This is a genomic window from Cupriavidus gilardii, from assembly GCF_013347325.1.
Taxonomy (GTDB): Bacteria; Pseudomonadota; Gammaproteobacteria; order Burkholderiales; family Burkholderiaceae; genus Cupriavidus; species Cupriavidus gilardii.
Genome location: NZ_CP054626.1, coordinates 339,130 through 453,914, shown reverse-complemented (window position 1 = coordinate 453,914; position 114,785 = coordinate 339,130). Strand labels below are relative to the sequence as shown.

94 protein-coding genes, 1 tRNA gene and 1 pseudogene (2 of these 96 only partly in view) are annotated in these 114,785 nt (G+C 68.5%); 47 read left to right on the top strand and 49 right to left on the bottom strand.

Features of this window, described 5'->3' with window-relative positions; translation table 11 throughout:
- From FOB47_RS12225 to FOB47_RS12160, 14 genes are all read right to left on the bottom strand, one after another.
- Positions 1-389: the start of a hypothetical protein gene (locus FOB47_RS12225; RefSeq protein WP_053821082.1), read on the bottom strand. It extends 496 nt beyond the left edge of the window; the window shows 389 of its 885 coding nt (coding positions 1-389); its start codon is at positions 387-389; its stop codon lies beyond the left edge, outside the window.
- A gap of 180 nt (positions 390-569) precedes the next feature.
- Positions 570-2,378 (bottom strand): aspartate--tRNA ligase, encoded by a 1,809-nt coding sequence (gene aspS, locus FOB47_RS12220; RefSeq protein WP_053821081.1) that lies wholly within the window; start codon positions 2,376-2,378, stop codon positions 570-572.
- A gap of 46 nt (positions 2,379-2,424) precedes the next feature.
- A complete protein-coding gene (locus FOB47_RS12215) occupies positions 2,425-3,135 on the bottom strand; it encodes a DUF502 domain-containing protein (protein WP_053821080.1) in 711 nt (236 codons plus the stop codon).
- A 13-nt stretch (positions 3,136-3,148) separates the two neighbouring features.
- Positions 3,149-3,475 (bottom strand): FmdB family zinc ribbon protein, encoded by a 327-nt coding sequence (locus tag FOB47_RS12210; RefSeq protein WP_174781195.1) that lies wholly within the window; start codon positions 3,473-3,475, stop codon positions 3,149-3,151.
- A 256-nt stretch (positions 3,476-3,731) separates the two neighbouring features.
- On the bottom strand, positions 3,732-5,168 hold the full coding sequence (locus FOB47_RS12205; RefSeq protein WP_053821078.1) for a high affinity choline transporter 1: 1,437 nt from the start codon (positions 5,166-5,168) through the stop codon (positions 3,732-3,734).
- Positions 5,169-5,452: 284 nt separating this feature from the next.
- Complete coding sequence (ubiB, locus tag FOB47_RS12200; protein WP_053821077.1) at positions 5,453-7,027, bottom strand: ubiquinone biosynthesis regulatory protein kinase UbiB; 1,575 nt, start codon at positions 7,025-7,027, stop codon at positions 5,453-5,455.
- A 109-nt stretch (positions 7,028-7,136) separates the two neighbouring features.
- The gene (locus tag FOB47_RS12195) at positions 7,137-7,832 is read right to left on the bottom strand and encodes a ubiquinone biosynthesis accessory factor UbiJ (RefSeq protein ID WP_174781194.1); all 696 of its coding nucleotides are present in this window, start codon (positions 7,830-7,832) and stop codon (positions 7,137-7,139) included.
- A 146-nt stretch (positions 7,833-7,978) separates the two neighbouring features.
- Complete coding sequence (locus tag FOB47_RS12190; protein ID WP_174781193.1) at positions 7,979-8,974, bottom strand: Tim44 domain-containing protein; 996 nt, start codon at positions 8,972-8,974, stop codon at positions 7,979-7,981.
- Between the two features lie 41 nt (positions 8,975-9,015).
- Positions 9,016-9,747 (bottom strand): bifunctional demethylmenaquinone methyltransferase/2-methoxy-6-polyprenyl-1,4-benzoquinol methylase UbiE, encoded by a 732-nt coding sequence (ubiE, locus tag FOB47_RS12185; RefSeq protein WP_064572602.1) that lies wholly within the window; start codon positions 9,745-9,747, stop codon positions 9,016-9,018.
- A 42-nt stretch (positions 9,748-9,789) separates the two neighbouring features.
- Positions 9,790-10,209, bottom strand: coding sequence for a gamma-butyrobetaine hydroxylase family protein (locus FOB47_RS12180; protein WP_053821074.1), 420 nt, complete (start codon positions 10,207-10,209; stop codon positions 9,790-9,792).
- Positions 10,210-10,270: 61 nt separating this feature from the next.
- Positions 10,271-12,187, bottom strand: coding sequence for an ABC transporter ATP-binding protein/permease (locus FOB47_RS12175; protein ID WP_174781192.1), 1,917 nt, complete (start codon positions 12,185-12,187; stop codon positions 10,271-10,273).
- Between the two features lie 204 nt (positions 12,188-12,391).
- Positions 12,392-12,859: an HIT family protein gene (locus FOB47_RS12170; protein ID WP_174781191.1), complete on the bottom strand. Its 468-nt coding sequence runs from the start codon at positions 12,857-12,859 to the stop codon at positions 12,392-12,394.
- A gap of 10 nt (positions 12,860-12,869) precedes the next feature.
- On the bottom strand, positions 12,870-16,844 hold the full coding sequence (locus FOB47_RS12165) for a DUF3683 domain-containing protein (RefSeq protein WP_174781190.1): 3,975 nt from the start codon (positions 16,842-16,844) through the stop codon (positions 12,870-12,872).
- 131 nt (positions 16,845-16,975) lie between these two features.
- Positions 16,976-17,554 carry a YqaA family protein gene (locus FOB47_RS12160; RefSeq protein ID WP_174781189.1) on the bottom strand — a complete coding sequence of 193 codons (579 nt, stop codon included), beginning with the start codon at positions 17,552-17,554 and terminating at the stop codon, positions 16,976-16,978.
- A gap of 407 nt (positions 17,555-17,961) precedes the next feature.
- Here FOB47_RS12160 and FOB47_RS12155 point away from each other — a divergent pair, with 407 nt between their 5' ends.
- From FOB47_RS12155 to FOB47_RS12120, 8 genes and pseudogenes are all read left to right on the top strand, one after another.
- Positions 17,962-18,456 (top strand): (2Fe-2S)-binding protein, encoded by a 495-nt coding sequence (locus tag FOB47_RS12155; RefSeq protein WP_053822977.1) that lies wholly within the window; start codon positions 17,962-17,964, stop codon positions 18,454-18,456.
- Positions 18,457-18,469: 13 nt separating this feature from the next.
- A pseudogene (locus tag FOB47_RS12150) lies at positions 18,470-20,839 on the top strand (xanthine dehydrogenase family protein molybdopterin-binding subunit); the annotation flags it as partial.
- 110 nt (positions 20,840-20,949) lie between these two features.
- Complete coding sequence (locus FOB47_RS12145) at positions 20,950-21,804, top strand: FAD binding domain-containing protein (RefSeq protein ID WP_174781188.1); 855 nt, start codon at positions 20,950-20,952, stop codon at positions 21,802-21,804.
- A gap of 148 nt (positions 21,805-21,952) precedes the next feature.
- Entirely contained in the window at positions 21,953-22,861 is a 909-nt protein-coding gene (locus FOB47_RS12140) for an AAA family ATPase (protein ID WP_174781187.1), read from the top strand.
- A 60-nt stretch (positions 22,862-22,921) separates the two neighbouring features.
- Positions 22,922-24,133, top strand: a complete 1,212-nt coding sequence (locus FOB47_RS12135; RefSeq protein WP_244959407.1) for a vWA domain-containing protein — start codon at positions 22,922-22,924, stop codon at positions 24,131-24,133.
- A complete protein-coding gene (locus FOB47_RS12130) occupies positions 24,124-24,660 on the top strand; it encodes an SRPBCC family protein (RefSeq protein WP_053821067.1) in 537 nt (178 codons plus the stop codon). Before FOB47_RS12135 ends, FOB47_RS12130 begins: the two co-directional genes overlap by 10 nt.
- Positions 24,633-25,661, top strand: coding sequence for an XdhC family protein (locus FOB47_RS12125; RefSeq protein ID WP_174781186.1), 1,029 nt, complete (start codon positions 24,633-24,635; stop codon positions 25,659-25,661). Before FOB47_RS12130 ends, FOB47_RS12125 begins: the two co-directional genes overlap by 28 nt.
- The gene (locus FOB47_RS12120; RefSeq protein WP_053821065.1) at positions 25,643-26,251 is read left to right on the top strand and encodes a nucleotidyltransferase family protein; all 609 of its coding nucleotides are present in this window, start codon (positions 25,643-25,645) and stop codon (positions 26,249-26,251) included. Before FOB47_RS12125 ends, FOB47_RS12120 begins: the two co-directional genes overlap by 19 nt.
- A 159-nt stretch (positions 26,252-26,410) precedes the next feature.
- Here FOB47_RS12120 and otsA read toward each other — a convergent pair whose 3' ends face one another.
- The 3 genes from otsA to otsB form a co-directional block, all read right to left on the bottom strand.
- Entirely contained in the window at positions 26,411-27,802 is a 1,392-nt protein-coding gene (gene otsA, locus FOB47_RS12115; protein ID WP_006578994.1) for an alpha,alpha-trehalose-phosphate synthase (UDP-forming), read from the bottom strand.
- A 55-nt stretch (positions 27,803-27,857) separates the two neighbouring features.
- Positions 27,858-29,615, bottom strand: coding sequence for a glycoside hydrolase family 15 protein (locus FOB47_RS12110; protein ID WP_144425869.1), 1,758 nt, complete (start codon positions 29,613-29,615; stop codon positions 27,858-27,860).
- A 119-nt stretch (positions 29,616-29,734) separates the two neighbouring features.
- Complete coding sequence (gene otsB, locus FOB47_RS12105) at positions 29,735-30,652, bottom strand: trehalose-phosphatase (RefSeq protein WP_174781185.1); 918 nt, start codon at positions 30,650-30,652, stop codon at positions 29,735-29,737.
- A gap of 334 nt (positions 30,653-30,986) precedes the next feature.
- Here otsB and ilvA point away from each other — a divergent pair, with 334 nt between their 5' ends.
- From ilvA to FOB47_RS12070, 7 genes are all read left to right on the top strand, one after another.
- Entirely contained in the window at positions 30,987-32,525 is a 1,539-nt protein-coding gene (gene ilvA / locus FOB47_RS12100; protein ID WP_053821060.1) for a threonine ammonia-lyase, biosynthetic, read from the top strand.
- A gap of 73 nt (positions 32,526-32,598) precedes the next feature.
- Positions 32,599-33,432 (top strand): NADPH-dependent 7-cyano-7-deazaguanine reductase QueF, encoded by an 834-nt coding sequence (queF, locus tag FOB47_RS12095; protein WP_053821059.1) that lies wholly within the window; start codon positions 32,599-32,601, stop codon positions 33,430-33,432.
- A gap of 119 nt (positions 33,433-33,551) precedes the next feature.
- Positions 33,552-34,457, top strand: a complete 906-nt coding sequence (locus tag FOB47_RS12090; protein ID WP_174781184.1) for a TetR/AcrR family transcriptional regulator — start codon at positions 33,552-33,554, stop codon at positions 34,455-34,457.
- 24 nt (positions 34,458-34,481) lie between these two features.
- Positions 34,482-35,552 (top strand): HlyD family secretion protein, encoded by a 1,071-nt coding sequence (locus FOB47_RS12085; protein WP_082371381.1) that lies wholly within the window; start codon positions 34,482-34,484, stop codon positions 35,550-35,552.
- The gene (locus FOB47_RS12080) at positions 35,549-36,547 is read left to right on the top strand and encodes an ABC transporter ATP-binding protein (protein ID WP_174781183.1); all 999 of its coding nucleotides are present in this window, start codon (positions 35,549-35,551) and stop codon (positions 36,545-36,547) included. Before FOB47_RS12085 ends, FOB47_RS12080 begins: the two co-directional genes overlap by 4 nt.
- 44 nt (positions 36,548-36,591) lie before the next feature.
- On the top strand, positions 36,592-37,755 hold the full coding sequence (locus tag FOB47_RS12075; RefSeq protein ID WP_053821057.1) for an ABC transporter permease: 1,164 nt from the start codon (positions 36,592-36,594) through the stop codon (positions 37,753-37,755).
- A gap of 84 nt (positions 37,756-37,839) precedes the next feature.
- Positions 37,840-39,441 carry an efflux transporter outer membrane subunit gene (locus tag FOB47_RS12070; RefSeq protein ID WP_053822974.1) on the top strand — a complete coding sequence of 534 codons (1,602 nt, stop codon included), beginning with the start codon at positions 37,840-37,842 and terminating at the stop codon, positions 39,439-39,441.
- A gap of 33 nt (positions 39,442-39,474) precedes the next feature.
- Here FOB47_RS12070 and FOB47_RS12065 read toward each other — a convergent pair whose 3' ends face one another.
- Complete coding sequence (locus FOB47_RS12065) at positions 39,475-40,833, bottom strand: ankyrin repeat domain-containing protein (RefSeq protein ID WP_053821056.1); 1,359 nt, start codon at positions 40,831-40,833, stop codon at positions 39,475-39,477.
- A gap of 467 nt (positions 40,834-41,300) precedes the next feature.
- On the opposite strand from FOB47_RS12065, the gene uvrA (FOB47_RS12060) reads away from it, so the two are divergent.
- Entirely contained in the window at positions 41,301-47,213 is a 5,913-nt protein-coding gene (uvrA, locus tag FOB47_RS12060) for an excinuclease ABC subunit UvrA (protein ID WP_174781182.1), read from the top strand.
- 139 nt (positions 47,214-47,352) lie between these two features.
- Here uvrA (FOB47_RS12060) and FOB47_RS12055 read toward each other — a convergent pair whose 3' ends face one another.
- Positions 47,353-47,958 carry a cysteine hydrolase family protein gene (locus FOB47_RS12055; RefSeq protein WP_006579951.1) on the bottom strand — a complete coding sequence of 202 codons (606 nt, stop codon included), beginning with the start codon at positions 47,956-47,958 and terminating at the stop codon, positions 47,353-47,355.
- A gap of 95 nt (positions 47,959-48,053) precedes the next feature.
- Between FOB47_RS12055 and FOB47_RS12050 the strand changes: the two genes are divergently transcribed.
- The gene (locus FOB47_RS12050) at positions 48,054-48,953 is read left to right on the top strand and encodes a LysR family transcriptional regulator (RefSeq protein WP_244959406.1); all 900 of its coding nucleotides are present in this window, start codon (positions 48,054-48,056) and stop codon (positions 48,951-48,953) included.
- A gap of 29 nt (positions 48,954-48,982) precedes the next feature.
- Here FOB47_RS12050 and FOB47_RS12045 read toward each other — a convergent pair whose 3' ends face one another.
- Both FOB47_RS12045 and FOB47_RS12040 read right to left on the bottom strand, forming a co-directional pair.
- Positions 48,983-50,500, bottom strand: coding sequence for a YncE family protein (locus FOB47_RS12045; protein ID WP_174781180.1), 1,518 nt, complete (start codon positions 50,498-50,500; stop codon positions 48,983-48,985).
- Entirely contained in the window at positions 50,497-50,961 is a 465-nt protein-coding gene (locus tag FOB47_RS12040) for a DUF305 domain-containing protein (protein WP_244959405.1), read from the bottom strand. The genes FOB47_RS12045 and FOB47_RS12040 overlap by 4 nt, the downstream gene beginning before the upstream one ends.
- 261 nt (positions 50,962-51,222) lie before the next feature.
- Here FOB47_RS12040 and FOB47_RS12035 point away from each other — a divergent pair, with 261 nt between their 5' ends.
- On the top strand, positions 51,223-51,753 hold the full coding sequence (locus FOB47_RS12035) for an RNA polymerase sigma factor (RefSeq protein WP_053821052.1): 531 nt from the start codon (positions 51,223-51,225) through the stop codon (positions 51,751-51,753).
- Entirely contained in the window at positions 51,750-52,580 is an 831-nt protein-coding gene (locus FOB47_RS12030; protein ID WP_174781179.1) for an anti-sigma factor family protein, read from the top strand. Before FOB47_RS12035 ends, FOB47_RS12030 begins: the two co-directional genes overlap by 4 nt.
- A 25-nt stretch (positions 52,581-52,605) precedes the next feature.
- On the opposite strand, the gene FOB47_RS12025 is transcribed toward FOB47_RS12030, so the two are convergent.
- From FOB47_RS12025 to FOB47_RS11990, 8 genes are all read right to left on the bottom strand, one after another.
- A complete protein-coding gene (locus FOB47_RS12025) occupies positions 52,606-53,382 on the bottom strand; it encodes a TorF family putative porin (RefSeq protein WP_174781178.1) in 777 nt (258 codons plus the stop codon).
- Positions 53,383-53,534: 152 nt separating this feature from the next.
- Positions 53,535-54,230 (bottom strand): two-component system response regulator KdpE, encoded by a 696-nt coding sequence (kdpE, locus tag FOB47_RS12020; protein ID WP_174781177.1) that lies wholly within the window; start codon positions 54,228-54,230, stop codon positions 53,535-53,537.
- Between the two features lie 42 nt (positions 54,231-54,272).
- The gene (locus FOB47_RS12015; protein ID WP_174781176.1) at positions 54,273-57,125 is read right to left on the bottom strand and encodes a sensor histidine kinase; all 2,853 of its coding nucleotides are present in this window, start codon (positions 57,123-57,125) and stop codon (positions 54,273-54,275) included.
- 68 nt (positions 57,126-57,193) lie between these two features.
- On the bottom strand, positions 57,194-57,826 hold the full coding sequence (gene kdpC / locus FOB47_RS12010) for a potassium-transporting ATPase subunit KdpC (protein ID WP_174782404.1): 633 nt from the start codon (positions 57,824-57,826) through the stop codon (positions 57,194-57,196).
- Between the two features lie 64 nt (positions 57,827-57,890).
- Entirely contained in the window at positions 57,891-60,089 is a 2,199-nt protein-coding gene (gene kdpB, locus FOB47_RS12005) for a potassium-transporting ATPase subunit KdpB (RefSeq protein ID WP_174781175.1), read from the bottom strand.
- A 96-nt stretch (positions 60,090-60,185) separates the two neighbouring features.
- On the bottom strand, positions 60,186-61,994 hold the full coding sequence (kdpA, locus tag FOB47_RS12000) for a potassium-transporting ATPase subunit KdpA (RefSeq protein ID WP_174781174.1): 1,809 nt from the start codon (positions 61,992-61,994) through the stop codon (positions 60,186-60,188).
- Positions 61,994-62,086, bottom strand: a complete 93-nt coding sequence (gene kdpF / locus FOB47_RS11995; protein ID WP_226994820.1) for a K(+)-transporting ATPase subunit F — start codon at positions 62,084-62,086, stop codon at positions 61,994-61,996. Before kdpF ends, kdpA begins: the two co-directional genes overlap by 1 nt.
- Positions 62,083-62,247 (bottom strand): hypothetical protein, encoded by a 165-nt coding sequence (locus tag FOB47_RS11990; RefSeq protein ID WP_174781173.1) that lies wholly within the window; start codon positions 62,245-62,247, stop codon positions 62,083-62,085. Before FOB47_RS11990 ends, kdpF begins: the two co-directional genes overlap by 4 nt.
- 303 nt (positions 62,248-62,550) lie before the next feature.
- Here FOB47_RS11990 and FOB47_RS11985 point away from each other — a divergent pair, with 303 nt between their 5' ends.
- The 3 genes from FOB47_RS11985 (at position 62,551) to FOB47_RS11975 (ending at position 63,536) form a co-directional block, all read left to right on the top strand.
- Positions 62,551-62,754: a cold-shock protein gene (locus tag FOB47_RS11985; protein WP_006578114.1), complete on the top strand. Its 204-nt coding sequence runs from the start codon at positions 62,551-62,553 to the stop codon at positions 62,752-62,754.
- Positions 62,755-62,856: 102 nt separating this feature from the next.
- Entirely contained in the window at positions 62,857-63,141 is a 285-nt protein-coding gene (locus tag FOB47_RS11980) for a hypothetical protein (protein ID WP_053821047.1), read from the top strand.
- Between the two features lie 20 nt (positions 63,142-63,161).
- On the top strand, positions 63,162-63,536 hold the full coding sequence (locus tag FOB47_RS11975) for a hypothetical protein (RefSeq protein ID WP_053821046.1): 375 nt from the start codon (positions 63,162-63,164) through the stop codon (positions 63,534-63,536).
- Positions 63,537-63,602: 66 nt separating this feature from the next.
- Here FOB47_RS11975 and FOB47_RS11970 read toward each other — a convergent pair whose 3' ends face one another.
- The 5 genes from FOB47_RS11970 to FOB47_RS11950 all read right to left on the bottom strand — a co-directional run bounded on the left by FOB47_RS11970 (position 63,603) and on the right by FOB47_RS11950 (position 70,114).
- Complete coding sequence (locus tag FOB47_RS11970; protein WP_174781172.1) at positions 63,603-65,186, bottom strand: TerC family protein; 1,584 nt, start codon at positions 65,184-65,186, stop codon at positions 63,603-63,605.
- Positions 65,187-65,328: 142 nt separating this feature from the next.
- On the bottom strand, positions 65,329-66,669 hold the full coding sequence (locus FOB47_RS11965) for an LLM class flavin-dependent oxidoreductase (protein WP_174781171.1): 1,341 nt from the start codon (positions 66,667-66,669) through the stop codon (positions 65,329-65,331).
- A gap of 29 nt (positions 66,670-66,698) precedes the next feature.
- A complete protein-coding gene (locus tag FOB47_RS11960) occupies positions 66,699-67,916 on the bottom strand; it encodes an acyl-CoA dehydrogenase family protein (RefSeq protein ID WP_174781170.1) in 1,218 nt (405 codons plus the stop codon).
- A gap of 217 nt (positions 67,917-68,133) precedes the next feature.
- Positions 68,134-68,652 (bottom strand): single-stranded DNA-binding protein, encoded by a 519-nt coding sequence (locus tag FOB47_RS11955; RefSeq protein ID WP_174781169.1) that lies wholly within the window; start codon positions 68,650-68,652, stop codon positions 68,134-68,136.
- Between the two features lie 184 nt (positions 68,653-68,836).
- Positions 68,837-70,114, bottom strand: coding sequence for an MFS transporter (locus FOB47_RS11950; RefSeq protein ID WP_053821041.1), 1,278 nt, complete (start codon positions 70,112-70,114; stop codon positions 68,837-68,839).
- A 474-nt stretch (positions 70,115-70,588) separates the two neighbouring features.
- Here FOB47_RS11950 and uvrA (FOB47_RS11945) point away from each other — a divergent pair, with 474 nt between their 5' ends.
- Complete coding sequence (gene uvrA, locus FOB47_RS11945) at positions 70,589-73,486, top strand: excinuclease ABC subunit UvrA (protein WP_174781168.1); 2,898 nt, start codon at positions 70,589-70,591, stop codon at positions 73,484-73,486.
- 85 nt (positions 73,487-73,571) lie between these two features.
- Here uvrA (FOB47_RS11945) and FOB47_RS11940 read toward each other — a convergent pair whose 3' ends face one another.
- From FOB47_RS11940 to FOB47_RS11930, 3 genes are all read right to left on the bottom strand, one after another.
- A complete protein-coding gene (locus FOB47_RS11940) occupies positions 73,572-75,308 on the bottom strand; it encodes a Na/Pi cotransporter family protein (RefSeq protein ID WP_082371379.1) in 1,737 nt (578 codons plus the stop codon).
- Positions 75,309-75,479: 171 nt separating this feature from the next.
- Entirely contained in the window at positions 75,480-76,052 is a 573-nt protein-coding gene (locus tag FOB47_RS11935; RefSeq protein ID WP_174781167.1) for an adenine phosphoribosyltransferase, read from the bottom strand.
- A gap of 61 nt (positions 76,053-76,113) precedes the next feature.
- Positions 76,114-78,093 (bottom strand): monovalent cation:proton antiporter family protein, encoded by a 1,980-nt coding sequence (locus FOB47_RS11930; protein WP_006579157.1) that lies wholly within the window; start codon positions 78,091-78,093, stop codon positions 76,114-76,116.
- Positions 78,094-78,337: 244 nt separating this feature from the next.
- Between FOB47_RS11930 and FOB47_RS11925 the strand changes: the two genes are divergently transcribed.
- The 11 genes from FOB47_RS11925 (at position 78,338) to FOB47_RS11875 (ending at position 87,848) form a co-directional block, all read left to right on the top strand.
- On the top strand, positions 78,338-79,321 hold the full coding sequence (locus tag FOB47_RS11925; protein ID WP_053822970.1) for a KpsF/GutQ family sugar-phosphate isomerase: 984 nt from the start codon (positions 78,338-78,340) through the stop codon (positions 79,319-79,321).
- 8 nt (positions 79,322-79,329) lie between these two features.
- Positions 79,330-79,956 (top strand): LPS export ABC transporter periplasmic protein LptC, encoded by a 627-nt coding sequence (gene lptC, locus FOB47_RS11920; RefSeq protein ID WP_053821038.1) that lies wholly within the window; start codon positions 79,330-79,332, stop codon positions 79,954-79,956.
- Between the two features lie 80 nt (positions 79,957-80,036).
- Positions 80,037-80,666, top strand: coding sequence for a lipopolysaccharide transport periplasmic protein LptA (lptA, locus tag FOB47_RS11915; RefSeq protein WP_053822969.1), 630 nt, complete (start codon positions 80,037-80,039; stop codon positions 80,664-80,666).
- 82 nt (positions 80,667-80,748) lie between these two features.
- The gene (gene lptB, locus FOB47_RS11910) at positions 80,749-81,573 is read left to right on the top strand and encodes an LPS export ABC transporter ATP-binding protein (RefSeq protein WP_006579161.1); all 825 of its coding nucleotides are present in this window, start codon (positions 80,749-80,751) and stop codon (positions 81,571-81,573) included.
- A 191-nt stretch (positions 81,574-81,764) separates the two neighbouring features.
- Positions 81,765-83,243 (top strand): RNA polymerase factor sigma-54, encoded by a 1,479-nt coding sequence (locus tag FOB47_RS11905; RefSeq protein ID WP_174782403.1) that lies wholly within the window; start codon positions 81,765-81,767, stop codon positions 83,241-83,243.
- Between the two features lie 49 nt (positions 83,244-83,292).
- Complete coding sequence (hpf, locus tag FOB47_RS11900; protein ID WP_053821036.1) at positions 83,293-83,646, top strand: ribosome hibernation-promoting factor, HPF/YfiA family; 354 nt, start codon at positions 83,293-83,295, stop codon at positions 83,644-83,646.
- A 379-nt stretch (positions 83,647-84,025) separates the two neighbouring features.
- Positions 84,026-84,481, top strand: a complete 456-nt coding sequence (ptsN, locus tag FOB47_RS11895) for a PTS IIA-like nitrogen regulatory protein PtsN (RefSeq protein ID WP_053821035.1) — start codon at positions 84,026-84,028, stop codon at positions 84,479-84,481.
- Positions 84,482-84,553: 72 nt separating this feature from the next.
- Positions 84,554-85,525 carry an HPr(Ser) kinase/phosphatase gene (hprK, locus tag FOB47_RS11890; protein ID WP_006576781.1) on the top strand — a complete coding sequence of 324 codons (972 nt, stop codon included), beginning with the start codon at positions 84,554-84,556 and terminating at the stop codon, positions 85,523-85,525.
- A 176-nt stretch (positions 85,526-85,701) separates the two neighbouring features.
- Positions 85,702-85,992, top strand: coding sequence for a PsiF family protein (locus FOB47_RS11885; protein ID WP_053821034.1), 291 nt, complete (start codon positions 85,702-85,704; stop codon positions 85,990-85,992).
- Between the two features lie 236 nt (positions 85,993-86,228).
- Positions 86,229-87,110 carry an RNase adapter RapZ gene (rapZ, locus tag FOB47_RS11880; protein ID WP_053821033.1) on the top strand — a complete coding sequence of 294 codons (882 nt, stop codon included), beginning with the start codon at positions 86,229-86,231 and terminating at the stop codon, positions 87,108-87,110.
- 84 nt (positions 87,111-87,194) lie between these two features.
- Positions 87,195-87,848, top strand: coding sequence for an LON peptidase substrate-binding domain-containing protein (locus FOB47_RS11875; RefSeq protein ID WP_053821032.1), 654 nt, complete (start codon positions 87,195-87,197; stop codon positions 87,846-87,848).
- A gap of 60 nt (positions 87,849-87,908) precedes the next feature.
- On the opposite strand, the gene mutY is transcribed toward FOB47_RS11875, so the two are convergent.
- Together mutY and mutM are read right to left on the bottom strand one after the other, a co-directional pair.
- Complete coding sequence (gene mutY / locus FOB47_RS11870) at positions 87,909-89,108, bottom strand: A/G-specific adenine glycosylase (protein WP_232962974.1); 1,200 nt, start codon at positions 89,106-89,108, stop codon at positions 87,909-87,911.
- A 54-nt stretch (positions 89,109-89,162) separates the two neighbouring features.
- On the bottom strand, positions 89,163-90,056 hold the full coding sequence (mutM, locus tag FOB47_RS11865; protein ID WP_174781166.1) for a bifunctional DNA-formamidopyrimidine glycosylase/DNA-(apurinic or apyrimidinic site) lyase: 894 nt from the start codon (positions 90,054-90,056) through the stop codon (positions 89,163-89,165).
- A 135-nt stretch (positions 90,057-90,191) separates the two neighbouring features.
- Here mutM and FOB47_RS11860 point away from each other — a divergent pair, with 135 nt between their 5' ends.
- The 7 genes from FOB47_RS11860 (at position 90,192) to pth (ending at position 96,514) form a co-directional block, all read left to right on the top strand.
- On the top strand, positions 90,192-92,153 hold the full coding sequence (locus FOB47_RS11860) for a tetratricopeptide repeat protein (protein ID WP_082371378.1): 1,962 nt from the start codon (positions 90,192-90,194) through the stop codon (positions 92,151-92,153).
- A gap of 128 nt (positions 92,154-92,281) precedes the next feature.
- Positions 92,282-92,890, top strand: a complete 609-nt coding sequence (gene lolB, locus FOB47_RS11855) for a lipoprotein insertase outer membrane protein LolB (RefSeq protein WP_174781165.1) — start codon at positions 92,282-92,284, stop codon at positions 92,888-92,890.
- 80 nt (positions 92,891-92,970) lie between these two features.
- On the top strand, positions 92,971-93,843 hold the full coding sequence (gene ispE / locus FOB47_RS11850; RefSeq protein ID WP_174781164.1) for a 4-(cytidine 5'-diphospho)-2-C-methyl-D-erythritol kinase: 873 nt from the start codon (positions 92,971-92,973) through the stop codon (positions 93,841-93,843).
- A 57-nt stretch (positions 93,844-93,900) separates the two neighbouring features.
- Positions 93,901-93,977, top strand: a tRNA-Gln gene (locus FOB47_RS11845).
- Positions 93,978-94,056: 79 nt separating this feature from the next.
- On the top strand, positions 94,057-95,010 hold the full coding sequence (locus tag FOB47_RS11840) for a ribose-phosphate pyrophosphokinase (RefSeq protein ID WP_006576809.1): 954 nt from the start codon (positions 94,057-94,059) through the stop codon (positions 95,008-95,010).
- A gap of 147 nt (positions 95,011-95,157) precedes the next feature.
- Entirely contained in the window at positions 95,158-95,769 is a 612-nt protein-coding gene (locus tag FOB47_RS11835; RefSeq protein ID WP_053821027.1) for a 50S ribosomal protein L25/general stress protein Ctc, read from the top strand.
- 154 nt (positions 95,770-95,923) lie between these two features.
- Positions 95,924-96,514, top strand: a complete 591-nt coding sequence (pth, locus tag FOB47_RS11830) for an aminoacyl-tRNA hydrolase (RefSeq protein ID WP_151023113.1) — start codon at positions 95,924-95,926, stop codon at positions 96,512-96,514.
- A gap of 60 nt (positions 96,515-96,574) precedes the next feature.
- Here pth and FOB47_RS11825 read toward each other — a convergent pair whose 3' ends face one another.
- The 7 genes from FOB47_RS11825 to FOB47_RS11795 all read right to left on the bottom strand — a co-directional run bounded on the left by FOB47_RS11825 (position 96,575) and on the right by FOB47_RS11795 (position 104,500).
- The gene (locus tag FOB47_RS11825; protein WP_174781163.1) at positions 96,575-98,164 is read right to left on the bottom strand and encodes a hypothetical protein; all 1,590 of its coding nucleotides are present in this window, start codon (positions 98,162-98,164) and stop codon (positions 96,575-96,577) included.
- Positions 98,165-98,271: 107 nt separating this feature from the next.
- Positions 98,272-99,495, bottom strand: a complete 1,224-nt coding sequence (locus FOB47_RS11820; protein WP_144425728.1) for a hypothetical protein — start codon at positions 99,493-99,495, stop codon at positions 98,272-98,274.
- A gap of 232 nt (positions 99,496-99,727) precedes the next feature.
- Complete coding sequence (locus FOB47_RS11815; protein ID WP_053821024.1) at positions 99,728-99,988, bottom strand: YfhL family 4Fe-4S dicluster ferredoxin; 261 nt, start codon at positions 99,986-99,988, stop codon at positions 99,728-99,730.
- Between the two features lie 173 nt (positions 99,989-100,161).
- On the bottom strand, positions 100,162-100,647 hold the full coding sequence (gene coaD / locus FOB47_RS11810) for a pantetheine-phosphate adenylyltransferase (RefSeq protein WP_006576803.1): 486 nt from the start codon (positions 100,645-100,647) through the stop codon (positions 100,162-100,164).
- A gap of 210 nt (positions 100,648-100,857) precedes the next feature.
- Entirely contained in the window at positions 100,858-101,517 is a 660-nt protein-coding gene (gene rsmD, locus FOB47_RS11805; protein WP_174781162.1) for a 16S rRNA (guanine(966)-N(2))-methyltransferase RsmD, read from the bottom strand.
- 136 nt (positions 101,518-101,653) lie between these two features.
- Complete coding sequence (locus FOB47_RS11800) at positions 101,654-103,057, bottom strand: M16 family metallopeptidase (RefSeq protein WP_082371377.1); 1,404 nt, start codon at positions 103,055-103,057, stop codon at positions 101,654-101,656.
- A gap of 9 nt (positions 103,058-103,066) precedes the next feature.
- Positions 103,067-104,500: a M16 family metallopeptidase gene (locus tag FOB47_RS11795; protein WP_151023096.1), complete on the bottom strand. Its 1,434-nt coding sequence runs from the start codon at positions 104,498-104,500 to the stop codon at positions 103,067-103,069.
- Positions 104,501-104,683: 183 nt separating this feature from the next.
- On the opposite strand from FOB47_RS11795, the gene ftsY reads away from it, so the two are divergent.
- Positions 104,684-106,045, top strand: coding sequence for a signal recognition particle-docking protein FtsY (gene ftsY / locus FOB47_RS11790; RefSeq protein ID WP_217488930.1), 1,362 nt, complete (start codon positions 104,684-104,686; stop codon positions 106,043-106,045).
- A gap of 90 nt (positions 106,046-106,135) precedes the next feature.
- On the opposite strand, the gene maiA is transcribed toward ftsY, so the two are convergent.
- Both maiA and FOB47_RS11780 read right to left on the bottom strand, forming a co-directional pair.
- A complete protein-coding gene (gene maiA / locus FOB47_RS11785; RefSeq protein ID WP_053821022.1) occupies positions 106,136-106,783 on the bottom strand; it encodes a maleylacetoacetate isomerase in 648 nt (215 codons plus the stop codon).
- A 4-nt stretch (positions 106,784-106,787) separates the two neighbouring features.
- Entirely contained in the window at positions 106,788-107,492 is a 705-nt protein-coding gene (locus FOB47_RS11780) for a fumarylacetoacetate hydrolase family protein (RefSeq protein WP_053821021.1), read from the bottom strand.
- A gap of 292 nt (positions 107,493-107,784) precedes the next feature.
- On the opposite strand from FOB47_RS11780, the gene FOB47_RS11775 reads away from it, so the two are divergent.
- The 3 genes from FOB47_RS11775 (at position 107,785) to ybiB (ending at position 110,927) form a co-directional block, all read left to right on the top strand.
- Entirely contained in the window at positions 107,785-108,447 is a 663-nt protein-coding gene (locus tag FOB47_RS11775) for an ANTAR domain-containing response regulator (protein WP_174781161.1), read from the top strand.
- Positions 108,448-108,478: 31 nt separating this feature from the next.
- Positions 108,479-109,798, top strand: a complete 1,320-nt coding sequence (locus tag FOB47_RS11770; protein ID WP_174781160.1) for a CmpA/NrtA family ABC transporter substrate-binding protein — start codon at positions 108,479-108,481, stop codon at positions 109,796-109,798.
- Between the two features lie 109 nt (positions 109,799-109,907).
- Positions 109,908-110,927, top strand: coding sequence for a DNA-binding protein YbiB (ybiB, locus tag FOB47_RS11765; RefSeq protein ID WP_174781159.1), 1,020 nt, complete (start codon positions 109,908-109,910; stop codon positions 110,925-110,927).
- 81 nt (positions 110,928-111,008) lie between these two features.
- Here ybiB and FOB47_RS11760 read toward each other — a convergent pair whose 3' ends face one another.
- Positions 111,009-111,884, bottom strand: coding sequence for a pirin family protein (locus FOB47_RS11760; RefSeq protein ID WP_053821017.1), 876 nt, complete (start codon positions 111,882-111,884; stop codon positions 111,009-111,011).
- 378 nt (positions 111,885-112,262) lie between these two features.
- On the opposite strand from FOB47_RS11760, the gene rpoH reads away from it, so the two are divergent.
- Both rpoH and FOB47_RS11750 read left to right on the top strand, forming a co-directional pair.
- Positions 112,263-113,159: an RNA polymerase sigma factor RpoH gene (rpoH, locus tag FOB47_RS11755; protein WP_390884881.1), complete on the top strand. Its 897-nt coding sequence runs from the start codon at positions 112,263-112,265 to the stop codon at positions 113,157-113,159.
- A 399-nt stretch (positions 113,160-113,558) separates the two neighbouring features.
- A protein-coding gene (locus FOB47_RS11750; protein WP_174781157.1) for an NCS1 family nucleobase:cation symporter-1 crosses the window boundary here: on the top strand, positions 113,559-114,785 show its 5' portion. 279 nt of this gene lie beyond the right edge of the window; 1,227 of the gene's 1,506 nt are visible here — the first part of the coding sequence; it begins with the start codon at positions 113,559-113,561; the stop codon falls past the right edge of the window.

Genomic DNA, 114,785 nt, shown 5'->3' with positions numbered 1-114,785 from the left:
AGCGGATCGGCACCGCTGCCGCGTCGGCCCGGCAGCAACGCATCTTCCGGCAGGCGCAGGTTGCCGACTTCCTCGAGCCAGCGCCCGCGCGCCATCACCGCCGCCACGGTGTCCAGCGCCACGCGCCGCAGCGCCTCGGCGCGCTGCATCTGCACCGCACCGCCCTCGGCCGCCGCGCTGCCGACCTGCGCCGCATGCGCGATATCGGGAACGCAGGCGGCCACCGTGGTCGCCACCGATTCCGACATCGCCTGCGCGGACTTGCGCACCGCGCGGCGCAGCTCGAAGCGCGCCAGCAGCATCATCACCAGCCCGGCCACCAGCCAGGTCAGGATCGTCTCCGCATGCTGCAGCAGGAATTGGCGGATCAGTTCGATATCCAGTGTCACCTTTGTTCTCCGTTGTCAGGCGCTGCTGCCGGGGGCAGCCCGATGGATGACCCAGCGAGGTGGCCGATCGTTCCCACGGGAAACAATTGGAAACCTCGATCGCCCTCCCCAGCCTACACAAACAAAAAACGGCCGCGCTCGCGCACGGCCGTCGTCTCTGTCGCTAGTGCGCCAGCGGCATCACGCCGAAGCCTTCGGCTCGGGCGTGCGCAGCCGGATATGCAGCTCGCGCAGCTGCTTCTCGTCGACCGAGCTCGGCGCCTGCGTCAGCAGATCCTGCGCGCGCTGGGTCTTCGGGAACGCGATCACGTCGCGGATCGAATCGGCGCCGGCCATCATCGTGACGATGCGGTCCAGGCCGAAGGCGATGCCGCCATGCGGGGGCGCGCCGTACTGCAGCGCGTCCAGCAGATAGCCGAACTTGGCGCGCGCCTCTTCCTCGTTGATCTTCAGTGCGCGGAACACCTTGCTCTGCACGTCCTCGCGATAGATCCGCACCGAGCCGCCGCCGATTTCCCAGCCGTTGAGCACCATGTCGTAGGCCTTGGCGATGCACTTGCCCGGATCGGTGGCCAGGTATTCCAGATGCTCGTCCTTCGGGCTGGTGAACGGGTGGTGCATCGCGACCCAGCGGGCGTCTTCCTCGTCGTACTCGAACATCGGGAAGTCGACGACCCACAGCGGCTTCCACGCGTCCTCGAACAGGCCGTTGGCCTTGCCGAATTCCGAGTGGCCGATCTTCAGGCGCAGCGCGCCCATCGCGTCATTGACGACCTTGGCCTTGTCGGCGCCGAAGAACAGGATGTCGCCATCCTGCGCGCCCGAGCGCTTCAGGATCTCGGCGATCGCGGCGTCATGCAGGTTCTTGACGATCGGCGACTGCAGGCCGTCGCGGCCCTTGGCCACTTCGTTGACCTTGATCCACGCCAGGCCCTTGGCGCCGTAGATCGCGACGAACTGCGTATAGGCATCGATCTCGCCGCGCGAGATCTGGCCGCCGCCGGGCACGCGCAGCGCGACCACACGGCCGTTGTCGCTGTTGGCCGGACCCGAGAACACCTTGAAATCGACGTCCTTCATGACCTCGGTCAGCTCGGTGAATTCGAGCTTGACGCGCAGGTCGGGCTTGTCCGAGCCGAAGCGGGCCATCGCCTCGCGGAATTCCATCACCGGGAACTTGTCGTCGAGCGCCACGCCGATGGTGTTCTTGAACACCGTGCGGATCATGTTCTCGAACAGGTCGCGGATGTCCTGCTCGGTCAGGAACGAGGTCTCGCAGTCGATCTGCGTGAATTCGGGCTGGCGGTCGGCGCGCAGGTCCTCGTCGCGGAAGCACTTGGTGATCTGGTAGTAGCGATCGAACCCCGACACCATCAGCATCTGCTTGAACAGCTGCGGCGACTGCGGCAGCGCGAAGAAGTGGCCCGGGTTGACCCGCGACGGCACCAGGTAGTCGCGCGCGCCTTCCGGCGTGCTCTTGCCCAGCATCGGCGTCTCGATGTCGATGAAGCCCTGCTCGTCCAGGTACTTGCGCACTTCCATCGCGACCTTGTAGCGCAGGCGCAGGTTGTACTGCATCTGCGGGCGGCGCAGGTCCAGCACGCGGTGCGTCAGGCGCGTGGTCTCCGACAGGTTGTCGTCGTCGAGCTGGAACGGGGGCGTGACCGACGGGTTCAGCACGGTCAGCTCGTGGCACAGCACCTCGATCTTGCCCGAGGTCAGGTTGGCGTTCTCGGTGCCGGCCGGGCGCGCGCGCACCTTGCCGGTCACGCGGATGCAGAACTCGTTGCGGATGTCCTCGGCGACCTTGAACATTTCGGGGCGGTCCGGATCGCAGACGACCTGCACCAGCCCTTCGCGATCGCGCAGGTCGATGAAGATCACGCCGCCGTGGTCGCGGCGCCGTTGCACCCAGCCGGTCAGGGCCACTTCCTGGCCGGTCAGTTGTTCGGTCACGAGACCGCAGTAGTGAGTTCGCATGGAGGACATAGGAGAAATTCCCGGTAAGGCGCGGCCGCGCTCGGGCGGCCCGCGGTCAATTGGAGTGCGATGGGTCGGCGGCGGAGACGCCGGCAGTGGGGCCCGCAGCGGAGCCGGCGGCGCGGTTCGGCGCGGCCTTGCGCGGCAGCTCGGCCGGCGCGACCACACCCATCGACACGATGTATTTCAGGGCGGCATCGACGGTCATGTCGAGCTCGATGGTGTCGGCCTTGGGCATCATCAGGAAGAAGCCCGAGGTCGGATTCGGCGTGGTCGGCACGTAGACGCTGACGTATTCGCCCTGCAGGTGGTTCTGCACGTCGCCGCCGGGCCGGCCGGTCAGGAAGGCGATCGTCCACGAGCCCTCGCGCGGGTACTGCACCAGCAGCGCCTTGCGGAACGCGTTGCCCGACGAGGACAGCAGCGTGTCGGAGACCTGCTTGACGCTGGAATAGATCGGGCCGACCACCGGGATATGGTGCAGCAGCGCTTCCCACCAGCGCACCAGGCGCTGGCCGATGAAGTTGTGCGCCAGCACGCCGACCAGCAGGATGAACAGCAGCGTCAGGATCGCGCCCAGGCCGGGCACGCGCATGCCGAACAGCTGGCGGTCGAACTGCCAGGCCTCGGGCAGCAGCGCGAGGCTCTGGTCCATCGTGCCGATGATCAGGCTGAGCACCCACAGCGTGATGCCCAGCGGTACCAGCACCAGCAGGCCGGTCAGGAACCAGGTCTTCAGTGCGGAAGTTTTCTTGTTGGTTGCCACGTTCCTTCCTGGTTCAGTGGCAGGCGCAGGCGCTGCCGCAGCCGCCGGCCGCGCTCGCCCCGCTGGCGGACGCCGACGTCTCGGCCGGCTTGGCGGCGCCGGCGTCGCCGGCGTCGCCGGACGCGCCCGAGCTGGCGCCGGCGCTGCCGCTGTTGCCGCCGCGGAAGTCGGTCACGTACCAGCCAGAACCCTTGAGCTGGAACCCGGCTGCGGTCAGCTGCTTCTTGAAGGCCCCCGCCGTATTGCAGGATGGGCAGTCGGTGAGCGGGGCATCGCTCATTTTCTGCAGCACATCGCGCCCATGGCCGCAGGCGTCGCAACGGTAGGCATAGATCGGCATTGTGGTTCTCCGGGAGATCCCCATTGGGTCAACAAGGGATCAACAAAGGGGTCGACAAAAAATCAATGGAAATCAACGCGCGCGGCCGGCGCGGCGTTCCAGGCTGTCGCCCGCCACCGTCCGGCCATGCAAAGCCTTGAATTATAAACCGTTTGGACGCCGTTGCCGCCGGAAAAGCGGCCGGCCTGGGCCGCAGACCGGCCGATTGGCGGCCGGGGCGCAATCTGGCCGCGCGGCAGCCCTTTCGGGCCGCCAATCAGGCGATATGCACTTCCTTGACCGGCGGGCGGTCGCCGATCCACTGCGGCAGCAGCGAGCCGACCAGCATGCCGCCGAGCGAGAACAGCAGGCCCACCATCTGCGGCGGCACCGCGGCGTCGGCGAAGGCGATCTCGCAGACCAGCCACGAGCTCAGGCCGAGCAGGATCGCCGCCAGGCCGCCCTGGCGCGTGGCGCGCTTCCAGAACAGGCCGAACGCGAGCGGCACGAACGACGACACCAGCGTGACCTTGTAGGCATTCTCGACCATGTGGAAGATCGACAGGTGCGAGTTCAGCGCGAACAGCGTGACCAGCGTGGTGAACACCAGCACGACCGCCTGCATCACCCGCAGGAAGCGCCTGTCGTCCAGATGGCGGAAGTACGGCCGCAGGATGTTCTCGGCGAAGGTCACCGACGGCGCCAGCAGCGTGGCCGACGCGCAGCTCTTGATCGCCGACAGCAGCGCGCCGAAGAACATCACCTGAGCGAACAGCGGGGCGTGGTCCAGGATCAGCGTCGGCAGGATCAGTTGCGAATCGGTATCGATGTAGCGCTGCACCATCGCCGGATCGATCAGCGTGGCCGAATACGCCAGGAACATCGGGATGAAGGCGAAGCAGAAGTACAGCACGCCGCCCAGCACCGAGGCGCGGCCGGCGATCTGCTCGGTGCGCGACGACGTGACCCGCTGGAACACGTCCTGCTGCGGGATCGAGCCGAGCATCATCGTAAACAGCGCGGCGGCAAAGCCGATGATCTGGATCAGGTCGAGTTCGGGCAGGAATTCGAGCTTGCCCGCCGCCGCCGCGTGCGACACCACCGCCGACACGCCGCCGGCCTGGCCGCTGACCTCGTAGCCGATATACAGCATGCCGATCACGATGATAATCATCTGGATGAAATCGGTGATCGCCACCGACCACATGCCGCCGAACAGCGTGTAGATCAGCACGCTGGCCGCGCCGATCATCATGCCGGCGTCCTGCGACAGCGCGCCGTCCGAGACCGTGTAGAACACCAGCCCCAGCGCCTTGATCTGCGCCGCGACCCAGCCCAGGTAGGACACCACGATGCACAGCGTGGTCAGGATCTCGGCCAGCCGTCCATAGCGGTTGTGGTAGTAGTCGCCGATCGTCAGCAGGTTCATCCGGTACAGCGGACGGGCGAAGAACAGGCCGACCAGGATCAGGCACAGCGACGAGCCGAAGGGGTCGGACACCACGCCGGACAGCCCTTCCTTCAGGAATACCGCCGGGATGCCGAGCACGGTCTCGGAGCCGAACCAGGTCGCGAACACGGTCGCGGTGACTACGTAGAACGGCAGGCTGCGGCCCGCCACGGCGAAGTCGGTCGTGTTGCGCACGCGCAGCGCGGCCCACAGGCCGATGCCGACCGAGATTACCCAGTAGATGATGACGAACCAGATCAGCATGCTGCTGCCCTATCCCAAAGAGCCCAGGGGCCAAGAAACCGAATGGCGGACGGCGGCAAGATCATGCGCGCGTCCGCAGTCCAATTCATCGGTCGGGGCCGCGTGGGTGGCGGATCGGGTGCCCTGGGACGAGCACTGGCCTGCGGTCGTAGCCGAATCAAAACGCGGATTATAGCGATGCAAGCGGCGATACAAGCGCGCGCTGCCAAAAAAATCGGCAGCCGCGCGGGACATCGAAGCGGGTTGGACCGGCGACGGCGGCAGGCCGCCCCTCGGCCAATCCCTCAACCGAGCCAGTCGACCAGCTGCGTCGCCGCCACCGCGATGGCCACGGCGCCGATCAGCAGCAGCCCGATCGCCAGCATCCGGTTGGTGCGGCGCTGCTCGACCACCAGCGCCGCCAGCAGGCGGTCCTGCTGGCTGTTGTTGACCAGCGCGCGGCGTTCCAGGAACTGATGCGCCAGGCGGGGAAAGTCGGGCAGCATCTTGGCCCATTGCGGCGCCTCGACCTGGATGCGCTCCCAAGCGCCGCGCCAGCCGACCTGCTCGTGCATCCAGCGCTCCAGGTAGGGCTTGGCGGTCTTCCACAGATCGAGGTCCGGGTCCAGCTGGCGGCCAAGCCCTTCGATATTGAGCAGCGTCTTCTGCAGCAGCACCAGCTGCGGCTGGATCTCGACGTTGAAGCGGCGCGAGGTCTGGAACAGCCGCATCAGCACCATGCCCAGCGAGATCTCCTTCAGCGGCTTGTCGAAGTACGGCTCGCAGCAGGCGCGCACCGCGCTCTCGAGCTCCTCGACCCGCGTCTGCGGCGGTACCCAGCCCGACTCGACGTGCAACAGCGCGACGCGATGGTAGTCGCGGCGGAAGAAGGCGATGAAGTTCTGCGCCAGATAGTTCTTGTCGAACTCGGACAGCGCGCCGACGATGCCGAAGTCCAGCGCGATATAGCGGCCGAAGGTCTCGGGTTGCACCGACACCAGGATGTTGCCGGGGTGCATGTCGGCGTGGAAGAAGCCGTCGCGGAACACCTGCGTGAAGAAGATCTCGACGCCCTCCTCCGCCAGCCGGTGCAGGTCGACGCCGGCGGCCTTCAGCGATTCGGTGCGCGAGATCGGGATGCCGTGCATCCGCTCCATCACGAACACCTCGCTGCTGCAGAAGTCCCAGAACACTTCGGGCACCAGCAGCAGCTCGGTGTCCTGGAAATTGCGGCGCAGCTGGCTGGCGTTGGCCGCCTCGATCATCAGGTCGAGCTCGTCGTGCAGGTACTTGTCGAACTCGGCGACGACCTCGCGCGGCTTGAGCCGCTTGCCGTCGGCCGAGACCCGCTCGATCCAGACCGCGACATCGCGCATCAGCGCCAGGTCGCTGTCGATCACCGGCAGCATGCCGGGCCGCAGCACCTTGACCGCGACCTCGCGGCCGCGATACGGGCCGGCCTTCAGCGTGGCGAAATGCACCTGCGCGATCGACGCGCTGGCGACCGGCTGGTGCTCGAAGGTCTCGAACAGCTGCGTCAGCGGCCGGCCCAGCGAGCGCTCGATGATGGCGACCGCGACGGCCGGATCGAACGGCGGCACCTGGTCCTGCAGCAGCGCCAGTTCATCGGCGATGTCGGCCGGCAGCAGGTCGCGCCGGGTCGACAGCACCTGGCCGAACTTGACGAAGATCGGCCCCAACCGCGTCAGCGCCAGCCGCAGCCGCACGCCGCGCGGCACGGTGTCGAGCTTGCGCCCGATCGTGATGACCCTGACCAGCAGGCGGATATGCCGGTTCTGGAAACCGGACAGCACCAGCTCGTCCAGGCCGTAATAGAAGATGACAAAGGCGATCTTGCAGAGGCGCAGGAAACGGGTCATGCAGGTCTTGTCGGTAAGCCGGCCGGATCGGGACGCGCCGTTGCGCGTCGTTGCCGCCGGCGGGCGGGATTCTTGTCAGCGGTTCCGCGCTCGGCGCGGCTGGCCCGGTTCAGCGATGCGCGGACGGCAGCGGGGCGGCGCCGGCACCGGGGCCGGCACCCGGACCAGCACCCGCACCGCGCTCCAGCCGCTCCAGCCGTTTCTCCAGCCTGGCCAGATCGTCGCGCAATGCGGCCACATCGGCGCGGAAATCGTCCAGCGCGGCATGGCGGACCAGTGTCGGCTGTTCGTCCAGCAGATATTCGGTCACGTTCTCGACCAGCACCCGCCCGACCCGCAGCGCGCCGGCGTGGGCCTGCTGCGCGCCGTCGACCAGCCGCTGCGCGACGCTGTCGCCGACGGTGCCGCCCATCACGGCACGCAAGGCCCGCGCCAGATCCTCCGCGGCATCCCAGCGCAGGCTGCGCGCCAGCGTCGACACGGTATTGGCCAGCTCGGCGTCGCCCTCCAGCCTTACATGGCGCATCGCGGCGGCCTGCCCGCCGGCGGCGACATCGGCCACCACCAGCGGCCATTGCTGCAGCGGCACGGCGATCGTCACCGACGGCGGCGGCGCGTCGGCGGCGGCCAGCGCGACCATGCCTTGCGCATCGATCCGCAAGGCCATCGCGAAGGCGGCGGCATCGAAGCCGATCACGCGGCCGGCATAGGGCGTCAGCAGCTTGCGCGCCCACGGCTCCTGTTCCAGCAGATGATTGAGCGCGGCGACGATGGGGCCGGCCAGCGCGGACGGAAGAGTGTTCATGGCGTGATGGTGCGGACCACGCCGGCCAGGCCGGCGCCAATGAAAAAGGCCCACGCGCGTTGGCGCGTGGGCCTCCATTCTAAGCCAGCGCCGGGCACATCACGCCGCACCCGGGCCTTGGCTCAAGCAGCGACTCGGCCGCGGGCTCAGGATTCCTGCTGAATCCCGGCCAGCACCCAGCCGCCGGCGCCGCTGACGGGCTTCGCCAGGTTCCACACCTCGGCGAACGGCTGCGCGGCCTCGCCTTCGTTCTCGCGGATCATGCCGCTGAAGCGCACGCTGGCCACATGCTGGTTGTCGGTCGACTCGATGCCCAGCAGCGTCGCGTCCAGCGTCACCACGTCGGTGTGGTTGCTCTGTGCCCCGCGATCGCCCAGGTCCATCTTGATCTCGGCAAACATTTCCGGCGTGGTGAACTCGCGGATGTCGTCGAGATTGCCGGCGTCCCAGGCGGCCTGCAGGCGCACGAAGTACACCTTGGCGTTGCGCAGGAAGGCTTCGGTATCGAAGTCCGCCGGCACGCCCCAGGGCTGCACGCCCTGCGATCCGGCCACCGCGGCCGCCGTGGCCGGTTGCAGTGCCGGCTGCGCCGAGGGCTGCAGCACGGGCTCGCGCATCATCGGCTCCTGGCCGCGGTCGAAGGCGCCGCGGTTCAGGTCGGTCCGGCCGTTCGGCGAACCGGCGGCACCGGCCGCGCCGGCATACGCCGGCTGCGGACGCTTGGCGCCGCCGCGGAACTTGCGGATCAGCCAGATCGCGATGAAGGCCAGCGCCGCGATCAGGATCAGGTTGGACAGGAAGGTCAGCGCAGCGCCGCCCAGGCCGAACTGCGACAGCAGCCAGCCGATGCCCAGGCCGGCGGCGATACCGCCGAGGATGCCGCCCCAGTTGCGGCGCGGCGCGGCGGCCGTTGCGGCACCGGCGCCGGCGGTCGCCGGCGCGGCCTGCTGGGCCGGCTGCTGCGCCTGCTGCTGCGTCGGCGTCTGCTGCGGCGCCTGCTGGCGCTGCTGGGTCACGTTGGACGATTGCTTGCCGAAGCTGCGAGAGCCGCCCATCCGCTTGGCCTCCGCATCGAACACCATCCCGAAGGCCAGCATGCCGGCCAGCGACCCCGCCAGGAATTTTCCGCGAATGTTGGACATGATTCCTTATCCCCTTTTATTGCGCCGCAATCGGCGCTGATTCAGTACTTACGGCCGACGTGCAAGGCAACCACGCCCGCCGTCAGGTTGAAGTATTCGACGTTTTCCAGCCCCGCTTGTTCCATCAACCGCACAAGCGAATCCTGGTCGGGGTGCATGCGGATCGACTCGGCCAGGTAGCGGTAGCTGTGGGCGTCGCCGGCGACGCGCTGGCCCAGCCAGGGCAGCACCTTGAAAGAATAGACGTCATACGCCTTTTCCAGCGGCTTCCAGACCTTGGAGAACTCCAGCACCATGACCTTGCCGCCCGGCTTCGTCACGCGCCGCATCTCGGCCAGCGCCCGGTCCTTGTGCGTCATGTTGCGCAGGCCGAAGGCCACGGTGACCAGGTCGAAGTGATTGTCCGGGAACGGGATCCGCTCGGCGTCGCACAGGCACGTCGGCGTCACGATGCCGTCGTTCAGCAGCCGGTCGCGGCCCACCCGCAGCATCGATTCGTTGATGTCGGTCAGCCAGACCTCGCCGGTCGGGCCCGCCTGGCGCGCGAATGCCTTGGCCAGGTCACCGGTGCCGCCGGCGATGTCGAGCACCTTCTGGCCCGGCCGCACGCCGGCCTGGGCGATCGTGAACAGCTTCCACAACCGGTGCATGCCGCCCGACATCAGGTCGTTCATCAGGTCGTACTTCGACGCGACCGAATGGAACACGCCGGCGACCTTGCCGGCCTTCTCGGTCTCGTCGACCTTCTCGAACCCGAAGTGGGTTTCGCTCATCGCTGGCTCCAGAAATCCAGGGAAGTCGGTGGGACCGGCGGCTCAGTGATGGCCGCAGCCATGGCCGTGCGCCGCGGCGGGGGCCATCGGCGTGTCGCGGTCGGCGCCGGCGGCCTCGAGCCGCCGCAGGTAGTCCTGCCACAGCGCGTCCTGCTCTACGCCGAGGCGGTACAGCAGGTCCCACGAATAGATGCCGCTGTCGTGGCCGTCGGAGAAGCGGATCAGGATCGCATAGTTGCCGACCGGCTCGACCGCGGTCACGTTGACGTCGCGCTTGCCGGTCTGCAGCACTTCCTGGCCCGGGCCGTGGCCCTGCACTTCGGCCGACGGCGAATAGACCCGCAGGTATTCGAACGGCAGCCGGAAGCTCTCGCCAGTGTCGAAGCCGATTTCCAGCACGCGCGATTGCGTGTGGACCGTCAGCGCGGTGGGGTGCGGGGTATCTTTTTCCAGTCCTGCCATGATTGTCGGCGCTAGCCGTGTTGGCGCGGACCCGGCCGGGGTTGACGCCCGCGGGCCGAGTTCACGCTTCTTGTACGACCCGATAGCTTACCGCACGCGACCCGCCTTGCCCATCCTCGAGCGCCGGACGGGGCACGCCGGCCCCGGTGTCCGCGGCATCGTCCTGCAGCGTCCCTCGCTCGGGCAGATAGCGCAGCCGGCGATCGTGGAAGGCCGCGACCGTGCTGCGGTGCGCGATGCTGACGATCGCCGCGCCGGGCAGCGCGTCGACCATCAGCTGGTACATCGCGCGCTCGGTCTCCTCGTCCAGCGCGCTGGTCGCCTCGTCCAGGAACAGGAAATCGGGCTTGCACAGCAGCGCGCGCGCGAACGCCAGCCGCTGCTGCTCGCCGGGCGACAGCCGCAGCGCCCAGTTGTCGAACACGTCGAGCTGGTTGGCCAGTGCGCCGAGCTGGGCGCGGCGCAGCGCGTCGCGCAGCGTCTGCGCCGGATGCACGTCGCCGGCCTGCGGATAGGCCAGCGCGTCGGCCAGCGTGCCGACCGGCAGATAGCTGCGCTGCGGCAGGAACAGCGTGCGCGACGGCGGCGGCATCGCCACCGAGCCGCTGCCGTACGGCCAGATGCCGGCCAGCGCGCGGAACAGCACGCTCTTGCCGCAGCCCGACGGGCCGGTCACCAGCCAGCGCTCGCCGCGCGCGATCGTCAGCGAGAACGCCGACACCAGGGGCCGCTTGACCACCGGCAGGCCGGGACCGCCCAGCACGGGCAGCGCCAGCGCCAGCGCATCGATCTCGATGCGGTCGCGCTCGCCCGCGCGCCCGTCGGCGACGCTGACCTGGATATCGTGCTCGCCGTCATGCAGCCGTTCCTGCCGCTGGGCCTCGCGGATCGCCTGCTGGAAATCGATCAGGCGGTTCGACGCGGCCTTCCAGCCGACCAGCGTCGCATAGTTGTCGACGAACCACGACAGCGCGCCCTGCACCTGGCCGAACGCGGTCGACATCTGCATCAGCCCGCCCAGCGTCATCTTGCCGGCGAAGTAGCGCGGCGCGGCCACCAAAATCGGGAAGATGATCGCGAACTGGCCGTAGCCCGAGCTGATGAAGGTCAGCCGCCGCGTATAGAACATCAGCTGGTTCCAGTTGACGCGGATCTGCTCGAAGCGCGCGCGCAGCCCGGCCTGCTCGGTCGGCTCGCCGCGATAGAGCGCGACAGGCTCCGCGTTCTCGCGCAGCCGCACCAGCGAGAAGCGGAAATTCGCCTCGTATTGCTCCTGCTGGAAGTTCAGGCCGATCAGCGGGCGGCCGATCCAGTGCGTCAGCAGCGAGCCGAGCACCGCGTAGCCGCCGGCGAACCACACCATATAGCCGGGGATCGTCATCGTCGTGCCGCCCAGCGCGAAGCTGATCGGCCCCGACACCGCCCACAGGATGCCGACGAAGGACACCAGCGTGACGACCGAATTGAGCAGGCCAAGCGACAGCGACAGCGCGCCGTCGGTAAACAGCCGCAGATCGTCGGCCAGGCGCTGGTCGGGGTTGTCGGTCGCGTGCGTCTGCTCGATGCGGTAGTAGGCCTGCCAGGCCAGCCACTTGCCGAGGAACTGGTTGGTCATCCAGGTCCGCCAGCGCATCTGCAGCATCATCGTGTAGTACTGGCGGAAGATCGCGGCGACGATGAAGCAGGCCGCGATCATGCTGAAGCGCAGCAGCAGCTCCTTGAACGAGGCGTAGTCGCGCTGCTCCAGCGCGTTGTAGAACACGCGGTTCCACTCGTTGAGCAGCACGTTGATGTAGACGATGCCCAGGTTCAACGCCACCAGCAGCAGCAACAGGCCGAGCCCGGCCTTGCGGTCCTCGGATTTCCAGTACGGTTTGATCAGCGCCCAGGTCGCGCGAAAGCGCAGGCGGCTCTGGATCTGCAGCTCGCGGGCCGGGACGGCCGGACCGGGCACGGTGGCAGTGGTTGGCGTGGACATGAATGACGGCAGGCGTTAGGAACAACGGCCGCGCCGGCACGGCTGGCCAGCACGGAACGGCGAACAGGCATCAGACGGCAGGGAAACCGCCCGGGTTCCGCGCGGCGCAACGGCGGGCATGCGGCGGGCATGCGGCGCCCGATCTGCGCCCGATCTGCGCCCGATCTGCGCGCAGTCACCACGCCAGCAGAACGCGTTGCCCGCTCACTCGGCTGACAGCGCGGCGAGCGCCGCGCGCAGCGCCGGCAGCCGCTGCTGCAATGCCTCGATGCGCCCGGCGTCCGCCTCGCGCTGCGGCGCGGCCCAGACCGCCTCGGGGAAGTGCGTGTCCCAGCGATAGCGCGGAATGATATGCCAGTGCAGGTGCGGCACCATGTTGCCGAAGGCGGCCAGATTGACCTTGTCGGGCGCCATCACGTCGCGCACGGTGCGTTCGACGCGGGCCACCAGCCGCATCAGCCAGGCCTGGTCGCCCTCGGACAGATCGGTCTGCTCGGCCACGTGGTCCTGCCAGACCACGCGGCAGAAGCCGGCAAAGCGCTCGCGCTCGACCAGGATCACGCGGGCGCGCCGGCCCGGGTCCTGCCAGACCAGCTCGCCGCCATCGCCCTCGCACAGCGGGCAACCCGCCACGCGGGCCGCGCGGGCCGCGCCCTGCTCCGCCGCGCTCATCGCCGGATCCTCACACCAGCACCCGTTCGATGCCGCCGGCGTTGGCCGCGGCGACGTAGTCGGGCATCCAGTTCTCGCCCAGCAGATGGCGCGCCATCTCGACCACGATGTAGTCGGCCTGCACGGAGGCATCCTCGTTGTAGCGCGACAGGCCCTGCAGGCAGGACGGGCAGCTGGTCAGGATCTTGACGTCGCCGTCGAAGCCGTCGGCGCGCAGCTTGCCGGCGCCCTTGCGCATTTCCTCTTCCTTGCGGAAGCGGACCTGCGTCGACACGTCCGGACGCGTGACCGCCAGCGTGCCCGACTCCCCGCAGCAGCGCTCGTTCTTCTCGATGTTGCCGGCCTCGCCGTTGCCGCCCATCAGCTGGTTGACCAGTTTGGTCGGGTCCATCGTCTTGATCGGCGTGTGGCAGGGGTCGTGGTACATGTAGCGCGCCCCGGTCACGCCCTCGAGCTTGACGCCCTTCTCCAGCAGATATTCGTGGATATCGATGATGCGGCAGCCCGGGAAGATCTTCTCGAATTCATAGCCGGCGAGCTGGTCGTAGCAGGTGCCGCAGCTGACCACCACCGTCTTGATGTCGAGGTAGTTCAGCGTGTTGGCGACCCGGTGGAACAGCACCCGGTTGTCGGTGACGATCTTCTCGGCCTTGTCGAACTGGCCGGTGCCGCGCTGCGGATAGCCGCAGCACAGATAGCCCGGCGGCAGCACGGTCTGCACGCCGACGTGCCACAGCATCGCCTGCGTGGCCAGGCCCACCTGCGAGAACAGCCGCTCCGAGCCGCAGCCCGGGAAGTAGAACACCGCCTCGCTCTCGACCGAGGTCGCCTTCGGATTGCGGATGATCGGCACGATCTCGTTGTCTTCGATATCGAGCAGCGCGCGCGCGGTCTTCTTGGGCAGGTTGCCCGGCATCTTCTTGTTGATGAAGTGGATCACCTGCTCGCGCACCGGCGGCTTGCCGACCGTCGCGGGCGGATGCGCGGTCTGCTTGCGCGCCAGCGTCTTCATCAGCTCGTTGCCGGCGCGCTGCGCCTTGTAGCCCCAGTCCATCATGACCTTGCGGGTCATGTTGATGGTCTGCGGATTGGTCGCGTTCAGGAAGAACATCGCCGCCGCGGTGCCGGGGTTGAACTTCTTCTGCCCCATCTTGCGCAGCAGGTTGCGCATGTTCATCGACACGTCGCCGAAGTCGATCTTGACCGGGCACGGCGTCACGCACTTGTGGCAGACGGTGCAGTGGTCGGCCACGTCCGAGAACTCGTCCCAGTGCTTGATCGACACGCCCCGGCGCGTCTGCTCCTCGTACAGGAAGGCCTCGATCAGCAGCGAGGTGGCCAGGATCTTGTTGCGCGGGCTGTACAGCAGGTTGGCGCGCGGCACGTGGGTCGCGCACACCGGCTTGCACTTGCCGCAGCGCAGGCAGTCCTTGACGCTGTCGGCGATCGCGCCGATGTCGCTCTGCTGCATGATCAGCGACTCGTGCCCCATCAGCCCGAACGACGGCGTATAGGCATTGCGCAGGTCGGCGCCGGGCAGCAGCTTGCCCTTGTTGAAGCGGCCCTGCGGATCGACCCGCTGCTTGTACTGGCGGAAGTCGCCGATCTCTTCCTCGGTCAGGAACTCGAGCTTGGTGATGCCGATGCCGTGCTCGCCGGAAATCACGCCGTCGAGCGAACGCGCCAGCGCCATGATGCGGGCCACCGCCTTGTGGGCGTCCTGCAGCATGTCGTAGTCGTCGGAGTTGACCGGGATGTTGGTGTGCACGTTGCCGTCACCGGCGTGCATGTGCAGCGCGACGAAGACGCGGCCGCGCAGCACCTGCTTGTGGATCTTCTGCGCCTCGTCGAGGATCGGCTTGAATTCGCCGCCGTTGAAGATCTTGCGCAGTTCGGCGCGCAGCTCGTTCTTCCACGACACGCGGATCGTGCGGTCCTGCAGCAGATGGAACACGGTGGCATCGGGCTGCTGCACCAGGCGCGCCTCGAAGGCCTGCCCCAGCAGGCCCAGGCCATGGCCGATCAGCGCGGCGCGCGCCTGCGTCAGCGGCGTGTCGAGGTTGTCGCGCAGATAGATCCAGCGCGCGCGCACGTCGCGCAGCAGCGTCAGCGCCTGCTGCACGCGGTCCTCCAGCAGCTCGGCGCTGGGGATCTCGTTGGCGTCGTCGCTGCGGCCCAGCGGCAGGTTGCCGCGCGCGAAGAAGCTCTCGAGCTCGTCGGCGAGCTTGAGCTTGTTCTTGATCGACAGCTCGATATTGATACGCTCGATGCCGTCGGTGTATTCGCCCATCCGGTTCAGCGGAATCACCACGTCTTCGTTGATCTTGAAGGCGTTGGTATGGCGCGCGATGGCGGCGGTGCGCGAACGGTCGAGCCAGAATTTCTTGCGTGCCTCGGGGCTGATCGCGACGAAGCCCTCGCCGCTCTTGCCGTTGGCCATGCGGATCACTTCCGAGGTGGCGCGCGCGACCGCGTTCTCGTCGTCGCCGACGATATCGCCGATCAGCACCATCTTCGGAAAGGCATTGCGCTTGCTCTTGGTGGCGTAGCCGACCGCGCGCAGGTAGCGCTCGTCCAGATGCTCGAGGCCGGCGAGGATCGCGCCGCCCGGCGTCTTCGACTCGATATCGAGGAAGTCCTTGATCTCGACGATGCTCGGAATCGCGTCGCGCGCCTGGCCGAAGAACTCGAGACAGACCGTGCGGATATGGCGCGGCATCCGATGCAGGATCCAGCGCGCGCTGGTGATGATGCCGTCGCAGCCTTCCTTCTGCACGCCCGGCAGCCCGGCCAGGAACTTGTCGGTGACGTCCTTGCCGAGCCCTTCCTTGCGGAACTTGCGGCCCTCGATCGCCAGCGTCTCGCTGCGCAGCAGCTTCTCGCCCGGGGCGCGATTGCCGTCGAACCACTTCAGCTCGAAGGTGGCGACCGGCACGTCGTGGATCTTGCCCAGGTTGTGGTCCAGGCGCGTGACCTCGAGCCAGTTGCCCTCCGGATCCACCATGCGCCACCAGGCCAGGTTGTCCAGCGCGGTGCCCCACAGCACGGCCTTCTTGCCGCCGGCGTTCATCGCGACGTTGCCGCCGATGCACGACGCGTCGATCGAGGTCGGGTCGACCGCGAACACCAGGCCCGCCTTGTCGGCCGCGTCGGCGACGCGGCGCGTCACCACGCCGGCACCGGAGAAGATCGTCGCGACCTTGCCCTGCACGCCAGGCAGCTCGGTCTGCTCGACGGGTCCGAGCTGTTCCAGCTTCTCGGTATTGATCACCGCCGACAGCGGCGTCAGCGGCACGGCGCCGCCGGTATAGCCGGTGCCGCCTCCGCGCGGAATGATGGTCAGGCCCAGTTCGAAGCAGCCCTTGACCAGCCCGGCGATCTCTTCCTCGGTATCGGGGGTCAGCACCACGAACGGGTATTCGACGCGCCAGTCGGTGGCGTCGGTCACGTGCGACACGCGCGAGAGCCCGTCGAACTTGATGTTGTCCTTCTGCGTGACACGGCCCAGCACGCGCAGCGCGCGCTTGCGCAGCTCGTAGGCGTCGGTGAACTCGCGCTTGAATTCCTCGATGGCCTGCCGGGCGAAGGTGACCAGCTGCTCGACGCGGTGCGAGCGGTCCTCGGCGGCCGGCTCGGCGTGCTCGGCGCGATCGGCGGCGCGGCGCTTCTCGATCTCGGCCAGCCGGTGATGCAGCGCGGAGATCAGCATCTCGCGGCGCTTCGGGTTCTCCAGCAGGTCGTCCTGCAGATACGGATTGCGGCGGACCACCCAGATGTCGCCCAGCACCTCGTACAGCATCCGCGCCGATCGGCCGGTGCGGCGCTCGCCGCGCAGCTCGTCCAGGATCCGCCAGGCCTCCTCGCCCAGCAGGCGGATCACGATTTCGCGGTCGGAAAAGGAGGTGTAGTTATAGGGGATCTCGCGCAGGCGCGGAGGGGCGTCCTGCGCGGCGAGCTTGGCGTCGAGCACGAGTGGGGCATTCATGGGCGGGACCGCGGCATGCGGCGCACGGGGACGGTGCGCCTGTCGTCAACTAAAGCGCGATTGTACTGCAACGGCCAATTTTGCCGCAGCGCAACAATCCCATACCCGCGCAGGGGACAGGGGCGCGGCCGCTAGAACCAGCCCCGCATGATGTCGCCCAGCCCCTGCCAGAAACTGTCCGGAATCCACAGCAGCGCGCTGGTCATCGCCAGATAGCGCAGCAGCTTGCCGACCGCCATATAGCCCAGGCTCGGCCAGAACGGCAAGCGCAGCCACCCGGCCAATGTGCACAATGGATCACCAAGCATCGGCAGCCACGACAGCAGCAGCGTCTTCGGGCCGAGCCGCCGCATCCAGCGGAAGTAGCGCGCGTCCAGCGGCGGCTTGCGGGGCTTGCGCGGATGCTTGCGGTGCTCGGCATGCTCGCGCTCGTGCTCGCGATGCTGGCGCCGCAGGTGGTAGCGCACCAGGGCGAGCTTGGCCGCGTAGCCGAGCCACCAGTCGATCGCGCCGCCGACGGTATTGCCGGCGGTGGCCACCAGCAACGCTGGCCAGAACATGTCCGGATTGAGCTTGATATAACCGAACACGGCGGGCTCGGAACCGACCGGCAGCAGCGTCGCCGACAGCAGGCTGACGAGGAAGATCGCGCTCAGCCCGACCTTGGGCAGCGCGGCGGTATCGAACAGCCAGTCGATCAGGCCTTCCATCAATGAATGCGGTGGTTCGGTCGAGGGATCGGAGCGCGAAGCGGCGGCCGTCGGCCCGGCCGTCATGCCGGACGAGCCGGCTCGCGCGGCCGGCCATTCTAGCAAGCGGCCAAGCGGGGCAACCCGCATGGCACACCCCCGGGATTTGTGATTTACTGTTAGAGCCTTTTCGGCCCGAACGTTCACGGCCGATGGGCCGCGACGGATCGCCCGTCGCCCGGATTGACCGCTGCATCGTTAGCTGCATCGTTGCTGTAACACTCGCTGCACCACCATCACGAAATAGCCGCGTTCCAACAAGCGGCAGCACCGCGCCGTAGCCTGTTCCGGGCAGTCATCGCGCATTTTCGGGATACACGCGGGATGTCCGGAGCCGGCCATGTGCGTCCACCCACATGGAGACCAGCATGGCGATTCCGATCCGCCTGACCGTCAACGGCAAGACCGTCGACGCCCAGGTCGAACCCCACACCCTTCTCGTCCAATTCCTGCGTGAACAGCTGCGCCTGACCGGCACCCATGTCGGCTGCGACACCGCGCAATGCGGCGCCTGCACCGTGCATCTGGATGGCCGGGCGGTGAAGTCGTGCAATCTGCTGGCGGTGCAGGCGGACGGTGCCCAGGTGACCACCATCGAAGGGCTGGCTCCCGACGGCGAACTGCATCCGATGCAGGCCGCATTCCGCGACTGCCACGGCCTGCAATGCGGCTTCTGCACGCCCGGCATGGTGATGAGCGCGACCGCGCTGGTGCAGGAGCGCCCGAACGCCGACGCCGCGACGATCCGCGCGCATCTGGACGGCAACCTGTGCCGCTGCACCGGCTATCACAACATCGTGCGCGCGGTGCAGCAGGGGCAGGCCGCGATGGCCGGCGCCTCCGTGCCCGCCGCGGCCGAGTAAGGAGGAGCCCGCCATGAACGCACCCGAGACCCCACGGCTGGTCGGCGCCTCCGTCAAGCGCAAGGAAGACTATCGCTACCTGACCGGCATCGGCCAGTACACCGACGACATCGTGCAGCCGCAGCAGAGCTACGGCTATTTCGTCCGCTCGCCCTACGCGCATGCGCGCATCCGTTCGATCGACACGCGCGAGGCGATGGCCTCGCCGGGCGTGATCGGCGTCTTCACCGGCGACGACATGGCGGCCGACAAGGTCGGCGGCCTGCCCTGCGGCTGGCTGATCCACAGCATCGACGGCTCGCCGATGAAGGAGCCCCCGCATCCGGTGCTGGCCCAGGGCAAGGTCCGCCATGTCGGCGACCAGGTCGCGCTGGTGGTGGCCGAGACGCTGCAGCAGGCGCGCGACGCCGCCGAAAAGATCGAGGTCGATTACGAGGAGCTGCCGGCGGTAGTGCGCACCGCCGACGCGACGTCGGCCACCACGCTGGTGCACGACGACGTGCCGGCCAACACCTGCTACGTCTGGGGCCACGGCGACCGCGCGGCCACCGATGCCGCGTTCGCCAAGGCCGCGCACGTGACCACGCTGGAGATCGTCAACAACCGGCTGGTGCCCAATGCGATCGAGCCGCGCGCGGTCAACGCCAGCTACAACCGGCAGGACGACAGCTATACGTTGTACGTCGCCAGCCAGAACCCGCACGTCGAGCGGCTGCTGATGGGCGCCTTCGTGCTGGGGCTGCCGGAATCGCGGCTGCGCGTGATCGCGCCCGATGTCGGCGGCGGCTTCGGCTCGAAGATCTTCCTGTATCCGGAGGACGTCGCGCTGACCTGGGCGTCGAAGAAGGTCAAGCGGCCGATCAAGTGGACCGCCGAGCGTTCCGAGTCCTTCCTGACCGACGCCCACGGCCGCGACCATGTCACGCGCGCCGAGCTCGCGCTCGATGCCGACGGCAAGTTCCTGGCGATGCGCGTCCACACGACCGCCAACATGGGCGCCTACCTGTCGACCTTCGCCTCCAGCGTACCGACCATCCTGTACGCGACGCTGCTGGCCGGCCAGTACGCGACCCCGGCGATCTACGCCGAGGTCACCGCGGTGTTCACCAATACCGCGCCGGTCGATGCCTATCGCGGCGCGGGCCGTCCCGAGGCGACCTATGTGGTCGAGCGCCTGGTCGAGACCGCGGCGCGCGAACTCGGCATCGATCCGGCCGAACTGCGCCGGCGCAACTTCATCCGCAGCTTCCCCTATGCCACGCCGGTCGGGCTGACCTACGACACCGGCGACTACGAGCCCTGCCTGCAGCGCGCGCAGGAACTGGCCGACGTGGCCGGCTTCCCGGCGCGGCGCGACGAGGCGCAGCGCCGCGGCAAGCTGCGCGGCCTCGGCTACTCGTGCTACATCGAGGCATGCGGCCTGGCGCCATCGAACATCGCCGGCGCGCTCGGCGCGCGCGCCGGCCTGTTCGAGGTCGGCGAGATCCGCGTCCACCCGACCGGCACCGTGACGGTCTTCACCGGCTCGCACAGCCACGGCCAGGGACACGAAACGACCTTCGCGCAGGTGGTGGCGGACCGGCTCGGCATTCCGCTCGACGCGGTCGAGGTGGTGCACGGCGACACCGGCCGCGTGCCGTTCGGCATGGGCACCTACGGCTCGCGCTCGCTGGCGGTCGGCGGCTCGGCCATCGTCAAGGCGCTCGACAAGATCGAGGCCAAGGCCAGGCAGATCGCCGCGCATCTGCTCGAGGCGTCGGCCGACGACATCGAGTTCAGCAACGGCGTGTTCCGCGTGGCCGGCACCGACCGCAGCAAGACCTTCGGCGAGGTCGCGCTGTCGGCCTACGTGCCGCACAACTACCCGCTGGACCGGCTCGAGCCCGGCCTGAACGAGAACGCGTTCTACGACCCGACCAACTTCACCTATCCGTCGGGCGCCTATGTCTGCGAGGTGGAGGTCGACCCGGACACCGGCGAGACGCGGGTCGTCAAGTTCACCGCGGTCGACGACTTCGGCAACATCATCAATCCGATGATCGTCGAGGGGCAGGTGCACGGCGGCATCGGCCAGGGGCTCGGGCAGGCGATGCTCGAGCAGTGCGTCTACGACGGCGACAGCGGCCAGCTGCTGACCGGCTCGTACATGGACTACGCGATGCCGCGCGCGGCCGATCTGCCGGACTTCACCGTCGAGACCGCGCAGGGCACGCCGTGCACGCACAATCCGCTGGGGGTCAAGGGTTGCGGCGAGGCCGGCGCGATCGGCTCGCCGCCGGCCTTCATCAATGCGCTGATCGACGCGCTGTCGCCGCTGGGCGTGAGCGACCTGCAGATGCCGGCCACCCCGCACCGGGTCTGGCAGGCGATCCACGCGGCCCGGCAGGGCGACGGCGCGTTGGGGGCCTCCCCGGCTGCCGGCCAGACCGCCGACCAGACCGCCGACCAGACCGCCACGGCGGCCCGGACCATCTGACGCGCGAGGAGACATCCATGTACGCATTCCAGTTCCAACGCGCGACCGATGTCCAGGCGGCGGCCGCGCTGCTGCGCAGCGACCCCGATGCGAAGATCGTGGCGGGCGGGCAGAGCCTGATCGCCGCGATGAAGCTGCGTCTGGCCGCGCCGTCGACGCTGGTCGATATCAACCGCATTCCCGGCATTCGCGACATCCGCGTCGAAGGCGACACGCTGGTGATCGGCGCCGGCGCGCGGCACGCCGATGTCGAGGCGCACCCCGAGGTCAAGCGCCGGCTGCCGGCGCTGGCGGCGCTGGCCGGCGGCATCGGCGACCGCCAGGTGCGCGCGCTCGGCACGCTGGGCGGCTCGATCGCCAACAACGATCCGGCCGCCTGCTATCCGGCCGCGGTGCTCGGCCTGAACGCCACCGTGGTGACCGACCGGCGCAGCATCGCCGCCGACGATTTCTTCGTCGGCATGTACGAGACCGCGCTCGAGCCGGACGAGCTGATCACCGCGGTGCGCTTCCCTTGTCCGCGGCAGGCCGCCTACGTCAAGTTCCGCAACCCGGCCTCGCGCTTTGCGCTGGTCGGCGTGATGGTGGCGCGTGGCTTCGGCACCGGCGGCGGCGATGGGAGCGGCGACGTGCGGGTTGCCGTCACCGGCACCGCCGACGCGGTGTTCCGCTGCCAGCCGCTGGAGCGGGCGCTGTCGGCCGACTTCAGCGCGGCGGCCGCGCGTGCGGTGACGATCCCGACCGAGGGCCTGAACGACGATCTGCACGGGTCCGCCGAGTACCGGGCGCATCTGATCCCGGTGCTGGCCGGGCGCGCGGTGGAGCAGGCGCTGGGGCGATCGTCCCCGCACACTTCCTCGCCATCGCCCTGAAGCGAAACGGCGGGCCGGCTCGCCGGTCCGCCGTTTCGCCGCGGCCTCCCGCCGCTGACCGGATCACGTTCATCAGCACGCTGCCCGCCATCGCCAGCCATCGCCAGCCATAGCCCGACCCGGCCCGACCTCGCCAGACCTCGCCTTCATGCTGCCCGCTTCGATCGACCAGACCCTGACGCTGCTCCAGCGCGAGCAATACTTCGCCGACCGCGAGACCGCGACCGTGCTGTTCCTCGCGCTGAAGATGCAGCGCCCGCTGTTTCTCGAAGGAGAGCCGGGCGTCGGCAAGACCGCCTTGGCGCAGGCGATTGCCGCGGGGCTGGGCACGAAGCTGTTGCGGCTGCAGTGCTACGAAGGGCTCGACGCCGCCAGCGCGCTGTACGAATGGGACTATCCGCGCCAGATCATGGCGCTGCGCCTGGCCGAGGCGCGCGGCGAACGGCCCGAGGCGCAATCGCTGTACCGCGACGAATTCCTGCTCAAGCGCCCGCTGCTGGAGGCGCTGCTGCCGGACCCGGCCGCCCCCGCGGTGCCGCGCGTGCTGCTGATCGACGAGATCGACCGCGCCGACGAACCGTTCGAGGCCTTCCTGCTCGAGGTGCTGTCCGAATACCAGGTGTCGATCCCCGAGATCGGCCGCATCGCCGCGCAGCGCCCGCCGCTGATCGTGATCACGTCGAACCGCACGCGCGAGGTGCACGACGCGCTCAAGCGCCGCTGCCTCTATCGCTGGATCGGCTATCCCGAGCGCCAGCGCGAACTGGACATCGTCGCGGCCCGCGCCCCCGAAGCCGCGGCGGCCCTGCAGACCCAGGCGATCGACTTCGTGCACCGGTTGCGCGGCATCGACCTGTTCAAGGTGCCCGGCATCGCCGAGGCGATCGACTGGTGCCGCGCACTGGCTGCGTTGGGCGTGACCGAACTCGATCCCGACTCGGTGCGGGATACGCTCGGCGTGCTGCTCAAATACCAGGACGATCTCGCGCGCGTCGACGGGCCAACGGTGGCCGAGCTGCTGGCCGGCACGCCGACGGAGCCGGCCGGGGAGCGCTGAGTGGCGCCGCGCCCGCCAGCCGCCGCGACGGCGCCGGACGGCCCGGCCGCGGAGCGTACCGTGCCTGCGCTGCCGGTGCTGGCGCGCAATATCACCCATTTCGTGCGGCTGCTGCGCGGCGCCGGCCTGCCGCTGTCGCCGGCGCAGGCCATCGACGCGCTGCACGCGCTGTGGCACGTCGACCTGGGCCGGCGCGACGAGGTGCATGCCACACTGGCCGCGCTGATGCTGTCCGGGCCCGATCAGCGGCCGCTGTTCGACGCCGCCTTCGATCTGTTCTGGCGCGACCCCGACTGGGAAGGCAAGCTGCGCGCGCTGCTGCTGCCGCGCGTCGAGGCTGGCGCACCGCCGCCCCGCCGCAGCAACCGGCTCGCCGACGCGCTGGCGGCGCGCGAGCCGCCGGCCGCGCAAGCGAAGCCGCCCGCGTCCCCCGCCGAGCAGCGCATCGGCGCGGTACTGACCTTCTCCGCGCAGGAGCGCCTGGCGCAGCGCGACTTCGACACGCTGTCGGCCGACGAATGGCGCGCGCTGCAGCATCTGATCCGCGCACGCCGCACGCATCTGGCGACCGAGCGCACGCGCCGCCTGCGCGCGGCCGCCCACGGCAGCCATGCCGACCTGCGCGCCAGCGCGCGGCTGGCGGTGCGACAGCACGGCGAATGGCTGCGCTGGAAATACCGCCGCCATGCCGAGCGGCGCCCGCCGCTGGTGCTGCTGCTCGATATCTCGGGATCGATGAGCCAGTATTCGCGCGCGGTGCTGTACTTCTGTCATGCCTTGATGCAATCGCGCGAGCGCCTGTCGGTGTTCCTGTTCGGCACGCGGCTGACCAATATCAGCCGGGCGCTGCGCGAGCGCGATCCCGACGATGCCGTTGAAACGATCGCGCAGCAGGTGCGCGACTGGGCCGGCGGCACGCGCATCGGCGCCGCGCTGTCGACCTTCAATCGCCAGTGGGCGCGCCGCACGCTGGGCGGCCGCGCCACCGTGCTGCTGGTCACCGACGGCCTCGATCACGAACGGATCGACCTGCTCGGCGGCGAAATGGCGCGCCTGCGGCGCTTCGCCCATCGCATCGTCTGGCTCAATCCGCTGCTGCGCTACGCGGGCTTCACGCCGCAGGCGCGCGGCGTGCAGGCGATCCTGCCGCATGTCGACGCGCTGCGTCCCGCCCACAACCTGGCCAGCCTGTTCGCGCTGGAATCGCTGCTCGCGGCGCCATCGGCGCGCCGGGCCAACAACGACAAGGAGAACCCCGCACCATGGAAATGACCCAAACCCACCGGCTGCCGGTGCCGCAGCAGGTCGCCTGGGAGGCGTTGAACGACACGGCCCTGCTCCAGCATTGCATTCCGGGATGTGAGAGTATCGAGCCCGACGGCGACAACGCCTACCTGCTGAGCATGACCGCCGCGGTCGGGCCGGTGAAGGCGAAGTTCAAGGGCCGGATGGCGCTGCAGGACATCCAGGCGCCGGACAGCTATACGATCGCGTTCGATGGCCAGGGCGGCGCGGCCGGCTTCGGCAAGGGCACCGCGAAGGTGCGGCTGGACCCGGACGGCGACGAGACGGTGCTGTCTTACACGGTGCAGGCGCAGGTCGGCGGCAAGATCGCACAGATCGGCTCGCGGCTGGTCGATGGTGCCGCCCGCAAGATGGCGGACACCTTCTTCACGCGCTTCTGCGAGGCGGTCAGCGGCGGCGCGTCGCCGGTGGATGAACCTTCTGCGGCCGATTCGGCCGAAGGCGAACAAACGAAACGGAAGCGATCATGGACAGCGTGGATCTCGAAGTCCTGAAAAGCAGCGTGCGGTGGACCGCCGAAGGCCACCGCACGCTGCTGGTCACGGTAGTCAGGACCTGGGGCTCGTCGCCCCGCCCCGAGGGCGCGATGCTGGCGGTGCGCGACGACGGGCTGGTGGTCGGCTCGGTGTCGGGCGGCTGCATCGAGGACGACATCATCGACCGCGTCCGGCGCGAGGGCATCGCGGCCCGTACGCCGGAGGCGATCAAGTACGGCATCAGCGCCGAGGAGGCGCACCGCTTCGGCCTGCCGTGCGGCGGCACCATCGAACTGGTGGCCGAACCGGTGACGGCCGACAGCGGCCTGGCCGAGCTGCTGGACGCCGTCGAGAACGGCCGGCTGGTGACCCGCACGCTCGACATGGCGACCGGCAAGGCCACGCTGGGCCCGGCCGAGGCCACCGACGGCCTGAGCTTCGACGGCCGCACGCTGGCCACCATCCATGGCCCGCGATACCGGATGCTGGTGATCGGCGCCGGCCAGCTGTCGAAGTACCTGTGCCAGATCGCGGTCGGCCTGGGCTTCCAGGTCACGGTCTGCGATCCGCGCGAGGAATACACCGAGACCTGGGACATTCCCGGCGTCACGATGGTGCGCACCATGCCGGACGACACCGTGATCGAGATGAAGCTGGACGAGCGCTGCGCGGTGATCGCGCTGACGCATGATCCGAAGCTCGACGACCTCGCGCTGATGGAGGCGCTGCGCACGCGCGCGTTCTATGTCGGCGCGCTGGGCTCGCGCCGCAACAACCAGGCGCGGCGCGAGCGGCTCAAGGAATTCGATCTGAACGACGCGCAGCTGGCGCGGCTGCATGGGCCGGTCGGCATCTATATCGGCAGCCGCACGCCGCCGGAGATCGCGATCTCGATCCTGGCCGAGGTGGTCGCGGCGAAGAACCACGTGTCGCTGCCCGACATCCTGCAGGTCGAGGGCGCCAAGGCCGCGCGCGAACTCGCGGCCAACGAGGCCAGCGCATGCAGTCCGGGCCGCTGATCGACTCGGATCTGCCGGCCGGCATCCTGCTGGCGGCCGGCTTCGGCCGCCGCTTCGATTCAAGCGGCGCGCGCAACAAGCTGCTGCAGACGCTGCCGGACGGGCGCACCGTGGCGTGGCACAGCGCCCGCACGCTGGCCACCGCGTTGCCCGGCGCGATCGCCGTGGTGCGGCCGGGACAGCCGCAGCTGGAACGGGAATTGAGCGAGGGCGGCTGCACGGTGCTGGCCTGCGCGCGCGCCGAGGCCGGCATGGGCGCGGCGCTGGCGGCGGCGGTAGAGGCCCGCGCGGACGCACGCGGATGGCTGGTGGCGCTGGCCGACATGCCGTGGCTGCCGGTCGAACTGGCGCGCGCGGTGGCGCTGAGCATCGTCACGCCGGAGGCCAGCGCCGAAGCGATCGCCGCGCCGTGGCGCGACGGCCGGCGCGGCCACCCGGTGGCATTCGGCCCCGCCTGGCGCGACGCGCTGCTGCGGCTGGACGGCGACGAGGGCGCCCGCGCGCTGCTGCAGGGCCGGGCGGTAACGCGCATCCTGACCGATCACGACGGCGCGTTCCGGGATATCGATACGCCAGAGGATCTGCATTGACTGGCGGCGGCTGAACGCGCGCCGCCTGCCCTCTCCCCCGACCCCTCTCCCGCGAGCGGGAGAGGGGAGAAAATCCCGCTCGCCGCCCGCTTCCCTATTGGGTTCTCCCTCTCCCCCTCAGGGGCAGAGGGCTGGGGAGAGGGAGGCGGTTTCCCTCGATCACCCCTGATCGCTCTCCGCCAGACTCCGGAGGTATTCGCGGCTCCACCAGTGCACGTCCTGGGCGCGGATGTTCTCGAGCAGCTTCTGATGCCGGCTCTGCCGCTCGGCCAGCGGCATGTGCAGCGCCTGCTGGATCGCCTGCGCGGTGCCCTGGATATCGTAGGGATTGACCAGCAGCGCTTCCTTCAGCTGCTCGGCGGCGCCGGCAAAGCGCGACAGCACCAGTACGCCGGGATCGTCCGGGTCCTGCGCGGCGATATATTCCTTGGCGACCAGGTTCATGCCGTCGCGCAGCGGCGTCACCAGCGCGACGCGCGCCGCGCGGCACAGTCCCGGCAGGCGGCGGCGCGACGTGGTGCGGTGGATATAGCGGATCGGCATCCAGTCCAGTTCGCCGTACTCGCCGTTGATCGCCCCCGACATGCCTTCGAGCTGGCGCCGCAGATCGGCATAGGCGTCGACCGATTCGCGCGACGGCGCGGCGATCTGGATCAGCGTGGCGCTCGAACGGTTCTCGGGATACTGCGCCAGCAGCGCCTGGAACGCCTTCAACCGCTCCGGCAGCCCCTTCGAATAGTCCATCCGGTCCACACCGAGCAGCAGCCGCCGGCGCGCGTACTGGCCCATCATCATCTCGTAGGTTTCCTGCGCCTCGTGGCCCTTGCCCAGCGACACGAACTCGTCGACGTCGATGCCGATCGGAAACGCCTGCGCCCGCACGGTGCGATGGAAGGCGCGGTAGCGGTGATCGCCCATCGGCTCCGCGCCCGCCTCGGACTGCGCGTAGCGCGCAAAGTGCTCGAGGTCGGCCTGGCTCTGGAAGCCGATCAGGTCATAGGCGAACAGCGCGCGCATCAGCCATTCGTGCTGCGGGATCGTCGTCAGGATCGGCGGCGGCGGCAGCGGGATATGCAGGAAGAAGCCGATGCGCTGGCCGCATCCCATCGCCCGCAGTTCCGCCGCCAGCGGAATCAGGTGATAGTCGTGGATCCAGATCATGTCGTCCGGCCGCAGCAGCGGCGCCAGCTTGCGTGCGAACAGCTGGTTGACGCGGCGGTAGACGTTCAGATGGCCGGCGTCGAAATCGGCCAGATCGACGCGGTAGTGGAACACCGGCCACAGCACGCCATTGCTGTAGCCGAGGTAGTAGGCGTCGTGGTCCTCGCGGCTCAGGTCGACCGTGGCCAGCGTCACGTCGCCGGCATGCTGCAGATGCAGTTCGCCTTCTCCGGGCGTGCCACCCTGCGCGGTCTCGACGACCCGGCCGCTCCAGCCGAACCACAGCCCGCCGGTGGCATTCAGCGTTTCGCCGAGCGCCACCGCCAGTCCGCCGGCGGCGGCATTGCGGGGGTCGGCGACGCGGTTGGATACCGCTACCAGTCTTGACATAGGCCTCCTGTGTGGCGGCGCGCCGGCGCGCGCCTCCCGGTGAATCGGGGCCGGCTCAGATCACCGCGTCCCATGGCGACGACAGGCGCATCGCGCCGTTGATCAGGCCGACCATCGAATAGGTCTGCGGGAAATTGCCCCACATCTCGCCGGTGACCGGATGCGTGTCTTCGGACAGCAGGCCGAGCGGATTGCGCGCGGCCAGCATCGCCTCGAAGATCTCGCGTGCCTGTTCCTTGCGGCCGATACGCGCCAGCGCATCGATCCGCCAGAAGGTGCAGATATTGAAGGCGGTCTCGGGCTTGCCGAAGTCGTCCGGCGCCTCGTAGCGGCGCATGTACGGACCATCGCACAGCACCTCTTCCAGCCGTTCGATCGTCGCGACGAAGCGTGCGTCGCGCGGATCGATGAAGCCGACCTCGGCCATCAGCAGCACGCTGGCGTCGAGCTCGCGCCCGCCGAAGCTCTCGGCGAAGGCCTGGCGTTCCTCGCTCCACGACTCGCGCAGGATGCGCTCGCGCATCGTTTCCGCATGCTTGCGCCAGTAGGCCGCGCGCGACGGCAGCTGCAGCTTGTCGCCGATCTTGGCGAGCCGGTCGCAGGCGGCCCAGCTCATCAGCGCCGATGACGTATGCACCCTTGCGCGGGTGCGCAGCTCCCACATGCCGGCATCGGGCGTGCCGAACACGCGCACCGCCTGCTCGCCGACCTGCTCCAGCACGCGGTATTCGGCGGGGCCGCCGCGATGCAGCAGCCGGTGGTCGTGGAAGGCCTGCGCGGCGCCGAGCACCACATTGCCGTAGACGTCGTGCTGGAAGTGTTCCTGCGCCTGGTTGCCGACCCGCACCGGACCCATGCCGCGGTAGCCCGCGACATGGTCGAGCACGCTCTCGGGCAGCTCGCGTTCGAGGCCGATGCCGTACAGCGGCTGGATATGGCCGTCCTTGGACTGCATCACCACATTGGACATCCAGCGCAGATAGTCTTCCATCGTGCCGACTTCGGACAGGCTGTTCAGCGCGCGGATCACGAAGAAGGCATCGCGCAGCCAGCAGAAGCGATAGTCCCAGTTGCGGCCGCTGTGCGGCGCTTCCGGAATGCTGGTCGTCATCGCGGCGACGATCGCGCCGGTCTCCTCGTACAGCGACATCTTCAGCGTGATGGCGGCGCGGATCACCGCGTCCTGCCATTCGCGCGGCACCGCCAGCCGGCGCGTCCACAGTTTCCAGTACGAGATGGTCTCCTGCTCGAAGTCGCGCGCGGTCTCGTCGACGCCGTGTTGCAGCGTCTCGTCGGGGCCGAGGATGAAGTTCATGCCCTGCGTGACCAGGAACGGCGTGTTGGCCATCACATAAGTCAGCGGCGCGTCGGTGGTCATCCGCAGCGTCATGTCGTCGCCGATGAAGCGGACATGGCTGCTGCCGCGCGAGGTCTGCGGCTTCGTGCGGCCCCAGTTGAAGCGCGGCGCGATCGAGACGCGCACGCGCGGCGCGCCCTTGACCGGGCGGATCCGCCGCACCAGCGTCAGCGGGCGGAAATAGCGGCCGAGGCGGAAAAAGCGCGGCGCGAAATCGGTGATCTCCAGGCAGTTGCCGTGGCGGTCGGTCAGCCGCGTGCGCAGCACCGCGGTGTTCGGCTCGTACCATTGGCGCGACTCGGCGAAGTCCTCGATCTCGATCGAGAAATGGCCCGCGTTCTCGCTGGGGTCGAGCAGCGCGTTGAAGACAGGATCGCCATCGAAGCGCGGCAGGCAGCACCAGACGATGCGGCCGCGCGAGTCGACCAGCGCGGAGAACGCGCAATTGCCGATCATGCCCAGCGATAGCGAAGGCGGGCAATATCGCCCGCCCTGCGCACTGCCGTCGCTGTTGACCTCGTCTGCGCGGTTGCGCGCGACCCCGGATTCAGGCTGACTCACGAACTTCCTCCTTGTCAGGATGAGGTGGTGGACGCGGATGGATTGGCGCCGGTGCCGGACGGGCCTGCGGCGGCCGCGGCGACGGGCGTGGTCTCGGACGAGATGCCGGACGTGGTCTCGGACGTAGTGCCGGACGGTGTATCGGTGCCGGTGTCGCGACCGCTCGCGGCGGCATGCGGGGCCGGCGCCGTGCCGGCCCGGCCGCTTTCGAGCGCCCTGGCGCTGCGATGCAGCCAGGCGCGCAGGTCCGCCGGCGCCGGCACGCTGACGGTGGCGGCGCTCTGCCGCTGGCCGACCAGCACGCCGACCCCGCCCAGATGGGCGACCATCGCGAAGCCATCCTCGTCGGTCACGTCGTCGCCGGCGAAGATCGGCATGCGGCCCGCAAACGGCGGCGAGCGCATGATCAGTTCGACCGCACTGCCCTTGGTGACACCGGCCGGCTTGACCTCGACCACCATCTTGCCGTGGAGCATTTCCAGTCCGCTGACATCGCCCAGCGCCTGGGCGACCTGCTCGCGCACCAGCATTTCGAGTTCGGGCGCCGCGCGGTAATGCACCGCCAGCGCCATCGGCTTGCGCTCGAGCCGCAGCCCGGGATGGGCCTGGGCAAAATCCTCGAGCCGGCGGTGCAGCCGGTCCAGATCAGGGGCCGGGACCTCGAGCCGCCGGCCCTCGGCGTCGCGCAGTTCGGCGCCGTGCACGCCTGCCGTGGGCAGTTGCAGCGGCGCAAGAAAGGCGTCGAGTTCGGCGATGGTGCGCCCCGATACGATCGCGACCGCGCCGCTCAGCTGCCGGTGCAGCGTGCGCAGCGTTCCCACCAGTCCCGCCTCGACCTGCACGAGCTCCGGGCGTGGCGCCAGGTCGGCCAGCGTGCCGTCGAAGTCGAGGAATAGCGCGTTATCGGGATCGATCAGCGGAAGGGATGACATCGCTGCACACCGTATCACGATAGCTTGACGAGCGTCCACCGGGCGGCGTCCTACAAGGCGGATGCGTCACCAGCGCACCCGCCAGGCCGCCGGCTGCACTGCGGCGGTGCGACACGCCCGCGTGGCGTGCATCGTCTTCCGCCACCATGGGCCATGCGGACCCGGCGCCGCCCGATCCTTTATCATTAGCGGTTTCCCGAATGCCAGGGCCGATGCCCAGGGCGGCGCGGACATGACGCGCCGCGACCCCGAGCCGCCCCCTGCGCCCCGCTTCGCGGCGCCGGCCCTTCGCCTTCTTCCGTCCATCCAATCCGGCCCCGCGCCGGTCGTCGACATGACCCGCAAGACAGCCAGCAAACCCGACTACCTGAAGAAGATCCTGACCGCCAAGGTGTACGACGTGGCGCAGGAGACCGAGCTGACCTACGCCCGCGAACTGTCGGCGCGAATCGGCAACGGGGTCTGGTTCAAGCGCGAGGACACCCAGCCGGTGTTCTCGTTCAAGCTGCGCGGCGCCTACAACAAGATGGCCTCGCTGACCGCCGACGAACTGAAGCGCGGCGTGATCGCCGCCTCCGCGGGCAACCACGCGCAGGGCGTCGCGCTGGCCGCCGCGCGGATGGAATGCAAGGCCATCATCGCGATGCCGGTGACCACGCCGCAGGTCAAGATCGACGCGGTGCGCAAGCACGGCGGCAAGTGGGTGCAGGTGGTGCTGCACGGCGAATCGTACAGCGACGCCTACCAGCACGCCGCCGAACTGCAGCGCAAGCACAAGCTGACCTTCATCCATCCGTTCGACGATCCCGAGGTGATCGCCGGCCAAGGCACCGTCGCCATGGAAATCCTGCGCCAGCACCCGGGCCCGATCCACGCGGTGTTCGTCGCGATCGGCGGCGGCGGCCTGATCGCCGGCGTGGCGTCGTACATCAAGGCGGTGCGCCCCGAGATCAAGGTGATCGGCGTGCAGACGGTCGATTCCGATGCGATGAAGCGCTCGATCGACGCCGGCAAGCGCGTCGAGCTGAAGGACGTGGGCCTGTTCTCGGACGGCACCGCGGTCAAGCTGGCCGGCAAGGAGACCTTCCGCATCGCGCGCGAGCTGGTCGACGAGATCGTGCTGGTCGATACCGATGCGCTGTGCGCCGGCGTCAAGGACGTGTTCCAGGACACGCGCAGCATCCTGGAGCCCTCGGGCGCGCTGGCCGTCGCCGGCCTGAAGGCGTATGCCGAGCGCGAGAAGCTCAAGGGCAAGAACCTGGTGGCGATCGCCTCGGGCGCCAACATGAACTTCGACCGCCTGCGCTTCGTCGCCGAACGTGCCGAGGTCGGCGAGGCGCGCGAGGCGGTGTTCGCGGTGACCATTCCGGAAGAGCGCGGCAGCTTTCGCCGCTTCTGCGAACAGCTGGGCACGCGCAACGTGACCGAGTTCAACTACCGGATCGCCGACAACCAGCTCGCGCATATCTTCGTCGGCGTGCAGATCGGCAGCCGCGCCGAAAGCGACAAGATCGCCGCGGCCTTCCGCCGCCACGGCTTTGCCGCGCTGGACCTGTCGAACGACGAACTGGCCAAGCAGCACATCCGCTATATGGTCGGCGGCCATTCGGCGCTGGCGCAGGACGAGCTGCTGTACCGCTTCGAATTTCCCGAGCGCCCCGGCGCGCTGATGAAATTCCTGTCGAGCATGAGCCCGAACTGGAACATCAGCCTGTTCCACTACCGCAACCAGGGCGCCGACACGTCGAACATCCTGGTCGGCATCCAGGTGCCGAAGAACGAGAAGCGCGAATTCAAGGCCTTCCTTGCCACGCTCGGTTACTTACACTGGGAAGAAACCGACAACCCCGTCTACAAGCTGTTCCTGGCGTGACGGCCTGCGACGCGCCGCCGAACCGCCCGCACCTTTGCGAACCTCTGCATCGCGGAACCCGACAGGAGTCCTCATGACCGTGCCCGAACATTCGCCGCTGGGCAAAGTCTCGGCCTACAAGACCGAGTACGACGCCAGCCTGCTGTTTCCGATCCCGCGCGCGCCCAAGCGCGCCGAGATCGGCCTGCCCGAAGGCCGCGCGGTGCCGTTCTTCGGCGTGGACATCTGGAATGCCTACGAGCTGTCCTGGCTCAATCCGAAGGGCAAGCCCCAGGTCGCGCTGGCGAGCTTCATCATTCCGGCCGACACGCCGAACATCATCGAATCGAAATCGTTCAAGCTGTACCTGAACAGCTTCAACCAGACCCGGCTCGAATCGCCCGAGGCGCTGCAGCAGCTGCTGCGCCAGGACCTGTCCGAAGCGACCGGCGGCGCGGTGCAGGTGCGGCTGACCGCCGAACCGGACTTCGCCCGCCAGCAGATGGGCGAGCTCGACGGCCTGCTGCTGGACCGGCTCGATATCGAGACCGATATCTACGAGCCGGCGCCACAGCTGCTGCGCGCCGACCAGGAAGAGACGCCGGTCGAGGAGACGCTGGTCTCGCATCTGCTGAAGTCGAACTGCCTGGTCACCGGCCAGCCCGACTGGGGCAGCGTGCAGATCCGCTATGTCGGCGCGCCGATCGACCAGGAGGGGCTGCTGAAGTATCTGATCTCGTTCCGCAACCACAACGAGTTCCACGAGCAGTGCGTCGAGCGCATCTTCATGGACGTGCTGCGCCAGTGCAAGCCGGTCAAGCTGGCGGTCTATGCCCGCTATACGCGGCGCGGCGGCCTCGACATCAACCCGTTCCGCACCAACTTCAACACGCCGTGGCCGGATAACCGGCGCAACGCGCGGCAGTAACCCCCAAGGCAAGGCAAGGCCAGGCCGGCGTGCGCGCGACAGCGCAACGCCGGCTTCTTTGTAACAGGCCTTGAATTAATTAATGTGCCAATTAATATCCAGCGAACGAGATCCCGACCATGACCGCCCGCCGCTCCCGCTCCTCCACCGCTTCCGCTGCCGCCCTGCCCGCTTCACCGCAGGAAGGCGCCCCGCTGCGCCGCCCTGGGCGTCCGGGGCGCAGCGCCGCAGCGGTCAAGGGCCTCGGCAGCGCGCCGGCGCGCGGACCGGGGCGCGCGCTTGCCGCCGAAGACCAGCGCGAGCGCCTGCTCGACGCCGCCGTCACGCTGTTTGCCGAGCACGGCATCGCGGCGACCCAGGTCAAGGCCATCGCGGCCCGGGCCGGCGTGACGCCGGCGCTGGTCCACTACTACTTCGGCGACCGCGGCCGCCTGCTCGATGCGGTCGCCGAGGAACGGCTGGGGCCGCTGGTCGACCGCGTGTTTGCGCCGGCCGGGCCCGATGATGCCAATGGCAGTGCCAATGCCAAGGCCGGCGACGCAGCCGCCGACATGGCCGCCGACCCCGCCGCGCTGCTGGCCTGCATTGCCGAGCGGCTGATCCGTGCGGCCGTCGCCACGCCGTGGTTTCCGGCGTTGTGGGTGCGCGAGATCGTCACCGGCGAGGGCCAGCTGCGCGAACGCGTGATGCAGCGCTTCGGCCTGCAGCGGCTGGGCGTCGTGGTCGCCGCGCTGAGCGCCGCGCGCGAGCGCGGCCGCATCGATGCCGCGCTCGCGCCGCCGCTGCTGATGGTCTCGGTGATCGGGCTGGCGCTGCTGCCGCTAGCGACCGGCCACATCTGGCGGCGTCTGCCCGGCGCCGATGCCGTCGATGTCGACGCCATGGTCGCGCATGCGCGCGCGCTGCTGACGCATGGCATCCGGCCCGCGGAACGCCCCTCTACCGACGCATCTACCCACCCTTCTGCGCTCCCCGAGGCGCCGCCCACCGATCACCGCAAGGGCCGCTCCGCCGGTCGCCGCTGACCGCCACCGACCCACCCAGCCGCCATGCCCGCCGCTCACTTACCGCAGATCGATTGCCACCCACCCGCATCGCCTCCGGCAGCGCGATGGAGCGCGCGGTCCCGGGCTGGCGCGCTGGCGGCGGCGCTGGTGCTGTCCGGCTGCGGCGACCCGCCGCCCGCGCGCTGGCAGGGCTATGTCGAAGGCGAGTTCGTCCATCTCGCCTCGCCGTTTGCCGGACGGCTGGAGCGGCTGAACGTCGAGCGCGGCCAGCAGGTCGCCGCCGGCGCGCCGCTGTTCGCGCTGGAGACCGACGAAGAATCGACCGCCCGCGCGCAGGCGGTGGCCCAGCTCGACGCCGCGCAGGCCGAGCTCGCCGATCTGCAGACCGGCCGGCGGCCCCCGGAGATCGACGCCGTCCGCGCGCAACTGGCGCAGGCCGAGGCCGCGGCGCAGCGCAGCGCCGCCGCGCTGGCGCGCGACGAGGCCCAGCTGCGCATCGGCGCGATCCCGCAAGCCCAGCTCGAGCAGAGCCGCGCCACCGCGCAGGCCGACGCCGCCCGTGTGCGCGAGTTGCGCAGCGATCTGGCGGTGGCGCGCCTGCCCGGCCGCGAGGCGCGCCGAGGGGCGCAGCAGGCCCAGGTCGAGGCCGCGCGCGCCGCGCTGGCGCAGGCCGACTGGCGGCTGTCGCGCAAGGCGATCGCCGCGCCCGCGGCCAGCCTGGTCTACGACACGCTCTACCGGCAGGGCGAATGGGTGCCGGCGGGCAGTCCGGTGGTGCGGCTGCTGCCGCCGGGCAACGTCAAGGTCCGCTTCTTCGTGCCCGAAGCGGCGATCGGCACGCTGCGGCCCGGGCAAGCCGTACGGCTGACCTGCGACGGCTGCGGCGCCGCGATCCCCGCCACCATCCGCTATGTCTCGAGCCAGGCCGAATACACGCCGCCGGTGATCTACAGCAACGAAACGCGGCGCAAGCTGGTCTTCCTGGTCGAGGCGCACCCGGCGCCTGCCGACGCGCCGCGCCTGCATCCAGGCCAGCCGGTGGAGGTCGAGCCGGCCGCAGCCGAAGCCACCGCACCCGCGTCGGCAGCGCCGGCCAGCGGAGCACGCCGATGAACGGCACCGTGCCAGCCGGCACTTCGGCGGCCGAGCGCGGCGCACCCGAACTGGCGATCGACGTGCACGACCTCGGCAAGCGCTTCGGCGACAAGCAGGTCGTCGACGGCCTGACGCTGCAGGTGCGCCGCGGCGAGATCTTCGGCTTCCTCGGCCCCAACGGCAGCGGCAAGACCACGTCGATCCGCATGATGTGCGGGCTGCTGACGCCCGACGCCGGCCACGGCACCTGCCTGGGCTTCGATATCCTGCGCGACAGCGCGCAGATCAAGCGCCGCGTCGGCTATATGACGCAGAAATTCTCGTACTGGGAAGACCTGTCGATCCGCGAGAACCTGGACTTCGTCGCGCGCGTCTACGGCGTGCCCGACCGCAAGGCGGCGGTCGAGCGGGCGCTGGACGGACTGGGGCTGGCCAGCCGCGCGCGCCAGCTCGCCGGCGCGCTGTCGGGCGGCTGGAAGCAGCGGCTGGCGCTGGCGGCCTGCCTGCTGCACGAACCCGAGCTGCTGCTGCTCGACGAGCCGACCGCCGGCGTCGATCCGAAGGCGCGCCGCGATTTCTGGGAGCAGCTGCATCGGCTCGCCGCCCACGGCATCTCGGTGCTGGTCAGCACGCACTACATGGACGAGGCCGAGCGCTGCCACAAGCTGGCCTATATCGCCTACGGCAAGTTGCTGGCGCAGGGCCTGTCGACGTGGTCAGTCGAAGGCGGCGACCTGAACGCGCTGTCGCGCCGGCTCGCCGACGAGCCGGCCGTCGAGCAGACCGTCGTGTTCGGCAACGCGCTGCACGTGACCGGCCGCGACGCCTCGGCGCTGGAAGCCACGCTGCGGCGGCTGGCCGGCGAGGGCCGGCATCGGATCGCGCCGGTGGACACCAGCCTGGAGGACGTGTTCATCCACATGATGAACCGGGCGGACGACAACATGCGTGCCGACAACAAGCTGCGCGCCGGTGAGAGGGCCGCCGGCCCTACACGGAGGACCGGACCGTGAGTGGCGATGTACGGGCCGATGCGAGCGGCGATGCGAGAGGCCATGTGAAAGGCGAACGGCGCGCCGGCGACGAGCGCCTCGGCTTCTCGCTGCGGCGCTGGTGGAGCATCGTGCTGAAGGAATTCCTGCAGCTGCGCCGCGACCGGGTGACCTTCGGCATGATCGTCGGGCTGCCGGTGCTGCAGCTGCTGCTGTTCGGCTTCGCCATCAATACCGATCCGCGCCAGCTGCCGACCGGCGTGATCGCCGCGGACCACAGCGAATTCACCCGCTCGCTGGTCGCCAGCATGCAGGCCTCGCGCTATTTCCGCGTGGTCGGCACGCTGCCCGACGAGGCGGCGGGACGCGAGGCGCTGATGCGCGGCGAGCTGCAGTTCGTCGTCACCATTCCGCCCGACTTCACGCGCCGGCTGCTGCGCGGCGAGCGGCCCGCGGTGCTGGTCGAGGCCGACGCCACCGATCCGTCGGCGACCGGCGCCGCGCTGGCGGCGCTGTCGCAGATGCCGGTCGCGGTCGCCGACAAGGACCTGAAGGGCCCGCTGGCTCCGCTCGCCGGCGGCAAGCCCGCCTTCGACGTGCAGGTGCACCGGCTCTACAACCCCGAGGGGTTGACCCAGTACAACATCGTGCCGGGCCTGATGGGCGTGATCCTGTCGATGACGATGGTGATGATGACCGGCTTGGCGATGACGCGCGAACGCGAGCGCGGCACGATGGAAAACCTGCTCGCCACGCCGGTGCGCCCGCTCGAGGTGATGAGCGGCAAGATCGTGCCCTATGTCTTCATCGGCCTGATCCAGAGCACCATCATCCTGCTGGCGGCGCGCTGGGTCTTCGGCGTGCCCTTCGTCGGCTCGGTGATCGCCGTCTACCTGGCCGCGCTGCTGTTCATCGCCGCCAACCTGACGGTCGGCATCACGCTGTCGTCGCTGGCGCAGAACCAGCTGCAGGCGATGCAGCTGACCTTCTTCTACTTCCTGCCCGGCATCCTGCTGTCGGGCTTCATGTTCCCGTTCCAGGGCATGCCGCAGTGGGCGCAGGCGATCGGCAACCTGCTGCCGATGACCTACTTCCATCGGATGATCCGCGGCATCCTGCTCAAGGGCAGCGGCTGGGCCGAGCTCTGGCCCAATGTCTGGCCGCTGCTGCTGTTCACCGCGGTGGTGATGGCGATCGCGGTGCGCTTCTACCGCCGGACGCTCGATTGAGGCCGGTGAGGCCATGACCGCCGCCGCGACGGTGACGAGCGACCGATGCGCTCGCCCCACCTGGATGCCTGCGAGGAGATTGCGATGACCCTGTCCGCGTTCCGATGCAAAGGGCTGGCGCCGTTGGCCGGCGCCGCCGCACTGCTGGCCGGCTGCGCGGTCGGCCCCGACTTCGTCGCACCGCCCGCGCCGGAAGGCGCGCGCCATGGCGCCGCGCCCTTGCCTTCGACGACGATGTCCGCGCCGGCACCGCACGGCCAGGCGCAGCGCCTGGTCGATGGCGCCGACGTGCCGGCGCAATGGTGGTCGCTGTTCGGCAGCCCCGCGCTCGATGGCGCGATCCGCACCGCGCTGGCCAACAGCCCGACGCTGGCCCAGGCGCAGGCCAGCCTCGAGCGCGCGCAGCACGACTACGCGGCCGCGGCCGGCATCGCGCAGTGGCCCGCGATCGATGCGCGGCTCGACGCCGCCCGCCAGCAGGTCAATATCGAATCGATGGGCATCACCGCCTTTCCCAGTCCCCCGCCGTTCACGCTGTACGGCGCGTCGGTGCGGGTCTCCTATGTGCTGGACCTGTTCGGCGCGCAGCGGCGCGAACTCGAAGGCCTGCGCGCGGCGGTCGACTTCCAGCGCTTCGAGCTCGAGGCGGCGCGGCTGTCGCTCGCGGCCAATGTCGCCACTGCCGCCATCCGCGAGGCCAGCCTGCGCGCGCAGATCGAAGACACCGAGGCGCTGATCGACGCGCAGCGGCGGCAACTGGCGATCGTCGAACAAGGGGTCGCGCTGGGCGGCACTGCGAGGGTCGAGGCAGAGCGCCAACGCGGCGAGCTGGCGCAAACCGAAGCGCTGCTGCCGGGCCTGACGAGGCAACTGGCGGCGACGCGCCATCAGTTGGCGGTCTATCTCGGATTGCCGCCGGCGGCGGCGGCGGACCCGGGCGCCGAGAGCGAGCGAGGGCCGGCCGGCGCCACCGCAAACGCCAACGCCGACGCCGACGCCGTGCCGGTATTCCGCCTTGCCGAACTGCGGCTGCCCGACGCCTTGCCGGTCAGCCTGCCGTCGACGCTGGCGCGGCGGCGTCCCGATATCCGCGCGGCCGAGGCGCTGCTGCATCGGGCCAGCGCCGATATCGGCGTCGCCACCGCCAACCTGTATCCGAGCCTGACGCTGTCGGCGAGCGCGGGCACGCAATCGCGCACGGGCGGCGATCTGTTCGATCACCTCAATGTCTGGAATGTCGCCGCGGGACTGGTGCAGCCGGTGTTTCGCGGCGGCGCGCTGCGGGCGCGGCAACGCGCCGCGCAGGCGGCCTATCGGCAGGCGCTGGCGGCGCACCGGCAGGCGGTGCTGCAGGGGCTGCGCGAGGTCGCCGATGCGCTGCAGGCGCTGCACAGCGATGCCGCGACGCTGCGCGCGCGGGCCGAGGCGGCCCGGCGCGCCGCCTCGACGCTGGCCATCGTCACCGAGCAGTACCGGCTGGGCGGCGTCAGCCAGCTGGCGCTGATCGACGCGCAGCGCCAGCATCGCGAGACCACGCTGGCGCTGACGCGCGCCAGCGCCGACCGTCTGGCGGATTCCGCCGCGCTGCTGCAGGCCCTGGGCGGCGGCTGGTGGCAGGCCGAGGCGGAAACCGACGGCGCGCCGCAGGGCCGGGCCGCCGCCCCGGCAACGACGGCCTTGCGCTGAATCCCGGCCCCGGCGCTCGCGTCGGGCCTTCGCTCAGACTAGTGACCGCGGCGCCAGCAGCGCGGCGACGTCGCGCTGTCCCGCGGACTGCGCCAGCGTCAGCGCGGTGTGCCCCTTCGCATTGCGCAGCTGCGCATTGGCGCCGGCATCGAGCAGCAGTCCAACCACGCCGGCATCACCGGACCGTGCGGCAACCATCAGCGCCGTCATGCCATGCTGATCGGCCGCGTCGACGCTGGCGCCGGCCTGCAGCAGCAAGGTCACCGTGCGCGCGCGTACGGCGGGGGACCGCCCCAGCTCGTCGCTGCCGACCGCCAGCAGCAGCGGCGTGCGCATCGCGGCGTTGCGCTGCTGGATGCCATCGCCGGCGCCATGCATCACCAGCATCGCCACCACCTCCGGATGCAGCGCCGCGGCCGCGTAGTGCAGCGGCGTCCAGCCTTCGGCCTGGCGCGCGCGCGGATCGGCGCCGGCTGCCAGCAGCGTCGCCGCCACGTCGGCATGGCCGTAGACCGTGGCGCGCATCAGCGGCGTGCGGCGCGCGGCGTCGCGGCTGTCGACGGCCGCACCATGCGCAAGCAGCAGCGCCACGGCCTCGCGCTGGCCGAAGGTGGCGGCGCGCGCCAGCGGCGTCTCGCCGTCCGGGAAGGAAGCCAGGTCGACCAGCCATGCGCCGTGCGGCTGCGCCGCCGCGATCAGCTCGCGCATCGCCGCCAGCTGGCCGCGTCCGGCGGCGATGGCCAGCGCCCCGTGGCCGCGCGGCGACAGCGGCAGCGACAACGATTCGGGGCGCGCCAGCCACGGCCTCAGTTGCCCGATGTCGCCGCTGCCGGCGGCGTGCGCCAGTTCGTCGGTGCCGCTGCTTGCGAGCCAGTCGAGATAGTCCGCCACCAGTTCCCCGATGGTCGCCGTCAGTGCCGCGTCGCCTGCCAGCGCACCGCCGTCCGCCAGCGGCGCCACTGCCACCGGCGGCCGACGATCGGCATTGCGGGCCGACAGCGCCAGCTTCGCGGCGTGCATGCCCTGCTGCTCGAGCTGGCGCAGCAGCGCACGCACCAGCTGCGGCGCGGACGGCCGGATCCGGAAAGCCAGATGCAGCGCGGTATCGCCGTCGGCGTTGGTCAGCGCGGGATCGGCGCCGTGCCGCAGCAGCGCTTCGACCGTCTTCAGCTCGCCGCCGGCCAGCAGCGCCCGATGCAGCGCGGTATTGCCACCGGGGTCCGGCAAGCGCAACAGCGCGGGCTGGGCGCCGGCGAGCGTATCGACCGCCGCCGCGTCGCCGCGCGCGATGGCCGCATGCAGGTCGGCGACCGCCGCCGCTTCGACGGTCGGTGCGCCGCCCGGCGCGCCGGCAGGCTTGGCGTCGATGAAACTCCTGGTTGGTAGCACCATGCGTGTTCTCCTGGCATTTGGGATGGGCGCCGCGCAGGGTCGCGGCACCGATTGCCAGCCGGGTGCCGAGGAGGCGGGCTGGCGGCGTGAGGGGCGGCGGTGGGCTGGCGGATCGCTGCGGGTGGCTGCCGATGGCTCGTCATGGCCGGCGGCCGCCGGGCTGCCTGCGGAATTCCGGAGGCCGAGCGGTATGCCGCTCGACCGGACGCGCCCACCGCCGGCGCGGCCATGCTATGAGGCCCGGCAGGCGGAGTCTTCTCGAAAACACCCGGAATCTGTGCAAAGGGGCGCGCCCGGGACCGGCGGCAGTCGGTGCGCAAGCCCACGCCCGGCAAGCCATGGCGGGCCGCCAGGCGGCGTCGGAGTGGCATCCGGACGGGTCCGCGGGACTTTTGCTAAAGTTTACGCCCGACTTTCCACCGCCCCGGCTCCCCGGCGCGGTGCGCCCACCGAAAGGATTCCTCCCCATGTCTTCCGGCGTCATCCGCATCCGCGGCGCGCGTCAGCACAATCTCAAGCAAGTCGATCTGGACCTGCGCACCGGCGAAATGACGGTGGTCACGGGTCCGTCCGGCTCCGGCAAATCCAGCCTGGTCTTCGATACCCTCTATGCCGAAGGGCAGCGGCGCTATGTCGAGACGTTCAGCGCCTACGCCCGCCAGTTCCTCGACCGGATGGACCGGCCCCAGGTCGAGCGCGTCGAAGGCGTGCCGCCGGCGATCGCGATCGACCAGACCAATCCGGTGCGCAGCTCGCGCTCGACGGTCGGCACCATGACGGAGCTGAACGACCACCTGAAGCTGCTGTTCGCGCGCGCCGCCCAGCTGTTCGACCGCGAAACGGCGCTGCCGGTACGCCACGACACCCCCGAGACGATCTACGCCGAACTCCTCGAACGCACCCGCGACGGCGACCCGCGCCTGGCGGTGACCTTCCCGGTCGAACTGCCGGAATCGGCGACCGAGGACGAGATCGCGCAATGGCTGTCGGTCAGCGGCTATACCCGGGTGCAGGCGCAGCGCGTGGTCAACTCGCCGACCGGCCCGCGCAAGATGCTCGACGTGGTGGCCGACCGCTTCCGGCTGCAGCGCGCCGACAAGGCGCGCGTGGTCGAGGCAATCGAGTCGTCGCTCAAGCGCGGCGCCGGCCGCGTCAATATCTACGTGCTGCCCGAGGGCGACACCGCAGCAGCAGCAGCAGCAGACAGCGAAGCGACCATCTGGCGCTTCTCCACCGGCCTGCACTGCCCAGAGAGCGACCTGCGCTATGCCGACCCGCAGCCGGCGCTGTTCTCGTTCAACTCCGCCTATGGCGCCTGCGAGGCCTGCCGCGGCTTCGGCCGCGTGATCGGCGTCGATCTCGGCCTGGTGATCCCCGACGGGCGCAAGACGCTGCGCCAGGGCGCGATCAAGCCGATGCAGACGCCGGCCTGGAAGGAGTGCCAGGACGACCTGATGCGCTACGCGGCGCGCGCCGGCATTCCGCGCGACACGCCGTGGGCCGAGCTGACGCAGCAACAGCGCGACTGGGTCATCGATGGCGATCCCGCCTGGAACGGCAAGTGGAACAGCCAGTGGTACGGCGTGCGCCGCTTCTTCGACTACCTGGAGTCGAAGGCCTACAAGATGCATATCCGCGTGCTGCTGTCGAAGTACCGCAGCTACACGCTGTGCGACGCCTGCGGCGGTGCGCGGCTCAAGACCGAGGCGATGCTGTGGCGCCTGGGCTCGCGCGAGAACGCCGATGCGGTGCTCGACCCGGCCCGCCGCGTGATGCCGCGCGGCGTCGGCTGGCGGCGCGAGCAGCTCGAGGCCCTGCCCGGCCTGACCGTGCACGACCTGATGCTGCTGCCGATCGAACGGATCCGCCGCTTCTTCGACACGCTGACCCTGCCCAGCGTGCTGCTCGACGACGCGCTGAAGCTGCTGCTGACCGAGGTGCGCACGCGCGTGAAGTACCTGTGCGACGTCGGCATCGGCTACCTGACGCTGGACCGCCAGAGCCGCACGCTGTCCGGCGGCGAGGTGCAGCGGATCAACCTGACCACCGCGCTCGGCACCTCGCTGGTCAACACGCTGTTCGTGCTCGACGAGCCGAGCATCGGCCTGCATCCGCGCGACCTGAACCGGATCGTCGAGGCGATGCGGCGGCTGCGCGATGCCGGCAATACGCTGGTGGTGGTCGAGCACGATCCGTCGGTGATGCTGGCCGCCGACCGCCTGATCGACATGGGGCCCGGCCCCGGCGAGCGCGGCGGCGAGATCGTCTACGACGGCACGCCGGCCGAAATCCGCCACGCCGGCACGCTGACCGGGCAATACCTCGGCGGCCAGCGCCGCGTCGCCGATGCGTCGGACTGGGTCCGCCGGCCGGTCGACGAGGCCACGCCTCGGCTGGTGCTCGAAGGCGCCAGCGAACACAACCTGCAGGACGTCACCGTGTCGATCCCGCTGCGGCGGCTGGTCTGCGTGACCGGCGTGTCGGGCTCGGGCAAGTCGACACTGATCCAGGACGTGCTGCACCCCGCGCTGGCCCGCCATTTCGGCCGCGCCACCGAAGCCCCCGGCGCGCACCGCGCTTTGGTCGGCGCCGAACAGATCGCCGATGCGGTGTTCGTCGACCAGTCGCCGATCGGCAAGACCGCGCGCTCGAATCCGGCCAGCTATGTCGGCGCCTTCGACGAGATCCGCAAGCTGTTCGCCAGGGCGCCGCTGGCCAAGCAGCGCGGCTACACCGCCGGCACCTTCAGCTTCAACTCGGGCGACGGACGCTGCCCGACCTGCGGCGGCTCGGGCTTCGAGCACGTCGAGATGCAGTTCCTGTCCGACGTCTACCTGCGCTGCCCCGATTGCGACGGCAGCCGCTATCGCGCCGAAATCCTGGAAGTGAAGATCGAACGCGGCGGCCGGGCGCTGGGCATCGCCGACGTGCTGGAGCTGACCGTCAGCGAGGCGGTGGCGCTGTTCGCCGCCGATGCCGAGGTGCTGCGCGTACTGCAGCCGATCGTCGACGTCGGCCTCGAATACGTGAAGCTGGGCCAGCCGGTGCCGACGCTGTCGGGCGGCGAAGCGCAGCGCCTGAAGCTGGCCGGCTTCCTCGCCGAGACCGCGCAGGCGGCGCGCAAGCGCGTCGCGCCGGACGCCAGCGAAGGCCGGCTGTTCATGTTCGACGAGCCGACCACCGGCCTGCACTTCGACGACATCGCCAAGCTGATGCGCGCCTTCGGCAAGCTGCTGGACGGCGGGCATTCGCTGATCGTGATCGAGCACAACCTGGACGTGATCCGCGCGGCCGACTGGCTGATCGATCTCGGCCCGGAAGGCGGCGACGCCGGTGGCCAGCTGGTCTGCGCGGGCACGCCGGACGACGTCAAGCGCTGCGCCCAGTCGCATACCGGCGCGGCGCTGCTGCAGTACGAAAGCCAGATCGGCCGCAGCGATGCGCAGGCCGAGCACGACGCGCTGCGGCTGCAGTCGGCGCACGGCTCGCCGGCGGCCCGCCGCGCGCGGCGCGCGCTGGCCGAGGTCCAGGGCGAGAACGTGGTGCGCATCGTCAACGCGCACGAGCACAACCTGAAGTCGCTGAACGTCGATATCCCGCACAACAAGTTCAATGTGGTGACCGGCGTATCGGGCTCGGGCAAGTCGACGCTGGCCTTCGACATCCTGTTCCACGAGGGCCAGCGGCGCTATCTCGAATCGCTGAACGCCTACGCGCGCTCGATCGTGCAGCCGGCGGGCCGGCCCGAGGTCGACGCCGTGTTCGGCATTCCGCCGACCGTCGCGATCGAACAGCGCCTGTCGCGCGGCGGCCGCAAGAGCACGGTGGCGACCACCTCCGAGGTCTGGCACTTCCTGCGGCTGCTGTACGTCAAGCTCGGCCTGCAGCACTGCGTGCACGACGGCACGCCGGTCAGCGCGCAGAGCGCCGAATCGATCGTCGCGCAGCTGCTGCGCGAATACCGCGGCCAGCATGTCGGCCTGCTGGCGCCGCTGGTGGTCAACCGCAAGGGCGTCTACACCGATCTCGCCAAGTGGGCGAAGGCGCGCGGCCATACGCATCTGCGTGTCGACGGCGCCTTCCTGCCGGTCGATCCGTGGCCGCGGCTGGACCGCTTCCGCGAACACACGATCGAGCTGCCGGTCGGCGACCTGGTGATCTCGCCCGACAACGAGGGTGAGCTGCGCACGCTGCTGGAGCAGGCGCTCGAGCACGGCAAGGGCGTGATGCACCTGCTGGCACCGCTCGATGGGCTGCGCGAAGCGTTCGGCAACGGCCACAACGGCGACGGCGTCGGCCAGACCAAGGTGTTCTCGACCAAGCGCGCCTGCCCGACCTGCGGCACCAGCTATCCCGAGCTCGATCCGCGCATGTTCTCGTACAACAGCAAGCACGGCTGGTGCGAAAGCTGCGTCGGCACCGGCCTGGCGCTGACGCGCGAACAGCGCGCCGCCTATGACGACAGCGTGATCGGCGGCGACGAACGCGGCCGCGAGCAGACGCTGCCGTCGGAGGAGATCGAACCAGAAGGCGTCGGCCATGCGGCCTGCCCCTCGTGCCACGGCACGCGGCTGAACCCGGCCGCGCGCGCGGTCAGCTTCGCCGGCCGCTCGATCGTCGACATCGCGCAGTGGACCGTGTCGCAGACCCGCGCGTGGATCGAGCAGCTGACGCTGCGCGGCCGCGACGCCGAGATCGCGCGCGACGTGGTCAGCGAAATCCGCAGCCGGCTCGAGTTCCTCGAGGAGGTCGGTCTGGGCTATCTGAGCCTGGACCGCGCCGCACCCAGCCTGTCGGGCGGCGAGGCGCAGCGGATCCGGCTGGCGGCGCAGCTCGGCAGCAATCTGCAGGGCGTCTGCTATGTGCTGGACGAACCGACCATCGGCCTGCATCCGCGCGACAACCGCATCCTGCTCGACGCGCTGCGCAAGCTCGGCGACAAGGGCAACACGCTGGTGGTGGTCGAGCACGACGAGGACACGATCCGCCGCGCCGACCACATCATCGACATCGGCCCCGGCGCCGGCAAGCGCGGCGGCCATGTGGTCGCGCAGGGCGGCGTCGCCGATCTGGCGGCGCAGCCGTCGTCGCTGACCGGGCAGTTCCTGGCCCGGCCGATCGTCCATCCGCTGCAGGCGCGCCGGCCGGTCACGGCACCAGCGCGAGGCAAGGCGAGCGCCGCCGACACGGCGGTGCCCGAGCGCTGGTTGACCGTGCATGGCGCGACGCTGCACAACCTGCGCAATGTCACCGCCAGCCTGCCGCTGTCGCGGCTGGTGGCCATCACCGGCGTCAGCGGCTCGGGCAAGTCCACGCTGGCGCGCGATGTGCTGATGACCAATCTGCTCGATGCGGTCGGCCGTTCGGTGCTGTCGTCGCCGGCCACGCGCCGCGCGCGCAAGTCGGCGCAGGCCGAGCCCGCCGCGGGCGCCAGCAAGGGCGTGAGCGTGAAGAAGCTCGACGTCCAGCATGTCTGGCAGGGCTGCGAGGCGGTGACCGGCTGGGAGGCGATCGATCGCGTGCTCGAGGTCGACCAGACTCCGATCGGCAAGACGCCGCGCTCCTGTCCGGCCACCTATATCGGCGTCTGGGACGCGATCCGCCGGCTGTTCGCCGAGACGCTGGAAGCGAAGGCCCGCGGTTACACCGCGTCCCGCTTCTCGTTCAACACCGGCGACGGCCGCTGCCCGGCCTGCGAGGGCCAGGGCGTGCGCACCATCGGCATGAGCTTCCTGCCGGACGTCAAGGTGCTGTGCGACGTCTGCCATGGCCAGCGCTTCAATGCGGAGACGCTGGCGGTCAGCTGGCGCGGCCGCAATATCGGCGAGGTGCTGACGATGGAGATCGACGAGGCGGTGGAATTCTTCGCCGCGCAGTCGAACATCGCGCATCCGCTGCAGCTGCTCAAGGACGTGGGGCTCGGCTATCTGACGCTGGGCCAGCCGTCGCCGACGCTGTCGGGCGGCGAGGCGCAGCGCATCAAGCTGGTCACCGAACTGGCCAAGGTGCGCGACGACGTCACGCGCCGCGGCCAGAAGCCGCCGCATACGCTGTACGTGCTCGACGAGCCGACCGTGGGCCTGCACATGGCCGACGTCGCCAGGCTGATCCGCGTGCTGCACCGTCTGGTCGACGGCGGCCACAGCGTGGTGGTGATCGAGCACGACCTCGACGTGATCGCCGAAGCCGACTGGGTCATCGATCTCGGCCCGGAGGGCGGCGACGGCGGCGGCACCATCGTCGCGGCCGCGCCGCCGGACGTGCTGGCACGCACGCCGGGCAGCCATACCGGGGCGGCGCTGGTGCCGGTGCTGGCGCGCACCGCGGCGGTGGCGGCCAACGAGGTCGGGCCAAGGGTGGTGCGCGGGGCGGTGGCGTAGGAAGGAACTGGCGAGCAGAAAGTCGAAAGGCCGCATCAAGCGGCCTTTCTTCTCTTTTGCGTCCTGGATCGTGACGTCCGTCGTATACCGAGAGCGCTGTCAAGATTTGGTCCAGGCGCTTACCCGGCGATTGTACACCTTACCCCGCCAACGCTCCCGCATCCGGCACCACCAGCGCCACCAGATCGTTCAATTCCGTCAACGCGGTGCGATGCACGACCGCGGCCGGTACCACTTCTCCGTTGACTGGATCGGGCAGGTCGCGCGTCGCGCAGGCGGCTGCGACCACCGTGGTGGTGTAGCCGAGATCGAGCGCGGCACGCGCGGTCGCGCTGACGCACATATGGGTCATGAAGCCGGCGATCACCAGCTGCTTGCGGCCGGTCTTGCCGAGCGTGTCGGCGAGCGCCGTGCCGGCGAAGGCGTTAGGCAGATGCTTGACGATCACGGTCTCGCCTTGCGCCGGCGCGAGTTCGGCGATCAGTTCGGCATAAGGGCCCTGCGGATCGAAGATCGCCCCGCCCGGCTGACCATGGTGCTGGATGTGCACGACCGGTGCACCGGCCTTGCGCGCGGCCGCCAGCAGGCGCTGGCACTCGGCCACGGCCTCGGCCATGCCGGACAGCGGCAGGCTGCCGTCGACATACTCGCGCTGGTGGTCGATCAGCACCAGGCTGGCTTGCTGCCAGTCGGCCGGCTTGCGGGTCGCGCCGGCGAAATCCATCAGGGTCTTGGCTTGCGGCATGGGGTCTCTTCCTCGTCGAATGCACGACATCGTGCGATGCCGCCATGATAGGGTTCGGCTTGCCGATTCACCATGCCAAATTCCGACGAGGCACTGTGCAAAAACGAACAGCCGGGACCACCCATTGGGACGATCTGCTGACGCTCGCCGTACTGGCCCGCTCGGGCAGCTATGCCGCTTGCGCGCGCGAACTCGGGCTGACCCATGCCACCGTGATCCGCCGCCTGCGGCGGCTGGAGACGGCGCTCGGCGCGCCGGTGGCCGAGTCGATGCAGGGCCGGATCGAGCTGTCGCCGGCCGGGCGCATTGCGCTGGCCGCCGCCGAGCAGATGGAGCGGCATGCCGCGCGGATCGGCCGCGAGCTCGAAGCGCGCCGCGCCAGCCCCGGCAGCGTGTCCGGCACGGTCAGGCTGACCGCGACCGAGGGCGTGGCGACGCTGTTCATCGCCGAGCGGCTGCCGGCGCTGCGCGAGCGCCATCCGGGGCTGACGGTGGAACTGATCGTCGAGGCGCGCCGTGCCAGCCTTGCACGCCGCGAGGCGCATCTGGCGATCCGGCTCAATCGACCGGTCGAGGAACAGGTGGTAGCGCGCCGCGTCGGCGCGATCCACTACGGCGTCTATGGCAACGCGGCCATGCGCCGCCGCTACGCCGACGAGGGCCTCGCCGCGCTGCCGTTCTGCCAGCTCGCGCTGTCGCTTGCGCCCGGCGTGGCGCTGCCCGAGATCCGCTGGGTCGACAAGCAGATCGCGCGCGAGGCGATCGTGCTGTCGAGCAACAGCGTCGACACGCTGCTGATGGCGGCCGCGGCCGGCACCGGGGCCGCGCTGCTGCCGCACTTCGCCGCGCGGACGCAGCCGTCGCTGCATCTGCTGCAGGATTGCCCCGACGTGCGGCGCGAGGTCTGGCTGGCCTATCCGTCGGAGTACCGCCGCCAGCCGCGCTTTCGTGCCGTGGCCGACTGGCTGGCCGAGTGCTTCGCGGAGATGCCATAGGCCGGGCTGTCCCGCCGGGCCCTGGGCAATCACGGCACCTGCCGCTGCACCGGCGTGCCGATGCCGGCGTCCGTCACCGGCGCGATCACCAGATAGCGGCGCGCCTCCTGACGTTCGCCACCGCCGGCGACGAGCTGACGAATCGGCCCGACCGTATTGACGATTGCCGAGCCGGCCGGATTGGCCATGAAGCGCGCCAGCGGCTCGATGCGGCCGCCGCCGTCCGCGCGCTCCGCCAGGCCCAGCACATAAGCCTGTTTCGGCTGCAGCCCGGTCGCCGAGGCCTGCAGCACCTGCACCAGCCCCTGATCGAACAGCGCGACGCTGGTGGGCGCCTGTTGGGCAGGTTGGACCTGCTGTGCCTGCTGGGCCTGCTGGGCCTGCTCGGATCCACCCGCGGCGACTGGCACCAGCGACAGCTGCGTGGCTCGTGCGATGCTGCCGGCCGGCTGCAGGTTCTGCCGCCCATCGCCCTGCCTGACCGCGTCCGGCACATAGACCACCGCCTGCGGCGCCTGGCCCACGGGAATCGTCGCGACCACGCGCTGGCTCAGCGTATCGATCGCCGCCAGCGCGTCCTCGTTCTCCAGCCCGACATAAATGCGGCTGCCGTCGCCCGACGGCCACAGCCCGTGCGGCAGCTTGCCGACCGGAATGGTCGCGACCTGCGAAAAATCGTCGGTGCGGAACACCTTGACCTCGTTGGTCCCGCCCACCGTCACGTAGGCGAACTGGCCGTTGCGGTTGCGCACGAAATTGACGTGGTTGGTGATCGGCCCGGTATCGATGGTGCGGATGGGCGCAAAGGGCGGACGCGCATCGAACACCTGCACCTTGCCGATGTCCTTCAGCGTGAACCAGACCTGCTTGCCGTCGGGCGTCGCCGCGATGTTCGGGCAGAAGGCGCTGGTCTGCTCGATGGTCGCGATGACCTTGTGCTCGGCCACGGACACCACGCTGGTGCGCGGCTGGAACGACGAACAGACATAGCCGTACTTGCCGTCCGGCGAGAAGATCTGCATGCCGGGTCCGGCCGGCACGGCGATCCGGGTCTTCTCGCGATAGGTCGCCGCGTCGATCACGGCGACATAGTCCTCCCCGCGCACGGTGACCCAGACCTCCTTGCCATCCCGCGTGTAGAACGCCTCGTGCGGCGAGCGCCCCAGATAGGTCACGTGCCTGACCGCATTGGTCTGCGTGTCGATGAAGGAGACCGAGTTCGAGCCGATCGACACCACCGCCAGCGTGCGGCCGTCCGGCGAGAAGCCCAGCCCGTGCACCAGTAGCTGGCCCTTGTACAAGGGGCTGAAGTTGGCCGGCGTCGGCTCGCCCAGCCGGATCATGCCGAGCACCTCGTTGGAGGCGGGATCTGTGACGGACACCGTGTTGGAGAACTGCTCGGCGGCGTAGATGCGGTCGCGATGGCTGATCGGCCGGTCGGGATCGGCGGCGGCGCGCGGCGGCTGGCCCGCTTGCGTGACGGCCGGCAGGGCCAGCGCCAGGGCCGCGATGGCGGCGACGATGGCGGCGGTCGGGGTGGGCTTCATCGTGGCTCCTTGTGCGAATGGTGGATGGCGCGGTGGCCTGGTTCGCTGCCCGCGGTCGCGCTGCCGGCGACCGCGGCAGTATCGGCGGACGTATTGGCGGACGTATCGGCGGACGTATCCGCCACCGGCGGCGCCTGCCCGATCGCCAGATACATCGCGGCAATCTCCTGCTGCTGCGTGGCGATGATTTCCTGCGCGATCCGGCGCAGCTGCGGATTGCGCCCGTGCCGCAGCTGCGCCATCGCCATCTCGATCGCGCCGCGGTGGTGCGGCACCATCATGTGGACGAAGTCGCGGTCGACGTCGCCGCTGGGCGCGATCGCCATGTCGTTCATCATCCGCTCCATCGCGCGATCGTTCTCGGCGAGGAAGGCGGCGTGATCGCCGGCATCGGAGGACGGCTCAGCCGCCGATGCTGGCGCCGGAAACGCGGCCAGCGCCCCCAAGAGGGTCACGGACATGGCCAACGGCATGGCGGACGCCACCCGCGCGGCGCCGCGATCGCGGCCGCGCCATCGAAAACAGACTGGCATGCTGAACTCCTCGAGGTCCGTACCAGCAGGTGAACAGCGTTGCCGCCTCGCTTATTCCCGTTGGGCGGCAAAAAAATCCGGACAGTGGCCGGCGAAGGCGGGAATAAAATCGCCCCGACGGTGTTCACGCTGCAAGGGCACAACGCAGGGGAAACCCGGCGCGGCCCGCCGACCGACAAAGGAACAGCGATGGGGGTTCGTGAAGAACTGATCGACCACGTGCCGCGGCTGCGCCGCTATGCGCGCGCGCTGGTCCACAACCGCGAACTGGCCGACGACCTGGTGCAGGACACGCTCGAGCGCGCGCTGCGCCATGCGCGGCAATACCACGACGGCACCGATCTGCGGGCCTGGCTATTCACGATCATGCATAACGCCTTCGTCAACCAGATGCGCAGCGCCGGCATGCGCGCCCCGCACGTGCCGATGGACGACGACACGCTGTCGGACGGCCTGCCGGGCGCCGACTGGCACAGCACGGCGAATCCCGCCGGCTCGCTGGAGGTGCGCGACCTCGACTACGCGTTGCAGAGGCTGCCGGCCGAACAACGCGAGGTGGTGCTGCTGGTCGGCCTCGAATCGATGAGCTATGCCGAAGTGGCGCTGGCGCTCGGCATTCCGGTCGGCACCGTGATGTCGCGGCTGTCGCGCGGACGCGAGCGGCTGCGCAGCCTGATGGCCGGCGTCAAACCCGAAGCCCGACTGAGGGTGGTGCGATGAGCAACGAAACATTCGCGATCAGCGAGGAAGAGATTCACGCCTACGTCGACGGCATGCTGCCCGACGCGCGGCGCGCCGAGATCGAGCAGCGGCTCGAGCACGACCCACAGCTGGCCCAGCGGATCAGCCAATACTACGCGCTGAACCATATGCTGCACGCCCGCTACGACCGCGTGCTGAACGAACCGCTGCCGTCGCGGCTGCGCGACCCCGGCCGGCGTGGCGCATGGCTGCGCCGGCTGGACTGGCGGCTGCTGGGCGGCATGGCCGCGGCCCTGGTGGTCGGCATCGGCATCGGCGCCAATGCCGATGGGTGGCGCCGCGCGGTGCCCTCATCGGTGCCCTCCTTCGGCGGCGAACTCGCCCGGCGCGCGCCGGCGCGTCTCGATACCGGCGAATCGTTCGCGCGCCAATCGGCGATTGCCCATGTGATCTACGCCCCCGAAGTGCGCCGGCCGGTCGAAGTCGGCGCCGACCGCGAGCAGGAGCTGGTCAAATGGGTATCGAACCGGCTCGGCGCCGATGTGCGGCCGCCGATCCTGACACGCACCGGCTTCTCGCTGATGGGCGGACGCCTGCTGCCGAGCAACCACGGCCCGGTCGCGCAGTTCATGTACCACGACGCCAACGGCGAACGGATCACGCTGTGCATCTCGCATCGAGACCTCGCCGCCGACGTGACCGCGTTCCGGCTGTATCAGGACGGCCCGGTCAACGTGTTCTACTGGATCGACGGCAAGTTCGGCTACGCGGTGTCGGGCGGCATCGACCGCCAGCGGCTGCTCGAGCTGGCGCATGACGTGCATGCGCAGGTGGCCGCGCAATAGCGGCGGCGGCAATGGCGGCGCGGGCTCAGAACGTCTTCGTCAGCGTGGCCCAGGCCGTGCCGCGGCCCATGTAGCGTCCCTTGGCGTTGGTATAGACCGTCCGGTCCGCGTTGGTGTCGATATAGGCGACGGCCAGCGCGAGGCCATTGCCCAGGTCCTTGGTCAGGCCGAGCTTCCAGTCGGTGTACGAGGCGTCCGCCACGTTCTGCACCTTCTGATAGCCGACGTGCGCGTTCAGCGTCAGGCCCCAGAACTCGAGCGGCACGTTGGCCGACAGGTCGACGTACCAGCTGTTCTTGCTGTCGTGGAAGCCGAACAGGTTGGTCGGCGCGTACGAGTACTTCAGGAACACCGGGCCGTAGCCGATGCCCGCGTACAGCTCGGTGGTGTACGGCCGCGTGAAGTTGGCCGGATAGTCGCCGGGGTAGTAGTACTGCAGCACGCCGACGTCGTAGTTCCACTTGCCGTCGCCGAAGGTGTTCTTGAAGCCGGCGTAGAAGTCCATCTCGATCGGCGCCGACACCTCGTCGTTGCTGTCGTTCAGCCAGCTGATGCTCGAGTTCCAGTTGCCCGCGTAGAAGCCGCTCGCATGGCTGTAGTCGAAGCCGCCCTGGATCGCCGGCCGCCGGTTGGTCTGCATGATCCCGCGGTAGCGGTATTCGGAGGCCAGCGACAGATTGGCCGTCAGCGTGTGTTCGGCGGATGGCGCGGCGGTAGTCTGCGCGGCGGCGGGCATCGGCAGAATCAGCGCGAAGGCGGGAGCGGCCAGCAGCGCCGCGGCGGCATGGTGCGATAGGGTCATGGCAATCGTGACGGAGTCCGGGAAGAAGTCGAAGGGAACGGTCCCGCTGGGGACCCTCGCCACGATAGCGGTGCCCGCGTAAAAACGGTGTCAAAAGCCGTGTGCCCCGCAAGCGAACGGCATAAAGACACGCCGTCGCAGGCCGCGGGCGCTCACCCCGCGAAGCGATAGCCGATGCCGGTCTCGGTCAGCAGATGAACGGGCTGTGCGGGATCGCGCTCGAGCTTGTGGCGCAGATGGCCCATGTAGACACGCAGATACTGGCTGCTCTCCGACTGCGACGGCCCCCATACCTCGCGCAGCAGATCCCGATGCGTCATCACCTTGCCGCGGTGGGCGATCAGCACCGACAGCAGCCGATACTCGATCGGCGTCAGATGCACCGGCTGCCCCGCGCGCGTGATCATGCGATTGGCCAGGTCCACCTGCACGTCGCCGAAGGCGATCCGGTGGCTGCCCTGCGGATTGGCCTTCGCATGCCGGCGCAGCAGCACGCGTACGCGCGCCACCATCTCGCCCACGCCGAACGGCTTGGTCAGGTAGTCGTCGGCCCCGCCGTCGAGCGCGCCGATCTTGTCGGCTTCGTCGCTGCGCGCCGACAGCACGAGGATCGGCACCTGGGTCCAGGTCCGCATCTCGCGGATCAGCTGGACGCCATCGCCGTCGGGCAGGCCCAGATCGAGAATCACCAGATCGGGTTGCCGCGTGCCGGCGTCGATCAGCCCCCGCTTCAACGTCTCGGCCTCATGGACGGTACAGCCCTCGGCCTCGAGCGTCGCGCGCACGAAGCGGCGGATATGCGGTTCGTCTTCGACCAGCAGCACCGTGGGGGAGAATTCGAATGGCATGACGGGTAATGGAGTTCGTTGCGGTCGCTCGGCTGCACCGGCTCAAGCGTGCGGGGCCTCGGGTTCGGCCTCCACCGGCGGGGGATTGCCGCGGGGCAATGCGACGACGAAGCGCGCCCCGGGTCCGTGCGCTGTCTGCCGCTGCGCGGACCGCGCCGGCTCGGCCCAGATGCGTCCGCCATGGGCCTGCACGATGGCTTCGCAGACGGCGAGCCCGAGGCCGACGCCGGTTGTCGCCGACTCGCGCTGCCCGCGCGTGAATTTCTCGAAGATCTGGCGTTCGCTGCCGGCCGGCACGCCAGGTCCGTCGTCCTCGACGACGATGCGGATCGCATCGTCGCCGGCCTCGGCGGACAGCCGGATCGCGGTTCTCGCCGGCGTGTGCTTGGCCGCATTCTCCAGCAGGTTGCACAGCACGCGCTCGATCAGCACGGCATCGCACTGGACCAGCGGCACGCGCGAGAGGTCGGCCACCGCGACGCGGTGCCGCGACAGCGCCTCGCGCATCGCCGCCAGGCTCGAGCCGACCAGCTCCTCGACCGACTGCCACTCGCGCTTGATCCGCACCTCGCGGCCCTGCAGCCGCGCCATGTCGAGCAGGTTGACCACCATCGTGCGCATCCGTTGCGCCTGCTCCAGCATCGCGGCGACGGTGTCGGCCACCGGCGGCGGCAGCGGCGGGTCGCTGCGCCGCAGCGTCTGCGCCATGCCGATCAACCCGGTCAGCGGCGTGCGCAGATCGTGCGATACCGCGGCCAGCAGCGAGCTGCGCAGCCGCTCCGACTCCATCGACAGCAGCGCCTGCTGCGCGACCTCGACATAGTGCAGCCGCTCGATGGCGATCGCGATCAGCGTGCAGAAGGCGTCCACCTGGCGCCGCAGCGACGGCTGCGCGAACGCGCGCCACGCGGCCGGCTCCACCGCCAGCACGCCGCGCGTGCGCATCGGCGCCTTCAGCGGCAGGTAGAGCACGGTGCTGCCGGGCAGCGTATGCGTGCCCGTGCCCGCGGCTTGGCCATGGTCGAACACCCATTGCGCCAGCACGTGGTCGATCGAATCGGTGCGCGCGGCCGTGTCCCGCTGTTCCCGGTCGGTCACCGGCGGCAGCAGCTTGCCGTCGGGGGACGTCAGGAAGAACGCCGAGTTGGCGTCGAACGCGGCGCGCAGGAAGCGGCTGCCGATCGGCACGATCTGGTCCAGCGTCAGCGCCGACGACAGTTCGCGCGCCAGCTCGTACAGCGTGCGCGCATCGGTCTCGCGCTGCACCGCGACCTGCGCCTGCTCACGCAGGCCGGCGGTCAGCTGGCCGATCACCAGGCCGACCGACAGCAGCACGACGAAGGTCAGCAGGTACTGCACGTCGGTGACCGCGAACGACAACCGCGGCGGCACGAAGAAGAAATCGAAGGCGGCCACCGACAGCACCGATGCCAACGCCGCCGGGCCACGCCCGTGCCGCAGCGCGACGCCCATCACGGCGGCCAGGAACAGCATCGCGATATTGACGACGTCGAACCATGGCGTGGCCAGCGCCGACAGCGCCGAGGCACCGGCGCACCAGACCACGGCCCACAGGTAGTCGCGGCGCCGGGCCCCTCCGACCGGTGCGTCGGGGTGCTGGCCGGCATCGTGGCGCGGGCGCAGGTCGGTACGGGTGGTATCGGCGGCGACGCGCACGATGTCGATCTCGGGACAGCCGGTCGCCAGCGCGTCGGCGAAGCTGCGCCGCCCGAACCATGCCGCCGGCGCGCCGACCAGCGGCGACAGTGCCAGCGCCAGCAGCGCACGCGCGCGTTCGGTCAGCGAGGCACCGCCGCGACGCCAATCTCCGGGCGCGCGTCCGATCACCACCTTGGTCAGGTTGTGCCGCCGCACGTAGCCGGCCACCGCCTGCACCATGTCCGCACCGGCCAGCGTCTCGGTGCGCGCGCCCAGCTGCTCGGCCATCCGCATCGCGTCCTCGAGCCGGACCCTGGCCCGCTCCGAAGGCGGCGCCAGCCGCGGCGTGGCGACGGTCACCACATGCCAGTCGCAATCGAGCTGGTCCGCCAGCCGCCGCGCGCTCTTGACTACCTGCGCGGCATCGTCGCCGCTGCCGATGCAGGCAAGCACCGCCTCGCGCGTGCGCCATACCGGCTGCACCGGCTCGGACTGGCGCCACGCGCGCACGTCGTGATCGACGCGTTCGGCGGTGCGGCGCAGTGCCAACTCGCGCAGCGCGATCAGATTGCCCTTGCGAAAAAAATGGCGCGCGGCATGGCGCGCCTGCTCGGGCAGATAGACCTTGCCCTCCTTCAGCCGCCGCAGCAGCTCGTCGGCCGGCAGGTCGACCAGCACGACCTCGTCGGCGCCATCGAACACGGCATCGGGCACGGTTTCCCAGACGCGGATTCCGGTGATGCCGCCCACCGCCTGGTTCAGGCTGTCCAGATGCTGGACGTTGACCGTGGTCCAGACGTCGATGCCGGCGGCACGCAACTCCTGGATGTCCTGCCAGCGCTTCGGGTGGCGGCTGCCGGGCGCATTCGAATGCGCCAGCTCGTCGACCAGGATCAACGCGGGACGGCGCGCCAGCGCGCCGTCGAGGTCGAACTCACGCAATACGCGCCCGCGGTAGGGCACCTCGCGCATCGGCAGCCGTTCCAGCCCGGCCAGCAGCGCCTCGGTCTCGGCACGGCCATGGGTTTCGACCACGCCGATCGCCACATCGGTGCCCTGGGCCAGCGCCGCCCGGGCGGCGGCCAGCATCGCGAAGGTCTTGCCGACGCCGGCGGAGGCACCGAAATAGACGCGCAGCTTGCCGCGCGCGGCACGCTCGCCCTGCTGCCGGACCATCTGCAGCAGGGCGTCGGGATCGGCGCGCGCGCCGCTATCGCGCAATTCGGCTTCGGTCATCGGCAATGGAACCGGACTGGGCTAAGGCAGAACAAGAAGAAGGCCATTCTGCCACGGCACCCGCGGCACTACTTCGGACCGGGCTCGCCCAGCGAGTCCAGCGCCAGGTTCAGCCGCAGGACGTTGACGCCGGCATCGCCGAGCACCGCCAACGCGGGCCGGTCGGTGTTGGCGGCGATCAGCTCGCGTACCTGTTGCAATGTCAGGCCGCGCGCACGCGCGACCCGTGCCGCCTGATACTCGGCCGCGGCCAGGCTGATATGCGGGTCCAGGCCGCTGCCCGAGGCGGTGACCAGGTCCACCGGCACCGGCGCCGTGTTGCCCGGGTCGGCCGCGCGCAGCGCCTCGATGCGCGCGCGCGCCGCGTCCGTCAGCGCCGGATTGCTGGGGCCGAGATTCGAGCCGCCCGAGGCCGCCGCGTTGTAGGGCATCGGCGCCGTGGCCGACAGCCGGCCCCAGAAATGGCGCGGCTCGGAAAACGGCTGCCCGATCAGCGACGAGCCGATCGTCTTGCCGTCCTTGACGATCAGCGAGCCGGCCGCCTCGTGCGGAAACACGCCTTTGGCCAGGCCCGTGACGATGGCGGGATACAGCAGCCCCGTCAGCACCGACAGCGCGACGAAGACGGTCAGCAGCGGGCGCAGCAGGCCCCCCTGTTCGGCGGCAAGGGGCACCGCCTGCGGCGATGCGTGGGTATTCATCATGGTGTCCTTCGATTCGATGATTCGCATGATTCGATGATTCGATGATCCGGCGATCCGGCCCTCAGGCCAGGCCCAGCGCGGTCAGCAGCATGTCGATCAGCTTGATGCCGACGAACGGCACCAGGATGCCGCCCAGCCCGTAGACCAGCAGGTTGCGGCGCAACAGCACCGCGGCGCCCAGCGGCCGGTAGGCGACGCCCTTGAGGGCAAGCGGAATCAGCACGACGATGATCAGCGCATTGAAGATGACCGCGGACAGGATCGCCGACGCCGGCGTGGACAGCCCCATCACGTTCAGCAGCCCCAGCTGCGGGTACGTGGTGGCGAACGCCGCCGGAATGATGGCGAAGTATTTGGCGATGTCGTTGGCGACGCTGAAGGTGGTCAGCGCCCCGCGCGTCATCAGCATCTGCTTGCCGATCTCGACGATCTCGATCAGCTTGGTCGGATTGCTGTCGAGGTCGACCATGTTGCCGGCCTCCCTGGCCGCCTGCGTGCCGCTGTTCATCGCCACCGCGACGTCGGCCTGGGCCAGCGCCGGCGCATCGTTGGTGCCGTCGCCGGTCATCGCCACCAGCCGCCCCTGGGCCTGGTACTGCCGGATCAGCTTGAGCTTCGCCTCGGGCGTAGCCTCGGCCAGATAGTCGTCGACGCCCGCCTCCGCTGCGATCGACGCCGCGGTCAGCCGGTTGTCGCCGGTGATCATCACGGTCTCGATGCCCATCCGGCGCAGCTCGCCGAAACGCTCGCGGATGCCGGCCTTGACGATGTCCTTCAGCTCGACCACGCCCAGCACGCGGACCTGGCCGTCCTGCTCGTCGGCGACTACCAGCGGCGTGCTGCCGGCGCGCGCGACGTCGTCGACGGCATGCATGACGGCATCGGGAAACTTGCCGGCGCGCTCGGCCACGTAGCGGCGCACCGCATCGGCCGCGCCCTTGCGCACGTGGCGCTGCGTGCCGTTGCCGTGCAGGTCCACGCCGCTCATCCGCGTCTGCGCGGTGAACGGCACGAACGTGGCATTGCGCTGCGGCACATCGGGGAGACGCAGGTCGGCCTGTTGGCGGGCGAGCGCGACGATGCTGCGGCCTTCGGGGGTGTCGTCGGCCAGCGACGACAGCCACGCCGCCTCGGCCAGCTGCGCCGGCGCCACGCCCGGCGCGGCAATGAACCGCGACGCCTGGCGGTTGCCATGGGTGATGGTGCCGGTCTTGTCCAGCAGCAGCACGTCGACGTCGCCGGCCGCTTCGACCGCGCGGCCCGAGGTGGCGATCACGTTTGCCGCCATCATCCGGCTCATGCCCGCCACGCCGATGGCCGACAGCAGCCCGCCGATGGTGGTCGGAATCAGGCAGACCAGCAGAGCCACCAGCACCGTGACGGTCACCGGCACGCCGGCCCTGGCCACCAGCACGCTGTAGACCGAGAACGGCTGCAGCGTCGCGGTGGCCAGCAGCAGCACGATGGTCAGGCCCACCAGCAGGATGGTCAGCGCCAGCTCGTTCGGCGTCTTCTGCCGTTTGGCGCCTTCCACCATCGCGATCATCCGGTCGATGAAGGTTTCGCCGGGATTGGCGGTGATGCGCACCACGATCCAGTCGGACAGCACGCGCGTGCCGCCGGTTACCGACGAGAAGTCGCCGCCCGACTCGCGGATCACCGGCGCCGATTCGCCGGTGATCGCGCTCTCGTCGACGGACGCGACGCCTTCGATCACCTCGCCATCGCCGGGGATCATGTCGCCGGCCTCGACCAGCACCACGTCGCCGCGGCGCAGCGCCGTGGCCGCGCGCGGCTCGGTGGCGCCGCCGCGCCGGCCGTCCTTCAGCACGCGCGCCGTCACCGTGGTGCGCAGCCCGCGCAGCGCCGCGGCCTGTTGCTTGCTGCGCCCTTCGGCCAGCGCCTCGGCAAAGTTGGCGAACAGCACCGTGAACCACAGCCAGACCGCGACGGCCAGGATAAAGCCGGCGCTCTCGCCGCCAGGGGACGCCGCAGGCTCGAAGGCGGCGCGCAGGAACAGGATCGTCGTCAGGATGCTGCCGGCATAGACGACGAACATCACCGGGTTGCGCAGCTGCTGGCGCGGCGACAGCTTGCGGAAGGCCGACGCAAGCGCGGGCTTGAGCAGTTGCGGCGCGAACATGCCGTGCGCCGCGGCACGGTCGGAAGTGGGAGAGCGATCGGCCAGGGGCGTGGCGGCCGACATGTCGTCCGGATTGCCGCCGATCTCGGCCGCATTGGCCGTCGATTCTTGTTGCATGGGATCTCCGCAGTGCGCTAGAGAGGAGGAACGGACGCCGACGCAGCAAGCCAGCGCGCGGCGTCCGGTGTCATCAGGAGAAAGAGAACGCCTGGCTCATCGAAACGCGGCGCCTTGCAGCTGCTCGGCCACCGGACCCAGCGCGAGCGCCGGCACATAGGTCAGCGCACCGACCAGCAGCACCGTGCCGGCCAGCAGCACCACGAACAGCGGCCCGTGCGTCGGCATGGTGCCGGCGCTCGCCGGCACGCGCTTCTTTGCCGCGAGGGTGCCGGCCATCGCGAGGACCGGGATGATCACCCAGAAGCGGCCGAACCACATCGCCGCCGCCAGCAACGTGTTGTAGAACGGCGTGTTGGCCGACAGCCCGGCGAATGCGCTGCCGTTGTTGTTGGCGGCCGAGGACAGCGCGTAGAGGATCTCGGAGAACCCGTGCGCGCCGGGGTTCAGCGCGCCGGCGCGGCCGGCGTCGGCCATCACCGCCACCGCGGTGCCCAGCAGCACCAGCAGCGGCGTGACGAGAATGACCACGGCCGCCATCTTGATCTCGCAGGCCTCGATCTTCTTGCCCAGGTATTCGGGCGTGCGGCCGATCATCAGTCCGGCGATGAACACCGCCAGCACCGCATAGACCAGCATGCCGTACAGGCCCGAGCCGACGCCGCCGAACACGACCTCGCCCAGCTGCATCAGCAGCATCGGTACCAGGCCACCGATCGCGGTGAACGAATCGTGCATTGCATTGACCGCGCCGCACGATGCCGCGGTGGTGATCGTGGCGAACAGCGCCGATGCCGCCAGCCCGAAGCGCGTTTCCTTGCCTTCCATATTGCCGCCGTCCTGCCAGGCCGAGGCGAGGCTGTCCACCGGCAATCCCGCCAGCGCCGGATTGGCCTGGTGCTCGGCCAGCGCCGCGACGCACGCCATCGCGACGAAGATCGCCGTCATCGAGGCCAGCACCGCCAGGCCCTGGCGACGGTCGCCGACCATCTCGCCGAAGGTGAAGCACAGCGCGGCGGGAATCAGGAAGATCGCCAGCATCTCGATCAGGTTGGCCAGCGCGGTCGGGTTCTCGAACGGATGGGCCGAGTTGGCGTTGAAAAAGCCGCCGCCGTTGGTGCCCAGCATCTTGATCGCTTCCTGCGACGCGACGGGGCCCATCGCCAGCGTCTGCTTTTCCGTACGGACCGGCTCGACGATGGGCTGGCCCTGGGCATCCCGCAGCGGCTGCCCGGCGGCATCGATCTTCGGCACCGTGTATTCGACCGTCGATGCCATCGACACCTGCTTGTAGGCATCGAAGTTCTGGATCACGCCCTGGCTGACCAGGGCCAGCGCGATGACGGTCGCGATCGGCACGAGCACGTACAGCGTGGTACGGGTCATGTCGACCCAGAAATTGCCGATGGTCGCCGCGCTCTGCCGCGCGAAGCCGCGGATCAGCGCAAACACCACGGCGATGCCGGTGGCCGCGGACACGAAGTTCTGCACGGCCAGGCCCAGCATCTGCGTCAGATAGGTCATCGTCGATTCGCCGGCATAGCCCTGCCAGTTGGTGTTCGCGACGAAGCTGATCGCCGTGTTGAACGCGGAATCGGGCGACACCGGGCCGAAGCCCTGCGGATTGAGCGGCAGCATGCCCTGCAAGCGCTGCAGGCCATAGACCGCCACCACACCCAGCACGTTGAACGCCAGCACGGCGATCGCATACCGTTGCCAGCCCATCTCGGCATCGGCGCGTATGCCGGCGGCGCGATAGAGCAGGCGCTCGAGCGGCCGCCCCCAGGCGGTCAACGCGTATTGGCCGTCCTCGACGGCCCGGCGCAGATAGCGTCCAAGCAGCGGGGCGATCGCCATCAGCACGGCGAGATACAGGGCCAGCAGGCCAATGAACTGCGTGGTCATCAGAATTTCTCCGGGCGCAGCAGCGCGATCAGCAGATAGACGAAAAGGGCCGCGGCCAACGCCGCGGCCAGCAGATCGGTCCAGTCCATCATTGCCCCCTGCCCGGGGTGGCGCCGCGCGGCGGCGTGTCGTCCGCCGGGCCATGCTGGCCCGCATTGGCCGGTGCGCGCGGCGTCAGCGCGGCGCACAGCCGCAGCAGCGCGGCGCCGAGTCCGGCGAAACCGAACAGTACGATCAGGAAGATCCCGTCCATGGCAAATACCGAGAGTGATACCGGCTTGCAGATTAGGGACGGACGGCTAAAAACGGGGTAGAAAGGCGGCGGTGAGGCGTAAAGAAGGTATAAAGATGCGGCAAGCGGTGTCGTCAATCGATTTGCGGCATTGTTTTGACAGCCCGGCACATGACCTGTATAACGGGAACCGCAGGATCTTCAAGCAAGCACGTCGATTACCGAGTTGGCCGCCCCCGGCTCCGCCACTTCTTCTCCATGTTTCTTCTTGATCGTCATGCCCCTCGGGACATTCGTCCGATGGGAACAGTCCAGGAGATAGTCATGGATACCGGTACCGTAAAGTGGTTTAACGATTCGAAGGGCTTCGGCTTCATTACGCCGGACGCCGGCGGCGACGATCTGTTCGCGCATTTTTCCGAAATTCAGGGCAGTGGCTTCAAGTCGCTGCAGGAAGGACAGAAGGTGCGCTTCGTGCGCGGCGTCGGCCAGAAGGGCCCGGCCGCCACGAAGATCGAAGCGATCTGACGCTAGCCACGAAAACCCCGCACCTGCGGGGTTTTTTATTGCCGGCGGTTCTTTTGCTGATTGCAGCAAGCCGGCGTCCACGTTGTTCAACAGGAGCGATGCATGGACTCCCTTCCGACCGCCAGCTACAAGGGCTACGAGCTCTATCCGCTGGTCTACCGGCGCGCGCCGGTGCAGACATGGCCGCGCACCAAGCCCGAACTTGCTTTCGATGTCTCCGTGATGATCTGCATCGAGGGCCAGCCGCCCGGCAACGAGCAATCGCGGCTGTACCGCCTGACCAGCGGATCGTGCGAGAACGTCGGCACCGCCCGGCGCGCCGCCGTCGACTACGGCCGCGCCATCATCGACGGCCTGGTTCCGACCGAAACGCTGCCTACGGCCTGAAGCGCCAAAGCGAGGCCGCCATGAGCGAAGCCGTCAGTTACCTTTGTACGTTGCCATGGGCCGGCACCAGCCTTGCCTACCATGTCAGCGTCAATTTCGCCGGTTCCGGCGAATGCGATTGCGTGCGCTTCACCAGCTTCGTCGGCGTGGGCCGGCGCTCCTTTACGATCCGCGCCGGTGCGGGCGCGGACGTGCGCACGCTGACGCGCGACGGCGAGGCGCTGTGCCGCATGGCCATCGGCCAGGCGCTGCGCGACGCGCTGCACGACAAGACGCTGGCCGGCGACCACCGGCTCGATGCGCTGGCCGCACCGTGGCAAGGCGAGCTGCGCCCGGTACGGTCGCGCGACGCGAGCCGGCCCGCCCGTTCGCGGTTGCAGTCGTTCGGCGTGTAAGGGCGCGCGCATCGGTCTCCGCGTACGAGCGGTCCCGCGTATCAGCACCCGCACCGTCGATTCCCTTCAGCGCTCCCGCTGCTCGGCGTCGGCGCCCGCCTGCACCGATTCGGCGCCCGGGCGCACCACTTCGATACGATCGATCCGCCGTTCGGTCGCCTCGACCACCGTGAAGCGATAGCCGTCCAGATCGATCGCGCTGCCCACCGGCGGCACGATGCCGAAGCGGTCCAGCAGCAGGCCGCCCAGCGACGCATAGCGGCCCTGCGATTGCGTCCACGACTCGCCCAGTTCCAGCACATGGGCGACCGCATGCAGATCGGCGCTGCCGTCGATCAGCCAGCGCCCCTCTCCCGCCGCCGCGATGGTCGGATGCTCGTCCTCGTCGGGGAATTCTCCGGCGATCGCCTCGAGCACGTCGACCGGCGTGACGACCCCCAGCACCGCGCCGTATTCGTCGGTCACCAGCACCAGCTGGCCGCGCGACGCGCGCAGCGTCTCCATCAGCGGCAAGATGCGGAGCGATTCCGGCACCACGATCGGCGGCCGCAGGCTGGCCTCGTCGATGCGGCCGTGCTCGGCCAGTGTGCCGATCAGGTCCTTGCCGCGCGCGACGCCGAGGATCTCGTCCAGTTGTCCACGGCAGACCGGAAAGAAGCTGTGCGGCGTGGCGAGGATCTGCCGGCGCAGCGTGTCGGCATCCTGCTCGATATCGATCCACGACAGCTCCGAGCGCGGCGTCATGATCGAGCGGACCGAGCGTTCGGCCAGCGACAGCACGCCGCTGACCATGCTACGCTCTTCCGGTGCAAAGGCCGCGGGCGCGGCCGTGTCCCGCCTGACCGGCTCGCCGGCCTCCCCTTCGGCCGCGCGGCGCGCGCCAAGCAGGCGCAGCACCGCATCGGCGGTGCGCTGGCGCATCGGCCGGCGCGCCTCGTAGCGCAGCAGATTGCGGCGCGCCAGCTGGTTCAGCGCCTCGATGCCGACCGAGAAGCCGATCGCCGCGTACAGATAGCCCTTGGGGATGTGGAAACCGAAGCCATCGGCGACCAGGCTCAGGCCGATCATCAGCAGGAAGCTCAGGCACAGCACCACCACGGTAGGGTGGGCATTGACGAAGCGCGTCAGCGGCTTGGACGCGAACAGCATCACAGCGATCGCGATCACCACCGCGACCATCATCACGCTCAGATGGTCGACCATGCCGACCGCGGTGATCACCGAATCCAGCGAGAACACCGCATCGAGAATGACGATCTGCGTGACCACCAGCCAGAAGCCCGCATAGGCGGGCTTCTCGACCTCATGCTCGGGCTTGCCCTCGATCCGCTCGTGCAGCTCCAGCGTGGCCTTGACCAGCAGGAAGATGCCCCCGGCCAGCAGGATCAGGTCGCGGCCCGAAAATTCCAGCGGACCGAGCGCGAACAGGGGCCGTGTCAGCGTGACCAGCCACGACATCACCGACAGCAGACCCAGCCGCATGAACAGCGCCAGCGACAGGCCGATGATGCGCGCCTTGTCGCGCTGCCCCGGCGGCAGCTTGTCGGCCAGGATCGCGATGAACACCAGGTTGTCGATGCCGAGCACGATCTCGAGCACCACCAGCGTCGCCAGGCCAATCCAGATCGTGGGGTCAGTCAGCCATTCCATGTGGGCATCGTCGCGTCGGGCAAGGGGGATGCTGCGCACGGAATGGGAATGGCCGCGGCAGCCGGGTACGCCACAGTGTAGGGCCTGGGCCGGCTACCGCGTCAATAGGAAGGAGGATGACAAGACCGCAGCGCCCCTTCGGTCAGGCGGCGGCCCGCGCCGGTGCCCTGCCCGCCGGACGTGCCAGACCGAGATGGGCGCGCAGCGTCGCGCCCGCGTACTCGGTCCGGAAGATGCCGCGCCGCTGCAGGATCGGCACCACGCCGTCGACGAAGTCCTGCAGGCCGTCCGGCAGCGCATCGGGCATCAGGTTGAAGCCGTCGGCCGCGCCGTGGCGGAACCAGTGCTCGATGTCGTCGGCGATCTGCTCTGGCGTGCCGACGATCACGCGGTGGCCGCCGCCGCCAGCGAGCTCGCGAATCAGCGCGCGCACCGGCAGGTTCCGCCGCCGCGCCGCGGCCAGCGTCGCGCGAAAGAACGTGTGATTGCCATTGGCCGGCACGGCGAGATCGTCGGGCAACGGCGCATCGAGCTCGAGCCGCTCGACCTCGATGCCAAGCGTGCCGGCAAGACGGTTCAGGCTGTAGTCCCACGGAATCAGATCGACCAGCGCGTCGCGCCGCTGCCGTGCTTCGGCCTCGGTGGCGCCGATGATGGTGGTCAGGCCCGGCAGCACCTTGACCGCATCCGCACCGCGCCCCAGCGCTTCGGCGCGCGCATTGATGGCGCGCTTGTAGGCCAGCGCCTCGTCGAACGACTGCGCGGCCGAAAACACGGCTTCGGCATGGCGCGCCGCCAGCTCGCGGCCATCGTCGGAGCCGCCGGCCTGGAACAGCACCGGATGGCCCTGCGGCGGCCGCGGCAGGTTCAACGGCCCGTGCACGTCAAAGAACGCGCCATGATGGGCAACCGGCTGCAGCTTCGCGGTATCGACGAAGCGCCCACGGGTCTTGTCGCCGATGAAGGCGTCGTCCTCCCAGCTGTCCCACAACGCCTTGACCAGCGTCGTGAATTCGTCGGCGCGCGCGTAGCGCTGGCCGTGATCGGGCGGGGCGGCTCGGCCGAAATTGCGCGCCGAGCCCGCATCGGCGGTCGTCACCACATTCCATCCGGCGCGCCCGCCGCTGACATGGTCGAGCGTCGCAAAACGCCGCGCGACGTTGTAGGGCTCGTTGTAGCTCGTCGATACGGTGGCCACCAGCCCGATATGCGTGGTCGCGGCGGCGACGCAGGCCAGCAGCAGCGTCGGCTCCAGCGCGGTAATGGGTCTGAAATGAATCTGGTCCGCAATCGCGGCGTTGTCGGCGAGGAAGATCGCATCGAACCTGGCGGCCTCCGCGATGCGCGCCACGCGCACGTAGTGCTGCACGTCGACGAAGGCGCGCGGATCGCTGGCGGGCAGGCGCCATGCCGAGGGCACGAAGCCGGAATGCAAGGCATTGATGTTCAGGTGCAGCTGGCGCGGCGGTGTGGCCGATGTCATCGCGAGTCTCCGCAGATTCGGAACAGGGCTCAGAACACCCGACCTTCGGTCAGGTGGGTGGTCTCGCCGTTCAGGTAGTAGGCGCCAACCACGCGCGCCTTGTGCAGCAGCGGGTTGTGGCTGAAGATCGTGCGCAGGTTGCGCCAGTGGCGGTCGAAGTTGTAGCGCTTCGCCGTAAACGACGCCCCGCCCGCCTCGAACATCCGCTCGCCCACGTGCAGCGCCAGCTTGCTGACCACCAGCTGTGTCTGCGCCGTGGCCAGCGCGCCCTGCAGCACCAGCGCCTCGGCATCGTCGGCGCCAGCCAGCAGCGCGTCGGCCGAGCGGTCCAGCACGCGCGCGTTGTCCCGGACCAGCGCATCGATCGCGTGGCTGTGCGCGGCCAGATCGCCGATCACCTGCTGGATGAAGTGGTCCTCGCGCGCGGATGGCGCCGGACTGTGCAGCGCGGGACGGCCATGGTCCTGCACGTAGCGCCGCGCATCGGCCCACGCGTTGCGCACGATGCCGGCCGCCACGGCGACCAGATGCAGCTGGCGCAGCGCGCCGCAATGGCGGCCGACCAGCGTGCTGTTGCCGCGCCGGGTCACCTCGTCGGCCAGTACCTGCACGTCGTCGAACACCAGGCTGCCGCTGGCGGTCATGCGCTGGCCCATGCCGTCCCAGTCGTCGACCACGCTGAAGCCCGGGCGGTCGGTCGGGATCACGATCGAGGCATCGGCGCCGTCGGCGTCCTTGACGTTGATGCGTGCGTAGTCGGCGAAGGCGGTGCCGGTCGAGTAGTACTTGCGGCCCGACAGCCGGTAATGATCGCCGTCCCGGCGCAGCGCCGTGGTGATTTCGCCGGGCCGTGCGGTGCCGACCTCGGTCGATGCCCCGCCGAAGATGGCGCCGCCGACGATGCGCTGCACCTGCAGATCGTTGAACGCCGAGCGCGGCGACAGCCGCAGCGACTCGGTCTGATCGAAATGGATGCGCAGCGCATGCGCGACGTTGGACTCGTGCGCGGCAATGGTGGCGATCACCTCGAACAGATCGACCAGCGTGCCGCCCAGCCCGCCTCGCTCCGCCGGAATCCGCAACAGCCCCAGGCCGGACTGCCGGAACAGCGCAAATCCCTCATAGGGCAGCAGGCGCCGCGCCTCGCGCGCGGCCGCATCGGTACCGATCTTCTGCGCGAGCTCGGGCAGCGACTCGAGCGCGGCCCGCAGGGCGCGGCGCGCGTCGAAGTCCAACGGGGCATTCATTGGCGGGTCCTCCTGGCCGGGTCAACAGGCTACGAGGATAGGGACGCTGCTCCTGAAGCGGAACGAAGGAAAGGGGATATCGATATCCGCGCGGGTGTTCTTTGGATAGGCGCAGAGACGCAAACCCGCGCGCAACACCGGCCGCGCAAATGAAAAGAGCCCGCGTGAAGCGGGCTCGATCGGCTGCCGGTGAGGCAGTGAAGCGGGGAGGCGAAACTCAGAACGGAATATCGTCGTCCATATCCTCGAAGCCATTCGACGGCGACTGCTGCGGCCGGCGTGCGCCGCCGCCCTGGTTGCCACCGCCACCGCCTTGGGCGCCGCGGCCACCGCCACCATAGCCGCCGCCCGACGATTCGCGGGCGTAGCCGCCGCCTTCGTCGCCGCCGCCACCACCGCCCTGGCGCGAGCCGAGCATCTGCATTTGTTCAGCGACGATTTCGGTGCTGTACTTGTCCTGGCCCGACTGGTCCTGCCACTTGCGGGTACGGATGCGGCCTTCGATATAGACCTGGGAGCCCTTGCGCAGGTACTGGCCGGCGATCTCGGCGAGCTTGCCGAAGAAGGCCACGCGGTGCCATTCGGTCAGCTCCTTCATGTCGCCGCTCTGCTTGTCCTTGTAGCGGTCGGTGGTGGCCAGCCGGATATTGGTCACGGCATCGCCACTGGGCATATAGCGCGTTTCGGGGTCCGCGCCGAGATTGCCGACGAGGATGACTTTGTTGACGGATGCCATGAGGTGTTCTCCGAGAACCGCGCCCCGATGGGCGGCGCGGCAATGTGCTGACTGGTTTGACTCTTTCGACTGATTCGCGCCGGGCGCGCCGATGGTAGTGCGGCCCGGCGCCGCAAAGCGTGTCCGCGTGATGCGGCCGTCGCCGTGGACCGCCGCGGTTACGTCGTGCCCGGCAGGCCGCCGCTCAGTGCGCCGGCTGCGGCTCGCTGTCCGGGCCGCCGTGGCGGACCCTGGCGGGCGGCGGCTTCATGCCCCAGGCGATTATAAGCCAGAGGACAAGCACGGCCGCGCAGCCATGGAAGACCGCGCTGCGGCCGGCGTGCTGCAGCAGCCAGCCGCCGACGGCGCCGCCGAGGAACAGCCCGATCGCCTGGGTCGTGTTGTAGACGCCGAGCGCGGCGCCGCGCGATGCCGCCGCGTAGCGCGACACCAGCGAGGGCTGCATCGCCTCGAGCACGTTGAAGGCCACGAAAAACAGCAGCAGCACCCCGACGATCGGCCACAGGCCGTGCACCGCGGCGAACAGCAGCTGCACCGCGGTCATCAGCGCGACCGCGCCGAGCAGCACCGGGCGGATGCGGCCATAGCGCTCTGCCGCCATCATCGGCGCCAGCATCAGCAGGAACGACACCAGCACGACCGGCAGGTAGACCTTCCAGTGCGAGTCGACCGGCATGCCGGCGTCGGCCAGCATGCCCGGCACCACCATGAACATCGCCACCTGCGAGGCGTGCAGCGCCAGCACGCCGACGTTCATGCGCGCAAGGTCCGGATTCAGCAGCACCTTGGGCAGCACCCGGTGCAGCGGCAGCTGGTCCGGATGGGGCGGCGGCGGGGTCGGTACCAGGAACAGCGTGACGGCGATGGCAAGCAGGCCCAGCACCGACATCAGCGCGAAGATGCCCGGCATGCCGATGGTGCGCAGCAGCGGCGAGGCAATCACCAGCGACAGCGCGAAGGTCAGGCCGATGCTGCCGCCGACCATTGCCATCGCCTTGGTGCGATGGCGCTCGCTGGTCAGGTCGGCGATGCAGGCGGTGATCGCGGCCGAGATCGCGCCCGTGCCCTGCAGCGCCCGGCCCGCGATGATGCCGGTCAGCGTGTCGGAGAACGCCGCGACCAGCCCGCCGGCGACGAACAGCAGCAGGCCGCCGATCATCACCGGCTTGCGGCCGACACGGTCGGACAGCCAGCCGAGCGGGATATGCAGGAAGGCCTGCATCAGGCCGTAGATGCCCATCGCCAGGCCGATGCGCTGGGCGTCGTGGCCATCGGGCAGCGTACGGGCGTATTCGGCGAAGACGGGCAGGATCAGGAACAGGCCCAGCATGCGCAGCGCGAAGATGCTGGCCAGCGACACGCTGGCGCGCAGTTCGATACGGGTCATCCGTGCGGAGACCGCGCCGGCTGCTCGTTCGGCACCATCGGCCGCGGCTGGGGAAGAAGACTGGGTCGACGGCATTGCGCTCGTGGGGACTCGGGTGAGACGGGTGGCCGGCCGTGCGCCGGGCCCCGCGCCGCGGTACGCGGCCATGCCGGGGCGCCATCCAAACCGCCACCGTGGCCACCGTGCCGGGCGCCGGAGCCGCGCCCTCTCGCCGGCAGGCGGAGGCAGGGGCAACCCCGGAAACCGAAGTTCGGTATATTAGCAGGTTTGCTCCCGGCGCCCGGCGCCGGATCGGCGGGAAGCGGCCCGGCTGGCCAGGCAATCGGCCGGCGGCACGAAGGTAGCGGCGCGCGGCGCCCGGCGGCGGCGAAAGCGGCGCCCGGGATGGCGGCAGGACCGCCGCGCCCCCCCTCCCCGCCGGCCCGCGCCAAGGCCCCGGCCTGCTTCCTGCTTGAGCGTACGCCTGCGATCCGGACATGGCGCGGGCGCTCCGTGAGACCGGCCTGTCGACCCCGACTGGCGGCCCCGCCTGGCGAAGACAAACGGTATATGGAAGAAATCAGAATCCGTGGGGCCCGTACCCACAATTTGAAGAACATCAATCTCGATCTGCCGCGCAACAAGCTGATCGTGATCACCGGCCTGTCGGGATCGGGCAAGTCCTCGCTCGCCTTCGATACACTGTATGCCGAGGGCCAGCGCCGCTACGTCGAATCGCTGTCGGCCTACGCGCGCCAGTTCCTGCAGCTGATGGAGAAGCCGGACGTCGACCTGATCGAAGGCCTGTCGCCGGCGATCTCGATCGAGCAGAAGGCGACCAGCCACAACCCGCGCTCGACGGTCGGCACCGTCACCGAGATCCACGATTACCTACGCCTGCTGTACGCGCGCGCCGGCACGCCGTATTGCCCGAACCACGATCTGCCGCTGCAGGCCCAGAGCGTGTCCCAGATGGTCGACGCGGTGCTGGCGCTGCCCGAGGACACCAAGCTGATGATCCTCGCGCCGGTGGTGGCCGACCGCAAGGGCGAGCACACCGACCTGTTCGACACGATGCAGGCGCAGGGCTTCGTCCGTTTCCGCATCCGCTCGGGCGGCGGCGCCGCGCACGAGGCGCAGGCCAGGGTCTACGAGGTCGATGCGCTGCCCAAGCTGAAAAAGACGGAGAAGCACAGCATCGAAGTGGTGGTCGACCGCGTCAAGGTGCGGCCGGACATCAAGCAGCGGCTGGCCGAATCGTTCGAGACCGCGCTGCGGCTGGCCGATGGCCGCGCGATCGCGCTCGAGCTGGACAGCGGCGCCGAGCATCTGTTCAGCTCGAAGTTCGCCTGCCCGATCTGCTCGTACTCGTTGCCCGAGCTCGAGCCGCGGCTGTTCTCGTTCAACAACCCGATGGGCGCCTGCCCGAGCTGCGACGGCCTGGGCCAGATCACGTTCTTCGATCCGAAGCGGGTGGTGGCCTTCCCCAACCTGTCGCTGGCCTCGGGCGCGATCAAGGGCTGGGACCGCCGCAACCAGTTCTATTTCCAGATGCTGCAGAGCCTGGCGGCGTTCTACGACTTCGACCTGGACACCGCGTTCGAAGACCTGCCGGCCGAGGTGCAGCAGGTGGTGCTGCACGGCTCGGGCGAGACCGAGATTCCGTTCACCTACATGAACGAGCGTGGCCGCACCACCACGCGCTCGCACGTGTTCGAGGGGATCATCCCCAATCTGGAGCGCCGCTACCGCGAGACCGATTCCGTCGCGGTGCGCGAGGAACTGGCCAAGTACCAGAACAACCAGCCCTGCCCCGCCTGCCACGGCACGCGGCTGCGTACCGAGGCGCGCCATGTCAAGGTCGGCGATGGCGAACAGGCGCGCGCGATCTTCGAGATCAGCGGCTGGCCGCTGCGCGACGCGCTGACCTGGTTCCTGACGCTGCAGCTGCAGGGCGCCAAGCGCGAGATCGCCGACAAGATCGTGCGCGAGATCTCCGCGCGGCTGAACTTCCTGAACAACGTCGGCCTCGACTATCTGTCGCTGGAGCGCAGCGCCGACACGCTGTCGGGCGGCGAGGCGCAGCGCATCCGGCTCGCCTCGCAGATCGGCTCGGGGCTGACCGGCGTGATGTACGTGCTGGACGAGCCGTCGATCGGCCTGCACCAGCGCGACAACGACCGGCTGATCGGCACGCTCAAGCATCTGCGCGACATCGGCAATTCGGTGCTGGTGGTCGAGCACGACGAGGACATGATCCGCGCCAGCGACTATGTGGTCGACATCGGCCCGGGCGCGGGCGTCCATGGCGGCCAGATCGTCGCCGAGGGCACGCCGCCGCAGATCGAAGCCTCGCCGGCCTCGCTGACCGGACAGTACCTGTCGGGCGAGCTCAGCATCGAGGTGCCGGCCTCGCGCACGCCGCCGGATCCGGAACGGATGCTGCGCATCCTGAACGCCAGCGGCAACAACCTGAAGCAGGTCAACGCCGAGATTCCGGTCGGCCTGCTGACCTGCGTGACCGGCGTATCGGGCTCGGGCAAGTCGACGCTGATCAACGACACGCTGTATCCGGCGGTGGCGCGCCATCTGTACGGCTCGACGCCGGAGCCGGCGCCGCACGACCGCATCGACGGGCTCGAGCACTTCGACAAGGTCATCAACGTCGACCAGAGCCCGATCGGCCGCACGCCCCGGTCCAATCCGGCCACCTATACGGGCCTGTTCACGCCGATCCGCGAGCTGTTCGCCGGCGTGCCGTCGGCCAAGGAGCGCGGCTACGATCCGGGCCGCTTCTCGTTCAACGTCAAGGGCGGGCGCTGCGAGGCCTGCCAGGGCGACGGCGTGCTCAAGGTCGAGATGCACTTCCTGCCCGATGTCTACGTGCCCTGCGACGTCTGCCACGGCAAGCGCTACAACCGCGAGACGCTGGAGGTGCTGTACAAGGGCAAGAACATCTCGGAGGTGCTGGAGCTGACGGTCGAGCAGGCCTACGAGTTCTTCAGCGCGGTGCCGGTGGTCCGGCGCAAGCTGCAGACGCTGCTCGATGTGGGGCTGGGCTACATCCGGCTGGGCCAGGCGGCGACCACGCTGTCGGGCGGCGAAGCGCAGCGCGTCAAGCTGTCGCTGGAGCTGTCCAAGCGCGATACCGGCCGCACGCTGTACATCCTCGACGAGCCGACCACCGGCCTGCATTTCCACGATATCGCACTGCTGCTCAAGGTCATCCACAAGCTGCGCGACCAGGGCAATACCGTGGTGATCATCGAACACAACCTCGATGTGATCAAAACCGCGGACTGGGTGCTGGACCTCGGCCCCGAGGGCGGCGCCGGCGGCGGGCAGATCATCGCGCGCGGCACGCCGGAGGACATCGCGGCCAGCAAGGCGAGCTTCACCGGCAAGTACCTGGCGCCGCTGCTCAAGCGGCCCGTGGAAGAACCGGCGCGGCGGGTCAAGCGCCGGTAAGTCGGCGGCAAGTCGCCGGCAAGGCGCCAGCGAGGCGTCAGGGGCACGGGGCGACGCAAGCGCCCCTGCCCTCTTCGGACGTTCCCTACTCCGGCCGCACCCGCGGTGCCAGCGGCTGGGCGGGCGCGCCATTGGCGGCGCCAGCGGCGGCCAGCGGGCGCGCCTGCTCGGTGTCGCGGCCGTCCTCGTCGCGCATCCGGCTGCGATCGAGCGCGCCGGCTTCTTCGAGCACCGGGTAGGCGGTCGCGCAGAACAAGGAGTTCAGGCGCTTCAGGTCGCTGATCACGTCCAGGTGCAGCGAGCTGGTGTCGATGCTCTCGATCGTCTGCGTGGCCACGCGGCGCAGGTGGGTATGCGAATACTTGCGCTCGAGCTCGCGGAAGGTCGCCTTCTCCATCATCAACTGGCGCGCGCTCTTCAGGTCCCCGTTCAGGAACACCGACAGCCCAAGCCGCAGATTGCCGATCAGGCGGGCATGCATCTCGGTGATTTCCTGCATGCCGGCCTCGGAAAACACCAGGTTGTGGGCGATCTTCTTGTCCCGCGCATCGATCAGGATCCGTTCGATGATGTCGGCCGCATGCTCCAGATTGATATTGAGCGAGATGATCTCGGTCCAGCGGCGGCCGTCGCGCTCGTCGAGCGCCTCGACACTGATGCGCGTCAGGTACAGCTTGATCGCGGTATAGAGATCGTCGATCTCGTCGTCGATGCGGCAGGTGGCGGCGGCCAGCTTGGCGTCGTTGGTCCGCAGCACGCGCAGCATGTTGTCGAGCATCTGCTCGACGCGGTCGCCGATGCGCAGCACCTCGCGCGCGGCATTGGCCAGCGCCAGCGTCGGCGTGGACAGCGCGGCCGGATCGAGGTGGCGCGGCGTGACCTGGCTCTCGCCGGTGTTGCGGCCCGGCAATATCGTTTCGCACAGCCGCGCCAGCGGCGCGGTCAGCCCGATCAGCGCCACCGCCAGCACCACGTTGAACAGCAGGTGGAAATTGACGATCAGCCGCTGCGGGTCCGCATCGACCGCGCGCAGCAGCGTCTGCGCGTCGTCCAGCAGCGGCAGCGCCACCACGCAGCCGAGCAGGCGCGACAGCAGATTGCCCAGCGTCACGCGCTTGCCGGGCTGGTTGTTGCCGGAAGTCGTCAGGAACGCCGAGATGCCCGAGCCGAGGTTGGCGCCGAGCACCAGCGCCAGCGCGACCGGAATCGACACCACGCCGGCCGAGGCCAGCGCGCCGCAGAACAGCACCACCGCCAGGCTCGAATAGGACAGCACGGTCAGGAAGGCGCCGACCAGCATGTCGAGCGCGGTATCGCCGGTCAGGCTGGCGAACAGCACCTTGACGCCGGCGGCCTCGACCACCGGACGGGTCGCATTGGAAATCAGCTCCAGCGCCAGCGTGATCAGCCCCAGGCCGATCAGCACGCGGCCGACATGGCCCGGCCTGCTGCCCTTCCAGCTCAGATGCGCGATCACGCCGATGAAGATCAGCAGCGGCGACAGCCACGACAGGTCCAGCGAGAACACCTGCACCATCATCGCGGTGCCGACGTTGGCGCCCAGCATGATGGCCAGCGCGGGCGCGACCGCGATCAGGCCCTGGCTGACGAAGGAACTGACGATGACGGCCGTCGCATTGCTGCTTTGCACCAGGCCCGTCACGCCGAGGCCGGCGGCGAAGGCGCTGAAGCGATTGGCAACGCTGGCCGAGAGCACGTGGCGCAGATTCGCGCCATAGACGCGCAGAATGCCGACCTTGACGATATTCGTGCCCCAGACCAGCAGCGCGACCCCGGAGAGCAGATGAAGCAGAACGCCCATGGTGTGGCACCCATTGCGGCCGGTGCGGCGGTCAGAGGCAGGGGCCGCCCGGCCCTTGTTGTGAATGAACGGCCATTATGCGCCCGCGCTGCGCAAGAGGGCAACGCGAGGCGCCGGCGATGGTGTGCTTCGCAACGCTGGGCGGCGCTGCGGTTGTTGCGTGAACGACGTTCAGTGGCCCTCGAATCGGCACACGGTGAACAGCGGCAGGCCGCTGTCGAGCAGATGGCGCGAGCCGCCGAGCTCGGGCAGATCGACGATGGCCGCGCCTTCCACGACGGTGGCGCCGAGCCGCTCGAGCAGCCGGCGTCCGGCCATCATCGTGCCGCCGGTGGCGATCAGGTCGTCGATCAGCAGCACGCGGTCGCCCGGCTTGCAGGCATCGGCGTGGATCTCGACGGTGGCGCTGCCGTATTCGAGCTCGTATTCCTCGGCCACGGTCTGGAACGGCAGCTTGCCCTTCTTGCGGATCGGCACGAAGCCCAGGTTCAGCTCGTAGGCGAGGATCGCGCCAAGGATGAAGCCGCGCGCATCGATGCCGGCCACCATGTCGAGGCCGGCGTCCATGTAGCGGTGCACGAATACGTCGATCAGCACGCGCAGCGTCTTCGGGTCCTGCAGCAGCGGCGTGATGTCGCGAAACATCACGCCGGGCTGCGGCCAGTCGGGCACCGTACGGATGCGGTCGCGCAGATAGGTGGTGACGTCGCCCAGGGGCGGGGACTGGATGGTGGCAGCGGGCATGGTCGGAAACAATGGATGAAGGGGATGGCTCGAGCGCCAGCCATCCAGGATAACGGCTGCGTCAGCGCTCGGTGATCCGCTGCTCGGCCGCCTCGAGCGCCTCGGGCGTGCCGCGCAGCACCAGGATGTCGCCCGGCTCGAGCACGGTATCGGGCTGCGGATCGAAGGCGCGGATGCCGCGCCGCCGCACGGCGGTGACCTCGACGCCGATATGCTCGAGCCCCAGCGTACCGAGACGGCGGCCGACCGCGGTCGCGTCCGGCCCCAGCGACAGCGAATGCAGCCGCACCGAGTCGCGCTCGATCATGTCCTCCTCGTCGTCGCGGCCGTGAAAGTAGCCGCGCAGCAGGCTGTAGCGCGCATCCCGCGCCTGCTGCACGCCGCGCACCACGCGCCGCATCGGCACGCCCAGCAGCACCAGCGCATGCGAGGCCAGCATCAGGCTGCCCTCGATGATCTCGGGCACGACCTCGGTCGCGCCGGCGCGCTGCAGCGCTTCCAGCTCCGAATCGTCGACCGTGCGCACGATCACCGGCAAAGCGGGCTCGAGCTCGTGCACATGGTGCAGCACCTTCAGCGCGGACGGCGTATTGGCATAGGTGATGATCACCGCCGCGGCGCGATGGATGCCTGCGGCAATCAGCGCCTCGCGCCGCCCCGCATCGCCGTAGACGACCGTATCGCCGGCCGCCGCCGCCTCGCGCACGCGGTCCGGGTCCAGGTCCAGCGCGACATAGCCGATGCCCTCGCGCTCGAGCATCCGCGCCAGGTTCTGTCCGCTGCGGCCGTAGCCGCAGATGATCGCGTGCTTCTCGGTCTGCAGGCTCTGCGCGGCGATACGTGTCATGTTCAGCGACTGCAGCAGCCATTCGTTGGCGGCAAAGCGCATCGCGATCGCATCGCTGTACTGGATCAGGAACGGCGCCACCAGCATCGACAGCAGCATCGAAGCCAGGATCACCTGCGTCAGCACCGGATCGACCAGGCCCAGCCCGTCGATCTGGTTCAGCAGCACGAAGCCGAACTCGCCGGCCTGCGCCAGGCCCAGGCCGGTGCGGATCGCCACGCCGGGACGCGAGCCGAACAGCCGCGCCAGCCCGGCGATCAGCACGAACTTGAACAGCACCGGCACGATCAGCAGCGTCAGCACCAGCCACAGGTTGTCGATCACCACGCGGACATTGAGCAGCATGCCGATGGTGACGAAGAACAGGCCGAGCAGCACGTCCCGGAACGGCTTGATGTCTTCCTCCACCTGATGCCGGTATGGCGTCTCCGCGATCAGCATGCCGGCCATGAAGGCGCCCAGCGCCATCGACAGGCCCAGCCGCTCGGTCAGCGCCGCCATGCCCAGCGTGACCAGCAGCAGGTTCAGCATGAACAGCTCCTGCGAGCGGCGCGCGGCCACCACGTGGAACCAGCGGCTGACCACGCGCTTGCCCAGCACGAAGATCAGCGTCAGCGCGACCACGATCTTGACGATCGCCAGCGCCAGCGCCATCGGCAGCTCGCCCGGATCGCGGGACAGCGCGGGGATCACGATCAGCAGCGGCACCACCGCCAGATCCTGGAACAGCAGCACGCTGAAGATATTGCGGCCGTGCTCGGTCTCGAGTTCAAGCCGCTCGGACAGCATCTTGGAGACGATCGCGGTCGACGACATCGCCAGCGCGCCGCCCAGCGCGATCGACGCCTGCCAGGTCAGGTCGAACACCGCGCTGAACAGCCAGCCGACTGGCGCCACCGCCAGCATGGTCAGCACCACCTGGCTGCCGCCGAGGCCGAACACCAGCCGGCGCATCGAGCGCAGCTTGGCCAGATTGAACTCCAGCCCGATCGAGAACATCAAAAAGACCACGCCGAACTCGGCAAGGTACTTGGTCTGGCCGGAATCGCTGGCCAAGCCCAGCGCGTGAGGTCCGATCAGGATGCCGACCGCCAGATAGCCCAGCATCGGCGGCAGCTGCAGCATGCGGAAGGCGACCACGCCGAGCACGGCGGCGGCCAGCAGCACAAGGGTCAGGTCCAGCGGAGAATGCATTCGGGCGGGCCGGTATTGGTGCGAGCGATGATGCGAGCGGTGGCGCGGATAGCGGTGCGGCAGTGCAGCGGTTGCAGGCGGTAATGCAGGCGGTGGACCGGGAACAGGCCTGCCCCGGCCCGGCGTGTTCCGTCAGGGGGCGGCCGGCCGGCGGAGACGGGACCCGGACGCGAAGGCAGACGCCGCGCCGGACGCGCCGCGACCGGCCCGGGCGTCATCGCATTCATTGGTATACTTCGTCGCCATGATAGCCAATTTCAATGCGGAAAGAGCACTCGAGCTCGCACGCCATACCCTGCAGATCGAAGCCGATGCCGTCGCCGCGTTGTCGTCGCGGCTGACGCCGGACTTCGCGCGGGCGGTGCAGCTGGTGCTGGAGTGCTCGGGCCGCGTGGTCGTTTCCGGCATCGGCAAGTCCGGCCATATCGGCCGCAAGGTTGCCGCCACGCTGGCCTCGACCGGGACGCCTGCCTTCTTCGTCCATCCCGCCGAGGCCTCGCACGGCGACCTTGGCATGATCACGCGCGACGACGTGCTGGTCGCGTTTTCCAATTCCGGCGAGACTTCCGAACTGCTGTCGATCGTGCCGATCGTCAAGCGCATCGGCGCCAAGCTGATCTCGGTGACCGGCAATGTCGAGTCGAACCTGGCGCAGCTGGCCGACGCGCATCTGGACGCCCGCGTCGACAAGGAAGCCTGCCCGCTGAACCTGGCGCCGACCGCCAGCACCACGGCGGCGCTGGCGCTGGGCGATGCGCTGGCGGTGGCGGTGCTCGATGCGCGCGGTTTCGGCGAAGAGGACTTCGCGCGTTCGCACCCCGGCGGCGCGCTGGGCCGCAAGCTGCTGACCCATGTGCGGGACGTGATGCGCACCGGCAATGCGGTGCCCGAAGTCCGCGAAAGCACGCCGCTGGCGCAGGCCCTGATGGAAATCACCCGCAAGGGCATGGCCATGACCGCGATCGTCGACGCCGGCGGCCGCGCGATCGGCGTCTTTACCGACGGCGACCTGCGCCGGCTGCTGGAAACGCCGCGCGACTGGAAGACCGTGCCGATCGGCGAGGTCATGCATGCCAATCCGTTCACCGTCGGGCCGGACCAGCTCGCGGTCGAGGCGGTGCAGATCATGGAAGCGAACCGCATCAACCAGCTGCTGGTGGTCGATGCCGACCAGCGCCTGGTCGGCGCGCTGCATATCCATGACCTGACCCGGGCCAAGGTCATCTGACGCACGCCATGCGCGATCTGTTTCCCTCCCTGTCCCGGCTCGCACTGCGGCTGATGCCGCTGCTGCTGATGGCGCTGGTCGCCGGCAGTACCTTCTGGCTCGTGCAGATCAATACGCCGCGCCAGGTCAGCGATACCGAACGCCAGAAGCGCCATGTGCCCGACTACTGGATGGAGCGCTTCACCGCGACCGAACTGGCCGAGGACGGCAGCACCAAGATGCGCTTCACCGGCGAGCGGATGATCCATTACGAGGACGACCAGACCTACGAGGTCACGCGGCCGGCGATGCGGGCCTACGAGCCGGACCGGCCGCCGGTGACCGGCACTGCCGACCTCGGCCGGATGAACGCCGACGCGAGCGTGATCGACCTGTTCGGCAACGCCCATATCGTCCGCGTGCAGGGCGCCGATCCGTCGCAGGACCCGCAGATGAGCGCGACCTCGAGCTACTTCCAGATCCTGATCAACGACGACATCGTCAAGACCGACAAGCCGGTCAAGCTGACCCGCGGCCCGTCGGTGATGACCGCCAACGGCTTGGTCTTCAACAATGTCACGCGCGAGGTCAACCTGCTCGGCAATGTGCGCGGCACCATCGTGATGGCGCCGCGCGGCGGCGGCGCGAAGCCATGACGCATCGCGCCGCCGCGCCCGCCACGCAACCTTCGAACGATCCCTCCCGGACAACGCCAATCAACGCCATCGTGGCCAACATGACCCTGACCCTGACGACCTGGACCCGCCGCCGCGCCACCGCCGTGCTGCTCGCCTTCGCCGCCGGCATGACGCTCGCCCTGCCGGCGCTCGCCGAACGCGCCGACCGCGACAAGCCGCTGGTGCTCGAGGCTGACAACGCCAGCTACGACGACGTCAAGCAGATCTATACGCTGACCGGCAACGTGGTGTTGACCAAGGGCACCATGGTGCTGAAGTCCGATGCCGCCGAGGTCCGCACCGACCCGGAGGGCTACCAGTACGCGGTGGCGACTTCCAAGGGGGGCAAGCAGGCCTACATCCGGCAGAAGCGCGACAACGTCGACGAGTACATCGACGGCTGGGGCGACCGCATCGAATACGACGGCAAGCAGGAGGTCGCCAAGCTGATCGGCAATGCCCGCATGGCGCGCCTGGCCGGTGCCAAGATCGTCGACGAGATCCGCGGCGCGGTGCTGACCTACGACAGCCGCAACGAGTTCTACACCGCGGCCGGCGGCAGCGGCAACGCGGCGCCGGCGAACCCGTCCGGCCGCGTGCGCGCGGTGCTGTCGCCGCGCCAGAGCCAGGGAACCGGCGGCAGCGGTGCCGGTGTCGATCTGAAGGGCTCGCCGACGGCCAAACCCTGAGCGCTTGCCGGCCCGCCCCCGGCCCACGCCGCACGCGCTTCGCCGCCAGCTTCGCATCACGCAGCATCAAAGGATTGCCCACATGTCCGTTGCCGACACCGCTACCGCCACCGCTCCAGCCGCCAACGCCAATACCGCAGCCGGCGCTGGCGCCGGCACGATGCCCGTCACCAGCAACCTGGTGGTGCGCCATCTGAAGAAGCGCTACGGCTCGCGCACCGTGGTCAAGGACGTGTCGCTCGACGTCAAGAGCGGCGAGGTCGTTGGCCTGCTCGGCCCCAACGGCGCGGGCAAGACCACCTCGTTCTACATGATCGTTGGCCTGGTCGCGCTCGACGAAGGCGACATCGTGCTCGATGGCCAGCACATCAGCGGCCTGCCGATCCACGAGCGCGCGCGCATGGGGCTGTCGTACCTGCCACAGGAAGCGTCGGTGTTCCGCAAGCTCAATGTCGAGCAGAACATCCGCGCGGTGCTGGAACTGCAGCGCGACAACGGCAAGGCGCTGTCCGCGGCCGAGATCGAGCGCCGCCTCGACAGCCTGCTCGACGACCTGCAAATCGCGCACCTGCGCAACAACCCGGCGCTGTCGCTGTCCGGCGGCGAGCGGCGGCGCGTCGAGATCGCGCGGGCGTTGGCCTCCGCGCCGCGCTTCATCCTGCTCGACGAACCCTTCGCCGGCGTCGATCCGATCGCCGTGGGCGAAATCCAGCGCATCGTCAGCTTCCTGAAGGCGCGCAATATCGGCGTGCTGATCACCGACCACAACGTACGCGAGACGCTGGGCATCTGCGACCACGCCTACATCATCAGCGAGGGCGCGGTGCTGGCGGCAGGCGAGCCCAAGGAAATCATCGCCAACGAATCGGTGCGGCGCGTCTACCTGGGCGAAAACTTCCGCATGTAATGGTGCGCTGACATCGGGCGGTCCGCCGCGCGACTCCCCCGCACTGCGGGGCCGCCGCTTCGCACGCCGGCAAGCGATGCCACGATCCTCCTCTGGTGATCCATCAGGCAATCGCTTCTGACCACGCAATCGAAACTTCCGATAGCAAATTCCGTTCCATCGCGGCCGAAGTTGCGCATAAAATAGGCCGCATGAAACCGTCGCTACAGCTACGCCTCTCCCAGCATCTGGCCCTGACGCCGCAGCTGCAGCAGTCCATCCGGCTGTTGCAGTTGTCCACGCTGGAACTGCAACAGGAAGTCGAGCAGGCGCTGACCGAGAATCCGCTGCTCGAACGCGAAAACGACTGGATCGAAAGCCCGCTGCGCGTTGCCGCCGACGGGTCGGTCAATGTGCAGACCGCCACCACGACCTCGCCCGCCGAACCGGCGGCGCCCGCGGACTCGCACGCGGACGGCGCCGCCGCAGCCGACGAAGGCTATGCCGACGGCGCGGGCGACGATTATGGCGGCGACTGGAGCCTGGACGACTTCGCCCGCCGTCCGCAAAGCGATGAGGACGAGAAAACACCGCTGCAATTGCGCGATGCCGAGCCCACGCTGCGCGAATATCTGATGGAGCAATTGACGCCGCTGAAAATCTCCACGCGCGACAAGGGCCTGGCGATTTTCCTGATCGAATCGCTCGACGACGACGGTTATCTGAGCGCGTCGCTCGAGGAAATCCTGTCCGAATTGCCGGAAGAGCTCGAATTCGAACTCGACGAAGTGCATGCGATGCTGACGCTGCTGCAAAGCTTCGATCCGCCCGGGGTCGGCGCACGCAACGCAGCAGAGTGCCTGTCGCTGCAACTGCGCCGCATCGAACATCCGCAGCGCGAGCTGGCGATGACCATCGTCCGCCATCACCTCGAACTGCTGGCCGCGCGCGACTACACACGGCTGAAGAAGGCGCTGCAGGTCGACGACATGCAGCTGAAGGCCGCGCACGAGTTGATCCGTTCGCTCGCGCCATATCCCGGCCACGCCTACAGCCGGCCGGAAGCGGACTTCGTGGTGCCCGATGTATTCGTGCGCAAGAGCGGCCACAACTGGATCGCCCAGCTCAATCCCGATGTGATGCCGCGGCTACGCATCAACGACATGTATGCGCAGATCTTGCGCGGTGCGAAAGGCGATACCGGCGCCGCGGGATTGCAGCAGAAACTGCAGGAGGCGCGCTGGCTCATCAAAAATATCCAGCAGCGTTTCGACACCATTTTGCGCGTCGCACAAGCCATCGTGGAGCGGCAAAAGAATTTCTTTACGCACGGCGAAATTGCGATGCGCCCCTTGGTTTTGAGGGAGATAGCCGATACACTGGGTCTACACGAGTCGACTATTTCTCGTGTGACGACCAACAAGTACATGGCCACCCCGATGGGGACATTCGAGCTGAAATATTTTTTCGGCAGCCATGTATCGACCGAGACCGGCGGTGCCGCCTCTTCCACCGCAATCCGTGCGCTGATCAAGCAGCTGATAGGAGCCGAAGACCCCAGAAACCCGTTGTCCGACAGCCGGATTGCCGAACTGCTGGGGGAACAAGGCTTCGTCGTGGCGCGACGTACCGTCGCCAAATATCGTGAAGCCTTGAAGATCCCGGCCGTGAACCTTCGCAAGTCTTTGTAGCCGAGTCGCATCGCCTGCCTGGTGCGGCTCTTTCAGAAGGAGAAGCGCTATGAACTTCAAGATCAGTGGACACCACTTGGACATCACGCCTTCGCTGCGTGAGTACGTGGAAACGAAACTGGAGCGAATCCTCAGGCATTTCGATCAGGTTATTGACGTCAGCGTGCTGCTATCGGTCGACAATCAAAAGGAAAAGGATCGCCGTCAGCGCGCGGAAATCAATGTGCATCTGAAGGGCAAGGACATTTTTGTCGAGGCGCATCACGAAGATCTCTATGCGGCGATCGACATGCTGGTCGACAAGCTGGACCGGCAGGTAATCCGCTACAAGGACAAGGTGCAGAGCCACGACCGCGAATCGCTGAAGTACCACAGCTTCGCGGCCAGTCAGGCCCAGCAGTAGCTTGATGATTCGGCGCGGCCGGACGACGGCCCGCCTTGAAGCGAGGAAGGAAGCCGTGCCAGGAGCACGGCTTTTTTGCGCCGGTCGCGCGGCGCCACTCCTTGCAGCCTGCAGGATGAAACCGGAATGGGGTTCCGTCTGGCGGGCTTCCCGGTGTATGCTGTGCAATACATCTAGAGAATGCCCGCCCCGTTTCCTGCGCAATGCCGCTCGGGGCGATCGGCATCGGACGGCAGGGAGCCCCCCTGCACTATAATGTGCCGCACGCTGATAGTCGGGAAGCGGCGGCAACGAACGCACCGCCCAGCAACGGCAGACCGGCCCACGCCGGCGAGAACCGCATGGCGGCGCCAGTATCAGGAATTCCGCGCATTTTCAAATGAACCGTTTGGCCAAACTGCTGCCGCCCGGCAATATCTCGCTCGACGTCAGCGTCACCAGCAAGAAACGCGTGTTCGAACAGGCCGGGTTGCTGTTCGAAAACAACCATGGCGTGGCGCGCGCCACGGTGACCGACAATCTGTTCGCCCGCGAATCGCTCGGCTCGACCGGACTCGGCGCCGGCGTCGCCATCCCGCATGGCCGCATCAAGGGACTGAAACAGCCGCTGGCTGCCTTCATGCGGCTCGCCGAGCCGATCCCGTTCGAATCGCCCGACGGCAAGCCGGTCTCGCTGCTGATCTTCCTGCTGGTGCCGGAACAGGCCACGCAGCAGCATCTGGAAATCCTGTCGGAAATTGCTCAGCTATTGTCCGATCGCGACATGCGCGATGGCCTCGCCGCTTTGCCGACGCCCGATGCGATTCACCAGCTGCTGGTGCAATGGCATCCTTGACCCTTCCGGCATAAGCGCGCACAGCCGCGCCCACCGCATACACCACCGCCCTAGCGCCCCGCCTCATCCCGCATGGAACTCACCGGCGTCACCTCCCAGTCGATCTTCGACGACAACGCAGCCGACCTCAAACTGTCCTGGGTGGCCGGGCTGGAAGGCGCCGATCGCGCCTTCGACCTCGACTTCGCACGCGAGGCGACCTCGGCCGCCGACCTGGTCGGTCACTTGAACCTGATCCACCCGAACCGGATCCAGGTCCTCGGCAAGCCGGAGATTACCTACTACCAGCGGCTCGACGACGAAACGCGCAAGCGGCAGATGGGCGAACTGATCCTGCTGGAGCCACCGTTTCTGGTCGTCGCCGACGGCATGGAACCGCCGCCCGACCTGGAACTGCGCTGCACCCGCTCGTCGACGCCGCTGTTCACGACGCCGGTGTCGTCGGCCGCGGTCATCGACCATCTGCGGCTGTATCTGTCGCGCATCTCCGCCCCGCGCGTCACGATGCACGGCGTGTTTCTCGACATCCTCGGCATGGGCGTGCTGATCATGGGCGAATCCGGTCTGGGCAAGAGCGAACTGGGCCTGGAACTGATCTCGCGCGGACATGGCCTGGTGGCCGACGATGCGGTCGACTTCGTGCGTCTTGGCCCGGATTTCGTCGAGGGGCGCTGCCCGCCGCTGCTGCAGAACCTGCTCGAAGTGCGCGGCCTGGGCCTGCTCGATATCAAGACGATCTTCGGCGAAACCGCGGTGCGCCGAAAGATGAAGCTCAAGCTGGTGGTCCAGCTGGTGCGCCGCAACGACGGGGAATTCGAACGGCTCCCGCTCGATTCGCAATATCTGGACGTGCTGGGCCTGCCCATCCATATGGTGAAGATCCAGGTCGCGGCCGGCCGCAACCTTGCGGTGCTGGTCGAGGCGGCGGTCCGGAACACGATCCTGCGGCTGCGCGGCATCGACACGCTGCGCGATTTCATGGATCGCCAGCGTGCCGCGATGCAGGCCGACGCGGCCTCGCGCGGCCAGGGCCGTCTGCTCTGAGCGGCTGCGCCGAGCGCGGCTCGAGACCACATTGACGCATCGGCGTGTCCGACACGCAGACAGCGTCAACCTGATTGGGGTTTTCAGCGTTTTGTGCTGTAATGGGCATCACGCCCAGCCTGCGCCGTTGCGCATCCTGCGCTTGGCGACCCGATCCTCAGTCAGGAGATTCCAGCATGAAGACACTGATCGCAACCTGCGTGCTGCTGTGCCCACTGGTCGCCACGGGCGCCTTTGCCCAGACCGCCTCCGGCAACAGCCAGCAGAGCAAGATGAAGACATGCAATGCGCAGGCAGCCGGCAAGACCGGGGACGAGCGCAAGTCCTTCATGAAGGAATGCCTGTCGGCCAAGCCCGCCACCGCGGGCAACTCGCAGCAGCAGAAGATGAAGGCCTGCAACGCGCAGGCGAGCGGCAAGAAGGGCGACGAACGCAAGGCGTTCATGAAGGAGTGCCTGTCCGCATGACGGCACGCTGATCCGGCATTGTTCCGGAGCGGGCCAAGGCCAGATCAAGGCGAATCGCGGGGCACCCGGCGGTTCGCCTTTTTCTTTGCTATTTCGCTGTTCTCGGCGCCCTGCGCGTGCATTGCGCGGCTTTCGCACGCTTTCGCCACGTTTCCCGCCTGCCACGCCTTCCCCGGCCGCGGATGTCACCGGACCGTCATGACGCAATCATCACGCGATGCTATCCTTCAAGCGTTATGCGCATCGTCCTCATCACCGGCATTTCCGGCTCCGGCAAATCGGTTGCATTGAACGTGCTTGAAGACGCAGGCTACTACTGCGTCGACAACCTGCCCGCGCAGTTCATTCCCGAACTGGCCCGCTATCTGGCGGCCGAGGGCTACACGCATCTGGGCATCGCCACCGATATCCGCAGCCGCGAATCGCTGGCGCGGCTGCCCGAGACACTGCGCAGCCTGTCCGCCGAACACGAGGTCCGCGTGGTCTTCCTGACCGCCAATACCGATTCGCTGGTGCAGCGCTATTCGGAGACGCGGCGTCGCCATCCGCTGTCGGTGCGCCTGGCGGCGGGCGGTGCGGGCGGTGCGCCCGCGCCGACCGAGACTCCGCTGATCGAAGCGATCGAGATGGAACGCGAGCTGCTGAGTCCGCTGGCCGAATCGGCGCACCGGATCGACACCAGCAATGTGCGCACCAATACGCTGCGCGCCTGGATCAAGGACTTCATCCGCGACGACAATCTGCAGCTGACGCTGCTGTTCACGTCGTTCGGTTTCAAGCACGGCGTGCCGAGCGATGCCGACATGGTGTTCGACGTGCGCTCGCTGCCCAACCCGTATTACGACCTGCAACTGCGGCCGTTGACCGGCCGCGATGCGCCGGTGATCGACTTCCTGCAGAGCCAGCCGATGGTGCTGGCGATGGCCGAGGACATTCGGGCCTATGTCGAGAAATGGTTGCCGAGCTTCGTCGCCGACAACCGCAGCTATCTGACGGTGGCAATCGGTTGCACCGGCGGCCAGCACCGCTCGGTCTATATCGCGGAAAGACTTGCCAACTACTTCCGCGCGCATGGTAATGTGCTGGTCAGACACCGCGAGCTGGTGCCGGTAAGCTGATCCGGCCCCACCAGGGCGGTGGATCCCGGCGGCGGCGCAATGTGCGTTCCCCCGCCTTGTGAGCGATGGTCTTCTCGGGATCGCATGTCTTCCAGTTCCGCAGCGTCCAATCACGCGGCACCGCTCCACATCGAAGTCGACAGCCTGCCGCTGTTTCCGCTTCACACCGTGCTGTTTCCCGGCGGCCGGCTGCCGCTGCGCGTATTCGAACCCCGCTACGTCGACATGGTGCGCAATTGCCTGCGCGACAACGCGGCATTCGGTGTATGCCTGATCGCCAGCGGCACCGAAGTCGCGCAGGAAGGAAGCACTACCGTGCCGGAAGCCGTCGGCTGTCTCGCCGAAATCGTCGACTGCAATATGGAGCAACTCGGCGTGCTGCTGATCGAGACACGCGGCAGGCAGCGCTTCCGCATCCTCGAACACCATGCCCGCGACGACGGCCTGCTGGTCGCGCGCGCCGAGCTGCTGCCCGACGACGTGATCGACTGCAAGCTGGAGTTGCTGGGCGAATGCCTGGCGGCGCTGCGCCGCATCGTCGCCTCGCTGCACGCGACGCCGCACAAGCTGCCCTTTGCCGAGCCGATGCAGTGGGAGGATCCGAGCTGGGTCGCCAATCGGCTATGCGAACTGCTGCCGGTGCCGATGAAGGCCAAACAGATGTTGATGGCGCTGCCCGACGCCGGCATGCGGATCGAGATCGTTCATCGCTTCATGCGCCAGCACCACATGCTGTAACGGGTAACGGCTGTAGCGGCCACCGCCTCGCCGGCCGGCTCCCGCGAGCGGCGCAGATCTTCAGAACAACTGCGGCACCACCTCGCCGGCCAGCAGCTTGCGCACCGGCGCCGGCATGCCAAGTTCGTCGAGCCGATCCAGCGACAGCCAGCGCCATTGCTCTTGCGCTGCTTGCGCTGCTGCCCCACCCGCATCGCGCAACGCCAATGCCGCCATGTCGACGCGTACCGCGCGGATCAGCAGCCGGAAATGCGTGAAGACGTGCGTCATCTCGGCGACCATCGCGGCGCGGGCCGGAGTGCCGAACGCCCGTCCGAAGGCGAGCGCGTCGTCCTCGGCCTGTTCGGCGTCGAACGGCAGCGCCGGCACGGGCAGCTCGGGCAGGCTCCACAAGCCGCCCCAGATGCCGCTGTCCGCGCGCAACCGCAGCAGCACCTCGCGGCCATGCCGCAACACCACCATCACCGTGCTGCGCTCGGGCACCGGCGCGCGCGTCTTCGGCGTCGGCAGCACCGCCGTCAGGCCCTCGCGCCGCGCGACGCACAGGTCGGACAGCGGGCAGCGCGCCGGTTCGTCCAGGCAAGCGGGCTTGCCGCGCGAGCAGACGGTCGCGCCCAGATCCATCAGCCCTTGCGTGTAGGCGACCATGTCATCGGACTGGCGCGGGCCCGGCGCAGGCAGCGCGGCCTCGGCCATTGCCCACATCCGGTTCTCGATCGCCTTTTCGCCGGGATGGCCGTGCACGCCGAAGCAGCGCGCGAAGACCCGCTTGACGTTGCCGTCGAGAATCGGGGCGCGCACGCCCGCGCTGAACGCCGCGATCGCCGCCGCGGTCGAGCGGCCGATGCCGGGCAGCTCGGCCAGCAGCGCGGGATCGCTCGGGAAATGGCCGCCGTACTGCTGGACCACCAGCTTCGCGCAGCGGTGCAGATTGCGCGCCCGCGAGTAGTAGCCGAGCCCGGCCCACAGCGCCATCACCTCGTCGGCGGGCGCGTCGGCGAGCGCCTGCACGGTCGGCAGACGCGCCAGAAAGCGCTGGTAGTAGTCGATCACCGCGCTGACCTGGGTCTGCTGCAGCATGATCTCCGACAGCCAGATCCGGTACGGATCCCGGGTGTTCTGCCAGGGCAGGTCGTGGCGCCCGTGCCGGCGCTGCCATTGCACGACGCGGGCGCCGAAGTCCGGCGGCACCGCGCTGGCGGCGCAATCCGGGGCCGCAGCGCAGTCCGTGGTGGATCGAATGGTGGAGCGGCGAGGCATCGATAAGTCGTGGGGCTTCGGTCTGTCTGGTTCAGGGGTGGCGTGTCGCTGGGCTCAACGCTGGCATTGCGGGCAATAGAAGGTCGAACGCTGGCCCTGCACGATCTGCCGGACCGGCGTGGCGCAGTGCCGGCATGGCTTGCCGGCACGATCGTAGACCAGGCAGTCGAGCTGGAAATAGCCGCTGGCCCCGTCGCTGCCGACGAAATCGCGCAGCGTGCTGCCGCCGCGCTCGATCGCCAGCGCCAGCGTCTCGCGCACCGCGGCGGCAAGCCGCTCGCAGCGCGCGCGCGACAGACGGCCCGCGGCCGTGGTCGGCCGGATGCCGGCGCGGAACAGGCTCTCCGAGCAATAGATGTTGCCGACGCCGACCACGATATCGCCCGACAGCAGGACGGTCTTGATCGCCGCGGTGCGCCCGCGCGTATGGCGGTACAGCCAGTCGCCGTCGAAGGCGGAATCGAATGGCTCGATGCCCAGATTGCGCAGCAGCGGGTGGCTGGACAGCAGCGCCTCGGGCAGCGTGGTCCACAGCACCGCACCAAAACGGCGCGGGTCGCGAAAACGCAGCGTCAGCGGCCGGCCTGCCGCGTCGTGCAGCAGCAGATCGACATGGTCGTGCGTGCCCGGCGCGGGCGGCTCGTGCCATACGCGCAGCGTGCCCGTCATGCCGAGGTGGATCAGCAGCCAGCCGGCGTCTTCACCACTGCCCACCCCGCCGGCCACGCCGCCGGCCGTGGCGTGCCCCTCGCGCACGCATTCGAGCAGCAGATATTTGCCGCGCCGCTCGACACGCCGGATCACCCGCCCGGGCAGGCAGGCCTCCAGCTCCTCGGGCACCGGCCAGCGCAGGCCGCGATGGCGCACTGCCACCCCGGCGATGCGGCTGCCCTCCAGATGCGGCAGCAGTCCCCGTCGGGTCACCTCGACCTCGGGCAATTCCGGCATCGAACCTCTCCTTTGCGCACGACTCCAAGCGGCAGACGCCATGCCCGCCATGGTGCGCCGCAGCCGGGCATTGTAGCGGCACGTTACAATGGCCCTAACTTGTCATATGGCACGACGCGTGCCGGAGTCCCACCCATGCCGGACCGCCTGGACCGCATCCCCGCTCTGCTCTCTCCCCACGTACCGCTTGACGAGCCGCCCGCGCTGACTGGCGTAAGCCGCGCAGCGCCAGGCCGGCGTCTGCTGCCGCTGCTGGCCGCGGCGGTGGTCGGCGCCAGCGCGCTGACCGGCTGCGCCAGTGCGCGCGATGCCAGATCGGCCCAGGCCGATCCGGCACGCGCAGAGGCAAAGTCCGACGGTGTCGAGGCGGACCGCCCGATGTTCACCTTGAGCAGCGACGGCGAGCTCGAGCCGACCCCGGCCACGCCGCTGCCGCCGAAAATGCCGCTGCCCGAGCTGCCGCTGACGGCCGACATCATGTACCGCGTGCTGGCCGCCGAAATCTCGATGCAGCGGGGCCTGACCGGCCCGGCCTATCGCACCTACGTGGAACTGGCCCGCTCGACCCGCGATCCCCGCTTCGCGCAGCGCGCCACCGAAATCGCCTTCAATGCGCGCGTCCCGCAGCAGGCCCTCGATGGCGCCCGGCTGTGGACCGATCTGGCGCCGACCTCGCCGGCCGCGCGTCAGGTGCTGTCGACGCTGCTGGTGCTGAACGCGCGCTGGGAAGAAGCCGAACCGCTGCTGTCGCTGCAGCTGAACGGCGTGCCGCCGAGCCATCGTCCCGAGGCCATCCTGCAATTGCAGCAGCAGCTGTCGCGCACCAGCGATCCGGCCGGCGCGGCCGCGTTGCTGCAGCGGCTGGTCGCCAACGACATGCAGTCGGCCGAAACGCGGCTGGCGCTGGCGCGGGCCAAGGAGACCGCCGGCGATGTGCCGGGCGCGCTGGCCGAACTCGACGAAGCGCAGCGCCTGCGCCCGGACTACGAAGCGGCTGCGCTGATGGCGGCCGAACTGCGCGCCGACAGTTCCCCCGAACAGGCCATCGCGGGGCTGAAGCGCTTTCTCGACAAGGCCCCCGCCTCGGTAAACGGCCGCATCACGCTGGCGCGGGTCTACCTGCAGCGCAACGAGATGGACGCGGCGCGGCGCGAATTCGAGGCGCTGCGCAAGGTCGCGCCCGACGACCCGCGCGTGCCGCTGGCGCTCGGGCTGACCGGACTGCAGGCGCGCCGCTACGACGAGGCCGAACGCTATCTGCACGAATACCTGCGGCTGGCCGAAAAGGCGCCGAGCTCCAATCCCGACGTCGCGTACCAGTACCTCGCGCAGATCGCGGAGGAACGCAAGGACTACGCGGGCGCGGTGCAGTGGCTGGACCGGATCGAGGATCAACGCATGGTCGGCGCCGCCTCGGTCAAGCGCGCGCAGATGCTTGGCCGCATGGGCCGGCTCGACGATGCGCAGGCGATCTTCGGCGACATGCTGGCCGACGCCGAGGACATTGCCGATCCCGATCAGCGCGCGCAACGGATGATGGCGGTGCGCCAGGCCGAGGTCGGCATGCTGATGGAAGTCAAGGCCTACGACCGCGCGCGCAAGGTGCTGGACGAGCGCATCAAGGCCGAGCCCAACAACGCCGAATGGCTGTACGAGCTGGCAATGCTGGACGAACGCGAGAAGCGCTACGACAGCATGGAACGCCGGCTGCGCCAGTTCATCGCGTTGCAGCCGGACCAGAAGCAGGGCTACAACGCGCTGGGCTATTCGCTGGCCGATCGCAACATCCGGCTGCAGGAAGCGCTGAAGCTGCTGGAAAAGGCTACCGAGCTGGGCCCCGACGATCCGTACATCATGGATAGCCTGGGCTGGGTCAAATTCCGCCTGGGGCAGCTGCAGCCGGCCGCCAAGCTGCTGCGCGACGCCTATGCGAAGGCGCCCGAGGCCGAGATCGCCGCGCATCTGGGCGAGGTGCTGTGGCAGCTCGGCGAGCGCGACGAGGCCCGCAAGACTTGGGAAGAAGGCGTCAAGCTCGACCCGAACAACGAGACGCTGGTCGAAACGCTGCGGCGCTACAACGTGCGATTGGCGCAGTAGCGCGCACCAGCATCTCGGCTTGCGCACGCAGCCTGACGTGGCCCGGCCATTCGCCATCCTTCGACACCCTCGCCGGCACGGCCCGCGCCACCGCGCGCCGTGACCGGGCATCGATCTCCGTTCTTCGCATGGACCGATCCCGCCGAACCCTGACCCTGCTTTGCCTGTCCGCGCCGCTGTGGCTCGCCGCCTGCGCCAGCGTGACGCCGTCGCGCCAGTTCGATGCCGCTGCCGGTGCCCGCGCCAGCGAACTGACGGGGCGCTTCGCCGCCAATTACGTCCGCTATGGGCGCGACGAGGGCGTGCAAGGCAGCTTCCATTGGCGCGAACAGGGCGACAACGTGCGGCTGGACCTGATCTCGCCGCTTGGCCAGACCCTCGCCGTGGTCACCGCGACACCGTCGGGCGCGACGCTCGACCTGCCCAACGAACCGCCGCGCAACGCGCCGCAGGTCGATGCGCTGCTCGAGCAGAGCTTGGGCTTTGCACTGCCGGTGGCCGGCATGCGCGACTGGCTGCGTGCCCGGCCGGCGCCCGGCGCCCCGGCCAGCGCCACGCGGGACGCCCAGGGCCGGCTCGAGACGCTGTCGCAGAACGGCTGGACCGTGCGCTACGCGGCCTGGCAGCCTGCTCCGGACGGCGCCGAAACGCTGCCGCGACGGATCGACCTGGCGCGCGATGGCGCGGGTGGACCGATGTCGGTCAAGCTGGTGATCGACGCCCCTGTTTCGCACTGATCGCGCTGATCCCGCTGATCCCGCTGATCCCGCACTGAACGTAGCCGTCGCTCATCTGCGCTCCACTCCCTTCCCGACCGATGTCAGCGTCCCTGCCTCCCGCGCAACTGCGCGACTGCCCCGCGCCCGCCAAGCTGAACCTGTTCCTGCATGTGACCGGCCGCCGCCCCGACGGCTATCACACGCTGCAGACCGTGTTCCAGCTGCTCGACTGGAGCGACACGCTGCATTTCCAGCGCCGCGGCGACGGCGCGGTCGTCCGTGTGACCGACGTGCCGGGCGTGCCCGCCGAAGGCGATCTGGTGGTGCGCGCCGCTAAGGCCCTGCAGGCAGCCACGGGAACCCGCTACGGCGTCGAGATCGCGCTGGACAAGGCGCTGCCGATGGGCGGCGGCATCGGCGGCGGCTCGTCCGACGCGGCGACCACGCTGCTGGCGCTGAACCGGCTGTGGGGGCTGGGGCTGCGGCGCGAGCAGTTGATGAGGATCGGCCTGAGCCTGGGCGCCGACGTGCCGTTCTTCGTGTTCGGCCAGAACGCCTTCGCCCAGGGGATCGGCGAGGAACTGACCGCGGTCGATCTCCCGGACAGCTGGTTCGTGGTCATCCATCCACGCCAGCATGTGCCGACCGCAGCAATTTTTTCCGATGAACGCTTGACAAGGGATACGCCCATCTCCATAATTGCGGACTTCGCTGCTTGCACAAACAAATTCGGTTTCGGTCGCAACGACCTGGAAGCGATAGCAACAGCGAAGTTCGGCGAAGTTGCCCGAGCCCTTGTCTGGCTGAGACAATTCAGCCCCGAGGCAAGGATGACCGGTTCCGGTGCCTGTGTGTTTGCACGCTATACTGACGCGCAAACTGCGCAACAGGTACTCGATCGGTTGCCATCCGAATGGGATGGCAGATGCGTGAGAAGTTTGTCGCGCCATCCGCTCGCAGCTTTCGCATAACAAGTTTTCGTTCGGCGTTGTGGCTGTCGGCGCAACGAAGAACGGTCCCGGTTGTGTAGGGGAGTCGCCAAGTCGGTTAAGGCACCGGATTTTGATTCCGGCATTCGAGGGTTCGAATCCTTCCTCCCCTGCCATTACATTCCTCGCAGATCTGCAGAATCTGTCGCCGGCAGCGCCGGCGACCATCCCCCAGCAGCAAGACAGGTGCCCCTCATGAGTAGCGACGGCTTGATGGTATTCACCGGCAACGCCAACCCCAAACTCGCGGAGGCTGTCGTGCAGCACCTCGGCATTCCGCTGGGCAAGGCGCTGGTGGGCCGATTCTCCGATGGCGAAGTCCAGGTCGAAATCCAGGAAAATGTCCGCGGCAAGCACGTCATCGTGCTGCAGTCCACCTGCCAGCCGACCAACGACAACCTGATGGAACTGATGGTGATGGTCGACGCGCTCAAGCGCGCCTCGGCACGCAGCATCACCGCCGCCATGCCCTACTTCGGCTATGCCCGCCAGGACCGCCGCCCGCGCTCGGCGCGCGTCGCGATCTCGGCCAAGGTGGTTGCCAACATGCTGGAAGTCGCCGGTGTCGACCGCGTGCTGACGATGGACCTGCACGCGGACCAGATCCAGGGCTTCTTCGATATCCCGGTCGACAACATCTACGCCTCGCCGGTGCTGCTGGGCGATCTGCGCGAGAAGAACTACGGCGACCTGCTGGTCGTCTCGCCGGACGTGGGCGGCGTGGTGCGTGCCCGCGCGCTGGCCAAGCAATTGAACTGCGATCTGGCCATCATCGACAAGCGTCGTCCCAAGGCCAATGTGGCCGAGGTGATGAACATCATCGGTGAAGTCGACGGCCGCAACTGCGTGATCATGGACGACATGATCGACACCGGCGGTACGCTGTGCAAGGCAGCCCAGGTGCTGAAGGAACGCGGCGCGCAGAAGGTGTTCGCCTACTGTACCCACCCGGTGCTGTCCGGCGGCGCGGCCGCCCGCATCGCCGACTCGGCGCTGGATGAAGTGGTCGTCTGCGACACCATTCCGCTGCGCGACGATGCGCGCCAGACCGGCAAGATCCGTCAGCTGTCGACCGCCTCGCTGCTGGCCGAGACGTTCACCCGGATCGTCAAGGGCGACTCGATCATGTCGCTGTTCGCCGATTCCTGAACTTCCTGTTAGAATTCAAGGCTTTGTCGCGTCCGCCGGCTTGCATGCAAGCGGTGATGCGGCGCAGAGGCGCCCGGTCACCGTATCTGGCGCCGATTCATCGGGCTGTCTGGTCGCGGGCAGCCCTCTTACTTTTTGGAGTCCACAATGAAAGTCATCGCTTTCGAGCGTAGCGTACAGGGTACGGGTGCGAGCCGCCGCCTGCGCAATGCCGGCAAGACCCCCGGCATCATCTACGGCGGCACCGCCGAACCGAAGATGATCGAGCTCGATCACAACGCGCTGTTCCACGCGCTGAAGAAGGAAGCCTTCCACTCGTCGATCCTCGACCTGGAAGTGGGCGGCACGACCGAGAAGGCACTGCTGCGCGCCTTCCAGATGCACCCGTTCAAGCCGCTGGTGCTGCACGTCGATTTCCAGCGCGTGTCGGCCACCGAGAAGATCCACGTCAAGGTGCCGCTGCACTTCATGAACCAGGAAACCGCTCCTGGCGTGAAGCTGGGCCACGGCATCATCAACCACATCCTGAATGAACTGGAAGTGTCGTGCCTGCCGGGCGACCTGCCGGAATTCATCGAAGTGGACATGGGCGCCGTCGAACTGGGCCAGACCGTTCACCTGTCGGACCTGAAGCTGCCGAAGGGCGTGACCCCGATCACGCACGGCGACGACAACCCCGCCGTGGCAAGCATCGCGCTGCCGGCCGGTGGCGTGTCGGAAGCCGCCAGCGAAGGCGAAGGCGAGACGCCGGCCGCCTGATCGGCGCCAGCCCTCGGCTGACCGGCGGCGCAGTCGTATCGACACGCGTCGCCAGAAAGACCGCCGGTTCGTCCGGCGGTTTTTTTTCGCGTATGCTTCCCTGCTGCGCCGCGGCCCACCGCCGTGCATGCCCGCCACCGAATCCGTTTGCACCATGATCAAGCTCATCGTCGGCCTCGGCAATCCCGGGGCGGAATACGAAGCCACCCGGCACAATGCCGGCTTCTGGCTGATCGACCAGCTCGCCCGCATGGCCGGCGCCACGCCGCGCGTGGAAGGCCGTTTCCATGGGCTGGCGGCGCGCGCGCGCCTGTGGGACCACGATATTTGGCTGCTGAAGCCGTCGACCTTCATGAACCGCTCGGGCCTGGCCGTGGTGTCGTTGGCCCGCTTCTACAAGATCCTGCCCGACGAGATCCTGGTCGCGCATGACGAGATGGACCTGCCGGCCGGCGCGGTCAAGCTGAAGCGCGGCGGTGGCTCCGGCGGGCACAACGGTTTGAAGGACATTTCCGCGCATCTGTCGACGCCGGATTACTGGCGCCTGCGCATCGGCGTGGGCCATCCCCGCAATGCCGGCGGCGCCGGCGACCGGGAAGAGGTGGTCAACTTCGTGCTCAAGCCCCCGCGCCGGGAAGAGCAACAGGCCATCGACGAAGCGATCGATCGCAGCATGGCGCCGCTGTCTCTGCTGGCAAAAGGCGAAGCCGAACGCGCGATGATGCAGTTGCATTCGGCTAAATGACGGCCGGATGGTGACGCTGCCCCGATAACTGTGGCGGTCCAGCACCGGCCATAGAGCGGTTCAAACGACTATTGCGACCGGTTCGGCTTCCGCGGCAGGCTTCGCTTCAGGGCGACGTTGCAGACCGTTTTCCACGGCGCGCCGGATACCATCGCCATCCACGAGATTGCGGATTTTGATCTTCAACTCTTCGACGATGGGGTCTTTGACATCCGGATCGATCGGGCAAAACCGCAGTGGCCAAAGATCTTCCCGGGTCAATCCGATCTGTTTCAAGGTGTGCTTGATCAGCCGTCGCGCGTTGGCATCATTTCCGCCGGTCCTGTCCAGCATCCGGACCGCTTGATCGATGACGTCGTCAAGCGGGGGCAACTCGTTGTCCTTCGGCCCGCCCTCTTCCGACGCGGCGGCGTGATTGCTGCCCTTGTCGATCGCCGCCTGGATGGATTTCGCGGAATTGCGATTCCGAATTCCGGCATACAACGTCCAGCCGGCCAATGCCAGGCCGCCGATGATGCCGAACAGAATACCGCCGGTCGACACCCCACCCACGACGAGGAACAGGGCCAGAGAAATCGCGCCGACGGCCATCGCCGCGGCACCATAGGATATCCGCCATTTCCCGACCCGAATCTGGCTCCTGGCGTCGTCCCTGGCGCGGATTTCGTTGTGCTCGGCATGCCTGAGCAAAGACTCTGCAAGCCGGCCGGCATTGGCGAGCTCGGCTTGCTGGCTTTCCTTTGCGTCCTTGAGTCGTTCTTTTGCGGTATTGATGGCTTCCAAGGCGCCGCTGGCCGCAGCCAGCTTCTTCAGCCCGTCATGCCACCGCAACGCTCCTGCGACGATATGGAGCGCGCCGCAACCGAGACTGAAGGCAAAACCGCAGATAGCGGTCGCCGTAGCGTTAATCGGCACTGCAGCAAGGTGCAATAGCTCGCTGACCTTGAAGCTGTCCCAGAGCAATGCCAGATTGCAGCCGACGCCGCCACCTTGAAGGATGCCGTCGCGCGCGAACATGACGGAGGAATGCTTCAGGGTATGAGCGGCCTCGCGATGATCTATCTGCGCGGTTTCATATTCCAGGTAGCTAACCGCCAATTCCAGCGCCCGCTTTTCTTTCACCCGCCCGCCTGTTGAACACTGCACAATGGAAATGTCGCGTTCGGCGGAACACACCTCGTGCTCGGCATCCGGCTCTAGACCTTCGCTCGTAATTGCACCTGTCAGCTTTGTTTTCTGGGCGTCGGATTTCCGACACCGGACGTAGTTGACAAATGCTTCATGCCCCTCTCCGTTATCGTCGATTTGCCGACCAGTGCGCTGATGCCGGTTGGCATGCTGCCCGAAAACAACGGACGTTATGATCATTTCGGCGAACGATGCCACGCTGCCGAGCGCGATTCCGGCTTGGGAAACGGTATGCCTGGCGCCCTCAGCGGTGAATCGAGTGGTAAGAAGCGCCGAAGATGGATTTGCGCGGAAGAAGGCTGTGATGGAGTCTATGAACGCGCCGACTCTATACAGCGCAATGCTGCTCCAGCCGTAATACAAACCCGCATTGGCAAAGGCCACCCGCCGCTCTCCCGGCAAAACCCCATGCCGGTCGGCAAGCCAGCTCGCATAGGTAACATGGCCGCGCACGCTTCCCATGGATCGTCTCCTCCTAAGTCTGCTTGGTACGACGAGCATCCTGTCGGACCCGGACTGCTATCCGGCATCTGTTGGTGCGATAACGCCGTTGGAATGCCTGGTTATTGTCAAGAGCCACCACCACCGGCGGTTTCGGACCACGGAACAACGGTACGCGCATACATGGTGGCAACGATTTCCTGGTGCCTGCGATCCCTCCGGGCGCGATCCACCGCATATCGCGGAGTAGCCATGTATCGCAATAGGCGCCGGTTATCTATCTCCCTTTCCTCGGGAGGATATATGGGGATTGTGGAGTCGCTTATCGCTGCGGACGAGGGAAATCCATTAAATCGATTCCGCATGATTTCTACAGCCGGGAAGCCATACTTCGCATCTTTGCCGTGCTTTTCCCAGCGCCGCTGAATAACGACAGCCGTAATGGCCAATCCAAGCACGGCGGCGGATTTGATGGACGTCGATGGTGGAATCAACTCCAGGATCTGCTTCCATCTCGCCTCATCCCGCGCCCTTGAATTGTCGCCGCCCAGCCTCTGTGCTTGTGCGATGGCGCCCAGCAGCGGCTCGGCTTCCTTCGCGGTATCCGCGTTAAGAAAAAGCGGCGTTGCGTAGCGAAGCAGGGCGTCGTGGAAGTCTGCCCCCATTCCTGCGCAAGCCCCGCGGCACGCGAATTCAATGAGCAACGTGATGGCCCAATATGGAGAACGGGCCATGGCATGTTGGAATACGCTATGTAAAACCTCAAGCTTGGTACTATCCGTCAGCTTGTGGAACAACGGCCAGGCCTCGTGAAATATTCGTTCCGGGATACGAGGGTACATTTTGCCAAGCCGCTTGAGCGTCTCCTCGAATATCGCCCTTGCACGCCAGCGGTTCCATCGGTACCCGGTGAAGAAATTGAGCAAGAGCGATACATCCTTCATGCATGACGTCTGCGACCGGAAATCCAGACTCTTCTTGCTGGCAATCAAGTCTCGAAACAACTGAAACTCTGGCCAGTAAGGCTTGAGCTGCTGATGAAGAAGCCGGCAGGTCATGGCAAGCGTTGCGCGTTCGAAAGGGTCCGCGAGGTAAAGGATGATCCGATCGGTGGCTACCTTCGGCAAAGCCGCGATATGTTTGTTTTCGGCTTCCGGCGTGCGTCGCGAGCCGTCGGTCCGCGAAAAGACCTTGGCCAGAGCGGCCATGACCCCATGCGGATTGTCGCGCACGGCGATGGTGGAACCATCCACGCCAAGTCGGCCCTCGGACCGACCGAACGATGCCATTTCATGGGCGCTGATACCCGGCAACGCCGGGCTTGGATAACCCTCGGTGCAGATTTGCGGCATGGCGCTCTCCCGAGCTGTAGGAATGCCGTGCACAGTCGCATGTTGGCGATGGCTGCCGCTTAACAAGCGCGCGGATTCCGACAACTTTTGGTTGCATTCGGCTCCGGCGGTGTTGCGTTGTGCGCGGTCGGTAACCGACCGGCGATAAAAAACCCCGCCGTGGCTCCTGGCGGGGTTTCTATTGCGGCGCACGGCGTGTCAGCCGCCGCCTGCCCTGCTCACGCACGCTGTCTCAGGCGGCGTGCTTGGCGGCCGTCAGCAGCCGGTAGCGCTGCATCAGCACTTCGTGTGTCTCGACCCGGTTCGGATCGCGGGGGATGCAAGCGACGGGGCACACCTGCTGGCATTGCGGCTCGTCAAAATGGCCGACGCACTCGGTGCATTTGTTGGGGTCGATCTCGTAGATTTCGGGCCCCATCGAAATTGCTTCGTTCGGGCACTCGGGCTCACAAACGTCGCAATTGATGCAATCGTCGGTGATCATCAGCGCCATGATATTTCCTTCTGCAGTCCGGCCATCGCCGCGCCCACTGTGCGCGGTCCGCCGCTGGAGTCCGCCCGCGCCCGACTGGCCGCGTCCTGACGGATTCCGAACCCCGTATTCTAGGCGTTTTCGGGCCGGCCCGCCGAGCCGGCCCTGGCTTGCGACGGCGGCGGATCGAGGGCTCAGTCGCCCTTGCCGATCTTTTCCTTGAGCCAGCGCTCGACCGACGGGAACACGAACTTGCTGACGTCGCCGCCGAGCACCGCGATCTCGCGCACGAAGGTGCCGGAGATGAACTGGTATTGATCGGACGGCGTCAGGAACATCGTTTCGACGTCCGGCAGCAGATAGCGGTTCATGCCGGCCATCTGGAACTCGTACTCGAAGTCCGACACGGCGCGCAGGCCACGCACGATGACGCGCGCATTGTTCTTGCGCACGAAATCCTTCAGCAGGCCGGAAAAGCCGTCGACGCGCACATTCGGATAGTGCCCCAGCACTTCCTTGGCGATGCCGATGCGCTCTTCCAGCGAAAAGAAGGGGCGCTTGTTGGGGCTATGGGCGACTCCGACCACCAGCTCATCGAAGATATTGGACGCCCTGCGCACCAGATCCTCGTGTCCCCGGGTCAATGGATCGAACGTGCCGGGATAGACCGCGACGACCATGCTTCCTCCTTGTTCTGCCCGCTGCCGTGAACCGGCAAGCCGCACCGGCACCGGCTTTGCAGCCGGCTTGCGCCGATGCCGCCAGGCGAGCGTTGGCGACAGCGGCGTAGTGTACCCCTAAATGCGCGGCTTGAAAGCCGCCGCGCCGAGCCGGCGGCAGCGCCTTGGGCGATCATCGCGCACTGGCGCGCGAAGCGCCAGCGCCGGGATTCAGTCGGCCGCGCCGCGATGGCGCAGCAGGTGGAAATGGACGGCGCCGGCACGTGCGTGGCGCACGATTTCGAGCGACGCGGGAACCGGCGCATCGGCGCCATGCAACGGGCTTTCCGATTCGACATAGACCAGGCCCGCCGCGTGAGTCAGCCGCTCCGCATGGGCCAGCGCCGGGCCGATCCAGTCCTCGGCGAACGGCGGGTCGAGAAAGACCACGTCGAAACTGGCGGCCGGCATCTGTGCCGCGATGGCGAAGGCATCACCCTGGACGATCTGGATCTGCTCGGCGCCGAGCCGGCCCTGGTTGTCGCGCAGTTGCCGAACCACGCGCGGATTGGCCTCGACCATCGTCACATGGGCAGCGCCACGCGAGGCGGCCTCGAAGCCCAGTGCGCCGGAACCGGCGAACAGGTCCAGGCAGCGCTGGCCGGTCAGATCCTGGCCGAGCCAGTTGAACAGTGTCTCCCGGACGCGGTCCGGCGTGGGCCGCAGCCCCTCGGCATCGAGTACCGGCAGCGGTGTGCGCTTCCAGCGGCCCCCGATGATGCGGACCTGCGCGGGAGCCTGGCGGGCAGAGAACGAGGGGACGCGCCCACGGGGCGCGGTCTGGGAGCGCCCGCCGGCGGCGGGCTGCGGAGAGGGGGAACGCGGACTCATTCCGTGATTGTAGAGCCTGCCGCGTCGTTGCCTGGCGCCGGCGCGCAGGCCGCGTCGGGTCGCTATGCGCGGGAGCGCACTGAGCGGCGAGCCTGGGCAGGCGCCGGAGCGGCGGCGCGGGCCGGCGCCGCCAGGCTCATCGAGCGGCCGCGGTCGGCGCGCCGGCGGGGCCGCCGGTAGGCCCGCCGACGATCACGGTGGCCATCGCGTCAGGGCGCACATGCCGCTGGAAGGCCTGCCTGACATGCTGGCGATCGACCTTGGCGATCTGCGCGGTCCAGGTATCGAGATAGTCCAGCGGCAGGCCGTACCAGCCGATATTCGCGACGTTGGTCAGCAGCTTGCGGTTGCTGTCGATCCGCAGCGGGAAGCCGTTGATCAGATTGTCCTTGGCCGCCTTCAGCTCGGCCTGCGTCGGCCCTTCCTCGACGAAGCGCTTGAGCACCTGCCGCACCAGCGCGAGCGCCTCGTCGGTCTGCGCCTTGCTGGTCTGCAGGCCGATGCCGAACGGTCCCGGCTGCTTGGACGGAGCGAAATAGCTGTCGACGCCGTAGGTCAGGCCGCGCTTCTCGCGGACCTCCTCGGTCAGACGCGAACTGAAGCCGCCGCCGCCGAGCACATAGTTGCCGACCAGCAGCGCGAAATAGTCGGGATCGCCGCGCGCGATGGCCGGCTGGCCCAGCACGACCGTGGCCTGCTGCGCGGGATGCGGGACACGCTGCACGCTGGCGCCAATGTCCATCTTGACCGGCGGCATCTCCGGCGGCGCGGCGCCGTTGGGCAGGCCGCGCGTCAGCAGCTCGGCGATCTGCTCGGCCTGGCGGCGATCGATCGCGCCGATCAGCGTGACGACCGCGCGCGAGGCCGCGTAGTTGGCGCGCCAGAAGCGTTCCAGGTCGGCGCGCGTGACCGACGCCACCGACTCGGCGGTCGCCGACATGCCATAAGGGTGGTTCGGGTAGATGGCCTTGGACAGCAGCTTGTCGGCGATCACGCCAGGGCGCGTATCGCCTTCGCGGATCGCCGCGATCATCCGTTCCTTCTCGCGTGCGACCACGGCCTCGGGGAAAGTCGGCGCCTTGATCAGCTGCGCGGCCAGCGTGACCGACTGCGTCAGCTCCGGATTGGAGGTCAGCGTACGCAGCCCGATGCCGCCGCGGTCGCCGCCGGCCGCGCCGCCGAAGCTGGCGCCGGTATCGGCGAAGGCGTCGGCGATCTGGGCTTCGTCGCGCGCCGGCTGACCTTCGACCGCGCCGGTGCCCTTGTCGAGCAGCGCGGCCGTCAGCGTCGCGAGTCCGGCCTTGCCGGGCGGATCATAGCGGCTGCCGGCATCGAAATCGACGTTGATGTCGAGCATCGGAATCGACGGGCTGCGCACGAAATAGACGCGGGCGCCGGTCGACGCGGTCCAGTGTTCGATCGGAATGGCTGCCTGCGCGGCAGCGGCGCCGAGGCCCGCGAGCAGGCCGGCGGCGACCGCCAGCGTCCGGCGCAGCCGCGCCGAGGGACGGGAAAACGAGAGCGAATCGATGGCGAACATCGGCGGTCCTCAGTGGCGCAGGCCGGACGGGGCCTGGGGCTTGGGCTGGTTGGGATCGATCGGCTGCGGCAGCAGCGTCGCCACGGTCAGGTTGTCCTCGCTGAAGTATTTGCCCGCCACCGTCTTGACCTGCTCCGGCGTGACCTGCTTGATCCGTTCGAGGATGCGATCGAGCTGCTGCCACGAGATGCCGGCGATCTCGGCCACGCCGATCTCCATGCCCTGTCCGAACACCGAGTCGCGCTTGTAGATCTGTCCTGCCACGACCTGCGCCTTGACGCGCCGCAGCTCCTCGTCGGACACGCCTTCGCGCGCGATCCGTTCGATCTGCTGGCGCAAGGCGCGCTCGATCTCGTCGGTGGTATGGCCGTTGGCCGGCGTGCCGTCGAGCACGAACAGCGACTCGCCGCGATTGATGCCGTCGTAGCCGACATTGACATCGTCGGCCAGCCGCTGCGTACGAACCAGGTCGCGCGTCAGCCGTGCATTGTCGTAGCCGTTGAGCACGGCGGCCAGCACCTCGAGCGCATACGGATCGATGTCCTTCTCGACGTCGCGCAGGCGCGGCACCTTGTAGGCCAGCACCAGATAGGGATTCTCGGCGGGCGCCTTGACCCAGATCCGCTTGACGCCCTTCTGCGGCGGCTCGATCTGCGGCTTGCGCACCGGCAGCGGACGCGGCTTGAGCTTGCCGTAGGTCCGCTCGGCAAGCGCCCGGACCTCGGCGGGATTGACGTCGCCGGCCACCACCAGGATCGCGTTGTTCGGCACGTACCACTCGCGATACCAGGCGCTGACATCGTCGACGCGCATATTGACCAGGTCGTTCATCCAGCCGATCACCGGATGGCGATAGCCGGCGCTGGTATAGACGGTGGCCAGCAGCTGTTCGTAGACGGTGCCGCGCGGCGAGTCGTCGGTGCGCAGCCGGCGCTCTTCCATCACGACCTTCATCTCGCGCTCGAAGTCCTCGGCGCGGATCACCAGGTTGGCCATGCGATCCGCTTCGAGCTCCATCATGCGCGGCAGATGTTGCCTGGCGATCTGCTGGAAGTACATCGTGAAATCGCGATTGGTCATCGCGTTCTCGCGGCCGCCGAGCGCGGCGATCTGCCGCGAGAACTCGCCCGGCCCGACCTTGGGCGTGCCCTTGAACATCATGTGCTCGAGCATATGGGCCACGCCGGTGGTGCCGCTGACCTCGTCGATGCCGCCGACGCGATACCAGACCTGATGGGCGACCGTGGGGGCGCGATGGTCTTCCTTGACGATCACGCGCATGCCGTTGGCCAGCTTGAATTCGGTGGTGCCGCCATCGGGAACCGCGGCCTGTACCGCTGCCCCGGGGGCCGGCGGCGCGTCGACCGCGACGCCCTGCGCATGCGCCAGCGGCAGCCAGGCGGCTGCCGCCAGCAACGCGAGCGAGGCCAGACGGGCTGGCATGTCGGGCCGCCATGATGGCGAAGGGAACGGTCGGCGCCGATCGGCGCCTTTGGTGACATGCTGATCGGCGGGCATTGCGCCCTGCCACGTCGACGCCGCGGTCGACCCTGCGCGATGGTTCATGCGACCCCGTCTGCTAGAATTTTGGCGATTGATTCTACCGGGGTATGGACCCCTTTCCCAATGTTTAGTTTCTGGAAGAAGCGCAAGGCCGAGCCGGCCGACGCGCCCGCCGAGGCGTCGACGCAGGCAACATCGGCCCCGGCAGCGCAGGCGCCGGCCGCCGCAGCGCCGTCGGCCAGCGCCGCACCGGCGCAGCCGGAAACGGTGGCGCAGCCCGCGCCGATCGCAGCCCCCGCTCCGGCGGCCCAAGCCAAACCCGCACCGTCCCGCCTGTCACCGCTGTCGTGGTTCACGCGATCCTCGCAACCCGAGGCGGAAGCCCCTGCCCCGGGGTTGCCGCCGGCAGAACCGCAGCGCGAACCCGAGCCACAGCGCGAGCCCGAACCACAACCGGAACCACAACCCGAACCCCAAGCGGCACCGCAGCCCGCCGCTGCCGCGCAGCCCGCGCCCGCTGCCGCCGACGACAGCGATGACGACGAGATGGTGCTGGTCCCCGTCCCGCCGCCGAGCGAGGAGGCCAAGCGCGGCTGGATGCAGCGGCTGCGCACCGGCCTGTCCAAGACCAGCCGCGGCATCAGCACGCTGTTCGTCGGCGTCAAGGTCGACGAGGCGCTGTTCGAGGAGCTGGAGACCGCGCTGCTGATGGCCGATGCCGGCGTCGAGGCGACCGAATATCTGCTCGGCGAACTGCGCCGCCGTGTCAGGAGCGAGCGCATCGACACCGCCGAGGGCGTACGGCTCGCGCTGCGCGATCTGCTGACCGAGCTGCTGCGTCCGCTCGAAAAGACCATGGAGCTCGGCCGCGAGCAGCCGATGGTGATGATGATCGCGGGCGTCAACGGCGCCGGCAAGACGACCAGCATCGGCAAGCTGTGCAAGCACTTCCAGCACTACGGCCAATCGGTGCTGCTGGCCGCCGGCGATACCTTCCGTGCCGCCGCGCGCGAGCAGCTGACGATCTGGGGCGAGCGCAACAACGTCACCGTGGTCTCGCAGGAGAGCGGCGATCCGGCCGCGGTGATCTTCGACGCGGTCAACGCGGCCCGTGCGCGCGGCGTCGATATCGTGATGGCCGACACCGCCGGCCGCCTGCCGACGCAGCTGCATCTGATGGAAGAGCTGAAGAAGGTCAAGCGCGTGATCGGCAAGGCGATGCCCACCGCGCCGCACGAGGCGCTGCTGGTGATCGACGCCAACACCGGGCAAAACGCGCTGGCGCAGGTCAAGGCCTTCGACGATGCGTTGCAGCTGACGGGCCTGATCGTGACCAAGCTCGACGGCACTGCCAAGGGCGGCATCCTGGCCGCGATCGCGCGCCAGCGTCCGGTGCCGGTCTACTTCATCGGCGTTGGCGAAAAGGTCGAGGACCTGCAGCCGTTCAAGGCCGACGAGTTCGCGCGGGCGCTGCTGGGCGACTGAGCACGCGTTCTGCGCGACGAAAAAAAACGGGCGCCGCTGGAGACAGCGGCGCCCGTTCTTCGTTGACGGCCGTCGGCCTTGTCGCGTCCGCTACTCCGCGTCGGGCTGCGCCTTCGGCGCGGCCTGCTGGAACGCCGGCAGTTCCATGCACGCTTCGAAAATCCGCACGATGGTCGGATACGGGTCCAGATCGACCTGGAAGCGCTGCGCGTTGAAGACCTGCGGCACCAGGCAGATGTCGGCCAGCGTCGGCGTATCGCCCAGGCAGAAGCGGCCGGCCTTGCCCTCGCGCGTCAACGTGGCTTCGAGTCCGGCAAAGCCGATCTCGATCCAGTGGCGATACCAGGCGTCCTTCGCTTCCTCGCTGACGCCGAGCGTGTGCTTCAGATACTTGAGCACGCGCAGGTTGTTCAGCGGATGGATCTCGCAGGCGATCGACTGCGCCACTGCGCGCACGTAGGCGCGGTCCAGCGCCGTGCCGGGCAGCAGCGCCGGCTCGGGATGGGTCTCGTCCAGGTATTCGACGATCGCCATCGACTGCGACAGCGCATGGTCATCGTCCAGCAGCGTCGGCACCAGCGCATTGGCGTTCAGCGCGCGGTATTGCTCGCTCAGTTGCTGGCCGCCATCCTTGAGCAGATGCACCGGCACGTATTCGAAGGGCAGGCCCTTGAGCGCCAGCGCGATGCGCACGCGGAACGCCGCCGAACTGCGGAAATAGCTGTAGAGCTTGAGCATCGCCTCAGACCACCTTGACCACCAGTTCGCCCACGCCTTCGATCGCACACTGCATGCGATCGCCCTTGACCACCGGGCCCACGCCCTCGGGCGTGCCGCTGTAGATGAGATCGCCCGGCTGCAGCTCGAACAGCTTCGACAGATACGACACCATCTCGGGCACCGACCAGATCAGGTCGGACAGGTCGCCGCGCTGCTTCTCCGCGCCATTGACCGCCAGCGTCACCGCGCCGCGCTCGGGATGGCCGATCGCCTGCACCGGCACGATCGGGCCGATCGGCGCCGATCGGTCGAACGCCTTGCCGGTCTCCCACGGGCGTCCGGTCTTCTTCGATTCGTTCTGCAGGTCACGCCGCGTCATGTCGAGACCAACGGCATAACCAAACACATGCGCGGCGGCCTGCTCGACCGGGATGTCGCGGCCGCCCTTGCCGATCGCCACCACCAGCTCGACTTCGTAGTGCACGTTGTTCGAACCCGGCGGATACGGGAACGTACCCTCGGCGCCGTCGGCCACCGGGCTGACCGCGTCGCTCGGCTTGCAGAAGAAGAACGGCGGTTCGCGGTCCGGGTCCGATCCCATCTCGCGTGCGTGGGCGGCATAGTTGCGGCCGACGCAGTAGACCCGCCGCACCGGGAAACGCGCACTGCTGCCGCGCACCGGCACGCCGGTGGGCGCGGGGGGTTGGAATACGAACTCCTCGGTCATGCATCTCTCCACTGGATGGATTCTGGAATGGATATCGGAGCGCGGTCCCGACGGCGCGGCGAGCGCCGAAGCGGGACCGGCGCGGCGAGGGCATCGGCGGTGCCCGACCCCTCGCGGCAGGGCATCAGCATACACCGGCCGCCCCATCGCGGGGCAAGCGGCGCCCCAAAACCCGGCGTGATTCTTGCATGAAGCAGGAGCAGAGATCGGCCGCCGAAGCGGCCACAGAAGGCCGGCCAACAAGCCAGCCAGCGAGCCGGCCACCGAACGTCGGCCACGCCTGACCGAACCCATGAATCGCCGTCCGTCCCGTCCCTCCGCCACGCCTGCCGCGCCCTCGGCCGCCACGCCCGCCGGCCCCGCTTCGGGCGCGCGCCCGCTGCGTATCCTGCTGGTGCGCGATCCGCTCGACGCCGATCCGCTGAACGTCGACACGATCCGCGCCGGCCTGGCGGCTGCCGGCTTCGGCGAGGTCGAGACGGTCGACGCCGACCTCGCATTGCCGGACGTCATCGCGGCGCGCCAGCCGGACCTGATCATCATCGCTTCGGAATCCGCTGCGCGCGATACGGTCGAGCACGTGTGCGTGTCGACCCAGCATGCGCCGCGCCCGATCGTGCTGTTCACCGACAACGACGACGCCGAGCGCATCAAGGCCGCGCTGACCGCCGGCATCACCGCCTATATCGTCGACGGTCTGCGCGCCGAACGCGTCAAGACCGTGCTCGATGTCGCCTACGCGCGCTTTCAGCTGGACCAGGCGCTGCGCGCGGAGCTCGACGCGACCCGGCTGAAGCTGACCGAGCGCAAGCTGGTCGAGCGCGCCAAGGGCCTGCTGATGCAGGCGCGTGGCCTGAGCGAGGACGACGCCTACAAGCGGCTGCGCACCATGGCGATGGAGCGCGGCATCAAGCTGGTGGACGCCGCCCAGCGCGTAATCGACGTGATGGGCTAGGACCTCTCGCGCTTTTCCTTTGGAGTCTTGCATGCCCCCTCGCCTCAGTCCCGCCAACGCCCGGCGTCCCGCGGTCGTTGCCGACGCACATGACGCTGGCGCCGACGCGCCGCCCGCCGGCCAGGGCCGCCGCCGCACGCGCACGCATCCGGCCGCAGCTTCGTTGATGACGCTGGTCGATCCGGTGGTGCGCGCGGGCGCCTGGGCGGCCGGTTCGGACGCGCCCGAGAAAACCGAGGTCCGGATCGGCTTCATCCCGCTGACCGACTGCGCCTCGATCGTGATGGCCGCCGCGCTGGGGCTGGACCGCAAGCACGGCATCCGCATCACGCCGGCCAGGGAAGCCTCGTGGGCCGGCGTGCGGGACAAGCTGGTCAATGGCGAGCTCGATGCCGCGCACGTGCTGTACGGCCTCGTCTACGGCGTGCAGCTGGGCATCGGCGGGCCGAGGAAGGACATGGCCGTGCTGATGAACCTGAACCGCAACGGACAGGCGATCTCGCTGTCGACGAAGCTGGCCGACAAGGGCGTCCGCGACGGCGCGAGCCTGCGCGCCTACATGACGCGAGAAACGCGCCAGTACACCTTCGCGCAGACCTTCCCCACCGGCACGCACGCAATGTGGCTGTACTACTGGCTGGCGGCCCACGGCATCGACCCGATGCGGGAGGCACGCGCGATCACCGTGCCGCCGCCGCAAATGGTGGCCAATATGCGGCTCGGCCTGATGGACGGCTTCTGCGCCGGCGAGCCGTGGCACGCGCGCGCGATCGCCGACGGCATCGGCTTCACCGCCGAGACCACGCAGGGCATCTGGCGCGACCATCCCGAGAAGACGCTGGGCACCACGGCCGAGTTCGTGCAGAAGTATCCGAACACCGCGCGCGCGATGGTGGCCGCGGTGCTGGAGGCATCGCGCTTCATCGACGCGTCGGTGTCGAACCGCCGCAGGACGGCCGAGACCATCGCCGCGCCATCCTGTGTGGACACCGACATGGCGCTGATCCTCGACCGCATGCTGGGCCGCTATGCCAACGGGCTGGGCCGGACCTGGGACGATCCCGACGCGATGCATTTCCATCGGGACGGCGAGGCCAACTATCCCTATCTGTCAGACGGCATGTGGTTCCTGACGCAGCACAAGCGCTGGGGGTTGCTGAAGGAACACCCGGACTATCTGGCGGTGGCGCGCAAGGTCAATCGCCTCGACGTCTACCGCCAGGCCGCCGCGGCCGCGCAGGTGCCGCTGCCGGCCAGCGATTTCCGCACGGCCAGGCTGATGGACGGCGTGGTCTGGGACGCCACCCGGGACCCGAGGGCCTATGCCGACGGCTTCGCGATCAGGGTCTGAACTCCCAGGGGCCAGGCGCCTTGACGTATCGCGCTATCATCGGCCGAAACGCTTGATCTGCACCGCCAGAACCGCACTGCTCCGACCGCACCGCCCTCACCGCACCGCCATGCCCGCTGATCGCCACGACGACACCCAGCCCGCCTTTTCCGCGGCGCCCTATATCAAGGAAATCGGCCGCGGCGTCGCCGGCGCCCGTGCTCTGCCGCGCGACGACGCACGTCTGCTGTTCGACGCGATGCTGTCCGGCCGCGTCTCCGACCTCGAACTGGGCGCCGTACTGATGGCGTACCGGATCAAGGGCGAGGCGCCGCACGAGCTGGCCGGCATGCTGGAGGCCGCGCACGCGCACTGCCTGCCGCTGCCGGCGCCGGAACGCCAGGTGGTGGTCATTCCGAGCTACAACGGCGCGCGCAAGCAGCCCAATCTGGTACCGCTGCTGGCGCTGCTGCTCGCGCGGGAGGGTATCCCCGTGCTGGTGCATGGAACGCGCGAGTTCAATCAGCGCGTCACCAGCATCATGCTGTTCGAGGCGCTGGGTATCGCGCCGTGCGCGACGGTGGACGAGGCCGCGCGGCGGCTCGCGCAGCCCGGGGGCGGCGGCATCGCCGATCCCGGTCCGCTGGCGGTGCTGCCGATCGACGTGCTGTCGCCGGCCCTGTCCGCGCTGCTGGACAAGCGCACCGTGATCGGGCTGCGCAATTCCTCGCACACCATCGTCAAGATGCTGCAGCCGGTCGGCGCGCATACGCCGGCCGAGGCGCTGCGGTTGTACAGCTATACGCATCCGGAATACCGCGAAACGCTGACCGATTACTTCTCGCACGAGCCGGCCAACGTGCTGCTGGCGCGCGGCACCGAGGGCGAGGTGGTGGCCGACGCGCGCCGTGGCAGCCGCATCGACTGGCTGCACGACGGCCATCAGCGCACGCTGGTGGATCCGATGTCGGGCTCGGTCGCCGACGTGCCGGCGCTGCCGCCGGGCACCGATGTGGCGCTGACGGCGGCGTGGATCCGCGACGTGCTGTCTGGCACCGTACCGGTGCCGGCGCCGATCGCGACGCAGATCGAGACGATCCGCGGTTGCCTGCGCGAGAGCGCGCGGGTCAGCTGGGTCAGTCCGCTGTAGCGAAAACCTTACCCTCTCCCCGGCCCTGTCCCCGGCCCCTCTCCCGCATGCGGCAGAGGTAAGCAACCCTCGGATCGGGCGTCAGAGCCGCCGCGGCGGCAGCGGAATCCGCTCGGTCTCACCCGGTACGTGCGGGAACTCGTCGTTCTCCCAGCGCCGCGCCGCCTCCTCGATCGCCTCGCGGCTGCTGGCGACGAAGTTCCAGAAGATGTGCCGACGGCCGTCGACCGGTTCGCCGCCGAGCAGCATCAGTCGCGACGGCTCCAGCGCCGTGACGGTCGCCTCGGCGCCGGGCGTCAGCACCGCCAGGTGCTCGGCCGGCAGCGCGATGCCGTCGATCGCGGCGGCACCGTCGACCAGGTACAGGCCGCGCTGCTCGTGCTCGGGCGGAATCACCAGGCTGGCGCCGGCGTCGAGCTCCAGCGCGGCATAGAGCGTGCGGCTGAACACCTGCACCGGCGAGCGCGCGCCGAAGGCGTCGCCGGCAATCACGGTGATGCGAGCGCCGCCGTGGACCAGCCGCGGCAATGTGTCGGCCGGATGGTGGAAGAACGAGGGCGCGACCGTCTCGTGCTCGCGCGGCAGCGCCACCCAGGTCTGGATGCCGTGCAACCGCGGGCCGGCGTCCCGGGCGGCCTGCGGCGAACGCTCGGAATGGACGATGCCGCTGCCCGCGGTCATCCAGTTGACGTCGCCGGGCCGGATGGTCTGTTCGCTGCCGACGCTGTCGCGATGGACGATTTCGCCTTCGAACAGATAAGTGACGGTGGCAAGGCCAATATGAGGATGAGGACGCACATCCATGCCCTTGCCCGGCGCCAGCTCGACCGGGCCCATGTGGTCGAAGAAGATGAACGGACCTACCGTCTGCGCCGCAGCCGAGGGCAGTACCCGGCGCACCGAGAAGTCGCCGATATCTCTTACATGCGGTTTCAACAAATGTTCAATGGCGGACATGGCTGACACTCCAAGGGCGTGGCGGATCGACGCATTGCTGGCAAGTGTAGCCTTTGCGGCCCGATGGCATGGTCCCTGCAGCAGAACCCGGAGCGGGGCCGGCGCTCTAACGAACTCGTGTCCGTCGCCGCTGCGGTTTCCGGGCGACTTTCCGGCAACCTGTGGCGCTATGGAATATTTCTTCCGATATCCTGGAACTATCGCAGCGCGCCGGACTCCAATTAGCACTCACCCGGCTGGAGTGCTAATATGCGTTGCATTGCAGTGTGGGAAGCGCCGGCCACGACGCCGTCGATGCTTCCGACACGCGGGCACGCCGCCCGCCGGATGCGAAAGGAGCCCCGAGTGAACGCAGTCCTGTCTGCCGATTCGATCACCATGAACAACACCCTGCCGATGGTGCCGCAGCGCGCCAACAGCATGGCCCTGACCCTGCCCGCCGGGCTGGGCAATCTCGACAGCTATATCCAGGCTGTCCACCGTATTCCGATGCTCACCGCCGAGGAGGAGCAGCGGCTCGCGCGCGAGTTGCGCGACCACGACTCGGTCGAGGCGGCCCGCCGCCTGGTGATGTCGCACCTGCGTCTGGTCGTGTCGATCGCGCGCCAGTACCTGGGCTACGGCCTGCCGCACGCGGATCTGATCCAGGAAGGCAATATCGGCCTGATGAAGGCCGTCAAGCGCTTCGACCCGGACCAGGGCGTGCGCCTGGTGTCGTACGCGATCCACTGGATCAAGGCGGAGATCCACGAGTACGTGCTGCGCAACTGGCGCATGGTCAAGGTCGCGACGACCAAGGCGCAGCGCAAGCTGTTCTTCAACCTGCGCAGCCACAAGCAGGGCGCCCACACCTTCACCCCGGACGAGATCGACGCGGTTGCGCGCGAGCTGAACGTCAAGCCGGAAGAAGTGATGGAGATGGAAACCCGCTTGTCCGGCGGCGATCTGGCGCTGGAAGGCCAGGTCGACGACGGCGAGGAGGAGTTCGCGCCGATCGTCTATCTGGCCGACAACCACAACGAGCCGACGCGCGTGCTCGAGGCCAAGCGCCAGGACCGCATGCAGGTCGAGGGCCTGGAACAGGCTCTGACCAAGCTCGATCCGCGCAGCCGCCGCATCATCGAGGCGCGCTGGCTGCAGGTCAACGACGACGGCTCGGGCGGCGCCACGCTGCACGAACTGGCCGACGAGTTCGGCGTTTCGGCCGAGCGCATCCGCCAGATCGAGTCCGCCGCGATGAAGAAGATGAAGGGCGCGCTGCAAGCCTTCGCCTGATCGACGCCGGCCGCAGGCCATCAACCGAAAGCCACAAGCCAGCCGCTGGCTCCCCGCATGCGCGGGGTGACAGCGGCGACACGGGCCGGGTTCCGCGAGGGACCCGGCCCTTTTCTTTTGCCCCGCCACCGCTCCCCGGAGCCCGCAACGCCACCCGCGCGCCCGGTCCCTCCCCCGCGCGCCTCTCCCGTCTCGGGGTTTGCCCGCATCCGTCCGTCGTGATGTTGACAATCACCAAGACGTGATCTACAAATCCGTACACAACTACAAACGATTTTGTAGACAATCCTGTCTACAAATCAAATCCTGAGAGCGGATTCCCGATCCTTCGATCCACACCGCCCATCCGGCGCCTCCCGCGCGCCGGCCACCGCATGGCATCGCCTTGAGGAGACAAGCATGATGCACACCACCGCGCCTGCCGCCGCCGAGCTGCAGGACAGCGCGTCCGTCCACCATGGCAACGCGCTGATCAAGCCGTCGTACGACGAACGGCTGACCAACGAAGACCTGGCGCCGCTGAAGAAGCAGACCTGGAGCACCTACAACATGTTCGCGTTCTGGATGTCGGACGTGCACAGCGTCGGCGGCTACATCACCGCCGGCAGCCTGTTCGCGCTGGGCCTGACCAGCTGGCAGGTGCTGATCGCGCTGCTGGTCGGCATCGTCATCGTGCAGTTCTTCTGCAATCTGGTGGCCAAGCCGAGCCAGGTCACCGGCACCCCGTATCCGGTGATCTGCCGGGCCTCGTTCGGCGTGCTCGGCGCCAATATTCCGGCGGTGATCCGCGGCCTGATCGCGGTGGCGTGGTACGGCATCCAGACCTATCTGGCCTCGTCGGCCTTCCTGGTGCTGGCGCTGCATTTCTTCCCGTCGCTGGCGCCCTATGCCGACGTCAAGCTGCATGGCTTCGCCGGGCTGTCGACACTGGGCTGGGCGGCCTTCATGACGCTGTGGGTACTGCAGGCGCTGGTGTTCTGGACCGGCATGGAAACCATTCGCAAGTTCATCGACTGGGCCGGCCCCGCGGTCTATGTGGTGATGATCCTGCTGGCGATCTGGCTGGTGAACAAGGCCGGCTGGAGCAACGTCAGCTTCACGCTGAGCTTCGTCAAGTACAGCGGCTGGGAAGCGGTACCGGTGATGCTGACCGCGATCGCGCTGGTGGTGTCGTACTTCTCCGGCCCGATGCTGAACTTCGGCGACTTCTCTCGCTACGCGAAGGACTTCGGCGCGGTCCGCAAGGGCAACTTCTGGGGGCTGCCGATCAACTTCCTTGGCTTCTCGCTGCTGACCGTGATCACGACCTCGGCCACGCTGCCGGTGTTCGGCAAGCTGATCACCGATCCGGTGGAGACCGTCAGCCATATCGACAGCACCTTCGCGATGGTGCTGGGCGCGCTGACCTTCATGACCGCCACCATCGGCATCAACATCGTCGCGAACTTCGTGTCGCCGGCGTTCGACTTCTCCAACGTGTCGCCCAAGCACATCAGCTGGCGCACCGGCGGCATGATCGCCGCGGTCGGTTCGATCTTCATCACGCCCTGGAATCTGTACAACAACCCGCAGGTCATCCACTACACGCTGGACGTGCTGGGCGCCTTCATCGGGCCGCTGTTCGGC

Excerpts from the sequence above, each read along its gene's own strand:
- aspS (WP_053821081.1), bottom strand. The coding sequence starts at position 2,378 with ATGTCCTCCATGCGAACTCACTACTGCGGTCTCGTGACCGAACAACTG.
- FOB47_RS12210 (WP_174781195.1), bottom strand. The coding sequence starts at position 3,475 with ATGCCGATCTATGCCTACCGTTGCGACGCCTGCGGCCATGGGCGCGAT.
- FOB47_RS12205 (WP_053821078.1), bottom strand. The coding sequence starts at position 5,168 with ATGCTGATCTGGTTCGTCATCATCTACTGGGTAATCTCGGTCGGCATC.
- ubiB (WP_053821077.1), bottom strand. The coding sequence starts at position 7,027 with ATGACCCGTTTCCTGCGCCTCTGCAAGATCGCCTTTGTCATCTTCTAT.
- FOB47_RS12195 (WP_174781194.1), bottom strand. The coding sequence starts at position 7,832 with ATGAACACTCTTCCGTCCGCGCTGGCCGGCCCCATCGTCGCCGCGCTC.
- FOB47_RS12190 (WP_174781193.1), bottom strand. The coding sequence starts at position 8,974 with ATGTCCAACATTCGCGGAAAATTCCTGGCGGGGTCGCTGGCCGGCATG.
- ubiE (WP_064572602.1), bottom strand. The coding sequence starts at position 9,747 with ATGAGCGAAACCCACTTCGGGTTCGAGAAGGTCGACGAGACCGAGAAG.
- FOB47_RS12180 (WP_053821074.1), bottom strand. The coding sequence starts at position 10,209 with ATGGCAGGACTGGAAAAAGATACCCCGCACCCCACCGCGCTGACGGTC.
- FOB47_RS12175 (WP_174781192.1), bottom strand. The coding sequence starts at position 12,187 with ATGTCCACGCCAACCACTGCCACCGTGCCCGGTCCGGCCGTCCCGGCC.
- FOB47_RS12170 (WP_174781191.1), bottom strand. The coding sequence starts at position 12,859 with ATGAGCGCGGCGGAGCAGGGCGCGGCCCGCGCGGCCCGCGTGGCGGGT.
- FOB47_RS12165 (WP_174781190.1), bottom strand. The coding sequence starts at position 16,844 with ATGAATGCCCCACTCGTGCTCGACGCCAAGCTCGCCGCGCAGGACGCC.
- FOB47_RS12160 (WP_174781189.1), bottom strand. The coding sequence starts at position 17,554 with ATGGAAGGCCTGATCGACTGGCTGTTCGATACCGCCGCGCTGCCCAAG.
- FOB47_RS12155 (WP_053822977.1), top strand. The coding sequence starts at position 17,962 with ATGGCGATTCCGATCCGCCTGACCGTCAACGGCAAGACCGTCGACGCC.
- FOB47_RS12145 (WP_174781188.1), top strand. The coding sequence starts at position 20,950 with ATGTACGCATTCCAGTTCCAACGCGCGACCGATGTCCAGGCGGCGGCC.
- FOB47_RS12140 (WP_174781187.1), top strand. The coding sequence starts at position 21,953 with ATGCTGCCCGCTTCGATCGACCAGACCCTGACGCTGCTCCAGCGCGAG.
- FOB47_RS12130 (WP_053821067.1), top strand. The coding sequence starts at position 24,124 with ATGGAAATGACCCAAACCCACCGGCTGCCGGTGCCGCAGCAGGTCGCC.
- FOB47_RS12125 (WP_174781186.1), top strand. The coding sequence starts at position 24,633 with ATGGACAGCGTGGATCTCGAAGTCCTGAAAAGCAGCGTGCGGTGGACC.
- FOB47_RS12120 (WP_053821065.1), top strand. The coding sequence starts at position 25,643 with ATGCAGTCCGGGCCGCTGATCGACTCGGATCTGCCGGCCGGCATCCTG.
- otsA (WP_006578994.1), bottom strand. The coding sequence starts at position 27,802 with ATGTCAAGACTGGTAGCGGTATCCAACCGCGTCGCCGACCCCCGCAAT.
- FOB47_RS12110 (WP_144425869.1), bottom strand. The coding sequence starts at position 29,615 with ATGATCGGCAATTGCGCGTTCTCCGCGCTGGTCGACTCGCGCGGCCGC.
- otsB (WP_174781185.1), bottom strand. The coding sequence starts at position 30,652 with ATGTCATCCCTTCCGCTGATCGATCCCGATAACGCGCTATTCCTCGAC.
- ilvA (WP_053821060.1), top strand. The coding sequence starts at position 30,987 with ATGACCCGCAAGACAGCCAGCAAACCCGACTACCTGAAGAAGATCCTG.
- queF (WP_053821059.1), top strand. The coding sequence starts at position 32,599 with ATGACCGTGCCCGAACATTCGCCGCTGGGCAAAGTCTCGGCCTACAAG.
- FOB47_RS12090 (WP_174781184.1), top strand. The coding sequence starts at position 33,552 with ATGACCGCCCGCCGCTCCCGCTCCTCCACCGCTTCCGCTGCCGCCCTG.
- FOB47_RS12085 (WP_082371381.1), top strand. The coding sequence starts at position 34,482 with ATGCCCGCCGCTCACTTACCGCAGATCGATTGCCACCCACCCGCATCG.
- FOB47_RS12080 (WP_174781183.1), top strand. The coding sequence starts at position 35,549 with ATGAACGGCACCGTGCCAGCCGGCACTTCGGCGGCCGAGCGCGGCGCA.
- FOB47_RS12070 (WP_053822974.1), top strand. The coding sequence starts at position 37,840 with ATGACCCTGTCCGCGTTCCGATGCAAAGGGCTGGCGCCGTTGGCCGGC.
- FOB47_RS12065 (WP_053821056.1), bottom strand. The coding sequence starts at position 40,833 with ATGGTGCTACCAACCAGGAGTTTCATCGACGCCAAGCCTGCCGGCGCG.
- uvrA (WP_174781182.1), top strand. The coding sequence starts at position 41,301 with ATGTCTTCCGGCGTCATCCGCATCCGCGGCGCGCGTCAGCACAATCTC.
- FOB47_RS12055 (WP_006579951.1), bottom strand. The coding sequence starts at position 47,958 with ATGCCGCAAGCCAAGACCCTGATGGATTTCGCCGGCGCGACCCGCAAG.
- FOB47_RS12045 (WP_174781180.1), bottom strand. The coding sequence starts at position 50,500 with ATGAAGCCCACCCCGACCGCCGCCATCGTCGCCGCCATCGCGGCCCTG.
- FOB47_RS12040 (WP_244959405.1), bottom strand. The coding sequence starts at position 50,961 with ATGTCCGTGACCCTCTTGGGGGCGCTGGCCGCGTTTCCGGCGCCAGCA.
- FOB47_RS12035 (WP_053821052.1), top strand. The coding sequence starts at position 51,223 with ATGGGGGTTCGTGAAGAACTGATCGACCACGTGCCGCGGCTGCGCCGC.
- FOB47_RS12030 (WP_174781179.1), top strand. The coding sequence starts at position 51,750 with ATGAGCAACGAAACATTCGCGATCAGCGAGGAAGAGATTCACGCCTAC.
- FOB47_RS12025 (WP_174781178.1), bottom strand. The coding sequence starts at position 53,382 with ATGACCCTATCGCACCATGCCGCCGCGGCGCTGCTGGCCGCTCCCGCC.
- kdpE (WP_174781177.1), bottom strand. The coding sequence starts at position 54,230 with ATGCCATTCGAATTCTCCCCCACGGTGCTGCTGGTCGAAGACGAACCG.
- FOB47_RS12015 (WP_174781176.1), bottom strand. The coding sequence starts at position 57,125 with ATGACCGAAGCCGAATTGCGCGATAGCGGCGCGCGCGCCGATCCCGAC.
- kdpC (WP_174782404.1), bottom strand. The coding sequence starts at position 57,826 with ATGAATACCCACGCATCGCCGCAGGCGGTGCCCCTTGCCGCCGAACAG.
- kdpB (WP_174781175.1), bottom strand. The coding sequence starts at position 60,089 with ATGCAACAAGAATCGACGGCCAATGCGGCCGAGATCGGCGGCAATCCG.
- kdpA (WP_174781174.1), bottom strand. The coding sequence starts at position 61,994 with ATGACCACGCAGTTCATTGGCCTGCTGGCCCTGTATCTCGCCGTGCTG.
- kdpF (WP_226994820.1), bottom strand. The coding sequence starts at position 62,086 with ATGATGGACTGGACCGATCTGCTGGCCGCGGCGTTGGCCGCGGCCCTT.
- FOB47_RS11990 (WP_174781173.1), bottom strand. The coding sequence starts at position 62,247 with ATGGACGGGATCTTCCTGATCGTACTGTTCGGTTTCGCCGGACTCGGC.
- FOB47_RS11985 (WP_006578114.1), top strand. The coding sequence starts at position 62,551 with ATGGATACCGGTACCGTAAAGTGGTTTAACGATTCGAAGGGCTTCGGC.
- FOB47_RS11980 (WP_053821047.1), top strand. The coding sequence starts at position 62,857 with ATGGACTCCCTTCCGACCGCCAGCTACAAGGGCTACGAGCTCTATCCG.
- FOB47_RS11975 (WP_053821046.1), top strand. The coding sequence starts at position 63,162 with ATGAGCGAAGCCGTCAGTTACCTTTGTACGTTGCCATGGGCCGGCACC.
- FOB47_RS11970 (WP_174781172.1), bottom strand. The coding sequence starts at position 65,186 with ATGGAATGGCTGACTGACCCCACGATCTGGATTGGCCTGGCGACGCTG.
- FOB47_RS11965 (WP_174781171.1), bottom strand. The coding sequence starts at position 66,669 with ATGACATCGGCCACACCGCCGCGCCAGCTGCACCTGAACATCAATGCC.
- FOB47_RS11960 (WP_174781170.1), bottom strand. The coding sequence starts at position 67,916 with ATGAATGCCCCGTTGGACTTCGACGCGCGCCGCGCCCTGCGGGCCGCG.
- FOB47_RS11955 (WP_174781169.1), bottom strand. The coding sequence starts at position 68,652 with ATGGCATCCGTCAACAAAGTCATCCTCGTCGGCAATCTCGGCGCGGAC.
- FOB47_RS11950 (WP_053821041.1), bottom strand. The coding sequence starts at position 70,114 with ATGCCGTCGACCCAGTCTTCTTCCCCAGCCGCGGCCGATGGTGCCGAA.
- uvrA (WP_174781168.1), top strand. The coding sequence starts at position 70,589 with ATGGAAGAAATCAGAATCCGTGGGGCCCGTACCCACAATTTGAAGAAC.
- FOB47_RS11940 (WP_082371379.1), bottom strand. The coding sequence starts at position 75,308 with ATGGGCGTTCTGCTTCATCTGCTCTCCGGGGTCGCGCTGCTGGTCTGG.
- FOB47_RS11935 (WP_174781167.1), bottom strand. The coding sequence starts at position 76,052 with ATGCCCGCTGCCACCATCCAGTCCCCGCCCCTGGGCGACGTCACCACC.
- FOB47_RS11930 (WP_006579157.1), bottom strand. The coding sequence starts at position 78,093 with ATGCATTCTCCGCTGGACCTGACCCTTGTGCTGCTGGCCGCCGCCGTG.
- FOB47_RS11925 (WP_053822970.1), top strand. The coding sequence starts at position 78,338 with ATGATAGCCAATTTCAATGCGGAAAGAGCACTCGAGCTCGCACGCCAT.
- lptC (WP_053821038.1), top strand. The coding sequence starts at position 79,330 with ATGCGCGATCTGTTTCCCTCCCTGTCCCGGCTCGCACTGCGGCTGATG.
- lptA (WP_053822969.1), top strand. The coding sequence starts at position 80,037 with ATGACCCTGACCCTGACGACCTGGACCCGCCGCCGCGCCACCGCCGTG.
- lptB (WP_006579161.1), top strand. The coding sequence starts at position 80,749 with ATGTCCGTTGCCGACACCGCTACCGCCACCGCTCCAGCCGCCAACGCC.
- FOB47_RS11905 (WP_174782403.1), top strand. The coding sequence starts at position 81,765 with ATGAAACCGTCGCTACAGCTACGCCTCTCCCAGCATCTGGCCCTGACG.
- hpf (WP_053821036.1), top strand. The coding sequence starts at position 83,293 with ATGAACTTCAAGATCAGTGGACACCACTTGGACATCACGCCTTCGCTG.
- ptsN (WP_053821035.1), top strand. The coding sequence starts at position 84,026 with ATGAACCGTTTGGCCAAACTGCTGCCGCCCGGCAATATCTCGCTCGAC.
- hprK (WP_006576781.1), top strand. The coding sequence starts at position 84,554 with ATGGAACTCACCGGCGTCACCTCCCAGTCGATCTTCGACGACAACGCA.
- FOB47_RS11885 (WP_053821034.1), top strand. The coding sequence starts at position 85,702 with ATGAAGACACTGATCGCAACCTGCGTGCTGCTGTGCCCACTGGTCGCC.
- rapZ (WP_053821033.1), top strand. The coding sequence starts at position 86,229 with ATGCGCATCGTCCTCATCACCGGCATTTCCGGCTCCGGCAAATCGGTT.
- FOB47_RS11875 (WP_053821032.1), top strand. The coding sequence starts at position 87,195 with ATGTCTTCCAGTTCCGCAGCGTCCAATCACGCGGCACCGCTCCACATC.
- mutY (WP_232962974.1), bottom strand. The coding sequence starts at position 89,108 with ATGCCTCGCCGCTCCACCATTCGATCCACCACGGACTGCGCTGCGGCC.
- mutM (WP_174781166.1), bottom strand. The coding sequence starts at position 90,056 with ATGCCGGAATTGCCCGAGGTCGAGGTGACCCGACGGGGACTGCTGCCG.
- FOB47_RS11860 (WP_082371378.1), top strand. The coding sequence starts at position 90,192 with ATGCCGGACCGCCTGGACCGCATCCCCGCTCTGCTCTCTCCCCACGTA.
- lolB (WP_174781165.1), top strand. The coding sequence starts at position 92,282 with ATGGACCGATCCCGCCGAACCCTGACCCTGCTTTGCCTGTCCGCGCCG.
- ispE (WP_174781164.1), top strand. The coding sequence starts at position 92,971 with ATGTCAGCGTCCCTGCCTCCCGCGCAACTGCGCGACTGCCCCGCGCCC.
- FOB47_RS11840 (WP_006576809.1), top strand. The coding sequence starts at position 94,057 with ATGAGTAGCGACGGCTTGATGGTATTCACCGGCAACGCCAACCCCAAA.
- FOB47_RS11835 (WP_053821027.1), top strand. The coding sequence starts at position 95,158 with ATGAAAGTCATCGCTTTCGAGCGTAGCGTACAGGGTACGGGTGCGAGC.
- pth (WP_151023113.1), top strand. The coding sequence starts at position 95,924 with ATGATCAAGCTCATCGTCGGCCTCGGCAATCCCGGGGCGGAATACGAA.
- FOB47_RS11825 (WP_174781163.1), bottom strand. The coding sequence starts at position 98,164 with ATGGGAAGCGTGCGCGGCCATGTTACCTATGCGAGCTGGCTTGCCGAC.
- FOB47_RS11820 (WP_144425728.1), bottom strand. The coding sequence starts at position 99,495 with ATGCCGCAAATCTGCACCGAGGGTTATCCAAGCCCGGCGTTGCCGGGT.
- FOB47_RS11815 (WP_053821024.1), bottom strand. The coding sequence starts at position 99,988 with ATGGCGCTGATGATCACCGACGATTGCATCAATTGCGACGTTTGTGAG.
- coaD (WP_006576803.1), bottom strand. The coding sequence starts at position 100,647 with ATGGTCGTCGCGGTCTATCCCGGCACGTTCGATCCATTGACCCGGGGA.
- rsmD (WP_174781162.1), bottom strand. The coding sequence starts at position 101,517 with ATGAGTCCGCGTTCCCCCTCTCCGCAGCCCGCCGCCGGCGGGCGCTCC.
- FOB47_RS11800 (WP_082371377.1), bottom strand. The coding sequence starts at position 103,057 with ATGTTCGCCATCGATTCGCTCTCGTTTTCCCGTCCCTCGGCGCGGCTG.
- FOB47_RS11795 (WP_151023096.1), bottom strand. The coding sequence starts at position 104,500 with ATGCCAGCCCGTCTGGCCTCGCTCGCGTTGCTGGCGGCAGCCGCCTGG.
- ftsY (WP_217488930.1), top strand. The coding sequence starts at position 104,684 with ATGTTTAGTTTCTGGAAGAAGCGCAAGGCCGAGCCGGCCGACGCGCCC.
- maiA (WP_053821022.1), bottom strand. The coding sequence starts at position 106,783 with ATGCTCAAGCTCTACAGCTATTTCCGCAGTTCGGCGGCGTTCCGCGTG.
- FOB47_RS11780 (WP_053821021.1), bottom strand. The coding sequence starts at position 107,492 with ATGACCGAGGAGTTCGTATTCCAACCCCCCGCGCCCACCGGCGTGCCG.
- FOB47_RS11775 (WP_174781161.1), top strand. The coding sequence starts at position 107,785 with ATGAATCGCCGTCCGTCCCGTCCCTCCGCCACGCCTGCCGCGCCCTCG.
- FOB47_RS11770 (WP_174781160.1), top strand. The coding sequence starts at position 108,479 with ATGCCCCCTCGCCTCAGTCCCGCCAACGCCCGGCGTCCCGCGGTCGTT.
- ybiB (WP_174781159.1), top strand. The coding sequence starts at position 109,908 with ATGCCCGCTGATCGCCACGACGACACCCAGCCCGCCTTTTCCGCGGCG.
- FOB47_RS11760 (WP_053821017.1), bottom strand. The coding sequence starts at position 111,884 with ATGTCCGCCATTGAACATTTGTTGAAACCGCATGTAAGAGATATCGGC.
- rpoH (WP_390884881.1), top strand. The coding sequence starts at position 112,263 with ATGAACAACACCCTGCCGATGGTGCCGCAGCGCGCCAACAGCATGGCC.